The organism is Janthinobacterium sp. EB271-G4-3-2 (genome assembly GCF_020858035.1).
GTDB lineage: Bacteria > Pseudomonadota > Gammaproteobacteria > Burkholderiales > Burkholderiaceae_D > Janthinobacterium > Janthinobacterium aestuarii.
The window spans coordinates 136288-249871 of record NZ_JACYMG010000005.1 but is presented as its reverse complement, the minus strand read 5'-3'; the positions used below and the strand labels follow the sequence as shown (position 1 = coordinate 249871).

Here is a 113584-nt window from a genome sequence, read left to right as displayed (position 1 = left end):
GGAAGCGTACAACAACAAGCTGTCGCTGGCGCGCGCCAACGTGGTGGCCGACGCCATGAGCGCATCGGGCATTCCACGCGAGAACATCACCGTCAAGGGGCTAGGCATGAGCAAACCGGTAGCCTCGAATGCCAGCAAGACGGGCAAGGCGGAAAACCGCCGCGTCACCGTCATCGTCTCGGCCCCTTGATCATGGGCGTGCCCGCCGTGCGCTGGGTCGTGATGGGTGTGTCCGGCTGCGGCAAGAGCGCCGTCGGCAGCTTGCTGGCCGAGGCCTTGCACGTGCCCTACGTGGAAGGCGACGACGTGCATTCTCCGGAAAACGTGGCCAAGATGGCCGCCGGCATCGCGCTCGACGATGCCGACCGGGCCGGCTGGCTGGCCGCGCTGCGCGACCGGATCGCCACGGCCCGCGCGCAAGGCAGCGGCCTCGTCGTCTCCTGCTCGGCCCTGAAGCGCGCCTACCGCGACGTGCTGCGCGAAGGCGATCCTGCCCTGCGCTTTGCCCACCTGGACGGCCCGCGCGCCGTGCTGGAAAGCCGCTTGCAGCGCCCCGGCCATTTCATGCCGGCCAGCCTGCTCGACAGCCAGCTGGCCACCCTGCAGCCGCTGCTGCCGGACGAAGCCGGCATGGTGCTCGACGTCCGCCAGCCGCTGGCCGTGCTGGTCGCACAGATCCTGCAAGCGCCCTGACAGGCAGCCGCGCGGCTGGACAGCCCGCGCCCCCCTGTGTAGACTGGCGCGCACTTTCATGAGGGATTTCTATGAGCACACCAACGACAAAACCAGCACCGGGCCCGGAATTCTGGGAACGCGCCGACCAGGTCATCGCCCTGGCCAATGAACAATGCATGCACAGCGGCGGCAATGAAGTGGCCACCTCGCTGCTGTACGCGGCCGCCCGCTTCAACGCCTTCCTCGTCGCCAGCAAGAGCAACGACGTGGCCAAGATGCAGGAAGAGAAGGAAGGTGCCGTGGCCTTCTTCACGGAACAGTACAAGCGCATGCTGACCGACAACTTCAACGACTACATCACCAACTTCGACAAGTACACGCAACCGTCGTCGGCCCCCAAGGGCTGATGTCCGCAGCCAGCCTGGACGGCCACCGCGCCCGCGCCACCCACGCCGATAGCGTGCTGCACGGCACGGTGCGCTTTGCGCCGCTGACCTCGCTATGGCTGACGGCCATGCTGGCCGGCGCCGTGACGGGCGCCCTGCTCTTCTTCAGCTGGATGGGCCTGCTGCTGTTTGCGGCCGGCACGGCCGTCGTCCTGCTGTTCGGCCACTCGCTGGGCAGCCACCGCAAGCTGATCCACAACAGCTTTGCATGCCCCCAGTGGCTGGAATATGCGCTCGTCTACCTGGGCGTGCTGGTGGGCCTCAGCGGCCCGCTGGGCCTGCTGCGCCAGCACGAGCTGCGCGACTATGCGCAGCGCCTGCCCGCTTGCCATCCCTATCTGCGCCACGGCGCCGGCTTCTGGCGTGATGCCTGGTGGCAATTATTCTGCCGCCTGGAACTCGACCACCCGCCCCACATCGCCATCGAGCCGCGCATCGCGCTCGACCGCTTTTACCGTTTCCTGGAAAGAACCTGGATGCTGCAGCAACTGCCATGGGCCGTGCTGTTCTATGCCTGGGGCGGCTGGGGCTTCGTCTGCTGGGGTGTCTGCGCGCGGGTCAGCGCCGGCGTGCTCGGCCATTGGCTGATCGGCTACTTCGCCCACAACCATGGGCAGATGCACTTCGAGGTCCATGGCGCCGCCGTACAAGGCAGGAATATCCGCCTGACGTCGCTGCTGACCATGGGCGAATGCTGGCACAACAACCATCATGCGTATCCAGGCTCGGCCAGGCTGGGCCTGCTGCCGGGCGAATGGGACCCGGGCTGGTGGATGCTGCTGCTGTTGCGGCGCCTGGGCCTAGTCTCCGGACTGCGCCTGCCGCAAAACCTGGCGCCGCGGCCGGAACTGCGCCGGCTCGGCGACGCCGACGATCAGGCGTCGTCCTGGCCTGCCAGGTAATTGTTCTTCACGCGCACATAGTGCTCGGCCGAATAGCGCAGGTAGGCGATTTCCGCTTCCGTCAGCGCGCGCACCTTGGCGGCGGGCCGGCCCACGTACAGGTGGCCGCTTTCCAGCACCTTGCCCGGCGACACCAGGCTGCCCGCGCCCAGCATCACGTGCTTTTCCACCACCACGTCATCCATGACGATGCTGCCCATGCCGATCAGGCACTCGTCGCCGATCGTGCAGCCGTGCAAGATGACGGAGTGGCCGATGGTCACGTACTTGCCGATGGTCAACGGTGAACCGTCGGGCTTGGCCGCATTCCTGTGCGACACGTGACCCATGGAAAAGTCCTGGATATTGCTGCCTTCGCCGATGACGATGCGGTTGACGTCGCCGCGCAGCACGCTGTTGCACCAGATCGAGCAATCATCGCCGATCTGCACGTCGCCAATCACTTGCGCCGTGTCATGCAGGTAGACGCGCTCGCCCACGACGGGGCAGGTATTCAGGTAGGAACTGACAGGCATCGCTTTCTCACTCTTCATTAAATTGAAACAACAGGATTCACACCCAGCCGGCGGCCAGCGCAAAAATGGCCAGGCCATGGGCCAGGGACGCGCCCAACAAGCCGGCACGGCAATATACCAGCCCCGCCACCATGCCTTCGATCACGGTGAAGACGACGATGGGCGCACCCACCTGCGTGACGGTAGTGGCAAGGAAGGCGTGGCACAGGCCAAACAGCAGGCCCGACACGAGCGCCGCGCGCCAGGCCGGCAGCCAGGCGCGCAATTGCTGCTGCAGCAAGCCGCGAAACAGCAATTCTTCATAGCAGTTGGCCGCCAGCGCAAAACCCAGCAGCAAGGGCAGCATGGATGGCGCGACGGGCGGCAGGGACGGCAAGCCGGACAGCGCTTTCAAGCCCGTCGCCAGCGCGATGATCAGTGCGGCGCCCGCCACGCCCAGCAGCACCGACAGGGCCGGCCGCATGCCGAACCAGTGGATCTGGCGGCGCGCCTCGCTTTCCAGCCAGCACGTGGTGGCCACCAGCCCCAGCGACATGGCGCCCAGCGCCAGCAAGACCAGCGGCGGCGCCGTGAAGCGCAAGCCGCCCGCCGCCACTTGCCAGTAGCCGTGCGCCGTCATCGCGTCGCGCGCCAGCACGAAAAACACGATGTGCACGAGCACGCGCAGCAGCGGCACCGTCCGGGGAACGGCCAGCAGCAAGGCGGCGCAGACGAGGAAGGCGGGCGCGATCGCCAGCAGATACTGCGCCAGGGAAGTCAGGTCGGCCATCGCTCACATCGGGAAAAGGACGGTGCCAACGGGCACGGGCGCAGCAATTGTATGCGGCGGCTGGCAAAATGGGCAAATATCCAGGCTATGCCGCCTTGCGCCCCCAATGCATCAGCCCGTGCGCCGCCAGTCCCGCCGCCAGCCCCCACAGGGCGCCGCCCACGCCCAGCAGGGTCACGTTCGCAGCCGTCGCCAGGAAAGTGATCAGCGCCGTTTCGCGCATGCGCACGTCCGCCATCGCCTGCGCCAGGCTGTTGCCGATGGCGCCCAGCAAGGCCAGGCCCGCCAGCGCCGTGATGAAGGGGCGCGGCAAGACCATGAACAGGCTGGCCAGGGTGACGCCAAAGATACCCACGAGGATGTACAGCACGCCGCAAGCCAGGCCCGCGACATAGCGCTTCGACGGGTCCGCATGGGCGTCCTTGCCCGTGCAGATGGCGGCCGTGATGGCGGCCACGTTGAAGGCGTGCGCGCCAAATGGCGCCATGAGCAGCGAACCGAGTCCCGTCACCGTCAGAATGGGATTGGCGCTGACCTGGTAGCCGTCGTTGCGCAGCACCAGCATGCCGGGCATGTATTGCCCCGTCAGGGTGATCAGGAACAGGGGCAGCGCCACGCCCAGCAGCGACGCCACGGAAAAGCGCGGCATCTCGAACACGGGCGCGGCCAGGGCCAGTTCGATGCCTTGCGCATCGATGCGCCCCTGCGCCAGCAGCAGGGACAGGCCGATCAGCATGATGCCCACCACGGCAAAACGTGCCGTGAAACGGCGCAGCACCGCGTACGACAGCAGCAATACCACCACCAGCACGGGATCGGCGCTGGCGCCGCCAAACGCGTTCACGCCGAACTGCAGCAGGATGCCGGCCAGCAGACCGGCGGCGATGCCGCTTGGGATCAGCCGCACGAGGCGCTCGAAGGCGCCGGACATGCCCAGTACAATGAAGGCGATGGCGGACACGATATAGGCGCCGATCACCTCGGCATACGGCGTGTGCGGCATCACGGTGGCCAGGAAGGCCACGCCGGGCGTGGACCAGGCCGTGATGATGGGCGCGCGGTAACGGTAGCTGAGCCAGATGCCCGTCACGCCCACGCCGATGCTCAGCGACCAGACCCAGGACGCCGTCTGCGCGGCGCTCAGCTGGGCCAGCTGGGCCGCCTGGAACACCAGCACGAAGGTGCCGCCATAGTTGACGAGTACGGAAATGAAGGCGGCCATGGCGGGGGACGCCAGGTCGCGCCAGCGCGGCTGCGCCATGTTATCGATCGAGGCCGATGGTGTGGAACTTGTCTGCATGCGTGTGCCCTTGCCTGATTATGAAAAGGGGCATCTTAGCTTTCGCATGGACTGCTCAGACAGGCCAATTTACTCACATCCAACAGACCACTTGAACAATCAACCCAGCGCGCGGGCCAGGCGGACGATGCCGCTGTCGATCTCGTGCGGGGTCAAGGCCGCAAAACCCAGCAGCCAGCCGCCGCGCGCCGGCGGCGTCGCGTACAAGCGGCTCAGGCCCGGCAGCACGATGCCCGCCTGCGCCGCCAGGCGTAGCGTGTCCAGCTCCACCCTGCCCTCGTGCAGCAGACACGGCATCTGCAAGCCGCCCGGCGGCAGCTGCGCCGTGACCACGTGCGGCAAGTGCCGCCGCACGGCCTGCGCCATCGCATCGCGGCGCACGGCGTAGACCTTGCGCATGGCGCGCACATGGGCCGCGAAATGGCCATCGGCGATGAAACGGGCCAGTGTCAGCTGATCGAGTTGTGGCGTGTGACCGTCGAGGATGCTGCGCGCATGGGTCATCGGTTGCACCAGCGCGGGCGGCAGCACCATGTAGCCGATGCGCAGGCCCGGATACAGCGACTTGGCGAAGGTGCCCAGGTAAATCGTGCGCTGCCGCGTGTCGAGCCCCTGCACGCACGCCGTCGGCAAGCCGGCGTAGTGGAACTGGCTGTCGTAATCGTCCTCGATGATCCAGCCCTGGCGCTCGGCCGCCCAGGCAGTCAGGGCCAGGCGGCGCTCGAGCGCCAGGGTGGCGCCCGTCGGGTACTGGTGCGACGGCGTGACGTACACCGTGTTGGCGCCGCTGCGGTCCGCCCGCAGGTGTGCGATGGACAAGCCATGCGCATCGACGGGCACGGGCACGACGCGCAGCTGCGCCATCTCGAACGCCTTGCGCGCGCCGAAATAGCCGGGGTCTTCCATCAGGATGGGGCCATGCGCGTCGGCCAGCACCTGCGCGCACAGGTACAGCGCCTGGCGCGTGCTGCTCAGCACCAGCACCTGGCCGGCCGTGGCCCGCGCGCCCCGCTCCAGGTTCACATAGTCGGCGATGGCCTGGCGCAAAGGCTCGGCCCCTTGCGGGTCGCCGTGCAGCAGCACATGGTGCTCGCCGGCCGCCTGGCGCCGCAAGCGCTCCCACACGTCAAGCGGAAAAGCCCGCGTTTCCGGCAAGCCAGTGGCGAAAGCTTTTACGGTCTGCTGGTCGGCCACGCCGCCGCTGGCGAGAATCCGCGCGCCGCGTGTGCTGAGCGCCACCGGCTGCGCTGGCATGGACAACGGCGCCACCGCCGGCTTGCCCAGCAAGCTCGCGCCTATCGTCGGCGAGACGAAACTGCCCGATCCCGCCTGGCGCTGGATATAACCGTCCAGGCGCAGCTGCGCGTACGCCATTTCCACCGTATCGCGCGACACGCCCAGCGACTGCGCCAGCGCGCGCGTGGCAGGCAGGCGCAGGCCGGGCGCCAGCACGCCGTCGAGTATCAGCTGGCGCAGCGCGCGCTGCACGCGCACGCGCAAATCGAGCGCCGCCAGTTCGGGCGCGGCGATGCGGATTTTCAGGGTGTCGAGTTCGAACTGCGGCGTCATATGGCCTTGGCGCGCGCGGCATCCACGGCGGCCATGCTGCTGTCCAGCGAAAAACCGTGCTGCTGCAGCACGGCCACCAGCTGTTCGCCGGCGCAGCCCAAGCGCAGGTTTTCCGCCACCCAGTCCTGCCAGGCGGCGCCGATCTCCGGCATGGGCTCGGGCGCCAACGTGAGGCCGAGTATGCAGCTGGCCAGCAAGCTATTGATACGCTTCGTGTCGATCAGGTGCTGCACCACGGCGTGACCCGACTGGGGAAATGGGTGCAGGGTGCATTGACCATAGGCGGCCAGGCGCTGCGCGTGCATGGCGTCGAGGTTGACCGATTCGCCGGCGCTGGCGCCAAGGTTAGCTACATCCGGTCGGGCCGCGTCAGGCCGCGTGCCGAACACCAGGTGCAGCTGCGTCTGCCCGGTTGCCCTGGCGCGGCACAGGGCCGCCAGGTCGTAATAGCCGGAGGCTGGCGGGTCTTGCGCCAGCGATTCCATCATGGGCAGCCAGCGCAGCTCATGGTACAAGCGCGCCTGCCGCGCGTCGAGGAAGGACAGCGGCCCGAAGGCGACGATCTGCCGCGCGTCCAGCAGCAAGCCGTACATGACGGCCGCGTACGCGCCCATGGACTGGCCGACGGTCGTGACCTGACCGGGCGCGATGCGGCGCACGAGTTCGCGCAAGGCTTGCGCCGTCTCGTCGACATGGTTGCCCAGGCCTGCGATGCGGCGGTGGTACCAGGCATTGCCCGAATCGCGCACGAGGATCTTGTTCAGCGGCTGGCCGCTGGCCTGCTCCAGTTTTCTCAGGCGCCCGTAAAAATCGAAGGCGGGACGCGTGGTCCACGAAACAAAGCCGAAGGCGATGACCAGCGGCGCGCCGGGCACGATGCGGTCGACCAGCACGTCGTCGTCAGTAGTGGCGACCAGTCGATTATCCAGCGCTTGCGCTTGCAGCATCGGCCCGGCTCCCCGATCAACGTTAAAGAAAGCATGAGTTTAATGCCAGGACTGGCAAAATGGAAACAATCACCGCTGCCGTGCGCTGAGCGGCGCGAAAAACCTGCTAGTCTGCGGGCATTCCCCCTCACAGGAGCAACCCATGCCGCATCGCCTGAAATACCTTCCCCTCGCCGCCGCCATCGCCATGGCCGGCTGTGCCGCCACCAGCGACAGCGCCAAGCCAAACGCCAGCCTGGCGCCGCAGGCCAGCCTGACGAATACCTACTGGAAGCTGACGCAGCTCGATGGGGCTCCCGTGGCGATGGCGCCGCAGCAGGAACGCGAAGTGCGCATCACCCTTACCGCCGATGGCAAAGTCACAGGTTTCACGGGCTGCAACCGCGTCATGGGCGGCTATACCGTGGCCGGCACGGCCCTGCGCTTCACGCAACTGGCCGGCACCCGCATGGCCTGCCCGCCTCCTTTGATGCAGCTGGAAAGCGCCGTGCTGGCCAATTTGAACAGCGTGACGGGCTACCAGCTCGAAGGCGAGAAGCTGATTCTGCTCAAGGATGGCGCGCCCGTGGCCAGGTTTGAATCGGTCTACCTGTGAAATAAAAATCGACTGCCGTTACAATGGCTTCCAGCCCATCATCCGGAAGGAAGCCATGTCCGCACTGCCCTCGCCGTCTTCATCCCCGACACCATCGGCCGCCGGCCGCTACCGCGCTTTTCTGTTCGACATGGACGGCACCGTCATCAATTCCATCGCCGCCGCCGAACGCATCTGGGGCACGTGGGCGCAGCGCCAGGGCCTCGACGTGGCGGCCTTTTTGCCCACCATCCACGGCGCGCGCTCGGTCGACACCATCGCCAAACTGCGCTTGCCAGGCGTCGACGCGCAACGCGAGTCGCAGGGCATCACGGATGCGGAAATCATCGATGTGGAAGGGATCATTGAAATCGCGGGCGCGCTGCGCTTTTTACAATCGCTGCCGCCCGCGCAATGGGCCATCGTCACCTCGGCGCCGCGCGCGCTGGCCACTGCCCGCCTGAAGGCGGCCGGCATGCCGATACCGGCCATCATGGTGACGGCGGAAGACGTCAAAGCCGGCAAGCCGAAGCCCGATTGCTACTTGCTGGCGGCTGAAAAACTGGGCGTGGCGCCCTCCGACTGCCTGGTGTTCGAAGACGCGTCGGTGGGCATCGAGGCGGGCGAAGCGGCCGGTGCAAAGGTCATCGTCGTCACCGCCACGCATGCGCACCCGCTGGCCACGCGCCACCCGGCCATCGACAATTATGAAGCCATCGTGGCAACCGTCGATAGCGACGGCTTTATTGTCCTGGCAGAGACGGCTGCAGCACGCGCGACAAGATAGCCTGCTCGAGCGCGGCGAAGGCCGCATGGCCGCGCTGTCGCGGGCGCGGCAAGTGCACCGGCACGTCCATGGTGATCTGCCCCTCCTCGATCAGCAGCACGCGGTCGGCCAGGGCCACGGCTTCGGCCACGTCGTGCGTCACCAGCACGGCCGTGAAACCGCGCGCCAGCCATAGCGACTCGATCAGCTGCTGCATCTCGATGCGCGTCAGGGCGTCGAGCGCGCCCAATGGCTCGTCGAGCAGCAGCAGTTGCGGCTCGTGCACGAGGGCGCGCGCCAGCGCCACCCGCTGTTTCTGCCCGCCCGACAGGGCCGACGGCCAGTCGTCCGCCCGTTCGGCCAGGCCCACCGTCCACAGCGAGGCGGCAGCCGCGCCGACGGAACGGGGCAGGCCCAGGGCCACGTTGTCGAGCACCGTCTTCCACGGCAGCAGACGCGATTCCTGGAACATGATGCGGATGTCGGGCGCGCCCACGCCGCTGCCGATGGCAACCTTGCCGTCATCGGCGCTTTCCAATCCCGCGATCGCGCGCAGCAAGGTGCTCTTGCCGCAGCCGCTGCGCCCGACGATGGCGACAAATTCTCCCGCTTCCAGCTGCAGGTCGACGTTTTTCAGCACGGGACGGCTGGTGTAGGATTTGCTCAGTTGCGTCAGCTCCAAAGGCACGCCGCGGCGCGCCAGGGGAGCTTGCGGCGCGGCCTTGGCCTGCGGCGGCGCGCTGGCCGGGTCGTATTGCACGAAGTGCGACAAAAAATCCGTTTCGATCTGGATGGGGGCAAGCAGCATGGTGTCTTCCTTCGTCATTTCGTCACTATCGGTAAGCGGGATTCCAGCGCAGGCAGTGGCGTTCCAGCCGGCGCGAGAACCAATCGGCCAGCTTGCCCAGCAGGGCGTACAGCAAAATCCCCACCAGCACCACGTCCGTTTGCAAAAATTCGCGGGCATTCATCGTCATGTAGCCGATGCCGGCCTGCGCCGAGATGGTTTCGGCGACGATCAGCAGCACCCACACGAGGCCAAGCGAAAAGCGCACGCCCACCAGGATCGAGGGCATGGCGGCCGGCAGGATCACGTCGCGGTACAAGGGCCAGCCCGAGAGGCCATAGCTTTTCGCCATTTCGATCAAGCCCTGGTCGGCCGAACGGATGCCGTGGAAGGTATTCAGGTAGACGGGAAAGAAGACGCCGACGGCCAGCAAAAACAGCTTGGCCGTCTCGTCGATGCCGAACCACAGAATCACCAGCGGGATCAGGGCCAGCGCGGGGATGTTGCGCACCATTTGCAATGTCGTGTCGAGCAGGGTTTCCGCGTGGCGGAAGCTGCCCGTCAATAACCCCAGCAGCAAGCCCAGTCCCGCGCCGACGGCGAAACCGACCGTCGCGCGCCACAAGCTCGTTTTCAGGTGCAGCCACAGTTCGCCCGACACGGCCAGGTGCCAGAAGGCCTTCGCCACGGCCCACGGCTCGGGCAGGATGCGGCTCGACAGCCAGCCCCACTGCGCCGCCAGCTGCCAGGCCAGCAGCAGCGCCACGGGCAAGGCCCACGGCGCCAGCGTATCACGCCACGGCGCGCCGCTTGGCCGTCGTATGGAGCCGGCCGCCATCTCAGGCCGCCTTTTTCTGCGGCGCGGCCGGCACGATATTGCTGGCCATGACTTCGCCGAAAGGGCCGCTCAAGGACTGCTCACCCACGGCCTTGCCCTTGCCCAGCAACGGAAACACCAGTTCGGCAAAGCGGTACGATTCTTCCAGATGCGGGTAGCCCGAGAAAATGAAGGTGTCGATGCCCAGGTCCGCGTATTCCTGCATGCGCGCCACCACGGTCGGCCCGTCGCCGACGAGGGCCGTGCCCGCGCCGCCGCGCACCAGACCCACGCCGGCCCACAGGTTGGGCGACACCTCGAGCTTGTCGCGCCGCCCGCCATGCAGGGCCGCCATGCGCTGCTGGCCCACGGAATCCATCTTGCCGAAGGCCGCCTGCGCCTTGGCGATGATGTCGTCATCGAGATGGCTGATCAGTTCATCGGCCGCGCGCCAGGCCGCCTCGTTCGTTTCGCGCACGATCACGTGCAAGCGGATGCCAAACCGGACCGTGCGGCCTCTTTTGGCTGCGCGCGCGCGGATATCGGCGATTTTCTCGGCGACGGCGGCGGGCGGTTCGCCCCACGTCAGGTAGACATCCATCTGCTCGGCCGCCAGTTCATGCGCGGGTTCCGACGAGCCGCCGAAATACAGCGGTGGATACGGTTTCTGTACGGGCGGATACAGGGTTTTCGCGCCCTTCACCTGGATATGCTTGCCCTCGAAATCGTAGCCGGCCGCGCCGCCCTCGCCCGCCAGCGTGGCGCGCCACACCTTGATGAATTCATCGGAGATTTCATAGCGCTTGGCGTGGTCGGCAAACAGGCCATCCGCTTCCAGCTCGCCCTGGTCGCCGCCCGTGACGACGTTGATCAACAGGCGCCCGTTCGACAGGCGGTCGAACGTGGACGCCATGCGCACGGCCAGGCCGGGCGTGGACAGGCCGGGGCGGATGGCGACGAGGAATTTGAGCTTTTGCGTCACGCTGATCAGCGACGACGCCACCACCCACGCGTCTTCGCAGGAGCGGCCCGTCGGCAGCAGCACGCCGTCGTATCCCAGCGTGTCGGCGGCCACGGCCACCTGGCGCAGGTAATCGGCATCGACGGGACGCGCGCCCTGCGACGTGCCCAGGTAGCGGCTGTCGCCGTGGGTAGGGATAAACCAGAAGACATTCAATGACATGGTGCGCTTTCCTTTGCTTGTTTATTTTGTGCTGGTGGCCAGCTGGCGCGCCGGCAGCAGCGCGTCCTTGACGACGATCGGTTTCGGGATCAGCTTCAGGCTGGAAAACGCATCGGCCACCCTTTGCTGCGAAGCGATGACGTCGACCGACACGGGTTTGACGCCATACGCATAGCGCGAGGCGGCCAGCGCCACGACATCCTTGCCCAGCCCAGTTTGTGCCGACAGGATCGCCGCCACTTCGTCCGGATTGTTGCGGCCCCAGTCATCGACCTTGGCCACTTCATCGAGCACGATGCGCAGGATCTCGGGATTTTTCTCCGCATACGTGCGCGAAGCCAGGTAGAACTGGTAGTTCGCCACCAGGCCCTTGCCATCGGCCAGGACGCGCGCGCCCAGCTGCTTTTCGGCGGCCGCCAGGAACGGGTCCCAGATGGCCCACGCATCCACGCTGCCCCGTTCGAAGGCGGCGCGCGCATCGGCGGGCGGCAGGAACACGGGCTGGATATCGGCGTACGCGACGCCGGCCTTTTCCAGCGCCTTCAATAACAGGTAATGCACGTTCGAACCCTTGTTCAGGGCGATTTTCTTGCCCTTCAAATCGGCCAGGGTGCGCAAGCCGGACCCCTTGGGCACGACGATGGCTTCGCTGGCCGGCGACGCCGGCTCATTGCCGACGTAGACCAGGTTGGCGCCGGCCGCCTGGGCAAAGATCGGCGGCGCCTCGCCCACGGTACCGAAATCGATGCCGCCCACGTTCAAGCCTTCCAGCAGCACGGGACCGGCCGGGAACTCCGTCCATTTCACGCCCACGCCCTGCTCGGCCAGGCGTTTTTCCAGGGTGCCGCGCCCTTTCAGCAGGGTCAAGGTGCCGTATTTCTGGTAGCCGATACGCACCTCTGCCTTGGCCTGCGCCTGCGCGGCGACCGGCATCCCTGCCGCCATCACGCCGGCGGCGGCGGCAAACAGCAGACCCAAAGTGGTACGGCGAGAAAGTCGTTGTGCGTGGCGGTGTGTCATGGAAGTTCCTTGGTCGGTGAATAATCAGGCGGCTTGATAGTGGGGCGCGTACGGCTGGTCTTGCAGCGAACGCACGGGGTGCGGAATATCGGCTGGCGCGGGCGGACGCTGTCCCTGCAGCACGAACAGGCCGGTGGAGAGTTCCTCGATGCCGGCCTGCACGCGGTCGGCGATCGGTGCGTCCAGGCTCAGGCCCCCTTCCTCGTGCCACGCCAGCTGCTGGGCATTGGCATAGATGCTGGTGAAGACTTGCTTGGCGCCCAGCGCATGCAGCACGGGACGCAGCGCATAGTCGAGCGCCAGGGTGTGGGCATGGCCACCGCCCGTGGCCAGCGGCAGCACCAGCTTGCCCGCCAGGCCATCTTGCGGCAGCAGATCGAGGAAGGCTTTCAACAAACCTGTATATGACGCCTTGTAAATGGGCGTGGCGATCACGATGGCGTCGGCATCGGCCACGGCGCGCACGGCGCGGGCGATCGCCGCATCGTCGTAATCGGCCAGCAGCAAGGCACTCGCCGGCAAGTCGCGCACATGCAGCTGGGCGTAGCTGTGGCCTTGCAGCGCCAGCTGTTCGCCGATATGCAGCAGCAGGCGGCTGGAACTCGATGGGAGTTGCGGGCTACCGCCCAATAACAAGATGCTCATGTGATGCCCGTCCCTGTAGGTTGTCGAAAGTGGCGTTGCTCGGATGCTTGCAGCCTATCGCCATCAGAAGCCCAGTAAAACGAATGCTTTCGCGCTTCGATATGCGTTTTTTGACTATCCGGGCCTGATGCCCCGCAAGTGAAGGCGCTCATCCCCGCATGGCTTTTTTCGCATATCCATGCGCGGTTTTCTTCGTGTACGGCGTGAGCCTGGCGGTGCAATATCGGCGTCATCGTCTTTCTGGAATCTCACTCATGTCTAGCGTTTTTCTCCATGCCGCCCGTCCCCAGCCGCCTGTGTCGGAACCCCTGCGGGATGCCATCAGCATCGCCACGTCGCTGGCCGCACGCCTGGCCGAAACGGCCAATGCCCGCGACCAGGCCGGCGGCCATGCGGCGCAGGAACGCGAATGGCTGCGCGAGTCGGGCTTGCTGACCCTGTCGATTCCCGTGGAATTCGGCGGCCAGGGCGCATCGTGGCCCCTCGTCTATCAAGTGATCCGCATCCTGGCGCGCGCCGACAGCGCGCTCGCGCATGTCTTCGGCTTCCACCATTTGCAGCTGGCCGGCTTGCAGCTGTATGGCAGCGCGCAGCAGCAGCGCCGCCTGCTCACCTTGACGGTCGACGAGCGCCTGTTCTGGGGCAATGCCTTGAATCCCCTCGACAAACGGGTCACGGCCAGCGACAGCGACAACGGCTATATCCTCGACGGTATCAAGAGCTTTTCTTCCGGTTCCGTGGGGTCCGACTGGCTGACCGTCTCCGCCTGGCATGCGCCCACGCAAACGGCGCTGATCGCCGCCCTGCCCACGCGCCAGGACGGCGTCACCGTGCAGGCGGACTGGGACGCCTTCGGCCAGCGCCAGACGGACAGCGGCAATGTGCACTTCCAGAATGTCGCCCTGCCGAGCGAACTCGTGCTGCAGGCGCCCGCGCAAGCGGCCACGCCGCAAGCCACCGTCCGCTCGCAGATCGCGCAGCTGATCATGAGCAACCTCTATCTGGGCATCGCCGAAGGCGCATTCGAGGCGGCGCGCCAGTACACGGACGAACAGGCGAAAGCCTGGTTTGCCTCGGGCGTGGCCAGGGCAACGGACGACCCTTTGGTGCAGCACCGCTATGGCCAGCTATGGCTCTTGCTGCGCCCCGCGCAAGTGCTGGCCGACTTGGCGGCGCAGGAACTGGAAAAAGTGTTCCGCAAGGGAGCGCTGGTGACGGCGCGCGAACGGGGCTTGCTGGCCGTGGCCGTGGCCGAAGCCAAGTGCCTGGCGCACAAGGCGGGACTCGAGATCAGCAGCCAGATGTTCGAACTGACGGGCGCCCGTTCCACCTCGGCCCGGTATGGCTACGACCGCTACTGGCGCAACGTACGCGTGCATACCCTGCACGACCCCATCGACTACAAGCTGCGCGACCTGGGACGCTTTGCCTTGAACGGCACGGTACCCGAGCCGACGGCGTATTCCTGATTCACCCACCAAGGAGCCACCATGACCATCGCCCGCCGCAGCATCATCCTCACCGCCCTGTCACTCGCCCTGGCCGGCGGCTTCGCCCACGCCAAGGACCCGAAAGACATCACCATCGGCACCAGCGCCGGGCCCTATGCGGACCAGATCAAGCTGGGCATCAAGCCTATCCTGGAAAAGCAGGGCTACAAGGTGAAGCTGGTCGAGTTCAATGACTACATCCAGCCCAACTTCGCGCTGGCCGAAGGTTCGCTCGACGCCAATGTGTTCCAGCACATCGTCTACCTGAAGAAATTCGCGCTGGAGCACAAGCTGCTCCTGACGGACCTGATCACGATCCCCACGGCGCCGATTGCCATCTACAGCAAGAAGCACAAGACCCTGGACGACGTGAAGGAAGGCACGACGGTGGGCTTGCCGAACGATCCGACCAACCAGGCGCGCGCGCTGGTGCTGCTCGACCAGCTGGGATGGATCAAGCTGCGCGCCAGTTTCGACCCCGTGCGCGCGTCGGAAAAGGATATCGCCGTCAACACGAAGAAAATCAAGCTGCTGCCGCTGGAAGCGGCGCAGCTGCCACGCTCGCTGGGCGACACCGATTATTCCTTCATCAACGGCAATTACGCGCTGGCGTCGGGACTGAAACTGACGGAGGCGCTGGTGGCCGAGAAAATCTCGCCCAACTACATCAACCTGGTGGCCATCCGCACGGCCGACAAGGACAAGCAGTTCGCGAAAGACCTGGCGGCCGCCTACCGCTCGCGCGAGTTCCTCGATATCACGAATAAACACTTTGCCGGCTATTCGAAACCCGACTACCAGCAAGCGTTGCAGACGGCAGCCAAATAAGCCATGGCAAAGACGATACGCTTCAACGCCTTCCAGATGAACAGCGTCGGCCACCAGTCGCCGGGGCTGTGGACGCATACGCGCGACCGCAGCCACCGCTATACCGATCCCGAACACTGGACGGAACTGGCGCAGCTACTGGAAGCGGGCCTGTTCGACGCGGTGTTCCTGGCCGATGTGCTGGGCGTATATGACGTGTACCGGGGCAGTTTCGATGCGGCCCTGGAACATGGCGTGCAGGTGCCGCTGAACGATCCGCTGGCGCTCGTGCCCATCATGGCGCAGGCGACCACGCACCTGGGTTTCGGCGTCACCTGCGCCCTCACCTACGAACACCCGTACACGTTCGCGCGGCGCATCTCCACGCTCGACCACCTGACGGATGGGCGCATCGGCTGGAATATCGTCACCGGCTACCTCGATAGCGCGGCGCGCAACCTGGGCTTGAGCCAGCAGCCGGGCCACGACGAGCGCTACGACCTGGCCGACGAATACCTGGACGTCGTCTACAAGCTGTGGGAAAAAAGCTGGGACGACGACGCCGTCGTCAACGACAAGGCGCGCGGCATCTATGCCGATCCCGCCAAGGTACATCCGATCAACCATGCCGGGCGCCACTACCAGGTGCCCGGCATCCATTTATGCGAGCCGTCGCCGCAGCGCACGCCGCTGCTGTACCAGGCGGGCACCTCGCCACGCGGCACGCGCTTCGCGGCGCGCCATGCGGAAGCGACCTTCGTCAGTGGTCCCAGCAAGACGGTGGTCAAGCGCTACGCCGACGACTTGCGCGCCGCCGTGAGGCAAGGCGGGCGCGATGGCGACGCGCTGCTGATCTACGCGCAGGCGCTCGTCATCACGGGCGCCACCGAGGAAGAAGCGCGCGCCAAGCATGCCGACTACCTGCGCCACGTGAATATCGAGGCGGCGCTCGTGCTGCTGTCCGGCTGGACGGGCGTCGATTTCAGCCGCTACCCGCTCGACGCCACCATCGACTACATCGACTCCCCCGCCGGCCGCTCGGCGCTGGCCTCGTTCAGCCAGGCCGACCCGGACCGCACGTGGACGGTGCGCGAAGCGGCCGAATACATCGGCCTGGGCGGACGCGGCCCGGTGCTGGTGGGCGATGCGCGCCAGGTGGCCGACCAGCTGGAAAGCTGGCTCGATGAAACGGGCATCGACGGCTTCAACCTCGCCTTCGCCGTGGCCCACGACAGCATGGCCGACGTGGTCACCCACATCGTGCCGGAACTGCAGCGGCGCGGCCGCTACCGCACCGCCTACGAGGAAGGCAGCCTGCGCCACAAGGTCTTCGGCCAGGGCCCGCGCCTGCCGGCAGATCACGCGGGGCGCCGGGTCAGCATCGCGCCTTCGGCCACACCCGGCGCCACGCTGGCCGCCGCCTGAGGGCACGCTATCCGCAGCTACCCTGACCGGCATCGCTGCCAGCGTTTGCATCGCGTCCCGTTCCGTGTCAGCATATGTCACACTGGCAACACGGATAAGGATCACAATGCCCCTCACACCACCACGCGCGCTGATTCTGGCCCTGCTGCTGGCCAGCTCCGCCGCCCAGGCGCAGGCGCCAGCCACGCCGCCGACGCCGACGCCGGGCTGCGACGTCTGCGCCGCCTGGAATGCCGACCAGACGCCGTTCCGCATCTTCGGCAATACTTATTATGTGGGCGTGAAAGGCCTCAGTTCCGTGCTCATCACCTCGCCCCAGGGCCATGTGCTGATCGACGGCGGCTTGCCGGAATCGGCGCCCAAGATCATCGCCAATATCGCCGCCCTGGGCTTTCGCATCGAGGACGTCAAGCTGATCCTCAATTCGCACGGCCATATCGACCATGCGGGCGGCCTGGCCGAACTGCAGCGGCGCAGCGATGCGCTGGTGGCGGCCAGCCCGTCGGCCGCGCTGGACCTGGCGTCGGGCGAAGTGGGCCCGGACGACCCGCAATACCATGCGCTGCCCAAGTACCCGCCCGTCAAGGACATGCGCCTGGCGCGCGACGGCGGCCAGTTCAACGTCGGCCCCGTCACCGTGACGGCGCACGCCACGCCAGGCCACACGCCCGGAGGCTTGAGCTGGACGTGGCAATCGTGCGACGGCCCCCGTTGCCGGAACATGGTCTATGCGGACAGTCTCAACGCCGTTTCGCGTCCCGGCTTCAAGTTCAGCGCCAGCAGCGAGTATCCGAACGCGGTGGCGGACTTGCGCCACAGCTTCGAGACCCTGGAAAAACTGCCGTGCGACGTGCTGATCTCGGCCCACCCGGAAGCGTCGCAGCTGTGGGAAAGGCTGGAAGCGAGCGCCACGGCCGGCAGCGAGGCGTTCATCGACCCGCAGGCTTGCCGCGCCTATGTGGCGGCGGCGCGCTCCGTGCTCGAGTCCCGCCTGGAGCAGGAAAAACAGCAGTGAGCTTGTCAACCGTGCACGCTGGCGTGGCGCCGATCTGCTACGCTGGCGCCATTCAATTGAAGAAGGAAATGCCATGTTCAAACTCGCCAGTCTGATTCCCCTTGCCGCCATCGTCGCCATCACGGCCGGCTGCGCGCAAACGCCCGTGCGCAGCGACGCTGCCGCCGCCGCGCCAGGCGCCACCTCGCCCGCCAAGCCGGCGCCGAAGCTGACGGGCACGCAGTGGAAGCTGAAGGAATTGAAGGGCAAGCAAGTCGTGCGCAAGGCGCCCGAGCAGCGCGAAGTGACCCTGCAGCTGGCTGAAGGCCGCGCCAGCGGCAACAGCGGCTGCAACCAGATGATGGGCGGCTACACCAGCGATGGCATCAGCACCTTGAACTTTGGGCAGATGGCCGGCACCATGATGATGTGCCAGCCGCAGGACATGGACCTCGAGCGCCTGCTGCTGGCCACACTGGGCGAAGTCAATGGCTACCGCTACGCCGACCAGGAATTGCTGCTGCTGAAGGATGGCGTGCCCGTGGCGCGGTATGAAATCCTGACGGTGAAGTAAAACTGTGGGGTCAGTCGCTTCGCGATCGGAATCCGCCCTTTGGGGCGCATTCCCCCGTCGGGTCTGACCCCAGCCCTAACTCTGGGGTTACACCCCTTCCGCCGCACCTAATCGTTACGCATCTGCGCTTGAGATACATTACTCTCCGGCGGCACACTCTGCGTCAGCCACACATTCCCCCCGATAGTCGATCCCGCGCCGATGGTGATGCGCCCCAGCACCGTCGCGCCCGCGTAGATGACCACGTCGTCCTCGACGATAGGGTGGCGCGGTGTGCCCTTGATCAGCGCACCGCTTGCATCGGCCGGAAAGCGCTTGGCGCCCAGGGTGACGGCCTGGTACAGGCGCACCCTCTGGCCGATGATGGCCGTCTCGCCGATCACGACGCCCGTGCCATGGTCGATGAAGAAGGAGGCGCCGATGTGCGCGCCCGGGTGGATGTCGATGCCCGTCAGGGTATGCGCGATATCGGCGATCAGGCGCGCGAGGAACGGCGCACCAAGCGCGTGCAGGCGATGCGCCAGGCGGTGGTACAGGATGGCGATGGTGCCCGGATAGCACAGCATGATTTCGGCCACCGAGGTGGCGGCAGGGTCGCCCGCGTAGGCGGCCTGCACGTCCGACACCAGCAAGGCGCGGATGTCGGGCAGGCTGGCGGCGAAGGCGCGCGTAATGTCGCGCGCCTGCTGCGCCAGGGCCGCATCGTCGCTGGCGGCATCGCCCTCATCGCCGGCCGGAACCGAGAACAGCAAACCGCGCCGCACCTGTTCGCTGAGGCGGTTCAAGGTGGTGTTGAGGGTGTCGCCGACAAAGTAATCGATGCTTTCATCGGTCAGGTTGGGCCGCCCGTAATGCGTGGGGAACAGGGCCGCCGACAGGCCGTTGACGATGGTGGTGAGCGCTTCGCGCGACGGCAGTTCGCGCACCCTGCCGTTATGGCGGATCTTGTGCTTGTCTTCGCGCGAGCTGCGCAAGGCCTGGATCACGGGTCCCAGGTTCCACTGGGCCGTGTCGTCGGCGGGCGCCGCGGGATAAATGCTGTGCATGGGTATCGCTTCCAAAAATGGCAAACAAGCCGGGTCGCCCCAGCTTAGCGGCCAGGCGCCGCGATTCCAACGAAGAATTCCAAGATTCCATATACGAAAAACGCATATCGACCACGTGGCGGCCAGCGATCAAACCCGATTGTTGCCACTAGCGTAAAATGACGGACTAACAAAAACACTGTTTAACATGACTAAATTATTAACATGGATCTTGGCGGGCCTGGCGATGGTCGGACCGCTTGCAATTGACACCTATCTGCCGTCGTTCCCCGCCATCGTGCAAGATCTCAATGCCAGCCCCCTGCTGGTGCAGCAAACCCTGAGCTTTTTCCTGTTCACGTTCGCCTTCATGATGCTGTTTTACGGCACCCTGTCCGACTCGTTCGGCCGCCGTCCCGTGATCCTCGTCTCGCTGGTGCTGTATGTGATCGCCTCCGTGGGCGCCGCGCTGGCGCCGTCGCTGGGCTGGCTGCTGGCCTGGCGCGTGCTGCAGGGACTCTCGGCGGGCGCCGGTTCCGTGATCGGCCGCGCCATCGTGCAAGACCGCTATTCGGGCGCCGCCGCGCAGAAAATCCTCTCGCACATCATGATGGTGTTCGCGCTGGCGCCGGCCATCGCGCCCGTGCTGGGCGGCTGGCTGCAAGTGAGCCTGGGCTGGCGGGCGATCTTCTGGTTCCTGACGGCCTTCGGCGTGCTGATGTTTGTCGTCGTCTGGCGCGCGCTGCCGGAAAGCTTGCCCAAGGAGCAGCGCCAAGCCTTCCACCTGGGCGACATCGCCGTCAATTACTGGAAAGTGCTGTGCCACCGCCAGTTCCTGCTGCTGTCGACGGCCATCGGCGCCGCCTTTGGCGGCTTCGCCCTGTACATCGGCTCGGCCGCCTACTTCATCATCAACATCCTGCACCTGCCGGAAACGGCGTTTGCCTGGCTGTTCATTCCCCTGATCAGCGGCATGGTGTTCGGCTCGGCCCTGTCGGCGAAAATCGCCCACCGCTACAGCCAGCGCCAGATGATCTGGGCCGGTTTCATCCTGATGCTGGTGGCGGCCGCCGCCAACATCGGCTACAACTATGTCTTTGCCGCCGAAGTGCCGTGGGCCGTGCTGCCGCTGTTCTTCTACTCGTTCGCCCTGTCGATCGCCATGCCGCCGATGACCCTGATGGCCTTGAACCACTTCCCCAATAACAGCGGCCTGGCCTCGTCGATGCAGTCGTTCATCCAGATGCTGCTGTTCGCCCTCGTCTCGGGCCTGGTGGCGCCGCTGCTGTTCGACAGCGCCTTGAACCTGGCGTATGGCGTGATGGCGGGGCTGCTGGTGAGTTTGGTTTGCTGGGTGTTTGCGCAGGGTGGTTCCGAGGAAAAGCCGGTGTAGGTCGGATTAGCGCGCAAGCGCGTAATCCGACAACATTGTTGGCGGGTGACGTCGGATTACGCGCAAGCGCTAATCCGACCTACGGCCAAGATACAGCCACGGTTACGGCCACGGCGCAGGGGTGACGTCAACATATTGCGCCCCGCCCTGCTCCGGTTCCGCTTCATCCTTTTGCGACGGCTGGTTCAACGACCCGGCCGGCGAACGCAAACTCAAAATCTCCTTGCGCGTCTCGACGAAGTCGGCGGAACTCAAGGGATGCTGCTGGTCCGGCCAGTGGCTCACGGCCCACTCCTGCAAGGCTTCGTAGCGCCGCCACAGTTCGGCGACGAATTCGCGGCGCGCTTCTTCCTGTTGCTCGGGCGTCTTGTCGGCGCCTTCCCCGATAGGTACTTGCATGGCTGCTCCCTGGCTGATCAATCGTCCTGCCAGCCTACGCAGGGGCAAGCCATGCGTCTGTTCGCAAACGAACAAAGAACTTATTCCGGCATCTTGCGAAAGCCCACGGCCAGGCGGTTCCAGGTATTGATGGAGCCGATGGCCAGGGTCACGTTGACCATTTCCGCCGGCGTCAATTGTTCCGCCAGCGCCGCATAGTCTGCGTCGGACGCGTGATTTTGCGGCAGCAGGGTCAGCGCTTCCGTCCAGGCCAGCACGGCCCGCTCGCGCGGCGTGAAGAACGGCGTTTCGCGCCAGACGGACACGGCATACAAGCGGCGCTCCGTTTCGCCCGCCTTGCGCGCGTCGCTCGTGTGCATGTCCACGCAAAAGGCGCAGCCATTGATTTGCGAGGCGCGCAGGCGGATCAGCTCGAGCAGCGAGTGTTCCACGCCCAGCTTGGCGATCGCCGCTTCCAGCGCGTACATGGCCTTGACGGCGTCGGGCGAAGCTTGCGTGAAATCGAGTCGTTGCTGTGTCATGATAGATTCCTTGATAGAGTAGAGATGCGCCATTGTAGAAGCGCCACCACAGCGCGCGGCAGGCCAATCCCCCCGAAAAGCGGCAGACCACCAACAGATACTCCATGGAATTACATATCCTGATCGACGGCACGCGCGACCTGGGCGGCCAGCTGTACCGCCAGCTCAGCGAAGCCATCCGCTCTGGCCGCCTGGCGGACGGCCAGCAATTGCCCCCTACGCGCCTGCTGGCCAGCCAGCTGGGCCTGTCGCGCAAGACGGTGTCCGACGTGTATGACAAGCTCGGCTATGAAAAGCTGCTGGTCGGCAAAGTGGGCGTGGGCAGCTTCGTGCAGACGCCGCACGCCTCGCCGCAGCGCCGCCACGCCAGCACGCCGCTGGCCAGCGCGCAGCGCATCGCCCGCTGGGAAGCGACACCCACGCCCTTGCGCCGCGCCAGCCAGGAAACGCCGGCGCGCTACGCCTTCATCGGCGGACGCGCCACGCCCGCGCATTTCCCGCAGGATGAATGGCGCGCCTGCATGCTGTATGCGCTGCGCCAGGGCGGCCAGGCGCGCGGCCGCTATGGCCCGGTGGAAGGCTTGCCCGCCTTGCGCGCGGCGATCGCCGGCCATGCCGCCTTCAGCCGCGGCATCCATTGCACCGAGGAGCAAGTGCTCGTCACCAGCGGCGCGCAGCAAGCGTTGCACCTGCTGGCGCTGACCCTGCTGGAGCCGGGCGACACGGTTGCCGTGGAAGAGCCCGGCTACCCCGTGGCGCGCGCCGTATTCGCCAGCCAGGGCGCGCGCGTGGTGGGCATCGAAGTGGACGAGGATGGCCTGATCGTCGCGCAAATCCCGGACGGCACGCGGCTGATCTACGTCACGCCCGCGCATCAATTCCCGCTGGGTATGCCGATGAGCATGGCGCGCCGCCATGCCTTGCTGGAGCGGGCGCAGCAGCTGGGCGCCATCATCATCGAAGACGACTACGACAGCGCCTTCCGCTACGAAGGCCGGCCCGAGGACGCGCTGCAAAGCATGGACCGCTACGGCATCGTCGCGCACGTGGGCAGCTTTTCCAAGATCATGCTGCCGGAACTGCGGCTCGGCTATGTGGTGCTGCCGCAAGCCATCGTGGCCGCCATGCAGACGGTGAAATACCTGAGCGATTGCCATACGGCCAGCCTGGGCCAGCATGCGCTGGCCAAGTTCATCGGCGACGGCCATTTGCTGCGCCACATACGCCGCTGCCACGACATTTATGCGGGGCGGCGCGAGCGCCTGCAGCACTGGTTCAACGGCCCCCTGGCGCCGTGGTTCCGCCTGGTGCCGGCCAGCGCCGGCTTCCACGTGGCGGCGCTGGCGCAGGCGCCGCTCGATATCGCCGAATTGCTGCGCCGCGCGCGCCTGGCCGACGTCAGCCTGTATGCGCTGGCCAGCTTTTACCATGGCCCCGCCCGTCATGAAGGCCTGTTCCTCGGCTATGGCGCCATCGACAAGCTCGATATCGACACGGCGCTGGCCAGGGTGCTGGCGATCCTGCAAGAGCTCGCGCCCCTTCCCCTCAGCGGGGTTGCCAGCGATAGTGCCCCGTGATCGGGTAGCTGAATAAAATGTTTTCCTCGCGCGCGCCCTCGCCGATGTTGTGGATGATCAGCGGCACGCCGCCCCACGACTGCTTGTCGCTGACGATGCCGATGTGGGTCAGGTTGCGCGGCAGGCGCCAGGTGACGATGTCGCCCGCGCGGTAAGCGTTCGCGTCCTTGCCTGGCGGCAGGCTGGTGCCGTGGCGGGCAAAGTAGGTGCCCAGGTTCGGCACGCGGCGGTGGTCGATATTGCGGTCCGGCCCCTTCATCTGCCAGCGCCCCTGCCGCTGGTACACCTGCCACGCCTTGCGCATGTCTTCGTGCACGAGCACCTGCAAATCCTGCCCCAGCTGGCGGTAGGCGCGCACGACCACATCCGTGCACACGCCCCGCTCGAGCGGTACGTCGCCGCCCGGATAGGCGAGCCGTTCATAGCGCGGGTCGTACCGCACGGTGACGCCCACCTGCTTGCGGGCGGCGGCGACGAGGGCTTGCGGGGTGGCGGGGACTGCCGACGCCAGCATGGGCGCCAGGGCAAGCATCAGGAGGGAGAGCAGTTTGATTGGCATCAACGTCAGTGATCGGATGGAAATGCCAACTTTACCGCAGCGGCAAGGAAAATGGCGGACGCTTAGACGGCGCTCAGCTGCGCCAGGTGGGCAGGAAAATCCACGGCCGAGCCAGCCACGTTGATGGTGTCGAAGTAATCATGCCAGCCCGTGGCGGCGATGCCGGCCAGCAAGGCGTCCAGTGCCGCCTCGTCCGGGAAGCGCCAGACGGCATAGAATTGCTGGGCAGCCGCATGCAGCTTGCCGCCATCGATGGCGCCCATGGCCAGCGCTTCGGCGCCCATGCCGGACAAAGCCGCCATGCCGGCGCCGACCGTGTCGAAATACGCCTGGCGCGCGACGCCATCGAGGGCCAGCCAGGCCGGTTTCGGGCTGTACAGTTCTAACAGATAATGCATATTTTCCTCCCAAGAATTAAGAAAGCGAGCGCTGGGCGCGCTTGCAGATGCGTTTCGTCGCGGCAGCGGGGCTTTCCTGCAGCCATTGCGCGCACAGGCTGCGCACCCAGTCCGGCTGGCTCTTGGCCGCATCGTTGAGCCAGTTGGCCACGGAATCCTGCACATAGACGGCCGGGTCGGCGCGCAAGGCTTGCAGCACGGGCAAGGCCAGCTGCGGCTGCGCCTTTAACCGGGCGATATGCGCGCACCACACGCCGCGCGGGCGCAGCGCTTCGCAGGCAAAGCGGCGCACTCGTTCCGACGGGTCCGCCGTCCACGGCGCCAGCAAGGCAATCGCCTCGTCAAGACTTGCCGCCAGATGGGGACGCAGCGCCAGCCAGGCCCATTCGCGCACGCCGAAGTGGCCATCGTCGGCCAGCGGCCGCATGGCGGCCAGCCGCTGCGGCAAGGACCAGCCAGCCTGGGCGGCGATGGCAAAGCAGGCCCAGCCCCGTACCGTGTCGGATGGGTGGGCTTGCAACATCGCCAGGTCGGCCTTGGCGTCCAGCAGCAATTGCGCCGCCAGCGCCATGCGCCTGGTGATGCCGTCCGCCGCCAGCGCGCGCATCTGCTCCAGCCTGTCCGCACCGACACCGGGCACGGCCGCGGCAAGCAGCTCGGTGAAATCGATGGCCAGCCCTTCCGTCAGGGTGGCGCTGGCCACGCTCCCGCCGTTCAGCAGGGCCAGGCGCGCGGGCGCGATGTCGGCGACGCCGCGGCTCATGACGCACCCTGCATTTCACCTTTATCCGTCTTGCGCCAGGCTTTTTCCAGCAGCGCGCTCAATAGCTGCATTTCTGCCGGCGTGAAATCGGCAAACAGGCTGGCGATCCATTGCGCGTGCTCGTCGACCAGCGTCGCGGCAGCGGCTTCTCCCTTGGGGCTCAGGCGCACCAGCAGCTTGCGCCTATCAAACTGGTCCGCATGGCGCGCGAGGAAACCGTCGCGTTCCAGGCCGTCGAGCAAGCCCGTGATGGTGCCGCGCGTCACGCCTGCCCGCTCGGCCAGTTCGTGCGGCGAAAGTCCGTCGGGCACGTCGCGCAACAGATACAGCAGCACAAATTTCCCTTCCGACAATCCATGCCGGCCCAGGCGCGTGGCGCAATCGCCATCGATGGCGGACGCCAGGCCCAGCACTTCAAAACACAGGCGCAAGCGCGCCGTGGACTGCATCATGTCGAGACCGCTGGCGCGGCGCTGCACTTCACCGAGCAAGGCCGTGTATTTCTGTTCGAGTTTTATCATATGGCGCAATATAATATGGCACCATACTTAATGTCAAATGGAAAACCTCGACGGCTTTCCTGTCTGCTTAGAATCGCGCCTTCTCTCGCGCCCACGCGACGATGGCATTGGCATCGATGGCGCCCGGCTGTCGCGCCACTTCCACGCCGCGCAAAAACAGGGCCAGAGTGGGAATGCTGCGGATATTGAAACGGCTGCCCAGGTCCGGCGACGCTTCCGTATTCACCTTGACGACGCGAAACGCCGGCTCCAGGGTCTTGGCGGCTTGAACATAAAATGGCGCCATGCTGCGGCACGGGCCGCACCACGGGGCCCAGAAGTCGACCAGCACGGGAATGTCGCTGCGTTCGATATGCTTGAGGAAACGGGCGCTGGCCAGGTCCACGGGCTGGCCCGTGAATAAATCCTTCTGGCACTTGCCGCAAGTGGGCTGTTCTGCGAGCCGCGCAGCCGGCAAGCGGTTGACGGCGTCGCAATGGGGGCACACGATGTGCAGGGAGTCTGGCGTGGTGGTCATGGCATTCCTGGAAAGCATAGCGTCAAGTTGACGGCTATTCTACGGGGAATTGCCGCGCGCCGCAGGCAGGCTGCGGCGCTTGTCCCGCTTACAGGAACAGCGAGGCGGCGATGGCCCACATGACGAGGGCAATGATGCCGTCGAGCACGCGCCAGGCCATGGGCTTGGCAAACACGGGCGCCAGGTAGCGGGCGCCAAAGCCCAGCAGGAAGAACCACAGGGCCGACGCCATGATGGCGCCGCCGGCGAAGTAGAAGCGTCCCACGCCTTCGTGCTGGCCGCCGATCGAGCCGAGCAGGATGACCGTGTCGAGGAAGGCGTGCGGATTCAGCAGGCTGAACGCCAGCGCCGCGCCGATCACGGCCCAGTAGCCTTCGGGCGACTTGGCGGCCGACACCGTCAGGGCCGTTGGGCGCCAGGCGGACTTGGCGGCGCGCAAGCCGTAGGCGATCAGGAAGGTGGCGCCGCCGGCCTTGGCCCACAGCAGGAAATTCGGGTTGTCGGCAATGAACGTGCCCATGCCGGCCACGCCGGCCGTGATCAACATCGCGTCGCACACGAGGCAGACCAGGATACAGGTGAGCACGTAATGGCGCTTCAAGCCCTGTTTGAGCAAGAAGGCGTTTTGCGTGCCGATGGCCACGATCAGGCTCGCGCCGAGCCCCATGCCTTTCAAGAAGATTGCGCTGTCCATATCGATTCCTTTATTGCTTTCCATCACGCGCACGGCCGCCCACGCTCTGCCGGCAACGGCAAAGTCATCAGAGGTAGGTGGAGGGTGGTGCGGAACCAGGAGGACCGCGCGGCAGAGTGGAGTTGTTACCCTATTTCAACAGTGTAAAGAAAAAGTAAATATAAGTATAATGAATGATTCTAACCATATATAAGAGAAACTTATGCGCGTCGTCGATTACCGTGGATTGGCCGCCCTCGACGCCGTGATCGGCCTGGGCAGCTTTGAAAAGGCGGCGCAGGCGCTGGCGATCAGCCAGCCGGCCGTGTCGCAGCGCATCCGCACCCTGGAAAACCTGGAAGGCACCCTGCTGATCATCCGCAGCCACCCGCCCCTGCCGACGGAAGCGGGCCAGCGCCTGATCGCCCATTACCGGCAAGTCAAGCTGCTCGAAGCGGCGCTCGACGCCCAGCCCGGCCCCACCACGCAATTGCCGGCGCTGGCCATCGCCGTCAACGCCGACAGCGCCGCCACCTGGATTCCGGAAGCGCTGGGGCCGCTGCTGTCGCCGCCGTCCTGCCTGCTTGATATCCGCCTCGACGACCAGGACCACACCCTGAGCCAGCTGCGCGAAGGGCGCGTGTTTGCCTGCGTCACCAGCGCCAACGACCTGGTGGCCGGCACCACGGCCACGCCGCTGGGCGGCATGCGCTACCTGTGCGTGGCGTCCCCCCCGTTTGCGCAACAATGGTTTCCCCATGGCTTTACGGTGGAAGCCGTCAGTCAGGCGCCCGCCATCACCTTTGGCAGCAAGGATGCGCTGCACGAACGCTACCTGCAGCACCGCCTCGGCTACACGGGCCGCTATCCGCACCATGTGCTCGGTTCGGCGCGCGACTTCGTGCGCTTCATCGAAGCGGGCTATGCTTATGGCATGGTGCCCTTGCTGCAGGCGGAAGCGGCGCTGGCCGCCGGCAGGCTCGTCGACGTGGCGGCCGGGCAGGCGCTCGACGTGCCCCTGACCTGGCATGCCTGGGATATCCAGACGCCCCTCACGCGCACGCTGTCGGACGCCGTCATCGCCACGGCGCGCAAATGGCTGTTACAGGATTGATTGACGCATGCAACATTTATCTATGCTAGAGAGCAACTTCCCCGTGTGCGCCCTGCCCTGCCTGGCCTACACTGCAAGCATCAGCCATCACCATCGGGAGCCAGCATGACGATCTTGCGCACCACCCTGCTCGGCGTGCTGGCGGCCATCCCGCTCGCTGCCGGCCTGGCCGCCTGCTCGCCCTTGACCGCCATCAATGCCTTGTCGTCCGGCGGCGCCTCGCAAGTGACGCGGGGCCTGGCCTACGGCCCCTTGCCACGGCAGAAACTCGATGTGTATGCCCCCAAGACCCGCACGGGACCCGTGCCCGTGGTGGTGTTCTTTTATGGCGGCAACTGGACGACGGGCGAGCGCGCCGACTATGCCTTCGTCGGCCACGCTCTCGCGGCGCGCGGCTACCTGGCCGTGATCGCCGACTACCGGCTATATCCGGATGTGCACTACCCCGAGATCTTGCAGGATGCGGCCCGCGCCGTGGCCTGGGCCGCGATGGAATCGCGCCGCCATGGCGGCGATCCGACGCGCCTGTTCGTCATGGGCCATAGCGCCGGCGCCTACAATGCGGCCATGCTGGCGCTCGACGCCAGCCTGCTGGCGCGCCACGGCATGCGCCCGCACGACTTGCGGGGCTGGATAGGCCTGGCCGGCCCCTATGATTTCCTGCCCATCGAAAACACCACCACCCGGCCCGTTTTCTTTTACCCGGACACGCCCGCCGCTTCGCAGCCCATCCACCACGTGACGGCCGAAGCCCCGCCCGCCCTGCTGATCGCCCCGCTGCCCGGCAAGGACAAGCTGGTCAATCCGCAACGCAACACGGGCGGCCTGGCCAGCGCCTTGCGGGCGCTGCACCGTCCCGTGACGGAAACCTATTTCGACCACGTGGGCCACGCCACCCTGGTCGCCACGCTGGCCGGCCCCTTGCGCAGGCTGGCGCCCACCTTGGACGCCGTCAGCGCCTTCATCGATGCGAACAGCGGGACCGGGAGCGGTGACGCGGCCTCGTCCGCGGTCTTGTCCGATACGGCCTTAGCGGCAGGCATAGGCTTGCAGCCCCGCGCACCTGGCGCGGCCACGCCGGCGCCTGAGCCGCACGCATACGACAAAACGCCCGCCCCATGAAGGGCGGGCGCTCTGCCCGAACCAATACGCACGATGCCGCGTGCCGGCTGGCCGCATAGCTAGCCGCATAGCAAGGCTCGGCCCTCGCGATACGGCTCAGCTGCAAGCAGCCTCGTGCTTACTCTTTGCGGCTGGCGCTGCCCTTGCTTTGTGCAGAGCCCGCTTGCGAGGCGCTGCCGCTGGCCGAGCCTTCGCTGCCGGCCGATTGCTGGCTGCCCTGGTGGCTGGCGCTTTGCAGGCTTTGACCGTCACGGCTTTGCGCGCCACGTTGCTGGTCGCGGTTGGCGCCGTTTTGCTGATAAGCCTGGAACGGTTCGGCCATGCGCTGCATCGCTTCCTGCTGCTTGCGCACGTTTTTCTCCGTTTCTTCCGAAGCGGTGCGGGCCACTTCTTCTGCCAGGGCCTTGGCGGTACGGCTTGTTTCATTCACATGGCGCTCTGCCACATTGGCCAGTTCGACCTGCGTATCGGCCGCCAGGCGCGACACCTGTTGCTGGTACTTGCGCAGTTGCTCGGCGGCTGGCTGGCCCGATGCGGCAGCCACCTGGAACGCATCTTCAGCGCGCTCGACCGTCAGCAGGTTCTGGCTGGTGACCGTGGTTTCTTCCAGCAAGCCTTGCGCCAGCTGCATGTTCAGGTCACTGAACTGCTGCATCGATTGAAACAGCGACTTCGACAGGCCATTGAAAAAAGCCAGTTGCGCTTCCAGGTGATTTTTGGCGGCGGGGGTAACACTACGGGAATATGGATACATGGAGTTCCTCATTAAATAGCGGTTGGGTGGACATATGGCGGCACCACCGACTGTAGAACGGATAGGCAGACGGTTGGGTTACGCCACGAAACGCGAAAAAACATATCCGGTTGGTGGGAAGATGCTTTGCAACGCGAGTCCCAAGGCTACGTGAGCACCGCAGGTGAGGGATGATCTGGATCAAAGGTGCGCCAGGCAGCGCAGAAAGTTTATACTGGACAGCTTGCCCTTGGCAAACGTCAGTAACAGAGGGGGAAATTTGTGCCAGGCAGGCTCAGCCAACGGCGCCCGTGCCCGGCACAACGGGCTTGTAACCATGGCTGCGCAACGAGGCTTCCAGCCAGCGGTTGCCATACCAGCCGCGCGCCAGCAGGTAACTGAGTTCCGCGCCGGCCATCAGCAGCATCATTGGGCCAATGCGCATTCCGGTGGCCAGATGGCTGCCAAACCACAGGCAGGCATCCATCGCCAGCATGAGCAGCAACAGCCACCAGCGGCGCTTGGCGACGGCCCAGAACGAGCCCAGGAACAGGGCCGGCCAGGAAAAACCCGCTTTGACGTAGGCATAACGGCCGGCATCGTCGGCAAACAGGGTGGCGCTGTGCTTCATGCTGCTCTCTTCAGGTAATGCCCGGCGTCAAGGCTCGGGACGGTGGCAGACGGCTTCGACATTGTGGCCATCGGGCCCCAGCACGAAAGCGCCATAGTAATTCGGGTGGTACAGGGCGCGGATGCCTGGCGCGCCATTATCCTTGCCGCCCGCTTCCAGCGCGGCCTTGTAGAACGCATCCACCTGGGCGCGGTTGCCCGCCGCGAAGGCGAGATGCATGCCGGCATGCGGCTTGTCGCCCACGCCGAACCAGAAATCGGGCTTGCCATCCTTGCCCATGCCAACCCAGCCCTGCTCTTCCATCACCACCGATACACCCAGGGGCGCCAGGGCGGCCGAAAAGAAGGCCTTGCTGGCCTGTGCATCGCCGACATTCAAACCGATGTGATCAAGAATCATAATGGTGCTCCCTGGAGGTAGTGGAATGGGAAATACAGTATGCGCCAATATTGCTTTTTAGGCAATCATAATTATATGTCCGGCGAATGACTCCAGGAAGCGCCATGCGCCAGCCTAGCGCAGGTTGCCCGTATGGCCGAGCGAATAGCGGCCCGGCTGCGGCCACACGGTCAGGCCGTGCGGCTCCTGGCCGACTTTGACCTTGGCAACGTCGCCGCTGTTCGTATCGATGCGGTAGACCACGTCGTCGAAACGTCCGGACAGCCACAGATATTTGCCGTCGGCGGACACATTGCCCATGTCGGGACTGCCGCCGCCGGGTATCGGCCAATTCGACACCACTTTTTCCGTGGCGAAATCGATCACGCTGACGCTGCCCTTGCCCTTCGGCTTGCCGTGGATACGGTGCGTGCCGCGGTTGGCCACGTACAATTTCTTGCCGTCACGGCTAGGGTACAGGCCGTGCGCGCCCACGCCCGTCTGGATGAAGCCGATTTCCTTCAGGGTGGCGCCATCGACGATGTGCACGCCGTCGGCGTCCATGTCGGCGATAAAGAATTTCTTGCCGTCCGGCGAGATGCGTATGTCTTGCGGCATGCCCTTCTTGACGCTGCAGATTTCATTCGCCGGGCCGCCCACGGGACCGGACTCGGCAAAGCGCTTGGCCGGCATCTGCAATTTCAGGTAGCCGTCGACCTTGCGGCCCACCAGGTCGATCTTGGCGATGGTGCCGTCGAACTCGCAGGTGAACATGGCGTAGCGGCCGTCATTCGAAAAGTCCGCATGGTTGATGCCGCCGCACTGGGGCGTGTCGATCGAATACTGGACGGCCATGGTCTTCGGATCGCGGAAATCGAGGCGGTGGCGCGCTTCGGCCACGACGATGGCGGACTTGCCGTCCGGCGTGTAATACATGTTATAGGGGTCATCGACGGGCACTTCCTTGCCCGGCTTGCCCGTCAGGGGGTCGATCGGCGTCAAGCTGCCCTTGTCCGTGCGCTCGGCATTGTTCGCCACCCACAAGGTGCGCAAGTCCCATGACGGCACGACGTGCTGCGGGCCGCTGCCGACCTTGAACTTGTCGACCACTTTCAAGCTGTCCTGGTCGATCACGTACACATCGTTCGAGCGCAGATTGGGCACGTAGACCCGGCGCAAATGCTCCTTGACGACGGGACTCATATTGCTGCCGGCGATGCTGCCGTACACGTTTTTCGGATCGACCAGCGGCGGCATGCCCGGCAGCGGCGAATAGGCGGCGGCCGGCGCGACAGCGGCTGGAGCCGGCGTGCCGGCGCCGATGACCTGGCTAGCCACGCCCAGGCCGGCCAGTGCGGCAGCCAGGGCGGACAAGGTGACGATGGTGCGTCGTTGCATTTTTTTCATGTGATTTCGCGTCGTTTCGTTGCAAAAGCCGGAAGTTCAGCACTTCCAGCGGAATTATTTACTACGTTGCAGCAGCTGCTTGATGGCGGCCACCGACGTGTCCACCTGCAACTTGATACCGATCTGGCCCAGCTCCACCGTGGCACGCGTCGCGTCGCCGCGCACGCCGTCCGCCACACCGGGCTTCGGCCCGTGCGCCATGGCCTCGCTGCGCACCAGCGACGGGTCCGTCGCCAGCATCAGCGCGGCGTCCGCCAAGCCCGCATGCAGGCCGATCTCGGCGCTGCTGTGGCCGCGCTTTTGCAGCTCGGAAATGTAGGCCGATTGCGTGATGTCATAGTAGTCGAGCAAGGCGTAAGCGCGCGCATCCTTGGTGGTGGCAGCCTTGCCCCAGACACGGTTGAGCTTGTTGGCTACGTTCTGTTCATTTTTTTGATAGCCGCCATGGTCGCCGAGGAAGATGATGTCGCGGAAACCATGCTGGCGCAGGCTGGCGGCCGCCCCTTCCAGCACGGCCTCGAAGGCGGCCGGCGGAATCGAGATGGTGCCGGCAAAGCGCATGTGGCCGGCCGGCGGAGCAATCGCGCCTTCCGGCACATAGGAAACGACGGGCGCGACCATGGTATTGCCCAGCTTTTGCGCAATCTGCCGCGCCAGCAGCCCGGCGCGCACATTGTGCTTGCCCAGCGCAATATACGGCCCGCTCTGCTCGACGCCACCTATCGGCACGAGCACGGTCGTGGCGCCGTGGTCGATACGGCTGCGCAACTCCGTGCTCGTCAGCTCTTCCAGCATGACGCTGCTGCTGGCGGGCGCAGCCGCCATGGCGGGCGCCGTGAGCAGCAGACAAGAAAACGTCAGGACGAACAGGGAAACGAGGGGCTTGCGTGAAATGCGGAGCGTGGATGGCGCGCAAGGCGCCGTTCGCTGGGGGAACTGCAGAGTCATAAGCCAACATCTTTCCGAGGTCAAAGGCGCCGTGCCCGGCCTTGCCAGGCAAGCTGGCTGCCACGCAGGAATTGTATTCCATCATGAGGGGAAGGGCACGTTAATTTGCTGCGGCAGTTTGCAAGAAATTGACGAAGGGAAACTATCTATCAGGCTGTTGTCGCGCCGCCCCCGCCGCCTCACCATCATGGAGAGTCCGGTTGCGCTTCTCGGCATAGGCCTTGAGCGAGCGCATCGTCCTGGGAAGCCCGTCCCGGACTTGCCTGGCAACGCCTGGCCCGAACAAAAAGGCAAGCGCTCCCGTGAACCACACGCGGTGAACGACTTCCGATCCGCCATCTGCGGCAACCACCGTGTGCTCGAAATGGATGCGGAACAAAGGGATGTAGCCTTCGACGGTGAACGAGCGGCCCGCGGAGCGCTCCGTGACGAGCATCGGAATGCCCATCCCCTTGCTGGGAACGATCCTGCCATGTGTGCCCACCGCAAATGGCCCATTGAGCCGGGCTTGCTTTGTGTCCGGATCCCACTGATGCCATCGGTCGACCTCGCTCCAAATTTGATCGACGACCGTGGGCGGGACTGCAATGTGGATGCTTTCTTCGATTTGCATCAATTGGGGCATCTCCCTATTATTATCAATATAATTGCATTCTGGCTATACAAACAAATGACAAGGCATGTATCCACACCTGGGCACGATGCTACCCTGGAAACGCTGGCCAAGAGCCCTTAGATTTTGAAAATTATGAATGCAACACATTGGAGGGTTCAGGAACTACAGCATCACTCGGCCGATATTGTCTGGCTTGATGCCGAGGGAACTCGCCGTGCCTATGATTTAGTGCGCCTTCATGACTCGAAGACGCATCCAGGCCTGAACGTTGACACCGTTGACTCAATCGAGCGGCTCGCCTTCGGAGACGATGTTGCCGGCGCAAGCAACTGGTTACGTGCTCGTGCGCCGGGAATTCAGCAAGTCATCGTGGTATTTGGAGAAGACGAATGCTTCGTCTGCAGCAGTGTGTTCCTGGTCGAGAACTGGTCGGATATTTTTGTGCCGTCGCGTGACGACGCGATGATCTATTCGAAGGACACGCCGCTTATCCTGTTTTATTGCCATGAGAATGAATTCGAGCTGGGGCAGCGGATTATCTTTGATTGAACGGCCATAAGCCGTCATTGAAAGGAAAAAAATGAAAAACACGGATGGAAAGTTACGAGGTTCATGCCATTGTGGATCTGTAAGATTTCAAGTTCGACTTAGCGACGGACTCAAGACAGCACGGCGCTGCAACTGCTCCTATTGCCGCATGCGCGGCGCGATAGCGGTTTCTGCGGCGCTTCAGGATATAGAGATCACGTCTGGAGACGAATTGCTCACGCTCTATCAGTTTCACACCATGCAAGCGAAGCACTATTTCTGCTCAAAATGCGGGATATACACACATCACCAACGCCGGTCAAAACCCGATCAATTCGGGATCAATGTGGCCTGCCTGGAAGGAATCAGTCCGTTTGACTTTGAAGAGGTAGCGGTAAACGAAGGCCGACTCCATCCAAAAGACAAAAGTGCTGGAGGCGGACCTGACATCGCTGGATACCTGCGATTTTTTCCCAATACCGACCATTAAATGAATTTGATCGTTGAGCTACCTCAATAAGCTCTGCAAAGCGAAACCCGCTGACGACGGCAACCCAAGCGGCCACGTGCTCCCGCATGGGCCAACCCCACCACCAAAGAAAAACCCCGGCGTACCGGGGCAATCAAAAAGTTTAAGCGCGAGCACTGCGGCCCGGCAGCGCCACCCGCCGGCTGGCGGCAGCTGTTGCCGGGGCCGGCAAGCCGCCCGCCAGTTTCAACGCCTTCCCTTGGGCATCGCCACGCAGGCGGAACACGGCCACCACATCGACCAGCTCGACGGCGCGGTCTTGCAGCGACGATGCGGCCGCCGCCGCCTCTTCCACCAGGGCCGCGTTTTGCTGGGTGACCTGGTCCATTTGCGAAATGGCCTGGTTCACTTGCTCGATGCCGGCGCTTTGTTCGTGGCTGGCGTTGGCGATGTCGCCCATGATGTCCGTCACGCGCAAGATGCTGGCGACGATTTCTTCCATCGTCGCGCCCGCCTGGTCGACCAGCGCGCTGCCCGTGTTGACTTTATCGACGGAATCCTCGATCAAGCCTTTGATTTCCTTGGCGGCAGCCGCCGAGCGCTGCGCCAGGTTGCGCACTTCGGTGGCCACCACGGCGAAGCCACGGCCCTGCTCGCCCGCGCGGGCCGCTTCCACGGCAGCATTGAGCGCCAAAATATTGGTTTGGAAGGCAATGCCGTCGATCACGCCGATAATGTCGGCGATCTTCTTCGCCGATTCGTTGATCGAGCCCATCGTGCCCACCACTTGCGCCACCACGGCGCCGCCCTTGCGGGCCACGTCCGAGGCGGACACGGCCAGCGAGTTCGCCTGGCGCGCATTGTCCGTATTCTGGCGTACGGCCGAGGTCAGCTCTTCCAGGCTCGACGCCGTTTCTTCCAGCGACGACGCCTGCTGCTCCGTGCGCACGGACAGGTCCGCGTTGCCGGCGGAAATCTGCGCGGCCGCCACGCTGACCGTATCGGCCGAGGCGCGCACGGTGGCGATCACGCCGACGATGCGCTCGAGGAACTTGTTGAAGGCCGTGGCCGTGCGGCCGACTTCATCCATGCGCTCGACGGGCATGGCGGCGGACAGGTCCAGCGAGGCGCTGACACGCTCCAGCGTGTGTTCGATATCGCCCAAGCCGCCGCTGATGGTGCGGTAGATATGCCAGGCCAGCGCGCCCGTCAGCAGCACGGCCACGCCCAGCACGGCCAGCATGGTGTTGAACGCCGTGTCGTAGGCGGCCAGACTTTCCGCTTTTACATCGTCGACCAGCTTGTTGTTGTAGGCGATATGGTCATCCATGCTCTTTTTCGCGGCGGCGGCCGTGATGGCCAGCGGCGTGCCGGCCAGCAAGGTGGCGCGCACGCCATCCATGTCGCCCGCGTAGGCGGCGGCAAAGAATGGCGCCAGCGCGCGGCGGTAGGCTTCCATGGCGGCCTGGTCGGCGTCGAGCATCTTGCTGTCCGTCGCGTCATACAGGCGCTCGGCGCGGTAGGTGGCGATGACCTTGTCGAAATTCGTGTTGGCGTCGGCCACGGCCTTGTCCAGCGCCGTCTTGTCGGCCAGGTTCGAGAACACGGACAGGCGGTAGCCGGCCAGGCGCGAATCGGCCAGGAAACCCTTGGCCGCATTCAAGCCCTGGATGCTGGGAATGATGCGGTTTTGCACGGTGTCGAAACGCTCCTGGGCGCGCTGCAGCTGGATGGCGCCGCCGGCGCCCAGCAATAGCAGGGCCAGCAAGGCGATGGTGAGGGTCAGAATTAATTGCTTGGTGATATTCATGGTGTGTCACAGTAAAAAAGGTGGCCTGGCAAGGCCAGGCGGGATAGGAGCTGCCGATCGGGTGGCCGGGATCGGTTGCTAGCGGCTAGGCCGCCAGCGGGGCGGCGTCAGGCAAGCGGCGCAGCAAGTCGCCATGCTGGCGGCAAAACGCCAGGCCCGCCTTGTGGCCCACGTCGAACAGCAACTGCATGTTCGAACTGGACCAGTCCAGGGTGTCGGGCCAGTGCTGCTCGGGAATGCCGCCCATCAAATCGAGCTTGAGCAAACGCCGCTTGGGCTGGCCCGTGCGCGCATCCGTGTTGTGCTCGAGCTCAAACAGGCGCAGCTCGCTCTTGGAAATTTTCACCAGCGGCGTGATGATGGAGCGCACCCAGGCGTCGTACAGGTTGCGCGGCTTGCGCAGCAAACGCTCGTCACCGAGGATGTCGAGAATGACCAGGGTATCGGCGTCATGGTGCTCGCCCTTGCCTTCGATAAACGGGTCGAAATTGAGCGTATCGAGGGCCGCGCCTTCGATGTAGTCGTCGCCGGCGATGGTCGTCGGCGCATACAGGAACGGGAACGACAGGGCCGCGCGCACGTGGATCGGTTCGATCTCGTGCTTGCCCCAGATTTGCATGCGGTGCTCGCTGAGGTTGTAGGCATTGATGTAGAAATCGGGGCGCATGCGCGCCACGCCCGAGAAATCCACGGCTTTTTCCAGGAAGGGCAAATGCGCGCACAGGCCCAGGCTTTTCGCCGACAGGTCCGATGGCGACAGCGACGACACCATCAGCTTGCCCCAGTCGGACCAGGCCGTGGGCACGCCCGCAAACGTTTGCTGGAAGGCCTGAAAAAAAGGATTGTTGGCTGGCGGCTGGAAGGCATCGCGGAAAGTGCTTGCATGCATGCCCGGCTTCTGGAAGACCTTGTAGTTGATCGGGATCATCTTGTAGATGCTGTCGGCCACGCCCGTGTCGGCCCAGCTTTGCAAGGCCTGGCGCGGCGTGGCCTCGTGCGGCGTCGTGTAAAGCAAACCCATCAACACCCCGGCGCCCGAGGCGGAAATGACGTCGAACTCGATGCCCTCGTCGAGAAAAGCGGCCAGGGCACCGGCGATCAGGGTGGAATTTGGTGCGCCGCCACCAAGCAGCAGCCCCGTTTTGCGGACCGGTTTCGCTGTCGTAGCTGGCGCCGGATCCGGCGTCGTCGTCGTGACTGTCTTCATGCACACTCCCTGAACGGAACGGGGTTACCATCCCTTAATTGTTGGTTACCACACGCTTATGGCGCCTAATTCTGCACAGGTCCCCGCCAGCGACCAGCCGATGCAACGTTGCAGAAACAGATATTAAATTAACATAAATAAATTCCTTATGGCAATTTCCATAACGAATGATGGGTATTCAGAAAGGGTATAAGTTGATGCCGTGCGGCATAGCTTGATGCGGTGCAGCAAATATAAATTCGATGGCGTTAGGATTAATCGCTTTTGGGTAGGAATATTCCCCAAGCAGCCGCCAGGGCGGCGGCCAGGGACATCAAGGGAGTGGCGCGGGGCCAGGAGGGAGCGAAGAGAAATGCAGGTGGGTACACAAATGGTCAACAAAGACGCGAATCTTCGGCGACAGGTGGCGGCTTGATGGCCACAGCACCCAGAACTTGCTCGAATGCAGCAAGTAGCTGGCCAGCACGGCTTGCAGTTCGCCGCGCGCGATGGCGTCTCGCACGATAAAGTCAGGTAAATAGGCAAGGCCCACGCCCTGCGTGGCGGCGCCGATCAAGGCTTCGATATTGTTGCAGGTCAAGGCGGTCGGCAAGCGCAACTCGCCGCCGCTGTCGCCCTCGGCGCGCCGCAGCGCCCATTCCTGCAGCTTGCCCGTGGTGGGAAATTTATAGCGTACGCAGGCGTGCCCTTCCAGCGCGCGCGGCGTGGCCGGCACGCCATGGCGGGTGAAATACGCGGGAGAACCGACGATGGCAAAGGCAAACGGCCCCAGCTCGCGCGCCATCAGCCGCGAATCGGTGAGCGTTCCGCTGCGCACGGCCACGTCGACGCCTTCTGCCACCACGTCGACGAGGCGGTCGTTGAAATCGAGGTCGAGCTCGATCTCCGGGTATTGGCGCGTAAAGTCGGCCAGCAGGGGCAGGATGATGCGGTAGCCGATCACGGGCAGGCTGACGCGCAGCTTGCCGCGCGGCGCCTCGGCCAGGTGCGACAGTTCCGCCTCGGCATCGCCGAGGTCGGCCAGGATGCGCTGGCAGCGCTCGTAAAACAGCGCGCCCTCGTTGCTCAGGCTGATGCGTCGCGTGCTGCGGTTGAGCAGGCGCACGCCCAGCTTTTCTTCCAGCCGCGCCACGCTTTTGCCCACGGCCGAAGCCGACACGCCGAGCAGCCGTCCGGCCGCCACGTAACTGGAAGTTTCCGCCGCGCGCACGAAGGCGGCAATGCCGTTCAAATTATCCATGCGACCTCGATTAGGGAATATTTATCCATTATGAGTGGATTTTCAGCCACTTTTTCATGGATTACATCCATATTATCATCGGATTCCCTCTTTCTGGAATCATTCCCATGGATACGAATCACCGCATGCAGCCTGCCTCCGCGTCCCGGCGCGCCTTCGTGCTGGCCGCCGTCTGCCTCGCTGCGCTGTGCATGCCGCTCAGTTTTACGGGACCGGCCATCGCCATTCCCGCCATCGCCGCCGACCTGCGCGGCACGCCGCTGGCGCTGGCATGGATCACGAACGCCTTCATGCTCAGCTTTGGCGGCTGCCTGATGGTGGCCGGCGCGCTGGCCGACCGCTATGGCCGCAAGCGCGTGTTCTTGCTGGGCATGGCCGTGTTTTCCGCCGCCGCGCTGGCCTTGGCGGCCGCGCCCGGCATTGTGTGGCTCGACGTGCTGCGCGCCGTCCAGGGCCTGGGTTGCGCCATGGCCCTGTCGAGCGGACTGGCGGCCCTGGCGCAGGAATTCGACGGCCCGGCCCGCGCGCGCGCCTTCAGCCTGATCGGCACGGCCTTCGGCGTGGGCCTGGCCTTCGGCCCCTTCCTCGCGGGCGCGCTCATCGCCCACACGGGCTGGCGCGCCATTTTTGCCGCCACGGCCGCGGCCGGCCTGGCCGCCCTGCTGGCCGCCGCGCGCGCCATGCGCGAAACGCGCGACCCGCAGGCGCAAGGCGTCGACTGGCCCGGCGCCCTGACGTTTACCGGTGCATTATCGCTATTTACCTATGGCTTGCTGCAGGCACCCGACAGCGGCTGGGCCAGCGCCGCCAGTCTGGCGCTGCTCGGTGGCGCGGCCTTGCTGCTGGCCGCGTTCATCCGCGTGGAGCGGCGCGCCGCGCGGCCCATGCTGGACTTGACCCTGTTCCGCCTGCCCGCCTTTGCCGGTGTGCAACTCTTGGCCGCCGCGCCCGCGTTTTCCTTTGTCGTGCTGCTGGTCTTGCTGCCGGCCCGCTTCATCGGTATCGAAGGCTACAGCGCGCTGGAGGCGGGACGCATGATGATCGCCCTGTCGGCGCCCATGCTGGTGCTGCCGGTCCTGGCCGGCCTGGCGGCGCAACGTATTGCCGCCGCGCACATCTGCGCCAGCGGCCTGCTGCTGGCGGCGGGCGGCTTGCTGTGGCTATCGACGTGTGCGCCGGGCCAACCGCCCGCTACCTTGATCGGGCCGCTGCTGCTGATCGGCTGCGGCATCAGCCTGCCATGGGGCTTGATGGATGGCCTGGCCATCAGCGTCGTGCCCGTCGAGCGGGCCGGCATGGCGGCCGGCATCTTTAACACGACGCGCGTGGCGGGCGAAGGCCTGGCGCTGGCCATCGTCAGCGCGCTGCTCGGTACGCTCACGATGGCGGCCTTGGGCAAGGTGCCCGGCCTCGCCACGGAGCAGGCGACGCTGGCGGCGCCCTTCCTGGCGCTGGGAGAGTTACGCCACGCAGGCGCTCTGTTGCCGCAGGCCGGCACCGGAGAACTGGCGCAAGCGTATGGCGCGGCCTTCCGCCACTTGCTGTATGTGCTTGCCAGCGTTACGACGGCCTCGGCCCTGCTGATACTGGCCTTCCTGCGTCCTCCGGCGACCGTAACAACGGACACGGCCGTCCTGCCCGCCTGCAAGGCGCGGCAATAATTCACGACCATCATTCCATCTGCCGTACACGGCGGCGCCCACGCGCCGCCCGCCCTCCCTGATGTTTCTCCGCAACATCCACAAAGTTTTCAAGAATAAAACTAGTTTACTGATCAAAGCGCTTTGAACTATACTCAAAGCGCTTTGAAAAATAACTAAAGCGCTTTGGTTGTGCAAAGTTATGCGCACCGATCCCACACCTATAAAAACACTGGAGACGCAATGAACAAACATTTCTTGAAAACTTTGCCTGCCGCCGTGGCGTTGGCCTTGAGCGCTTCGGCCGCCCAGGCCGCCCTGCCAATCGACTTCGGCGGCTATATCCGCTCGGGCCTCGGCACCAGCAGCGAAGGCGGCAAAGAAGCGTGTTTCGGCCTGGCTGGCGCCTCGTCCAAGTATCGTCTGGGCAATGAGTGCGAAACCTACGGCGAGCTGAAATTCGGCGGCGAAGCCTTCAAGGCAGCCAACGGCACCACCTTCCGCATCAATACCCTGGTGGCGTTCTCCGTCAACCAGAACCAGGACTGGGAACAATCGGACCCGGCGTGGCGCGAAATGAACGTGGTCGCCGACAAGATCGGCACGGGCGCCTTCGCCGAAGCGCGCGCCTGGGTCGGCAAACGCTACTACGACCGCCAGGACGTGCACATCACCGATTACTACTTCTGGAATAACAGCGGTCCTGGCGCCGGCCTGGAAAACATCGACCTGGGCGCGGCCAAGCTCGCCTACGCCATCGTGCGCACGGCCGACGATGGGGACAGCAAGCGCATGGGCCTGTCCCACGACTTGCGCTTCTCCGGCATCAAGGTCAACCCGGACGGCGAACTGACCTTGGGCCTGCAATTCAACCAGAAACGCAACGCGCAAGGCGCGGCGCCCATCGCCAGCGGCCACTTGCTGACCATCATGCATACGCAAGGCAATCTGCTGGGCGGCTTCAACAAGGTGGCATTGCAGTACGGCAAAGGCAGCGCTGCCAACACGGGCGGCTTCAGCCTGGGCGCGAGCAAGGATGACAAGGTCGTGCGTCTGACGGAACAGATCATGATCCAGCCCAAAGGAGCGTGGTCGGGCATGGGCACCTTCGTCTACGAAGACAAGGAAACGGCAGGCGTGAGCAGCAAGTGGACATCGATCGGCGCGCGTCCCGTCTACCACTTCACGGACAACTACAGCCTGGCCGTGGAACTGGGCCACGACATCGTCAAGCCGGAAGGCGGCGAGAGCCGCAACCTGACCAAGCTGACCTTCGCGCCGCAACTGTCGGCCGGCAACAGCTTCTGGTCGCGTCCCGTGCTGCGCGCCTTCTACACCTACGCCAAATGGAACAAGGCAGCCCAGTCGGCCGCCGCCGCCGAATCGGCGCTGTCGTCGACGGGCGTGTTCGGTGGCAAGACCAATGGCAGCTCGGTCGGTTTCCAGGTCGAGTCGTGGTGGTAAGAGCATCTGAAAAACGTCCATGGCGGCGTTGCACGGTCTTGCCCTGAACGTTTTATCAGACGCTCTTTATTGATCAGAGGTATCCAACACTGGCTGACGCCGCAAGGCGCCAGCCACTGGCAGCGACACCGCCCGCTCTCAAAGGGGTACGCAGTAACCGGACCCACCATTTCGCCGCTGCACGCGATGGCCGGCAGCTTCAATGTAGTGATTCAGCAGTATCCTCTTTTAGCGCGGGCGCCCCTGGGTTTGCCCGCGTATTTTTTTGGGCGCTGCCGCCGCTTGTCAGCCCCCTGATCATTCCGGCATTTATCAGATAAACTACCCGTCATCGCACCGCCCCCGACCCACCCTGGATAGACCCCGACTGCAGCATCCATGAACCTCAAAAATCTCGCCAAAACGCTAGGAATATCCGAAACCACCGTCAGCCGCGCCTTGAATGGCTATCCGGAAGTGAGCGAACGCACGCGCGAGCGGGTGCTGGCCGCCGCGCAGGCGGCCGGCTACCGCCCCAATCCCATGGCGCGCAGCCTGGCCGTGGGGCGCACGAATATCGTCGGCATCATCTACCCGCTGATGCCGAACGACTTGGCCGACCCCATGTTCATCGACATCGTGGGCGGCATGTCGGAAGCGCTGGAAGCGCAGCAGATGGACATGATGATCGCGCCCGCCTCGGCCACCAATGAATTCCACACGTATGAACGCATGGTCAAGGGCCGCCGCATCGACGGCCTGATCGTCGGGCGCACGAAACCGTTCGACGAGCGCATCGCCTACCTGGCGCAGCAGGGCATGCCGTTCGTCGCGCATGGCCGCACGCAGCTGAACCAGCCGCACGCCTGGTTCGATTACGATAACGAGGCCGGCATGCGCCTGGCCGTCGAGCGCCTGGCGCAGCTGGGCCACCAGCGCATCGGCCTGATCAGCGCCACGCCGGACCTGAACTTCGTGCGCCAGCGCGTCGAGAGTTTCCAGCACGCCATGCAGGCGGGCGGCCTGGCCGTCGACCCGGACAACCTGGTCGACAACGCCCACGACCGCCGCGCCGGCTACCAGGCCATGCAGCGCCTGCTGGCCCGCTCGCCACGCCCTACCGCCGTCATCGTCGACAATCACATGTCGGGCGTGGGCGCCGTGCGCGCGCTGCTCGACGCGGGCATCGCCATCGGCAGCGAGATGTCGCTGATCGTCTGGGGCGTAATGGAAGATTCCCTGGCCGGCCACAACGTCACCACCGTCGTCCAGCCCGACCCGCGCGGCGCCGGCGCGAAGATGATCCACATGCTGCTGGCCCTGATGGAAGGCACGCCCGTCACCGACCTGCAGGAACTGTGGCCGTGCGAACTGTTGCCGGGCGAGTCGGCGGGACCGGTAATTAGGTAACTAAATATTGCATTGACCCGCAGCAGAAATCTGGGGTCAGTCACTGCGTGATCGGAATGCGCCCCAACGGGACGCATTCCCCCGGCGGGTCTGACCCCGGCTCTCCCGCCTTGTTGTCCTGAATCACCCTCATAAAAAAATCGTATGTCTGGCGCGTGTATCGCTTTACTTTTCAAAGCGCTTTGAACTATACTCATTTCATACCCAAAGCGCTTTGAATTTTAAAATAAGACGTTCGCCTACCAACCAGCAGCGCCGCCCTGATAGCCAACGCTACAGGCAACTTTTAAGAAATCATTCATGCCGACCATCCAGAACAATCTTGCCCACCTGCCCGCCGACTGGTGGCGCAGCGCCGTCATCTACCAGGTCTATCCACGCAGTTTCCTCGACAGCAATGGCGACGGCATCGGCGACTTGCCCGGCATTACCTCCAAGCTCGATTACATCGCCGCCCTGGGCGCCGACATCGTGTGGATCTCGCCCTTCTTCACGTCGCCGATGAAAGACTTCGGCTACGACGTGGCCGACTTCTGCGACGTCGACCCGATGTTTGGCACCCTGGCCGATTTCGACCGCCTGGTGGCGCGCGCCCATGAACTGGGCTTGAAAGTGATGATCGACCAGGTGCTGTCGCACTCGTCCGACGTCCACCCGTGGTTCGTGGAAAGCCGCTCCAGCCGCGACAATCCCAAGGCCGACTGGTATGTGTGGGCCGACCAGAAACCGGACGGCACGCCGCCGAACAACTGGCTGTCCGTGTTCGGCGGTTCCGCCTGGCAATGGGAACCGCGCCGCGGCCAGTACTACCTGCATGATTTCCTCGTCAGCCAGCCCGACCTGAATTTCCACAATCCGGCCGTGCAGCAAGCGCAGCTGGACAACCTGCGTTTCTGGCTCGAGCGCGGCGTCGACGGCTTCCGCTTCGATTCCTGCAACTTCCCGTACCACGACCAGTTGCTGCGCGACAATCCGCCTGCCGCGCAGCGCGACGCGAGCAGCGTATCGGCCATCAACCCCTACGGCATGCAGGCGCACGTGTACGACAAGACGCAACCGGAAAACATCGCCTACCTGCAGCGCGTGCGCGCCGTGCTCGACGAATACCAGGCCATCTCCATCGGCGAAGTGGGCGACGACAATGCGCTGGCCACCATGGCTGCCTACACGGGCGCCGACAAGCTGCACATGGCTTACAGTTTCAACTTGCTGACGGCGGAGTTTTCCGCCGCGCACATCCGCAAGCAAGTGGAAGAATTCGAAGCGCAAGTGGCCGACGGCTGGGCTTCCTGGTCCGTGGGCAACCACGACAGCGTACGCGTGATGACGCGCTGGGGCGGCGAAAACCCGTCGCCCTCGCTGGCCAAGGTCGTGCTGGCCGTGCAGGCCGCCTTGAAAGGCACGCCTTGCCTGTACCAGGGCGACGAACTGGCCCTGACGGAAGCGGACATTCCTTTCGAGGCGCTGCAAGACCCGTACGGCATCCCGTTCTGGCCCCAGTTCAAGGGCCGCGACGGCTGCCGCACGCCGATGCCATGGGTGGCCGAAGCGCCGCATGGCGGCTTCAGCACCACCACGCCGTGGTTGCCAGTGCCGCCCGAACATCTGGCGCGCGCCGCTGACGTCGAAGAACACGATAGCGGCTCGGCGCTGCGCTTTGCGCAAAACATCCTCGCCTGGCGCCGCACCCTGCCGCAATTGCTGCGCGGCGATATCGTCTTCTTCGATGCGCCGGAACCCGTGCTGGCCCTGCGCCGCGACTTGCCGGGCCAACCGTCCGTCCTGGCCGCCTTCAACCTGGGCACCGAGGCCGTCACCTTCGCCTGGCCAGACGCGGCACCCGCGGCCGACCTGGCCGGTCATGGCTTGCCAGGCAGTAAAGATGGCCAGCAGATCAGCCTGCCCCCGCATGGCGGCTGGTTCGGCACGCACGCTTAAACAGTACCCTTTGGCGGTCATGCCGCCAATTACAATAACGAGCCCCGCGCATCAGCGGGGCCAAATTGAGAGAACGAGGACGACATGGCTGGACTGAAGTTAACAGGCCTGAAGAAGGCATATGGCGACGTGCAAACCCTGCACGGCATCGACCTGGAGATCGCCGATGGCGAATTCATGGTCTTCGTGGGCCCGTCGGGTTGCGGCAAATCGACCTTGCTGCGCAGCATCTGCGGCCTGGAAGAAATCAGCGGCGGCGACTTATTCATCGGCAAGACACGCATGAACGACGTGCCGCCCGCCAAACGCGGCATCGCCATGGTGTTCCAGAGCTACGCCCTGTACCCGCACATGAGCGTGGCGCAGAACATGGCCTTCGGCCTGAAACTGGCCGGCATGAGCAAGGTGCAAATCGCCGACGCCGTGCAGCGCGCCGCGCAAATCCTGCGCATCGAGCCTTTGCTGGAACGCAAACCGAAGGACTTGTCGGGCGGCCAGCGCCAGCGCGTGGCCATCGGCCGCGCCATCGTGCGCAAGCCCGACGTCTTCCTGTTCGACGAACCGCTGTCGAACCTGGACGCATCGCTGCGCGTGCAGATGCGCATCGAACTGGCGAATTTGCACCGCGAATTGCGCTCGACCATGATTTACGTCACGCATGACCAGGTCGAAGCGATGACCCTGGCCGACCGCATCGTCGTGCTCAACGCGGGCCGCATCGAGCAAGTGGGCGCGCCGCTCGAGCTGTACCACCACCCCGCCAACCTGTTCGTGGCCGGCTTCCTCGGTTCGCCCCGCATGAACTTCCTCAAGGGCAAGATCCACAGCTATGCCGACGGCGTGGCCACCATCGCCACCAACGCGGGCGGCATGCTGCAAGCCGTCTTGACGCAGCCATTGGCCAGCGGCACCCCCGTCACCGTCGGCGCGCGTCCCGAACACGTGCAGGCATGCGCGCCCGGCGCCACGGCCGCCATCACGGCCACCGTGCAGGCCGTCGAGAAACTCGGCGACATCAGCTATCTGTATGTGCAGGTACCGGGCGGCGACGAGCCGCTGGTGGTGCGCGCCGATGCGGAAACGGACTGGGCCATTGGCCAATCCGTGGCGCTGCAGGTGGCGCCGGCCCGCGTCCACGTGTTCGACGAGCACGGCCAGACCCGTACCTAATTCCGCATTTAAAGGGCCAGGCGCTACAGGCGCCGCCTGGCCTGGTTGTATCGTTTCAGCCTTGATACTCAACATAAACTTAGCATAAAAAAAGATACTGGAGATTGACATGTCCTTCACGCACCCGAAACGCAGCTTCATCAAAACCACCCTGATCGCCGCCGCCCTGGCCGGCATCGGCAACCTGGCCGCCGTCAGCATGGCGAACGCGGCCGAAGCAGGCACCCTGCTGATCTGGATCAATGGCGACAAGGGCTACAAAGGCCTGGCCAAGGTCGGCGAGGAATTCACCAAGAAGACGGGCATCAAGGTCGTCGTCGAGCATCCGGAAGATGCGCCGAACAAATTCCAGCAAGCGGCCGCCGCCGGCAAGGGTCCGGACATCTGGATCTGGCCGCATGACCGCATCGGCACCTGGATCGACGCCGGCTTGCTGCAACCATTGACGCCAAGCAAGGAAGCGCGCGCCGCCATTCTGCCGCTGGCCTGGAACGCCTTTACGGTGAGCGGCAAGACCTGGGGCTACCCGATCTCCATCGAAGCCGTCGCCCTCGTCTACAACAAGGACCTGGTGCCGACGCCGCCAAAAACCTTCGAGGAAATCGCCGCGCTGGACAAGAAATTGTCCGCTCAGGGCAAGAAAGCCATCCTGTGGGATTACACGAATACCTATTTCACGTGGCCATTGCTGGGCGCGGGCGGCGGCTTCCCGTTTGAAGTCAAGTCCGACGGCCGCTACGATGCAGCGAAAACCGGCGTGAACAATGCCGGTTCGCAAGCGGGCGTGAATGCGCTGATGACCCTGATCAACAGCGGCGCCATGCCGAAGGGCGCCGGCTATGCCGAGATGGAAGCGGGCTTCAACCAGGGCAAGATCGCCATGATGATCAACGGCCCATGGTCGTGGGACAATGCGCGCAAGTCGAAGATCAATTTCGGCGTGGCAACGATCCCTACCGTGGCTGGCAAGACGGCCACGCCATTCGTGGGCGTGCTGGGCGCCATGATCTCGAAAGCCAGCCCGAACAAGGACCTGGCCACGGAATTCCTGGAAAACCAGATGCTGCAGCTCAATGGCCTGAAAACCATCAACGCCGACGTCCCGCTGGGCACGCCGGCGAACAAGGTGCTGTTCGCGGAACTGAAAGCCAATCCGAACATCCAGGCGACGATGGAAAGCGCGCAAGCGGGCCGCCCGATGCCGAACAACCCGGAAATGGGCCGCTTCTGGTCGTCGATGCAATCGGCGCTGGAAAACATCACGCAAGGCCGCCAGACGACCAAGGATGGCCTGGATGCGGCGGCGAAGCGGATTACGACGGCCAATTAAGTAGCTTTAGGTAGGTCGGATTAGCGCTTGCGCGTAATCCGACATATGCAGCCAACAATGTTGTCGGATTACGGTCCTTCGGACCTAATCCGACCTACGCCACCACGCGTGACATCCAGCATCCATCTTCACAGGTATCCCATCGTGCGCAAGTTTATCGGCCCTACGGTATTGACCATCAGCATGGCGCTGGGTCTGTATCTGCTCTTCATGTTGTACATTTCCGGCCAGACCATGCTGGCCGCCGTTTTCCTCGGCTTGCTGACCCTGACGACGTTCGTCTTCACGTCGCCGCGCGCCTATGCCTACCGTTATCTGTTTCCCGGCATCACGGCGGTCATCGTCTTCGTGCTGCTGCCGATGGTGTACACGGTGTCGATCGGCTTTACCAATTTCAGTTCGCGCAACCTGCTCACCTATGAACGGGCCACGCAATATTTGCTGGACGAAACACAGCGGGTGGAAAGCGCCGGCTATGCGATGACCGTGCATGCTGACAACAAGGAATACCGCTTGCGCCTGGAAAGCCCGGACACGGGCGAAGTGCTGCTGACGCCGCCGCTGGCCCTGAAGCGCGCCGTGCCCCTGAACGTGGAGGCGGCGCCGATCGATCCCGTGCAGGCGCCCGTGCTGGCCGCGCCGCTGGGCATCAAGGACATCATCGCCCTGCAAAAGGATTTGAAGCTGCTCACCCTCGTGCTGCCGAACAAGATCGAGCTGCGCATGGTGGGCTTGCGCGAATTCGGTCCCGTCGCGCACGTCTACAAGCAACTGCCGGACAAGACCTTGAAGAAGATCGCCACGGGCGAACTGGTGACGCCGAACTTCAAGACGGGCTTTTATGAAATGCCGGACGGCACGAAACTGGAACCGGGCTTCAAGGTCAACGTCGGCTTCGCCAACTTCGTCAAGATTTTCTCCGATGAAGCGTTCCGCGGCCCCTTCCTGCGCATTTTCGTGTGGACCATCGTCTTCGCCCTGATCAGCGTGGCCACGACGACGGGCCTGGGCATGGTGCTGGCCGTGCTGTTGAACTGGGATGCGCTGCGCTTCCGCGGCCTGTACCGCACCCTGCTGTTCCTGCCGTACGCCGTACCGGGCTTCATTTCCATCCTCGTCTTCAAGGGCTTGTTCAACAACAACTTTGGCGAGATCAACCTCGTGCTCGACGCCCTGTTCGGCATCAAGCCCGCCTGGTTCTCGGACACCACCCTGGCCAAGGCCATGATTTTGATCGTGAATACCTGGCTCGGCTACCCCTACATGATGGTGGTGTGCATGGGCTTGATCAAGGCGATCCCGTCGGACCTGTACGAAGCGTCGGCCCTGGCCGGCGCGGGACCGCTGACGAATTTCTTCAAGATCACCCTGCCCCTGATCATCAAGCCGCTCACGCCGCTGATGGTGGCCAGCCTCGGTTTCAACTTCAACAATTTCGTGCTGATCAGCTTGCTGACGGGCGGGCGTCCCGATTTCCTCGACACCACCTTACCGGCCGGCACAACGGACTTGCTCGTGTCCTACACCTACCGCATCGCGTTCGAGGATTCCGGCCAGAACTTTGGCCTGGCCGCCGCCATCTCGACCCTGATCTTCTTCCTCGTGGCCGCGATTTCGCTGGTCAACATGCGCCTGACGCGCATGAACAAAGCATAAAGGACAGCATATGGCTATCGTTGTCGACCGTTCCAACCGCTGGCGCATCCTGGCGGCCCACGTCGCCGTGATCGCGCTGATCGCGCTGGTGATGTTTCCCTTCCTGATGATCCTGTCGATCTCCCTGCGGCCCGGCAATTTCGCCTCGGGCAGTCTGATACCGCCCGAGATCAGCTTCGAACACTGGCGATTGGCGCTGGGCATGTCCTACCAGGCGCCGAATGGCGCCCTCGTCGAACCGGATTTCCCTGTGCTGCTGTGGCTGTGGAATTCCATCAAGGTGGCCAGCATGAGCGCGACCGTCACCGTGCTGCTGTCGACCACGTGCGCGTACGCGTTCGCGCGCATGCAGTTCCGCTTCAAGTCGCAGACCCTGTCCGCGCTGATGCTGCTGCAGATGTTCCCCGCCGTGCTGGCCCTGGTGGCCATCTACGCCATCTTCGACGTGCTGGGCAGCTACGTGCCATGGCTGGGCATCGACCACCATGGCAGCCTGGTGCTGGCTTATACGGGCGGCATCGCCCTGCATATCTGGACCATCAAGGGCTACTATCAAACCATCCCCATCGAGATCGAGGAAGCGGCCAAGGTCGACGGCGCCACGCAGTGGCAGGCCTTCGTCTACGTGCTGCTGCCGATGACGGTGCCCATCCTGATGGTGGTGTTTTTGTTGTCGTTCATCGGCGCCATCATCGAGTACCCGATCGCCTCCGTGCTGCTGCATGAACAGAACAACCTGACCCTGGCCGTCGGCTCCAAGCTGTTCCTGTACGAGCAAAAATATCTGTGGGGCGACTTCGCCGCGGCCGCCATCCTGTCCGGCCTGCCCATCACGGCCGTGTTCCTGCTGGCGCAAAAATGGATGATCTCCGGCCTGACGGCTGGCGGCGTGAAGGGCTGACCATGCGGCGCACCCTGACTACGCTGGCCGCCCTGCTGTTGTGCGCTTCGGCGCAGGCAGGGAGCTTTGCCGAGAATCCGATTGTCTATTTCACCGTGACGGACCGTTTCGCCAACGGCAATCCCGGCAACGACCACAGTTATGGCCGCGCCGCCGACCCGCAAGGCGGCGGCGTCGGCAGCTTCCACGGCGGCGACCTCGCCGGCATCACGCAGCAGCTGAAAGCCGGCTACTTCAAGGAACTGGGCGTCAACGCGCTGTGGATCACGGCGCCGTACGAACAGATACACGGCTGGGTGGTGGGCGGCAAGCAGCAGTTCCAGCACTACGCCTACCACGGCTACTGGGCGCTCGACTACACCACCATGGACGCCAACATGGGCACGCGCGAGGAATTGCGCGAGATGATGGACACGGCCCACGCGCAAGGCATCCGCGTGCTGTTCGACGTGGTGCTGAACCACCCCGGCTATGCGGACTTGCGCACCCTGTCCGAATACAAGGTGCCCGTGCTGTGGCCCGGCCATGAAAAGGCCGTGCTGCGCGACTATCACAGCTTCATCGACTACAACAACTTCGAATTCAAGCAGTGGTGGGGCCCGGACTGGGTGCGCGCGGGCTTGCCCGGTTACCCGGACGGCGGCAAGGATGATTTCACCATGCAGCTGGCCTACCTGCCCGACTTCCGCACGGAGAGCGGCAAGGCCGTGGGCTTGCCTCCCATCCTGCAACGTAAAAGCGACACACGCGCCGTCGCCCTGCCCGACACCACCGTGCGCGGCTACCTGGTGCACTGGCTGGCCGATTGGGTGCGCGAATTCGGCGTCGACGGTTTCAGGGCCGACACCGTCAAGCACGTGGAGCCGGCCAGCTGGCTGGCCCTGCGCGCGGCGGCCGCCGACGCACTGAAAGACTGGAAGGCGCGCCACCCACGGCAAAAAATCGACGACGCACCGTTCTGGATGACGGGCGAAGCGTGGGGGCATGGCCCCGAGCGCAGCAGCTGGCATGACGCGGGATTCGACTCGATGATCAATTTCGATTTCCAGAATCGCGCGGGCGGCGACTGGAAAAGCATCGATGGCGTGTACCGCCAGTACGCGGGCTTGCTGAACAAAGCCTCGGGTCCCCGCTACGACATCCTGTCGTACATCTCGTCGCACGACACCAGCCTGTTCCCGCGCGACCGGCTGAAACATGGCTTGTCCGCCCTGCTGCTGGCACCGGGCGGGGTGCAGCTGTTCTATGGCGATGAAAGCGCGCGCCAGCCCGGCGCGGCGCCCATCGGCGACGAACAGCAGGCGACGCGGTCAAGCATGAACTGGCCGTCGCTGGATGCGGCCACCCTCGCGCATGCGCGCAAGCTGGGCCAGTTCCGGCTTCGCCACACTGCCCTGGCGCGCGGCGAACACCGGTTCATCAACGACAAGCCGTATGCGTTCGCCCGCGTGATGGATGGTGACGCCATCATCGCCGTGCCTGAAGCGCAAGGCGCGCTCGAACTGAAGGTGCACGGCGTGTTCACCGATGGCACCAAGCTGCGCGACGCCTACACGAATCAAACCTATTTGGTAAAAAATGGTGCCGTCGCCGTGAACGCGGCCGGCACCGTCCTGTTAGAGAAGGCAGCACCATGAGCAGCTATGACATTTTAGTGGTCGGCGGCGCCGGCATCGACACCATCGTGCGCGTCCCCGACCTGCAATTGCCCGTCGCCGACTCCGTCCACGTGCCGCCCATCCGCGATTACGTGGCGCACACGGGCAATGGCGTGGCGCTCGGTTGCCATGCGCTGGGCTTGCGCTGCAAGTTCATCGACTTCATCGGCGACGATGCGCAAGGCGCGGCCATCCTGCAGCGTTACAAGGAAGCCAAACTCGATTTCTCGCACATCGTCGAGCCTTCCGGCACGCGGCGCAGCGTCAACCTGGTCGACCCGCAAGGCCGCCGGCTGTCGCTGTACGACGGCCGCCATCCGGAAGACGTGCGCATGCCGGCCGCTTTTTATCTGCCCTACCTGGGCCCGGCGCGCCACGCGCACTTTTCCATCATGGGCTGGGTGGCCGAACTGTTTGACGATGCGCAGGTATGCGGCACGACGGTGTCGACCGACCTGCACGACTGGGATGGCGTCAACCCGCACCACAAGGTCTTTGCGCTGCGCGCCGACCTGGTCTTCCTCAGCACGGCGGCGCTGGGCGAGCGCCGGGACGACGTCATGCGCGCAATTGTTTCGGAAGGCCGCGCACAAGCCGTGATCGCCATGGCGGGCGCGCACGGCGCCTACCTGCTGCAGCGCACCAGCGGCGAAGTGCGCCACTATCCGACGGCGGTATTGACGCTGCCCGTGGTCGACACGAATGGCGCGGGCGACTCGTTTGTCGCCGCCTTCCTGCACGCCTGGCTCGATGGTGCGGGCATCGACACCGCCATGCGCCGCGGCGCCATCGGCGGCGCGTTTGCCTGCGCGCAGAACGGTACGCATGAACGTTTCATCGGGCTGGCAGAGCTGGATGACTTATATCAAGTCCGCACTAGCTTATGACTTAATATTCTATCAAGCGTAGCAACGCGCCAAGGGGCGCATGGCACAATGGCTGCGAATTTCAAACGCTACACCATCGCAGACCATTCGAACCGGAGACCACATGAGAATCGAAACCCTGGCCGTGCACGCCGGCTATACCCCCGACCCGACCACCAAGGCCGCCGCCGTCCCCATTTACCAGACGGTGGCCTACGCCTTCGACAATGCCCAGCATGGCGCCGACCTGTTCGACCTCAAGGTCGCCGGCAATATCTACACGCGCATCATGAATCCTACGCAGGACGTGCTGGAAAAGCGGGTCGCGGCGCTGGAAGGCGGCGTGGCCGCGCTGGCCGTGGCCTCGGGCATGGCGGCCATCACCTACGCGATCCAGACGATCGCCGAAGCGGGCGACAATTTCATCTCCGCCAGCCAGCTCTACGGCGGCACCTACAACCTGTTCGCCCACACCCTGCCGCAGATCGGCATCGAAGTGCGCTTCGCCGATGCGCGCCAGCCCGAGACCTTCGCCGCCCTGATCGATGCGCGCACCAAGGCCATCTTCTGCGAATCGATCGGCAACCCGCTGGGCAACGTGACGGACGTGGCGAAACTGGCCGAGATCGCGCATGCGCACGGCATCCCGCTGATCGTCGATAACACGGTGCCGAGTCCCTATCTGTTCCGCCCCATCGAGCATGGTGCCGACATCGTCGTCCATTCGCTGACCAAATACCTGGGCGGCCACGGCACCACCGTGGGCGGCGCCATCGTCGACAGCGGCAAATTCCCGTGGGCCGAGCACAAGGAGCGCTTCAAGCGCCTGAACGAACCGGACGTGTCGTATCACGGCGTCGTCTACACGGACGCGTTCGGCCCCGCCGCCTTCATCGGCCGCGCGCGCGTCGTCCCGCTGCGCAACATGGGCGCGGCCATTTCACCGCTCTCCGCCTTCCAGCTGATCCAGGGCATCGAGACCCTGGCCCTGCGCATGGACCGCATCTGCGACAATACGCTGGCCCTGGCCAGACACCTGAAGCAGCATCCGAAGGTCGCATGGGTCAATTACGCGGGCCTGGAAGACCACCCGGACCACGCGCTGGTGAAAAAATACATGCATGGCCGCGCCTCGGGCATCTTGTCCTTCGGCCTGAAACTGGCGGCAAGCGAAGACCCGCGCGCGGCCGGCGCCCGTGTGCTCGATGCCCTGCAGCTGTTTACGCGCCTGGTCAACATCGGCGACGCCAAGTCGCTGGCCACGCATCCGGCGTCCACCACGCACCGCCAGCTCAATCCCGAGGAACTGGCCAAGGCGGGCGTGTCCGAAGACATGCTGCGCCTGTCCGTCGGCATCGAGCATATCGACGACTTGCGCGAAGACCTGGAACAGGCGCTCAACGCCGCTTAAGCGCTGGCTTTGACCCCATAGCGCGATGCCGGCTTGCCGCGCATCGCGCCCGCGAACAGGGCCAGGCGGGCCGCATCGAACTGCTCCCACAAGGCCTGCTCTTCCACCGAAGGCAAGGTCACCAGCTCGCCCTGGTCCAGGCCCGCCAGCGCCGCATCGACGCAGTCTTCCGCGCGCATGATGGTGGCCTGGTCCAGCTGCGACAGCGGCACGCCGCTCAATTCCCAGATTTCCGTCGCCGTCGACGCGGGCAGCACCAGCTGCACCGTGATGCCCGTGCCGGCCAGTTCCTGCTGCAAGCCCCGCGTGAAATTCATCACATAGCCCTTGGTGGCGCTGTAGATCGTGCTGACGGGCAGGATATGGAAGGACAGCACGGAGCCGATGTTGATGATGGTACCGCTGTCGCGCTGCTTGAACTGCGGCAGCACGGCGTACGTCAGTTGCGCCAGCGCCGCCACGTTGACCTGGTCCATCGCCGCGATGCCCTCGCGCGGCGAGTCCACCACTGCGCCCAGGGTCGAGACACCCGCGTTATTGACCAGCATGGTGATGGCAGGGTTGCTGGCCAGTTCTTCGGCCACGCGCTGCAGGTCGGCCGGTGCGGCCAGATCGGCCGCCATGGCGCGCACTGCCACGCCATATTTTTCCGCCAGAGAGGCGGCCAGGGTGCCCAGGCGCTCGACCCGGCGCGCCACGAGGATCAAATCGAAGCCGCGCGCGGCCAGGCGGTCAGCATACACGGCGCCCAGGCCCGACGATGCACCGGTGATGAGAGCCGTGCCTTGGGTAGTAACTGCATTCATGATCATTCCTTCTTCAGTATGGGGTAGGTTGAGGCCATCAAACATGACAGCCATCATGCTTCAACACATTAAATATGACGGTCATCATGTTTAATGTGTTGAAGCATGACGAACATCATGTATGATGTCAACCATTATTTTTACACCGCGATCAGGAGCCTGCCATGCGTTATCCCGCCGAAGAAACCGCCGAAAAGCACCAGCGCATCCTGACGCAGGCGGCGCGGCTATTCCGTGAAAAAGGTTACGACGGCGTCAGCGTGGGGCAGATCATGCAGGCGACGGGACTCACGCACGGCCCCTTCTACAACCACTTCGCCTCGAAGGAAGCGCTGATGGCGGAAAGCACCCTGCACGGCTCGGAACATTCGCGCGTGGCGCTCGATGCGGCGACCATCAGCCCGGAAACGATGCGCCAGTACGTGCGCGATTACGTCAGCACGGCCCACCGCGATGCGCCGGGCGATGGCTGTCTGCTGGCAGCCTTGGCGGGCGATGCGCGCAAGCAGCCGGCCGTGCGCCCGGCCTTCAGCTTCCACCTGAAAGCCATCATCGGCAAGCTGGCAGCGCATTTTCCGTGGAAAAAGAAAAACCATGGGCGGCAAGATGCCATCGTCATGCTGTCGGCCATGGTGGGCGCCGTGGCGCTGGCGCGCGCCGTCGACGATGAAGCGTTTTCGGATGACATCCTGAAAGCAGTGAACACAGCTTTTACCGCGTAGGTCGGATTAGCGGCGCAGCCGCGTGATCCGACAACATTGTTGACGCATGTGGTGATGTCGGATTACGCTCCGCTAATCCGACCTACGCGCGAGCAACTGTGCGGCTTGTCCGACCCTGCCTGCGACCGTGCCTGACACATTGACATAGGCGATCCCTCTGCGCGCCAGTTCGGCCTGGTACCACGCATGCTGGCGCGCGCGGAAATCCTCGTCGCGGCGCGTGCCGTCCTGGATGAACGGGAAGTCGGGGGCGCACAACAGCACCAGGTCGTAGCGGTGTTCGGCCAGCTGCGCCAGTTCCTGCTCGGCCTTGCCGAACATCTCGACGCAGTAGAAATACGTGGTCATGGGCGAGGTATCGCAAAACAGCCAGCGCCGCGCGGCCAACAGCGCCTGCGCTTCGCGGCGCAGCTGCTCGCGGCCGATCTTGAGCAAATCATCATACGCCAACATGCCATCCTGGCTTTCCCACAGTTCGCGGCCATACTCGGCCACCCAGGCCGTCTCGAAATGCGCCGCCAGCGCTTGCGCCAAGGTGGTCTTGCCGCTCGATTCGCCACCGAGCACGCACACGCGCGTGACAAAATCGGCGCGCACGATGGGCGACAGGAAGGCGCTGTGCGCATGCGGGTCTTGCCGCGCCACGGTGCCGGACACGGGCACCAACGTTCTCGCCTGATCCACGCTCACGTGCGCCACAGGCCCGCTCGCATAGTGCCGCTCCAGCACCCGCGCGAAGCCGGGGCCATAGTCTTCGCTGGTAAACACGGCGTCGACGGGCCGCTCCAGCACCGTCCAGCACAGCCAGCCCATGAAGTGGCGATGCGCGTCGCCATCGTCGTCGTTGTGCGGCAAAGTCCGCGCAGGCACGCCGCGCGCGGCGCACAGGGCGGCCAGGCGCGCATCGTCCAGCACGACGATGTGCGCCTGGGGGAACTGCGCGCGCAGCCAACCGTCCCTGCGCGCCGGCTCGCAGCCGGGAAATTCGGGCTTGGTGTAGCTGACCACCAGCAGTTCTTCGCTGGCGTCTTGCGCACGATGGATCAACAGTTCGTGGCCCTGGTGCAGCGGGCAGAATTTGCCGACCACGAGGCCGCGCTTGTAAAGGTTCATGCTGCCGCTTCCTGCAAATCCGAGGTGTATTGAATGATCTTGTCTTCCGCCAGCAAAGTCTCGACCGTGATGGCGCCGAAAAAGGGCGCGAGCAAGGCGCGCGCCCGGTCAGCCTGCGGCATGGCGTTCGGCGCCAGGCGCAGCGCGATGGCGCCGTCGCCATGCTGGTGTACGCCAAACAGGGCGATGGCCAGCGGTTTCAAGGCGTGCGTGATGTCGATATTGTTGATCCACTCGCCGTTGACCGTGCGATAGCGCAAAGGGCTGCGTCCCGCCAGCCCCACCAGCACGGGGCCATGCGGGCCATGCGCCAGCGAAGCGTAGTCGCCCGTGCGGTAGCGCACGAGGGGCAGGCAGAAATTGAAGCCGCCCGTCACCGTGATTTCGCCGCGCGCGCCCTCGGGCACGGGCTGGCCCGCGCCATCGAGGATTTCCACGTACAGCCGGTGCTGCAGCAGCACATGGCCGCCCGCCTGTTCGTCGTAGACGGCGACGGGTCCCACTTCATTGAGCGAATAGATGTCGAGCACGGGGCAGCCGAAACGCGCTTCCAGGCGCGCGCGCATGCCGGGCAACAGCATCATCGAGACGGACAGCAGCGCGGCCGGCTTGTGCGCCATGGGCAAGGTCAGCAGTTCGGCAAACGAGATGGGGTCGCCCGCGATCAGTTCGGGCGCCATGGCGTCGAGGTAGCGCGCGCGGTCGTCCGGGTCGCGCCAGTCGTCCACGTGCAGGTTGATCTTGGCCAGGCCCGATTCGTTCATCGTCGGCGTGACGGAGACATAGGTGAAGCAGCGGCGCTGGTGCCCCAGCAGCATCACGCCCACCTGCCCCGCGCCATGGCGCAAGGTCACGCCGAAGCGGCGCAGCGCGCGCTTGTGGAAGGCCAGGTAGCGCCCCGCCACCAGCGGGTGCGAAGCGATCAGCAGCGGGTGGCCCGTGGTGCCCGTCGTCTGGAAATTGATCATGCGCGCCAGGTCCGCATCGTCGGGCACGAAGGCGGCGATGTCGTGCGCCAGTTCGGCGCGGCTGATGGGCGCCACGTCCGCAAGGCGCGCGGGCGGCGAGCCGCAGGCGCGGTAATGCGGCACCGTGGCGTAGGCAGTCCTGAGAAAACCGGACAGCCAGGGCGGCGGCGCATCGGCGCCCCAAGCGACTACCGCATCCATGACTTCCTGCTCATAGGCGCGCAGCGCTTCGACTTCCCCGGCCAGCAGCTTGTTGCCGCTGCGGTTGCGGTACCGGGGCGCGCTAGGATGGCTGCGCAAATGCGCCAGCATGCGCGCGCCCGCTGGCGTCAGGGTGGGACAGTAGTCGCGGTCCGATTCCCAGGCGCCGCCAGGCAGGTTGACGTCTGGTTTGCCAGCGAGCGTCATTCGCGCGACCACTTGTCGGCCGACTCCTCGGCCGCCTTCTTCGCCAGCGCCTCGCGGATTTCGCGCGCGCGTTGTTCCGCCAGCCGGCTCGCTTCGAGCAGGCGGCGGCGTTCCGTGCCGCTGATGGCCGACAACCTGTCCGTCGCCTGCGCCACGCTTTCGTCGCGCGGCCGAAAACCGAGGCGCGCCAGCACGATGCGCGCCAGTTCCTCGCGCCGCTCGGGGTCTTGCGTGAACTGGTGGGCCGGCGTGGCGGCGGCCAGTTCGCGCGCCGCCTCGCCCAGCACCTGCAGCAAATCCGGCTGCGGCAACTGCTGGCCGGTGAACCAGTCGTCGGCCAGCAGCCAGCAGACGATCATGGCCAGCGCCAGCCGGTTGCGGTCCGCCTTCACTTGCGCGCCGATAAACCCGTGCAAGGACGCGGCCGGCGCGCGCGCGCCATGCAGCAGCAAAATGTCGTTGACCAGCGCGGCCACGGCCACGGCCTGCGCGTTGGCGACGCCGGCAATGCGGGGCTCGGCGAGGAATTCGACGGGCGTATCGGCCAGGCGGTGGGTTAATATTTCGAGGTGGGGACCAGAGATATTCATGGGCCTTTTCTTATACAGTGATGTGCAAATTTAGCCCGAAAAGCAAAGGCTGGGGTCAGACCCGGCGGGTCTGACCCCGGATTTAAACATAGTGGCGCCGGCTGAACGCTCGCGCAAAGTGCAGCAAGTCCTCGTAGCGCTCGACGGCGTGGATGTCCCAGCCCTGCTCGCGGCGCGCGCGCTTTAAATCGTCATAGGTTTTCTGCAGCCACTTGTTGGCCGCCGCGCCCTCCCAGTCGCGCTCCAGGTTCAGGGCCATGGTGCCGCCCGCGCCGCCCTGGGCCAGCGCTTTCGCCGAGATATCCCAGCCGCTGTTGCCCAGCTCATCCTTGTCGAACATGGTGGTGATGCCGTCGTCGGAAATCATCAAAATGTGCGCGGGCCGTTCGCGCTTTGCCGCATAGGTCTGGCGCAGGCGGTGGATGGGAAAGCAGGTGCCGCCGCCGAAAAATTCCGTCAGCACGCCCAGGATCATGTCTTCATCGCGCACGAAACCCGGCGTTTGCATCACCTCGTTCTTGCCGCTCCACAGGGTCACCTGCACTTTCGCGCCGGCGCGCAAGGCCGATAGCGCGATGACTGCGCCAGCCAGTGTCAAAAACGAGGTGTGCGCCTGCGGGTTCGGCATGGAGCCGGAACTGTCCACGTACATATCGAGATCGACGGGCACGGCGTCGATGGCGCGCGCCGGTTCGCGGCCATACACGCGGCGCACGGTCGTCACGCCTGGCACGGGGCGCGGCGATTGCATCACGGATTGCAGCCAGTCGATGTCTTCGAGCGGGTCGCCGATTTCCCATGGTTCCAGCCCTTCCATCTGCGGTTCCTGCGATTCGGGCGCGGGACGGCTGGGGAACGCCACCAGGTGCGGCAAGGCCCGCTCGCGGTAATAGCGGATGGCGATTTCATGGTCGCTCAGGTCCACGCCCGACGCCTTTAGAATATCACCCAGCTCGAACGGTTCGCGCAGCTGGCCGCCGCCCTGCCTGGTCGGCGCCTCGGCAGGCGGCTCATCCCCGTCGAGACCCGAGATGCGCTTGTCGTGCACGGGATGAATGGCGCCGTCCTCTTCGTCATCCTCGATCTGCTGCGCGCCATACGTCTGGCAGCCACGGGCCGCATCGCGCGTGTCGAGCAGATAGCGGCTCGGGCTCAATGCATCCGTATCCTCGACCAGGTAAGGCAGCAGCAAGGTGGCGAAGCGGCCCGCCGCCAGCATCCAGTCGTTCGCATACACGCGTATCAGGCGCGCACCGAGCCAGGCGTCCGTGTCCAGCCGTTCGTCAGCCTCACCGCCGCCAAGCTCACCCTTTTCCAGCTGCCACAGGTTTTCATAGATGCGCATGTACAGGGTCCATACGCCGCCGCTTTTGGTGTCAGCTTGCGCCGTACGCCCCTGCTCCAGCTTGCGGTAGATATCGGCCATGCGCAGGTTCGCCTGGCGTTGCAAACGGTCGTTGATGAACAGGTCCGTGTACAGATTGGCCACCATGGGCGCGTGCTGCTCCAGGGTCGGCAAGGCGCGGCGCATGCGCGCCAGCAGGCGGAACTGGTCGCTGGCGCTGCCCGGCGCGAGGATGTGGTGGCCGATTTCATGGGCGAGCACTTCCAGCGCATAGCCGTCCAGGCCCAGCTCCGTCACCAGCGGCAAATCCACCACGACGCTCTGATCGAGTAGCCGGATCATGGCGAAACTGCCGGACAAGCCCTGCTTGCTGGCTTCGACGCGGCTGGCGCACAGGTTCGGGTCGCGCAAGCGCGTAAATTTGCTCCACACGGCCAGGGCCTCGGGCCAGGCGGCGCGCCAGGCGTCGATCAGCGCGGTATCGGCGGTCGTCTTCATGCGAGCGGCAGCAGGCGGATCGCATGCGTCCACGGTGAAGTAATGGCCAGCGTGTGCGCATTCGCGGCAAGCGCGATGTCACCGGCCGGCAGGTCGAGCGCGATACTGCGCGCGCCGACGTGCACGGTGGCCCCATCGAGGCGCACGGACGATGGCATGCCGGTAGTGGCCTGCTCATACTCCTGCGCCGTGGCGCTGTGCAGCACGGCGCCATAGGCGTCGGCCACCAGCAGGTAATGGCGCTCGGCGCTGCGCACGACAAAACCATCGGCCGTCGCACGCACTTGCGGCGGCGTGCCGAAGTCGCCACCGAGGCCGCTGAAGCTGCCGAACTCCCTGCCCTCGACATTGCCGCGCCAGGGATAGTCCAGCAACTGCGCCCTCACCTGCGGCCATTGCGCACCCGGCTCGTCAAACGCGGCCAGCGCCAGCGCCGGTGGCAAGGTGTCGGCGGCGGCCAGCGCGCCCTGGCGGAAATGCGCGACGCCGGCGCGCCAGGCCAGCACCTGGCCCACGGCGCGCAGCTGCGCGACGCTGCCCGTTTGCGGCGCCACGGCAGCCATCCCGGCCTGCCACTGCGCGGGCCGCGCACCGGCCACAGAGGCTATGTGGATGGCCGCGTTGCTGAGCATGCCCAGCACGTCGACGGGTGCCGTCGCCAGCAGCGGAGCAAACAGCGGCGCCAGTTCTTGCCACACGGTATTCAAGAAGGGATTTTTCGCGGCCGGACCGGCCAGGCCATGGCCCACGAGTTCCAGTGCCATGTCGTAGGCGGCCAGGGTGACGCCGCCCACGCGCTCGGGCGCAGCGGAAGACACGGCCAGCACCAGCGGGTCGACGCTGTCGTGCAAGAAGGCGCCAAAGGCGGCCATGTCGAGCGAGGGAAAGCGCCGGCGCGCTTCCGCCGCGCGCGCATTGAACTGGGCGCGGCCGCTGGCAAGTATCGAGGCAAAGGCAGGAGAAATCATCGGTGCCTGTCAGTCGCTGTGCGAAAAATGCAGCAGATAGCGTTCGCCATCGCGCTCGAACGCGATCTCGTCCCAGTGGATCGCGTACCACATTGGCGGCGTCATCGTCACGGCGTACCGGGAAAATCCACCGAGCGCGTCGTCGAGCGACTCGAGGAAAGCGGCCACCAGGTGTGCGCGGAAGCGCCCCGGTGGCGCCGCCTGCATGTGCCGCGACGAGAAAAACCAGCGCTGGCACACCTGCTCCAGCTGCGCGCGCCCGCACGGCGCCGCGTGGATATGCCACAGGGCGGCCGGCAAATCGCGCGCGGGCTCGATGACGTTCAGGGCATAATCTTCGACGCGCAAGCCCAGCGCCGTGGAGAGATCGGGCGCATCGGGCAGGCGCTGCAACTCGTAGCTGGCGCACAGGTCGCTCGCTTCGCCATTGAGCAGGGCCAGCGCTTCGAGGAAGCCTTGACAACGCAGGACGCTCATTGCGAACGCAGCCAGCTGCGGTAGTTGGTATAGCGCTGGTGCAGGTACTTGAGTTTCAACAGGTCGTCGTACAGGGGACCGTACAGTTTTCTCCCCTTCGTGCGTTCGCCGATCAGCTTTTCGATACGGTTCAGGCGTGCCAAGGTTTCGCGTTCGCTGACGCCGTCGAGGCCCAAGTCGAATTCAGCCGACAGCACGCCGACAGGATCGTCGCGGTCCAGGTCCAGGCGGTTGAATTCATCGTTCGACAGATCGAACAAACGGCGCAGCCAGCCCAGCCTGTCGCTGCGGTAGGCGGCGTTTTCCGGCAGCGCGAAAAATGGCGCGTCCGGGTCCGGCTGCAGCTTGTTATGCAGGACGAATGGCAGCACCTGGCGCAAGTCTTCCAGCTCCACCTCGCCATTGCCGCGGAAGTAAGCCATGGCCTTGGCGTAGATCATGAGCGCCATCAAGGTGCGCACGGAGATGCCGTTCAAGGTCTGGCAACCGAGGTCTTTCAGACGGTCACGCCCATTGTCGGCCGCCTGCGCCTGCCCCCGGTCGGCGCCGGCCAGGCGGGCCGTGTCCTTGGTCATGTATTCGAACTGGCCGCCGGCCGTCTCGAACAGCTCGAACTGGCTGGCGAAGAATTCCAGGCGCCGGCGCACGGCGTCTGGTATGCCCACCTGGCGGATCGCCTCGCCGATCTGATCGACCTCCCCTTCCGTGAAGATGATATCGGGCGGTACCAGCTCTTCGGGACGCACGTTTTCTTCCACGCGCAGCAGCAGCTCGTTCAGGAAGCGCGGATTGAAGGCCAGCGCCTGCACCGTCACGTCCACCCGGTCGCGCAGCGCCTCGATCACCTGGTAGGTGCCGCCGCCCTGGTCGTCGTTGGCCGTCAGATACCAGGCAGCCTCCGGGCATTCGTAAATATGGTTCAGCACTTCCGCATAATTGTCGCCCATCACGGTGAGCAGCGCGCTTTGCGTGCGCGTGGGGATGCGGTTGTATTCATCGACGATTTTTACGCGCATGCCCAGCCAGGCGCGCCAGGCGATGCGGATATCGTCCATGCTTTGCGCGTTGACCAAATCGGCGGGCAGCGGATTGCCGAGCAAGTCGGCCACCGTCATCTGCGGGTGGCCATGCTGCATGGCGCGTTTGACTTCCTTGACGGTGGAGCCGGCCAGCACGCCCATCAGCAAGGCGCTGGCCGTCTTGCCCCGCCCCGGCCCGCCGACGAACAGGCATTTGCGGCGCGTGGCGAACGTCAGCAGCGGCAGCAGGATAAAACTCGAATAGCTTTGCGCCGACGGCAGATTCAGTGTACGGCGGCTGTCGCCCACGGAATACGTCTGCGACGGGCCGTCGTTGTACTCGATGTCGTAATGGGGGCTGATGATGGCGTGGTTGACGATCCAGAAGTAGGCCTGGCGCAGCTTTTCATCGAAAGGCCGCGCCTGCGCCTCGGCTTCCGCTCCCAGCGCGATGGGCCCCTGGTACAGGTCCGCCACGTCGAACTGCCGCGCGGCGGGCGCCGCCTTGGGCTTGGTGGGGGCTTGTGAAAGACGCTGGAACAAATTGAATGCAGACATGGCTCGTTTACTTTAGATGGGGTCAGACCCGGCGGGTCTGACCCCGGGTATGAAATTATTACATATCAAGTGCCTTCGCCTTGTTCAAATCAACAACGGTTTCCTCCAGCCTGCGCCAGCGCCACCAGCCCAGCGCCACGCAGGCCAGCAGCAAGGCCAGCAAGCCCGCCACTTCATGGCGGATTTCGTACAGCGAGGCGCCCATCTGGTTCAGCGCGACAAAGCCCTGGATGCCGGCCGTCGATGGCAGCAGCCAGCGCAGCCATTGCAGCACGACGGGCATGGACGACACGGGCCACGTCAGGCCCGCGAGGAACAGCACGGGCATCGACGTGGCGATCATCAGCTGCGTGCCCCGTTCGCGCGTGCGGAACAGCATTCCCAGCAGCATGCCGAAGGCCGCTTCCGCCAGCGAAAACAGCACCAGCAGCAAGAGCATGCCGCCAAAGTTGCCGCCACGCGGGTAATCCTGGAACCAGAAGACGAAGCCGAAGAAATAGCAGCAGTTCAAAAACGCCACGCAGGCAAACGCCAGCAGCATGCCCATATATCCGCCCACCGTGCGCTTGCCGGCCACAGGGAAACTCTTGCGCTGGTACCAGGTGCCGAACAGCATGGTCATGCCGATCAGCAAGGTCTGCTGCACGATCAAGGTCGCCACGCCCGGCACGACATACGCGCCATAGCCTTCTTTGACGTTAAACAGGGGCACGGCGTCAAAGGCGATGGGCGAGCGCTGCTGGTTGGCCTGTATGGTGGATGGCGTGCCCGCCCCCAGACGTTTCAATTCGATACCGGCCGACACGGTGCCCACCACTTCGGCGAGGCCGTTCAAGGCCACCTTGTTGAGCATCAGATACAAGCCGTTGCCCGCCACTTGCGCGTGGGCCGCGCGGCCGGCCAGCACGTCCGTCTGCAAGCCGTCGGGAATGATCAGCACGCCCATGACTTCGTCGCGCCACAATAAATCTTGCGCGACGGCCAGGTCCGGCGTGACGGCAACGACTTGCAGCGATGGATGGGCCATGGCGAAGCGCGTCAGCTGGCGCGACATGGCGCTGCGGTCCTGGTCGACGACGGCCACGGGTACGCGCTGGACGATTTCCGTCGAGTACGGCAAAGGATAGAAGAAGGAATAAATGATGCCGCCGATGAACAGCAAGGTCAGCGCGCCCTTGTCCGTCAGCATGGCGCGCCAGGTGGCGAGAAAGGCCGGCCACATCATGCGCGTCCCCAGGCGGCAGGCGCATTCGCGCGGCGCGCCAGCAGGAAGACGCCCACGGCGCCGCAGCCGATGGCAAAGCCGGCCAAAATCAGCATTTCCTGCACGCCATAACGCCATGGCGCGCCGGCCAGCCAGTACTTCGTTTGCAGCTGCAGATAATGCGTGAGCGGCAAGGCTTCCGCCCAGGCGCGCGCCGGCGCCGGCATGGCCATCAAGGGAAAGGCCTGGCCCGCGAACGCGAAGGCCGGTGCGGTAATAAATGCCGCGCCCGACAGGGCCAGGCGCAGGGATAATGTCGCGGCGATCAGCAAGGTGGCCAGGCCGCAATAGGCCAGTACCAGCAGCAGCATGCTCAGTATTAACGCCGGCAAGCTGCCCGCCACGGCCCAGCCACGCGCCAGGCTGAAAAACAGCAAGTACAGCAGCGCCAGCGCGCAATAGGCGATGAGGGGAAACAGCAGCTTGGCGCCGATGGCGCGCAGCCAGCTGCCATCGGCCGAGGCCAGCCATCGCGGCACAGTGCCGTCGCGCAACTCGCGTCCGATGCTCGTGACGATGGCGACGACGATGAAAATCTGCAGCATGGCCGGCATCAGCGCCAGAGTCAGGAACGCTTCATAGCTGATGTTTTCGTTGTATAAACTGTTCAAGGTCGTGCGTATCGGTTCGAACTGGGCGGCAGCCTGCACGCCCGACATGCCTTTTTTCGCGCGCGCCGTCATCTCGATGCCGGCCGACAAGGTCGTGCTGACCGTGCGCACGTCGCGCAGCAAGGCGCCCGCGTGCGAGGAAAATTGCGCGTTGTACAGCCATTGCACGGTGGCTTGGCGGCCACCCAGCAGTTTCTGCTCGAAATCGTTCGGGATCAGCAAATAGCCGTACGCCGTGCGTTCGCGCAGCCGATGCAGCGCTTCGTCGCTGGACGCCACTTTCGCCGCCACCTGGACACCGGGCGAAGCGTCGAGCCAGCGCGTGAGCTGGCGCGACAGGGTGGAGTTATCGTTGTCGATGACGACGATGGGCAAGTCGCGCGCGATGCCGGCGGAAAACACCAGCCACAGCATGCCGCACAGCACGACCGGAATCCAGCTGAGCATGCCAAAATCCCAGAAGTCGCCGCGCAAGCGCCGCCACTCGCGTGCCAGCGCCGAAACCGGCTCTTTATCCGCTTCGTTCATCTAGTATCAGAGCGGTGGAAACACGACCGACATGCCCGGGCGCAAACCCTCGACCTTGATGGCGGGACGCAAGCGAATTTCAAACGTGCGCAAGTCCGTGCCGCCCGGACGGGCCGCGCGCCACGTGGCGAAGTCCGGCAGCACGGCGACGGAGCTGACCTTGAAACTCAGTTGCTGTTTCAGCGCCGGCACATTCGCCGTATGCGTGCTGCCCATGGCAAACGCGGCCATTTCATCTTCACGCACTTGCAGCACGGCCCAGGCGTCGTCGAGGTTCACCAAGGTGATCACGGGGAAACCTTGCGGCGCCAGTTCGCCCGGCTGTATCTGGATCTTGCTGACCTGGCCCGCCACCGGCGCGGCGATCTTCGTTTCGGCCAGGGCGATCTGTGCTTCCGTCAGCACGGCGCCCACCTGGCGCGCCTGGGCTGCGGCGGCCGTCTTGTCTTCGGGACGGGCGCCCTTTTGCGCCATGTCATATTGCGCGCGGGCAGCCTGCGCCAGCTGGTCGGCGGCGCGCCATTGGGCTTGCGCCTCGTCGCGTTTCTGCTGGGCGATCACGCCTTGCTCGAACATATTGTTGACGCGGGTGTACGTGGTTTTGGCGATGGTCGCCCCCGTTAGCGCCCGCTCCCAGTTGGCTTTCGCTGCCGCGACTTCTTCCGGCCGCGCCCCCGCTTGCGCCTTTTGCGCCACGGCATCGGCCGCCTGGGTGGCGGCAGTGGCCTGGGCGATCTTCGCATCCACTTCCGGGCTCGTCAGCTGGAACAGCAGCTCACCTTTCGGCACCGTCTGGCCCAGTTTGACGTACAGCTCGCCCACCCTGCCCGGCACTTTGGACGAGACATTGACTTCCTGCGCATCCATCTGTCCCTGCAAAGGCAGGCGCTGCGACTGGAGCGCCTGGTACAAGCCCCAGCCGACGAAGGCCAGCACGATGACGGCGGCGACTATGGCCAATGGTTTTTTGGAGGTACTCATTATTATTTGTCCACAGGTAATTGGATATCGGCCGCGGCGGCCAGGCTGCCCAGGCGCTGCGTTTCGCCCGTCGCTTCCAGCAATTGCGCCAGCCCCATCACATAGTTATAGGCCGTCTGCGCACGCTGGGTTTCGACCTTGGCCAGGTTCAGGCGCGCGTCGACCACTTCCAGCGACGTCACTTGCCCTTGCTGGAAAGCCACCGTTTGCAAGCGGATATTCTCGCGCGCCAGCTCCACCGACGAGGCCGTTGACAAATACTGGATGCGGGCGTTTTCCAGCGCGCGCCAGTTCTTCTCGATCAGGGTGGGAATGTCGCGCTCGGCCTGGCGCGCCACCACTTCCACCCGCTCCTGGTCCAGCTTGGCGGCGGCGATCATCTTGCCCGTATTGATGCGGTGCACGAGCGGCACGGACACGACCAGGCCGATGGCCCAGTTCGAGCGCACGAGCTTTTCGTTGCCGCGATTTAAGTTGTAGTTACCGATGGCAAAGACCGTGGGCGCGTATTCCTTGCCGTGCAGCTTCAACGCTTGCTCGGCCTGCACGCGCTTGCTGTCGATCTTTTTCCAGTTCGCGTTTTCGCGCATGCCCGTGCTGATAAACGATTGCAAGGTGCCGACGGGCAAGCTGTTGACGAACAGCGGCGTGCTGGGCAGCACTTGTGTGTTGACGGCAAGCAAGCGGTCAAGCGCCACCTGGGCGATTTCCTCGTCGCTGCGCGCCTGCGCCTCGTCGCTGCGGGCGCTGTCGAGGGCCACGTCGGCGCGCAGGCGTTCCGCGCGCGAAATCAGGCCGCCCTTTTCCAGCCTGGCCGCGTCGCGCTGGTGCTGCGTCACGCCGGCCGTCACTTCAGCCCGCACGGCCACCACTCTTTTCGCCAGCAGCAGCTGGAAATAGCGCTGCGCCACCAGGGTGGCCAGCTGCTCTTCCGCTTCCGTGCGCTCGGCCTGCGCGGCCAGGGTCAGGCTCGATGCGAGGCCCTTGACGGCGTCCAGGCGCCCGCCCGTGTAGATGGGCCACATGCCCAGCAAGCCGAACGACGTCAGGTCCGTTACCACTTCGCGGTTCAGGGAATTGGGAATGTGCGGCGTCGGCAAGCCGGGAATCGGCGGCAGCACGGATTCGATACCGCCCACCACGCCGGCCAGGCCGCTCGTATCGATACTCAGGTCCGTCGACAAGCGGCCGCGAAACGCCGTCAAGTCCACGGAAGGGCCGTCGATATTCGACAAGGCTTCCGCCTTCAGTGTTTTTGCCCGTACGTCGAGCGCGGCGCCCTGCACGGTGCCCGAAGCGGCGGCTGCCTGTTGCAGCGCTTCGCTGAATGTCAGAGGTTCGGCCACGGCGGGCATGGCCGCGCCCAGCGCGCCGGCCAGCAATAATGATAAATGTCCTTGCAATCTGCCCATGTAGCGTCCAGTCAATGAATGAGGGGAAAGCACGGGGTTGCCATGTTTATACTTTCACAATAGCAATTATAGCTATGGATGTCCATTCCAGCCTGCACTATTGGTTACCGGGACTGGCATATAAAAACGGGCGCCTCTTGCGGGACACCCGTTGCGGTCAAGCCTTTACTAAACTAATTATTTCTTGGCCTTTTTGCCGCCCTTCTCTTTTTCCTTTTCAAACACGGCAAAGAACTCGGACGCCATGTTGCGGATGGCGCGGCCGATGTTGGCGTAGTCGTATTCGTTCAGGTTGGCCAGCGACACGCGGCCCGATGGATGCGTGGTGCCGAAGCCGCGGCCAGGCAACAGGATGACGCCCGTTTCCTCGGCCAGACGGAACAGCGCTTCGTTGGGTTTCAGTTTTTTCAGCAGCCACTGCGAAAACTCCACGCCATGCATTTGCGCGGCCAGCGATTCCATGTCCAGCAGGTGGTAGTAGCGCACGGAATTGGCGTCGTGCACCATCGGCAAGCCCAGCTCGCGGTACAGCGCTTCCTTGCGGCGCAGCACGATACGCTTCATCGACTGCTTGTACTTTTGCTCTTCATCCATCAGCGAGAACAGGGAGAACAAGGTCATCTGCGCCTGCACGGGCGTGGACAGGCCGGCCGTGTGGTTCAGCGCCACGGTGCGGCTGTCGGCCACCAAGCGGTCGATGAATTTCAGCGCGCGCGGCTCCGTCGTGATCGAGTGATAGCGCGCATCGAGCTGCTTCTTGATAGTTTCCGGCAACTTGGCAATCTTGGCGTCGAGCACATTGTCTTCATGCGTGGCCACCACGCCCATGCGCCAGCCCGTCGCGCCGAAGTATTTCGAGAACGAATACACGAGGATGGTGTTGAACGGGCAGATGGCGAACAGCGAGACGAAATTGTCGGCAAAGGTGCCGTACACGTCATCGGTCAGAATGATCAGGTCCGGGCGCTTCTTGATGATCTTGGCGATGTATTCCAGGGTGTCGTCATCGATCTTGACGGAAGGCGGATTGCTGGGGTTGACGAGGAAGAAAGCTTTTACTTTCGGGTCCAGCAGCTTGTCCAGTTCCTTCTTCGTGAATTGCCAGTTGTTCGATTGCGGCGCATCGATGTGCACGGTGTTCAGCTTGTAATCGTTCAGCTGGGGAATTTCGATGTACGGCGTAAAGATCGGCATGCCCAGGGCGATCGTGTCGCCTTCCTGGATGATGTGGTTCGATTTCAGGCTGGCGAACAGATACGTCATGGCGGCCGTGCCGCCTTCGACGGCGTACATGTCGAAGTTGCCGACGAAGGGATGGTCGCCCACCATTTCGCGGTGGATATACTGGCCGACGATTTTCTCGGACAGGCGCAGCATGCGGTCGGGCACGGGATAGTTGCAGCCGAGGATGGCTTCGCACATCTCGTAGAGGAAGTCGCCCGCGCTCAAGCCCAGCTGGTCGCGCACATACGACACGGCCGCCTCGATGAAATGCACGCCCGGGTTGCCTTCATGCTTGCGCACGAAGATTTCAAAGCGCGCCTCGATGCCGTCGCGCGTGGGGAAACCGCCCACGTCGTCCATGTAGACATAGGAACGCTCCGCTTCCGTCATGGCGAACTGGCCGAACTGGAAGAAACCGTGGCGTGGCGTGGTGGCCAGGAAATTCGGGTTGCCGCGGCCCGCATTGAGCATCAAACGGTTGCTTTGCTTGGCCGTCTGGATCAGCGCATCCTTCAATTCGAATGGGCTCAACAGGGCGAGTTTGCTTGGGTTACTGAAATCCATGTGTGCTACTCCTTTAGACAGACAATGTGCAGGGTTCTTGCAGACTCAAACGAAGGCCACGATGAGCGGCCCCAGCAAGGTCAGGAAAACGTTGGCCAAGGCATACGTGATGGCAAACGGTACGGTGGGAATCGAGTTTTGCGCCGCGTTCAGCACTTCGCCGAACGCGGGATTGGCGCTGCGCGAGCCGGACAAGGCGCCCGCAAACACGGCCACGTTGTCATAGCGCAAGATGTAACGGCCGATCAGCATGGTCAAAATCATCGGCAGAATGGTCACCACCACGCCGACGCCGAATAGTGTCAGGCCGTGTTCACGCACGGTTTGCACGGCTTGCAGGCCGGACGTGAGGCCGACGACGGCAACGAAGCCGGCCAGGCCCAGATCCTTGAGGATTTGCACGGCGCCGCTGGGCATGTAGCCGAACGTCTGGCGCTTGGCGCGGAACCAGCCGAATACCAGGCCCGACAGCAGAACACCGCCGCCGCTGCCCAGGGTCAGCGGAATCGAGCCGATGCGCGCCACCAGCAAGCCCACGAGCAGGCCGACGACGAGGCCGGCCCCCATGTAGACGAAGTCCGTCTTGGCGCTCGGCACGATCATGTAGCCCACTTCGGCCGCCACGCGCTTGACGTCCTGCTCGGCGCCATAGATGGTTACCACGTCGCCCGTCTGCACGACGGTTTCCGCCTGCATGGGCAATATCTTGCCCATGCGGCTCAGCTGCACGACAAAGATGCCGTGACGCACGCCCGGCGCCGTCGCGCTGCGGATTTCGCCCACCGTCTTGTTGTGGTAAGCCTTGTTGGTCAGCACCATGTCGCGGCGCTGCATCACCAGTTCCATGCCTTCGACGGCAAGCAATTCCTTGCCCAGCTGGGAAGACACGCTGAGCATGGCTTCGCGCCGGCCCACCAGCAGCACGATATCGTCGGCCGCCAGCATCAGGTCCGGGCTGACGTCGATGATCTGGCCATTGCGTTTCACGCGCTCGATGGTGATGGCCGTGTTCGGATGGGCGCTTTCGATCTCCTCCACGGAACGCCCGGCACCGGGGCCCACTTCATAGATGCGGCCGATCAAGTCCGGTGCGGCCGGCGTCTGGCCCGGCCCCAGCACCTGCACGCCCGCCTGCAGCGCCGTTTCCGCCTTGATCGCATCTTCGCGGATGGTGCGTTTCATGAGTTTCGGCAAGATGTTGACGCAAACGATGATGGCGCCAAACGAGCCGAACACATAGGTGACGGCATAGCCGACGGCCACGTTGCCCTGCAAGCGCGCCACCTCGTCGGCCGCCAGGCCCAGCTTGGTGATCGCGTCGCCGGCCGTGCCGATGATGGCCGACTGCGTCAAGCCGCCCGCCGCCACGCCGGCCGCCAGGCCCTTGTCCAGGCCGAACATCTTGGCCAGGATGACCACCGTCAGCAGCGCCGTCACGGCCAGCACGACGGCCAGGATGATTTCGCGCACGGACTGGCGTCCCAGGGAATTGAAGAACTGCGGTCCGCTTTCATAGCCGACCGCGTAAATGAACAGCGCGAACAGCACCGACTTGACGCCGGGATCGATGGCGACGCCCACCTGGCTGACGAGGACCGCCACCAGCAATGAACCGGCTACCCCGCCCAGCTGGAACGAGCCGAACTTGATCTTGCCGATGTAGTAACCCGCTGCCAGGGAGAGAAACAAGGCAATTTCAGGCGACTTCTTGAATAACTCGTGCAACCATTCCATGCGGACCGCCTTTCATGTTGAAGGAATTCTTTACTGCCTGTGCTCTTGCAGGCCGCTCATGCGTGCACCGAGCCGGCCAGGGCCACGATCAGCGGCCCCAACAGGGGCAGCACCACGTTCGAGATGGCATAGGTAATCGTGTAGCCCAGCAAGGGCGTGGAATTGCCGGCCGCGTTCTGCACGGCGGACAGGGCCGGCGTGCTGCACTGCTGGCCGGCGATGGCGCCCAAGAGCACGGGCGCTTCCAGCTTGAGAAAAAAGTGGCCCACCAGCAGCGACAGCGAAGCGGGGATGACGGCGATCAGCACGCCCATCAGCGGCAGCGACAGGCCGTACTGGCGGATCAGATCGATCGCCTGCGGCCCCGACGCCAGGCCCACGCAGGCGATGAAGGTGGCCAGGCCGATATCCTTCATCATGTCGAGCGCGCTCGGGTGGATGCCCGGCATGCCCGGTTTGCGCGCCTGGTACCAGCCGAACACGAGGCCCGTCAGCAAGGCGCCGCCGCCCGTGCCCAGCGAAAACGGGATGCCGCCCAGCTTGGCACTGAAGCCGCCGATATACACGCCCAGCACGATGCCGATGCTGGCGTAGACGATATTGCTGCGGTCGCCCGTCGGCACGCGCTTGCCGATGGCGGCCAGCGCCGTGTTCAGTTCGCGCCCTTCCGTCGTGCCGTACAGGCGCAGCACGTCGTCGCGCTGCAGTGTCAGGTCGGGCAGCGGCGGCATGCTGTGCTCGCCACGGACGACGGCCGCCACGTGCACGCCCGAAGGCAAGGCCAGCTGGCGCAAGGGCTGGCCGACCAGCGCGGCTTGCTGCAGCACCACTTCGACGGCGGAGACCGCCATGTTCAAGCCCGTCGTGTCGGCAAATTCCTCGCCCAGGATGGCTTCGGCCGCCACCAGCGCGGGACGGTGGCCGATCACCAGCACTTCGTCGTTATTGCGCAGGCGCAGTGCGGGTTCCAAGGGCAATACCTTGCCATGCCGGCGCACGCGCGTGATGCTGGCGCGGCCCGCGAAAATATGCTGCAAGGCGTCGAGACGGCGTCCCGCGCCACGGCTGATGCGATAGGCGCGGCCCACCATTTCCGGCGTCGCCTGCACACCGTCGCCATCGGTCTGCGCGCCGCCCATCTTTTCCCACAATTTATCGGCTTCCTCGCGCAGGTTGACGCGCAACAACAGCGGAAAAATCTGGCTGGTGGCGATGACGATGGCGATCAGGCCGAAGATATACGTGATGGAATACGCGGTGACCACGTTGGCCTGCAGTTCGGCGATGCGGGCGGCCGGCAGCGCCAGCTTCGAGATGGCGTCCGTGGCCGTGCCGACGACGGCCGATTCCGTCGCCGCGCCCGCCATCATGCCGGCCGCCGTGCCCTGGTCCAGGCCCAGGAAACGCGTGGCCAGCAGCACCAGCGCCAGCACCACCACCACTTCGATCAGGCACAGCAAACCCAGGCGCAAGCCCTTGGCGTTGAGGTTGGCAAAGAACTGGGGACCGCCCGCGTAGCCGAGGGCAAAGATGAACAGCATGAAGAAAACGTTTTTCACGCTGGCGTCCAGCGTGATGCCCAGCTGGCCGATCAGCAGCGCGGCGATCAGGGTGCCGCACACGCCGCCCAGCTGGATGGGACCGAAGCGTATCTGCCCTACCGCGTAACCGAGCGCCAGCGCCAGGAACAGGGCCAATTCCGGGACCTGGTGCAATACCGACGTGATCGACTCGAGCATGGGAAAACCTTCGAAAAGATAACGGATGGTTACAAGGGAGCAGAGCGTTCGGCGGCTGGCGGCAGCTGGCTGTTGAACGGGCGCACGGGTCCCGCACGGCACCGGCGTATCACCGCTTGTGCTGGGAACGTATTGCAAAAGTGTTGCAACGTGGAATTATGTTCGGCGAAAATTTTATAAGTGTCAACAGGTGTTCTGTTGAACTCGCTTTGCGTTTCATCAAACATCGGGCGCACGATTGAAGCGGATGTTTGACACTGATCAGTAAAACTATTAGTAATGTTTTGGATGATACCAAAGTGCCTTGCGCACCAAAGGCGTCTCTTCCGGCAGGTCCGGATTGGCCAGCTCCAGCACGTGGCGCCGGGACAATTTCAAACCATCGGCGAAGCGGCCGAAATGGCGCTGGAACAGCTGCGCGAAACTGCCATCGGCCAGCATTTTCTCCAGCCCGATTTCAATATGGCGCGCCAGTTCCGGCCGGTGCTTGCCGACAAAAAAATACAGCGCGGCCGGGTAGCGGATGACCAGGTGAGTGTCCAGCGCCAGCGGCAATTGCGCATGGCTGGCCAGCTCGCTTTGCGCCTCGATCACGGAACGGGGAAAGTAATCGATGCGCCCCGCCGCCAGTTGCTGGAACAGGCCTTCATAGGTGCTCGAGGTATTGAGGCGCAAGCCGTTCGCCTGCAGGATGGCGGAGTCGGGCCAGTCGCTCATCTGGCCGGCCGACAGCCGCGCCAGGGCGGCGATGCTGCGCACGTCGCGCAGCAGCTGCGGCTGGCGCGCCCGGATCAGGGCCACTCGCCAGCCGATCAGGCCGCGGTCGATGGGGATGCGCACCGGAAGCAATTGCGTTTCGCGCGCGCGGCTCGTCATCGTCCAGACGACGTCGACGCTGCCCGACGCCGTGGCGATCTCCTGCATGGCGCGCGTCTGCACCATGCGCAGCGCGGAGCGGCGCAAGGCATAGGCCTGGCCCGAACGGGCCAGCGCCTGCTGCAGCAAGGCCGTCACATAACCTTGCTGCGGATCATCGATCGCCTGGTGGCGCGGATACACGAGCGGCTGCGGCGACGACTTGCCGGCGGCGGCAGCGCCCAACGGCCACAGGGCGGCAAGCTTGAGCAGGGGGCGGCGCCGCATGGCCCCTCCTTTCCAGCGCTTTCATCAGCGTTCTTATCAGAATGACAGTATCGCGCAGCAGAGTACGCTTGTCGACTGGAATACGGCAACTGTGTATAAAACAACAGCACTTTCAGGCTGGCCAGCAGCGATTGAAATTAATCCAGATCAATAAAACCGCAAATAGAAAATAAATCTGGCGTGCGGCTCTGGACGGCATGCTTGCCCCTCGCCTACGCTCTTTTTTTATCTGAAAAACAAGAGGAACCCATGCAGACAGCGCGCTTGAATATCATTGGAATGGATCACGAAGGCTGCGCCGACAGGCTGACGGGCGCGCTTGAAGCGGTCACGGGGGTGGCGACCGTCTGCGTCTCGCTGGCGCGCCACGGCGCCACGGTGCAATTCGACGAACGCCTGGCCACGCAGGAACGCCTGCTGGCCGCCGTCAACGACGCCGGCTTCATGGGCGAAGCGACGGATGAAGTACAGCTGGCCGCGTGCAGCGGCGCCTGCGGCCACTGCCGCCATTGAAGCCCGCCAGCTCCCAACTTACCCTCCCCGCGCGCCCCGGTCGCGCAGATGCGCCAGCACGCGGCGCGGCCCCAGCGCCTGCAGGTCGAACGGCGGCAGCTCGATGGCATCGAGCGTATTCTTGAACAGCAAGCCCAGCTCCGTATCGCCTTCCAGGCTCAAACGGCGGCTGAAGAACAGGGTGTCCGGATCTTCCTGGCGCCGCGCCAGCAGCATCAAGTCATGCACGCTGGCGGCGATGCACAGGTCCGGCACGTCGACATAGCGCTCGGCCACGAACACCGTTCCCTGCCATTCGAAATCGAAGGCGATGCCCGCGTCCAGCAAGCGCAGGCGCAGGCTGCGCCCTTCCAGGCTGCTTCGCACGTCGTCGGGCAATTGCGGCGCCAGCAGGCGGTTCAAGCCCTGCACGAACAGCCAGGAAGCGGGATACGGCGGCAGCTTGGACAGCAATTCGGCCAGCGGTTCGGGCAGCCGGTACGACGCGGCGGGCTTGCTCATACCGGGTTTGGCGGGGACGGGCAATCTTTCCAGTTGATCTTGCATGTGCTTCCTTTCGATGCGTTCAATGGGCGGCGTGCTGGTGCTGTTCCATGCCGGGCTGGCCGTGCCAGTAGCCATCGCAGGCGCCGGCCGGCTGGCAGGCCGCCAGCTGGGCCTGGGCGCCGATGCCGCTGATCTGGCCGCGGCGGGCGCGGTCGAAGATGGCGATGACTTGTTCCGTATGCATGGCCTGCGGGCTGATGCGCGCCACGGACACGCCCATGTCGCGCATGGCGTCGAGTTCGCGCACCAGGTTATAGACGAGGGCCGACTGCGTCTGCGTGCCATTCAACACGAGGAACGGCACTTCATCGCGCGTGCGCAGCAGCAGGCCGTCCGGCTCTTCCAGGCAGCTGTAGCCGCAATCGTCCTTCGGCAGGTTGCGGTTGCGCGCCGTGAAGCAGCGCGCGGAAAACGCCAGCGGCATGCGGCCGTAGGCGAAGACCTCCGTCTCCAGCCCTTCCGGTTTCTGGCGCTGCATCTCGGCCAGCGCCGTCTGTCCCATTTCCAGCGGCATCACCCAGCGCCGCGCCCCAAGGCGCGCCAGCAGTTGCAGGCTGGGGCCATTGAACAGGTTCAAATGGGGACCGGCGACAAAGGACGTGCCCTTTTCCATGCAGTGCACGGCGCCCATGTCGTTGGCCTCGACGCCGTAGCGGCCATTGCCCGTGATGCGGCGCAGGGTCGCCAGTTCCGCACCCGCCTCGATCAGCGCCTGCGTCGACAGCACCACCTCCTTGCCGGCAGCGGCCAGCATGTCGGCGATATCGAGCCAGTCGGCCAGGCGCACTTCATGCCGGCGCGAACAGACGGTTTCGCCCAGGTACACGATATCGACGGCCGTGCCGGCGATCTGCTGGTAAAACGCAAAGACGGTGGCGCGCGGCCAGTAGTAGAGCAAGGGGCCCAAAGAGAGTTTTAACATGTCTTTTCCATTATTTTTTAGTTGACAAAACCGTAGCGAGCGGTTCGCGGCGCGGCCGAGAAGCGCAGCTGAGCTAGAGCACAGCGAGCATCGCAGGCCACGCCCCGGGACGCGCAGTAGGTTTTGCTATTTCCAAGATCTATGGTAAGCGCCGAGGGTGTGCTGCTGGCCTTCGGCCAGCTTGTCCATGGACGCCATCCAGGCCGGCTTGACGGCATAGCGCGCGTTGCCTTCGCGGCAGGCGTCGATCGCTTCGCGCCACACGCGCGTCACCTGCGCCACGTAGGCGGGGCTGCGCTGGCGTCCTTCGATCTTCACGGCGCGCACGCCCATGGCGATCAGCTGCGGCAGCAGCGCCAGCGTATTCAGGCTGGCCGGCTCCTCGATCGCGTAATACTCTTCGTCGTTGACTTCGAAACGCCCCTTGCACAGGGTCGGATAGCTGGCGTTTTCGCCCGGTGCGTAGCGGTCGATCAGCACGCCGTTCAGGCGCGATTCGAGGCCGTTCGGCGTTTCCAGCCAGCGCACGGATTTCGCCGGCGAGCACACGCCGTGCGTGTTCGGCGCCTCGCCCGTCGCATACGACGACAGCGCGCAGCGCCCTTCGACCATCACGCACAGGCTGCCGAAGCCGAAGACCTCGATCTCGACTTCCGTCTTGGCGATCAGTTGCTCGACCTGCGCCATCGACAGCACGCGCGGCAGCACGGCGCGGGCGATGCCGAAGTGTTCATGGTAAAAATTGATCGCTTCGTAGTTGGTGGCCGAACCCTGCACGGACAGGTGCAAACGCAGCTGCGGGTGGTGCTCGCTTGCATACGCCATCAGGCCGGGATCTGCCACGATCATGGCGTCGATGCCGGCCTGCGCGGCGCGGTCGATGGCGCTGCGCCACACGGCCCAGTTATGCGGCTGCGGATAGGTGTTCAGCGCCAGCAGCACCTTGCGTCCATATTGGTGGGCGTAGCGCACGCCCTCGGCGATGGCCTTCTCGTCGAAATTGAGGCCGGCGAAATTGCGCGCATTGGTGGCGTCGCGAAAACCCAGGTAAACGGTATCGGCGCCATTGTCGATGGCCGCCTTCAGGGCAGGCAGGCTGCCGGCGGGGCAGACCAGTTCCAGCGGTCCGGCCACGCGGGTGGCGGTGGTTGATTCAAGCATCATGGTGTTCACAGTCCTGTATCGGCTCAGGGTGCAGACTATAGCCCCGCCCATACCGCCCAGTCCTTGACGCAGGTGAAGGAATGCATGCATGGCCGGCGCGCGTTCAACTTGCTTGACCTGGCTGTAAAATGCCCCACTTTTCTCCCTCACCGATTGCCCGCCATGCCCCGCAAACCGCTGCTGCTATTCCTGCTCACCCTATTCCTCACCGTGCTGCAAATACAGTGGGCTTCGCCCGCCGACGGCTACGACGCCGGGGCGCTCTCCGTGCTCTCGCCCGAGGCGCTGGGCGTCTGGGCCGGCGTGCTGCTGCTGTTCCTGCAAGCCGTCTTCGCGCGCCGCGCCATGCCCGTGCTGCGCCAGGCCGGCATCTGCACGGGCCTGCTGGCCGCGTACTGGCTGCTGGCGAACTACGTCACGTTCGACGCGCGCGTGGCCAGCTGGAGCACCTTCTCGGCACGGGAAATCTGGGCGCACGTGCTGCCCGCCTCCGTCGTCAGCATCGCCGTCTGCGGCGCCATGTACTTTGGCCTGAGCTGCTTCATCCCGCGCCTGGGCCGCGTGAAAAAAAGCCGCTGACGCGCTTTCTTCACCTGCATCAAGGATTCGTCACGCAACTGCACGCGCCCTTTGACGCCACTATATTTAGTGATTAATCTCCATAAAAACACCGCATGTTGTGTTTATTGGAGGTTTCATGACGACAAATGCAGTTCCATCCACGCGCGGCCAGGTCGATGTCGCCGCGTCCATCAATGAATACCTGGACCGGCGCGACTGGCGTGTCAACGCCAACGCCAACCAGGGTTACTCGCTGGGCGGTCTGATACTCAACGTGTCGGGCAAGGTCATCGCCAACTACTGGCTGGACCAGGTGTATCCGCCGGAAGTGGGCGCGGCGCACCGCGAAGCGGCGCTGCACATCCACGATCTCGACATGCTGGCCGGCTATTGCGCCGGCTGGTCGCTGCGTACCCTGCTGCACGAAGGCTTGAATGGCGTGCCGGGCAAGATCGAATCGGGTCCGCCGAAACACATGTCGAGCGCCATTGGCCAGATCGTCAATTTCCTCGGCACCCTGCAAAACGAGTGGGCGGGCGCGCAGGCGTTCAGCTCCTTCGACACTTACATGGCGCCCTACATCCGCAAGGACAGCCTGCGCTACGAAGACGTACGCCAGTACATGCAGGAGCTGATCTTCAACCTCAACGTGCCATCGCGCTGGGGCACGCAGACGCCGTTCACCAACCTCACTTTCGACTGGGTCTGCCCGGACGATTTGCGCGAGCAGATTCCCGTCATCGCCGGCCAGGAAATGGACTTCAGCTATGGCGAGCTGCAGGCGGAAATGGACATGATCAACCGCGCCTATATCGAGATCATGATGGCGGGCGACGCCAAGGGCCGGGTCTTCACCTTCCCCATCCCCACCTACAACATCACCGAGGACTTCGACTGGCATAGCGACAACGCGGAACGCCTGTTCGAGATGACGGCCCGCTACGGCCTGCCCTACTTCCAGAACTTCATCAATTCGGAACTCAAGCCGAACATGATACGTTCCATGTGCTGCCGCTTGCAGCTGGACTTGCGCGAGCTGCTCAAACGGGGCAATGGCCTGTTCGGTTCCGCCGAGCAGACGGGTTCCTTGGGCGTGGTCACCATCAACTGCGCGCGCCTGGGCCACTTGTGGCGCGGCGACGAGCCAGCGTTGATGGCGGACCTGGACCGCCTGCTGGAACTGGGCAAGACCAGCCTGGAAATCAAGCGCCGCACCATCGAGGAACTGATGCAGCAAGGCCTGTTCCCGTACACGAAACGCTACCTGGGTACCCTGCGCAATCACTTTTCCACCCTGGGCGTGAACGGCATCAACGAGATGATCCGCAACTTCAGCGGCAACGCTTACGACATCACGGCGCCGGAAGGCCATGCGCTGGCCGTGCGCCTGCTCGACCACGTGCGCGCGCGCATGGTGCAGTTCCAGGAAGAGACGGGCCATATGTACAACCTGGAAGCGACGCCGGCCGAAGGCACGACGTACCGCTTCGCCCGCGAAGACCGCAAGCGCTATCCCGCCATCCTGCAGGCGGGCACGGTCGACAATCCGTATTACACGAATTCGTCGCAGCTGCCCGTCGGCCATACCGACGACCCGTTCGAAGCGCTGGAATTGCAGGACGCGCTGCAGCGCAAGTACACGGGCGGCACGGTGCTGCACCTGTACATGACGGAAGCGCTGTCCGACGCGAACGCCTGCCGCGAGCTGGTGAAACGCGCGCTGAGCCGCTTCTCGCTGCCCTACATCACCGTCACGCCCACGTTTTCCATCTGCCCGCGCCACGGCTACCTGGCCGGCAAACATGAATTCTGTCCCACCTGCGACGCGGAACTGATCGCCCGCAAGCAGTCCGATCTCGCCCACCCACTCAAGGAAACGCCATGAACGCACGTCCCGACTTCACTCCCGCCATCACCCTGCTCGATACGGAACGCCAGCGCTGCGAAATCTGGACGCGCGTGATGGGCTACCACCGTCCCGTCGCCTCGTTCAACATCGGCAAGCAGGGCGAATTCCACGAGCGCCGGTATTTTACGGAAGCGAGCGCCCTGGTAGGCCAGCCCGCCTGCCATGGCTGAGTTGAAAGTGGGCGGCCTGACGCCCTTTTCCGCCAACGACTATCCGGGCAAGCTGGCGGCCGTGGTCTTCGTGCAGGGCTGCCCCTGGCGCTGCGGCTATTGCCACAATCCGCACCTGCAGGCGCGCACGCCGGAAGGCGCCATGCCCTGGCAGGACGTACTGACCTGGCTGCGCCGCCGCGTCGGCCTGGTCGACGCCGTCGTCTTCAGCGGCGGCGAAGCGTGCATGGATCCGGCGCTGGCGCGCGCCATGCAGGACGTCAGGGCACTGGGTTTCGGCATCGGCCTGCACACGGCCTGCATCTATCCGCAGCGCCTGCGGGAAGTGCTGCCCCTGGCCGACTGGGTCGGCTTCGACATCAAGGCGCCGTTCGCCGACTATCGTCATGTGACCCGCGTGGCCGGCAGCGGCGACCCGGCGCGCGCCTGCCTCGATGCCATCCTCGCCAGCGGCGTGGCCTACGAATGCCGCACCACCACCCACCCCGACCTGCTGCCGGACGAGCAGTTGCTGGCCCTGGCCGCCACCCTGGCCGCGAAAGGCGTCGACAACTACGTGCTGCAGCAGTTCCGCGCCGAAGGCTGCGCGGACGCGGCGCTGTCCGGCCGCCCCTTGCACGGCTATCCGGCGGCGGCGACTTTGGCGCAAATCGGCGCCATGTTTCCGCGATTTACATTCCGTAATCATGGCAGTTGATCCTGCGGCCCCAAAATTGCTGAAAGCTTCACAAAATTCCCCGATCTGCAACGCTGAAATGTCTTGCGTACTGTAATGTATCAACTGTGCCGCGTGCCATGCGCAGTCCATCAGATTCCTCACTCCGCATTACAGATAAGCGTCACTCATGAACGATTTCACCGCAGTCAGTCCATGCATCCCTTCCACCCACGCCGACATCCTGTACGGCCCGCCGCGACGGGATCTGCTGCGCGAGGAAGTACTGGCCGACCTGCTGGAAGCGACGGCCCGCCGCTGCCCCGAGCAAATCGCCCTGATCGATGGCGGGCGCCGCATCACGTATGCGGAACTCGATGCGCAAGCCAGCTTGGCCGCGGCGCGCCTGGTGGCGGCCGGCATCAAGCCCGGCGACATCGTGGGCCTGTGGCTGCCGCGCGGCGCCCATCTGCTGCTGATGCAGGCGGCCATCGCCAAGGCGGGCGCCGCCTGGCTGCCCGTCGATGAAGACACGCCCGTCGAGCGCCTGCAGGTGTGCCTCGATGATGCCAATGGCTTTGGTGTCGTCAGCTGCGCGCAATTCGCGCCGCGCCTGGAGCAGGCTGGCGTCCGGCGTCCCGTGTGGACGGCGGAAAGCCTGCTGGCCCCCGCCGCAGCGGGCGAACTGCTGCCAGCGCGCGCAACCGTGCTGCCCGAACATCCGGCCTACGTGATCTACACGTCCGGTTCCACGGGCAAGCCCAAGGGCATATTGATCAATCAGCGCAGCATCTGCCACTTCCTGCGCAGCGAAAACGCCGTGCTGGAAGTGAGGCAATCCGACACCGTCTACCAGGGCTTTTCCGTCGCCTTCGACATGTCGTTCGAGGAAATCTGGATCGCCTACCTGGTGGGCGCCACGCTGTGGCTGGGTCCCAAGGAGATTTCGGGCGACCCGGAAGCCTTGCCGCGCGCGCTGGCCGACAACAAGGTCACCGTTCTGCACGCCGTGCCGACCTTGCTGGCCCTGTTCGCGGAAGAAGTGCCGAGCCTGCGCCTGATCAACCTGGGCGGCGAGATGTGCCCGGAGTCGCTCGTCGAGCGCTGGTCGCGCCCCGGCCGCGCCATGTTCAACACCTATGGTCCCACGGAGGCAACCGTCTCGTGCAGCCTGGCGCGCCTGCGGCCCGGCGAACCGGTGACCATCGGCACGCCGCTGCCCAACTACGGCTTGCTGGTGCTGCAGGTGGCCGAGCCGGGAGAAAACCGTCCCTTGACCTTGCTGGCGCGCGGCGAGACGGGAGAATTGTGCATCATCGGCCCCGGCCTGGCCGAGGGCTACCTGGGCCGGCCCGACCTGACGGTGGAAAAATTCCTGCCCAATCCCTGGAGCACGGGCCCCGATGACGCGCGCCTGTACCGCACGGGCGACCTGGCCCGCATCGATGCCGACGGCCAGGTCCTGTGCCTGGGCCGCGCCGACGACCAGGTCAAAATCCGCGGCTTCCGCGTGGAACTGGGCGAGATCGAAGCCGTGCTGGCGCAGCAACCGGGCGTGGGCACGGCGGCCGTCTTGCTGCGCAAGGATGACGGCATCGACCAGCTGGTGGCCTACATCGTCGGCAGCGACGATGCGCCGGCCGACGCCCTGGCCGTGAAAACCCTGCGCGCGGCCTTGAACCTGCACCTGCCGCCCTACATGGTGCCGGGGCGTTTTGAATTGCTGCCGCTGATGCCGCGCCTGACCTCGGGCAAGATCGACCGGAAGGCGTTGAAGGCCATGCCGCTGTCCGCCCCGCCGGCCGGCGAGGCGGGTGTATCGGACGTGCCGGAAACGCCGGCCGAAGCGGCCCTGTTCGCGGCACTGGCCAAGCTGTTCCCGGGCCAGGCGATCTTGCGCCAGCTGGACTTTTTCAGCGACCTCGGTGGCCACTCCTTCCTGGCCGCGCGCCTGGCATCCGCCCTGCGCGCCGATCCGGCCTACGCCCACATGACGGTGCGCGACATTTACCAGAACCGGCAGGTCGGCAAGATCGCCGCCGTGCTCAATGAGGCGCCCGCGCTGGCCACGCCGGAAGCGCAATGGACGCCGCCGTCGGCCCTGAAGCGCTGGACCTGCGGCGCGGCCCAGGCGGCGGCCGTGCCGGGCCTCGTCACCCTGCGCATGGCGCAGTGGATGGCGCCCTTCTTCACCTATCACTTCTTCACGGGCGACACGGGCGACACCGTGCCGCGCGCCATCGCCGCCTCGATCGCCGTGTTCCTGCTGGCGACCCTGGCCGAATTTGCCATTGCGATTGCCGGCAAGTGGCTGATCGCCGGGCGTCTGAAACCGGGCAGCTATCCGCTGTGGGGCGTCACTTACTACCGCTGGTGGCTGGCCGACCGACTGATCGAATCGGCGCCCGCCTACCTGCTCAGCGGCTCGTCCCTGAACAGCTGGTGGCTGCGCGCGCTCGGCGCGAAAGTGGGCAAGGAAGTCGTCATCGGCTCGATGACCCTGCGCGCGCCCGACCTGCTGTCCATCGGCGACAACGTCAGCGTGGGCAATGCCGTCAACTTTGAAAACGCCCGGGTCGAGCGGGGCCGTTTGCTGCTGGGCCGGATCGACATCGGCGACGATGCCTGCATCAGCTCTTACGCGATCATGGAGGGCAATACCACGGTGGGCGCGTTTGGCCACCTGGAAGGCCAGTCGGCGCTGGCCGATGGCGCGGCGGTGCCGGCTGGCCGCGTATACACGGGCTCGCCCGCGCGCGACAGCGGCGCGTTTGACGTGGCCAGCCAGCCGCCGCGCCCCGCCGTCTCGCGCCTGCGTCTGACAAGCGAAACCGTGTTCTTCTGCTTCGGCATGGTTTTGATCGCCGTGCTGTTCTTCATGCCCGTCTTCCCCAGCTTCGTGCTGATCGACTGGTTCGACGAGCGCGAAATGATGCCGTGGCTGCAGGGACGCGACGTGACGACCCAGCTGGCCCGCTACTTCCTGCTGGCCTTCCCCGCCAGCGCCGTGCTGATCGTGCTCACCGCCCTGCTGTCGGCCGCCATCCGCTGGGGCGCGCTGCCCCGCTTGAAGCCGGGCAGCTCACCCGTGCACAGCAATATCTATTGCGCCAAGTGGCTGGTCAGCCATATCCAGGAATCGAGCCTGAACGTCCTGCACGGCATCTACGCCACCGTGTACGCGCCGTACTGGTACCGCCTGCTGGGCGCCAAGGTGGGCAAGGGCGCCGAGATTTCCACGGCCCTGGGCGTGGTGCCAGACATGCTGACTCTGGGCGACGACACTTTCATCGCCGACGCCGTCATGCTGGGCGACGAGCAGATCGATGGCGGCTGGATGACCATGCGTCCCACCGTCGTCTCGCACCGCAGCTTCGTCGGCAACGGCAGCTATATCCCGGACGGCACGGTGCTGCCCGAGCACGTGCTGATCGGCGTGCACACGCATGCGCCACGCAATGAACAGATGCACAGCGGCGATACGTGGCTCGGCTCCCCGCCCATGCACTTGCCCGCGCGCGAACAGGTCAGCGGCTTTGCCGAACACCTGACGTTCAAGCCGTCACTGTTGCGCCGCCTGGGCCGCAGCCTGATTGAAGCCTTCCGCATCGTCGCGCCACACGCCGTGGTGATCGCCGTCGGCTACACCCTGGTACTGGACGTGATGCCGATCGCGGGCGCGGGACGCTGGGGCGAAGTGGTGAGCGACCTGGCGATTGCCGGCCTGGCCTACGGCATCGGCAATTTCCTGGTGGTCGTGCTGTTCAAGTGGCTGCTGCTGGGACGCTACCGCAAGCATGCGGCGCCCATGTGGACGCCGTTCGTGTGGATTTCGGAAGGCGTGACCAATCTGTATGAAGGCATCGCCGTACCCAACTTCATGCGCTACCTGCGCGGCACGCCGTGGCTGCCGCTGGCCTTTCGGCTGTTCGGCTGCAAGATCGGCCGCGGCGTCTACATGGACACGACGGACATCACGGAATTCGACTGCGTGCACATCGGCGACTACAGCGAACTGAACGCGCTGACCTGCCCGCAAACGCATTTGTTCGAAGACCGCGTGATGAAGATCGACCACGTGGACATCGGCCAGCGCGTCTACATGGGCCCGCGCAGCTCCGTGCTGTACAGCGCCAAGGTGGGCGACAACGCGCGCCTGGGACCATTGACCCTGGTGATGAAGGGCGAACACATCCCCGCCGGCAGCAACTGGGCGGGCTGCCCGGCCGCGCCTTTGCGTAGCTGATTGCAGCTGATGGATTTTACGGTGCTCTTGTCAAGAGACGGCATGCTGGCGATCGGCATCGTGCCGCCGCCATCCCGCACGGAAGCGCGCGCGCACCTGCGCCAGGCCGTACGCGAAGCGGCGGCGCAGTGGCAAAACCTGGACATCGAGGCGATTTCCGTGGAGTCGACGCCGGGTACTCCTCCCCGCTTGCTGCTGGCCGGACGATCAGTGGGTCTGTCGTTCAGCCATGACGAGGGACTGTCGCTGGCCGCCATCGGCCTGTATGGGCCCGTCGGCATCGACGTGATGCGGGTGCAGGACATTGCCGACTGGTTCCATCTGGCACGCGATTACCTGGGGCCGCAGGTGGCGCAGGAGCTGGCCGCCTGCCCTGCCAACCAGCGCCCGCTGCGCCTGGCGCAGGCATGGACGGCGCGCGAGGCGGCGCTCAAGTGCGCGGGCAAGCAGTTGGCGGAGTGGGATGGGGTGGCATTGAATTGTCATTTGCAAGCCGTGGAGACTCCGCAAAATTTCGTGGCAATGTTAGCGACAATCCGGGGTCAGACCCGGCGGGGGAATACGGTCTGATAGACCGTATTCCGATTCCGAAGGAACCGACCCCAGCTTCACGCTGTTGGGTTGATTCCCTATCAATCCTCTTTACCGTCATCAGCCGCGCCGATCTGGACGAAAATCAGTTTTACGATAATACTGACGAGCAGTCCCAGCACCCCGATCAATTCCAGCATGGTCTTTCCTTTGCAGTGACAGCAGACCAGGCCACTGTAGCGCGAATGGCGGCGCCGGGCCAATATCAAATCAGGCAGTCTCCGATCTCGAAAAGGCATACGATTGATTTCCATCAGACAGTTCCGCTACTTTGTCGAAGTCGTCGATGCGGGCAGCTACTCGCGCGCGGCGGAAAAGCTGTACATCGCGCAATCGGCCCTGAGCCGGCAAATCAAGGAGCTGGAAGGCGAGGTACAAGCGCTGCTGCTGACGCGCGACGCGCGCCATATCGAGCTGACGCCCGCGGGACAGGTCTTTTATGAGCGGGCAAAGCGCATCCTCGACGACATCGACGAAACCGTGCGCCAGACGCGCCACGTGGGACAAGGCGCGCAAGGCATCATCCGCCTGCTGCATTCGAGCTCCGTCACCCTCACACCCGCCATCGGCGCCGTGCTGAACCGCCTGCTGGCGCAGTTCCCCGGCGTTTCGCTCGATGTGTCGAAGGGATCGTCGGAAAACCAGGCGTTTGATATCGAGGAAGGCCGCGCCGACCTGGGCCTCGTGCGCCTGCCCACCCTGCGCAAACACGCCAACATCGTCGTGCGCGAACTGTTTGCGGAAAAGCTGGTGGTGGCCGTGTCGGCGATATCACCGCTGGCCGCGCTGGAGCGCACGACGATTGCCGCCCTGCGCGACGAAGCGTTCGTCTCGATCCCGCACAAGGACCGCGGAGGCCTCAGCTACCTGGTGGCGGGCCTGTGCCTGGCGCAGGGTTTCTTTCCGAAGGCGGCGCGCGCCCTGTCGCGCAAGACGTCGCAGCTGAACCTGATCGAGGCCAATATGGGTATCGCCATCGTCCCCGACAGCATGCGCCTGGTGGCGCCGCCGGGCGTGCGTTTCATCGCCCTGCCGGACGAGGAATCGCACTCCGTCGTCGGCCTGATCTCGCCGCGCGCGGCCGGGGGCATGGTGGCCGCGTTTACGGAAGCGTTCGTGCGCGAGATGAATACACTCTAGCCTTCCGCATACAGCGCCGCATCGACGTCGCGCACGGCCGCCATCAGCAAGGCCAGCTTCATGACATCGAGCTGGCCATCCGTGCGCACGCGCGAGCACAGGTCGATGCCGTAGGGGCGCACCTGGCGCAGCGCGTCCATCACATTGGTGTCGTCCAGCCCACCGGCCAGGAAAACGGGACGGGGGCTGGCGCGCACGAAGCGCGCGCTGACGGACCAGTCGTGCGTGCGGCCCGTGCCGCCCAGTTCCGGCACCGCCGCGCCGGGACGGCCCGAATCGAGCAGGAAAGCATGGACGTGGGGCGCGTAGGCGGGAATCAGGTCCAGCGCCTCCGGCCCTTCCACGTGGATCACCTGCACGCGCCGCACGTGCGGCAGCAAGCGCGCCAGTTCCTCGACTTCGCCCGGGTCGATATGGCCAACGATCTGCACGGTGGACGGCTGCGTGGCGCGCACGTGTTCGGCGATGGCTTGCGCCGTCGTCTCGGACGTCAGCAGGAACGTGGCCACGGGCGGCGGCGTCCAGGCGGCGATCTGCGCGATGCGCGCGTCGGGAATCGGACCGGGGCCGGACGGCATGGCCGCCACCAGGCCCAGCGCGTCGGCGCCGGCGGCAATGGCCAGTTGCGCTTCGTCGATGGAAGCGATACAGCAGATCTTGATGCGGGTTCTCATGGCCTTGCGTGCTCAGTCGGGATGATCAACATTACAACACAGGGCGGCGCGCGCGCCAAGACACGCGGTCAAGGCCGGGCACGATTGTGTGCCATGCCGCAGCACGTCAACGAACAAGGGCCGATCCTGTGGCGCGCCTGATCGCCAGCCCGCGCTGATTGACATGCGCCAGATGGCGGACGATACTTGATTTATCCGGAATCGCCATTGGAAGCCGTACATGCGTATCGTCGACTTTGAAGTCCGCAAGGAGTGTCCGCCGCAGTTGTGCGACTGTGAGCGCGAGCGCCTGCTCGGCGATGCGCAGGCGGACCTGTCCATCCTGCGCCTGAACCTGACGGAAGAAAAGCGCCTGCTCGCGCACATCGAGGACATCGCCACCCATGCGCAGCTGCGGAAGCTGCAACTGCTGTTGAAGAAAAACCTGGGCGTGGAATTGCAGATTACGCCGGGCAGCGGCGAAGTGCGCACCGTGCGCGGCTTCCAGATCCGCCTGCTGGAGCGGCCCGGCCTGTGCCGCAAGACGCGCGCCGCCATTCCCGCCGCCGTGCGCCGCTGCCTGGCCGCGCACCCCGAGATCGCGTTTGCAATCTTGAATGAAAACGATTTGCTCGGTGGGATTTAACCCGAGGGCAAAGGCTGGGGTCAGACCCTCAACACTGTTAGCGTCAAGCTCAGTGCCAACGTATCCGGGGGTCTGACCCCGGCTCTACGCTGCGTGTATCTCGATCACTTTCTTGCCTTTCGCTTCGCGCGCCCGTAACTGCCCGCAGCCGCCTTCCACATCCTGTCCGGCCGAATCGCGCAATTTGGTCAGCACGCCGCGCGCGTGCAGGGCGGCGGCAATGGCGCGCGCCTTTTCCCAGCTGGGGCGCTTGAACGGCAAGTCGGCTATGGTGTTATACGGGATCATGTTGAGCACCGCGTACTTGCCCTTCAGGAGTTCGACGATGCCATCCATCTCGTCGTCGCCATCGTTGACGCCTTCCATAAGGGTCCATTGGTACTGCACCGGGTAGCCGGTCAGGCGCGCATACGATTCGCCGAAGTCCACCAGCTCACGCGGGGATAATTTGGGCGCGCGCGGCAGCAGCTGTTCGCGCAGCGCCGGCCTGGTCGTGTGCAGCGACAGGGCCAGTGCCGGCTTGACGCGACCTTGCGGCAGGCGCTCGAAGGCGCGCGGGTCGCCCACGGTGGAAAACACGAGGTTCTTGTGGCCGATATTACCCTCGGTTCCCAGCAGCTCGATCGCTTCCATCACATTGTTCAGGTTATGCGCCGGTTCGCCCATGCCCATGAAGACGACTTTTTTGACGGGGCGCATGGTGCGCGCCAGCACCACTTGCGCGACGATCTCGCCGCTGGTCACTTGCCGGATCAAGCCGTCGCGGCCCGTCATGCAGAACTGGCAGCCGACGGCGCAACCCACCTGGCTCGATACGCACAAGCCATCGCGCGGCAGCAGCACGCTTTCCACCGTCTGGCCATCGTGCAACCCCACCAGCAGGCGCGCGGAACCGTCCGCGCCCGGATGGGTGCTGATCAGCTTCAGCATGCCCTGCAATTCGAGATCGAGCGCGGGCAAGGCCTCGCGCACGGGCAGCGGCAAAAAATCCTCGGCGCGGCGCCGGCCCTGGTCGTGCGGCTGCCCCTGTATCCAGTCGCGCAGCACGCGCTGTTCGTGCAGGGGCTTGGCGCCCAAGGCGCGCAGGCGCTGGCGGATGGTATCGATTTGCATGGCGTCTGAATAAAAAAACGGCGCGCCGGAATGAAACCGGCGCGCCGTGTTACGGGGTAAAAGCCTTAGACCTTCTTGACGAATTCCGTTTTCAGGCTCATGGAACCGAAACCGTCGATCTTGCAGTCGATATCGTGGTCGCTGTCGACCAGGCGGATGTTCTTGACCTTGGTGCCCATCTTGACGACACCGCCGCCGCCCTTCAATTTCAAGTCCTTGATGACGCTGACCGTGTCGCCATCCTGCAGGATGTTGCCGGCCGAATCGCGGTACACCTTGGCGCCCTCCTCCACCGCTTCGCCAGCCGTGGCCGACCATTCATGCGCGCACTCAGGGCAGATCAACTGGCTGCCGTCTTCGTACGTGAATTCGGATTTGCATTGCGGGCATGGTGGTAATGTGCTCATTTTCTTCTCTGTCTGGTGAACAGCGCGTGCTGTAAAAGCCGACATTATACTGCCTACGCCCCGCATCAGCGGGCTTGTTTCACCATCATTGTCAAGGCCGGCGAATAATCTCGATGGTGCTGTGGACGATTTCCTCGTGGATGCCGATGCGCGCGCGCAGTTCGGCGGCCGTCAATGCGGCATCGCGGCTGACAACGGACAAGGCGCAGGAATACAGCTGCTTGCCGACTCGCCACACGTGCAGGTCGACGATGCGCGGCGTGTCGCCGGCGCTTTCCACTTCCACGGCCTCGCGGATTTCCGCCACGACGGGGTGGTCCATCTCGCGGTCCAGCAAGACCTTGCCCGTCTCCTGCATCAGCTTTTTCGCCCACAGGGCCACCAGCACGGCGCCCGCGATGCCCATCACGGGGTCGAGCCACTGCCAGCCGTAAGCCCAAGCGCCGCCCAGCGCGACGATGGCCAGCACGGACGTGGCGGCATCGGCCAGCACGTGGATGTACGCGGCCTTCATGTTCAGGTCTTCGCCATGGCCATGGTGGTCGTGGTGGCCGTGATGATCGTGCCCATGGCCATGGTGGTGGTCGTGGTCGTGGTGCCCGCCAAGGATCAGCGCGCACACGAGGTTGACCGCCAGGCCGAAGGCCGCCACCGCCATCGCCTGCGGATAGTGGATGGGCTGCGGCGAGAACAGGCGCTCGAGCGAGGCCACGACCATCAGCACGGCCACGCCCAGCAGCAGGATGGCGCTCGTATAGCCGGCCAGCACCTCGATCTTCCACGTGCCGAAGGCAAAGCGGGGGTCGCGCGCATAGCGGCGCGCGGCCGCATACGCAAACGCGGCCAGGCCGATGGCCAGCGCGTGCGAACTCATATGCCAGCCATCGGCCAGCAGGGCCATGGAGTTGTACCACCAGCCGGCGACGATTTCCAGCACCATGGTGGCCAGGGTAATCCACATGACGATGCGCGCGCGGCGTTCGGCCTTGCCATTGCTGCTGTCAAAAACGTGTTCGTGCTGCCAGGCGGAGAGGTCTTCGCCGAGGGATTGCGTTTTCATGACGATCTCCTTATTTGAGGTAGGTGCGCAGGATGCCCGCGATGTCGTCGGCGCCCCTGGCCCGCTCGTCGCCGGAGATATCGGGACTGGCCACGTGCTCGCGCAAATGCTCTTCGATGACTTCGGCCATCAGGCCATTGACGGCGCCGCGCACGGCGGCGATCAGCTGCAGCACTTCGCCGCAGTCGCGGCCCTCTTCCAGGCCCCGCTCCAGGCCTTCCACCTGCCCCCGAATACGCTTCACGCGATTGAGCAGCTTCGTCTTGTTGTGCGCCGTGTGTCCCATGATTCCACCCTGATAAATACTATAGGGGGGTATACTATCAGAAAGCACCACGCTACATCGACAAGGCATACCCGCCTCAAGGAGCAGGCGCGATCTTTTGCAGCTTGCTGGCCAGCGAGGCATCGGACAGTTCGCCCAGATGCGTATCGACCAGGCGCCCCCGCGCGTCATAAAACAGGGTGGTGGGCAGGGCCGAGGAACCGGCCGCCTTGCCCAGCGCCGCCCCGCTGTCGAGCACCACATTGCGCAGGGTCACGCCGCTCCTGTCCAGGAAAGCACCAGCCGCCACCGCATCCTCGCGCTGGTTCGCATACACGAAGGCGATATCGGCGCGCGCCTGCTGCGCGGCGGCCAGCACGGGCATCTCGCGCCGGCATGGCGGACACCAGCTGGCCCACAGGTTCACCACCAGCGGCTTGCCGCCGGCCAGCGCCCCCAGGGTCGTTGGCGCGCCGTCGAGCGCATGCAGGACCACGGCCGGCAAGGCCGTCGGCTTGTCCCAGGCGAGCGAGATCCCAGCGCTCAACATGCCCCAGGCCAGCGCGCCGGCCGCCACGCTGATGGCCAGCGGACGGCGCATGGCCGCCATGGCGGGACGCCGGCAGCGCCACGCGGCAATGGCCAGCGCGGCCGCGATGCCGGCCGGCGCGAGGAAGCCGCCATCGCGGATATTGATGATGGACCAGGGCGCCGCCAGGTATTGTTCGTGCCAGCGCAAGACGAAGGCCAGCCGCGCCGCCAGCAGGCCGGCGATCAGCATGTCGGAAACGAGGGGGCCGGCGTCCGGCAACTGGCGGGATCTGCGCAGCCACCACGCCACGCCGTAGGCGACGCACAGGGAAACGAACAGCAGGACGAGGCCCGTGGGCAGGGCCAGGGAACCGATTTGCAGGGACAGCATGGGCGCTTTCATCAACAGTCAAGGCGCCCATTGTGCCTCAAGCTCCGCCGGGCAGCGCCACGCGGCAAAGACGAGCGGGCCTTTTTCCTACGCCATGCACCGCAGCGCGCCTACCGCGCCAGCGGGCTGCCATGGGCATCATGGATGCCTGGCACACTCGCACGGGAGCAAGAGATGAACAAAGACATCAACAAGGTGGTGGCAAAGGGCGCGCCGGCGTCGGCACATACGGGCTGGACCTTCGGTGCGCTGGCCCTGGGCGCGGCGTGGCTGTTGGTCCGCAGCCGCAGCCGGCAGGCGGAGCGCGCGCATCCGCCGGCAGGCCAATTTCTCGATGTGCACGGCACCCGCCTGCACTACCTGAGCCAGGGTGAAGGTCCCGTCATCGTGCTGTTGCATGGAAACGGCGTGATCGCGGAGGATTTTCGCCATGCGGGCCTGTTCGAGCAGCTGGCGCGCACGCACCGCGTGATCGCCTTCGACCGGCCCGGTTTCGGCTACAGCAGCCGGCCGCGCGGCACGCTGTGGACGCCGGCCGCCCAGGCCGCGCTGCTGGCGGCCGCGCTCGAGCAGCTGGGCGTACACCGCGCCGTCGTGCTGGCGCATTCGTGGGGCACCCTGGTGGCGATCTCGATGGCCCTGCAGCAGCCGCAGCTGGTGCAAGCCCTGGTGCTCGCTTCCGGCTACTACTATCCCAGCGTGCGCTTCGATGTACTCACGGCAACGCCGGCCATCCCCGTCATCGGCGACGTACTCAGCCATACCGTGTCGCCGCTGCTGGGGCGCCTGATGTGGCCCCTGCTGGTCAAACGCGCGTTCGCGCCCTCGGCAGTGCCGGACAGTTTCAAACGCCTGTCGCCGTGGATGATGCTGCGGCCCGGCCAGTTGCGCGCCGAGGCGGAAGAAACGGCCATGATGATACCGAGCGCGGCGGTGCTGCGCAAACACTACCCGGAACTGCGCATGCCCGTGTCCATCGTGGCCGGACGCGAGGATGCGATCGTCAGCGCCAGCTACCATTCCGCGCGCCTGCACGATGAGCTGGACAACAGCGAACTGACCTTGCTGCCCGGCGCCGGCCACATGATCCAGCACCTGTCGCAGCCCACCCTGCTGCGCGAAACGGCGCGCGTCGGATACGACGCCGGCATCGGACTCGGCCAGGGAGAAACCGGCGTCAGGTAAGCAGCGCCTCCTTGCGCACGAAATGCATGGCTTGCGGCTGGTCCACCAGCACGCACTGCTTGCCCGTGCGCTTGCAGTGGTCGTGCACGCGCCAATAGGCGTCGTGGCTGACGCAGCCCGTCTGGCAGATCACCAGGTCGGCCGCCACCAGGCCCGCTTCCAGCGCCGCCGCGTCGTCGGCGCCGTCGTCGCCGCCCGCATGGTGCAGGAAGCGCCCGCCCGCCTGCTCGATGGCCTGCTGCGCCACGTTGGCGCCGGCGGCCTGCTGGCCCGCATTCGGGTCCAGATAGCTGCCCACATACAGCACGGCTTTTTCGCGCACGTCGGCCTGCATGGCTGGCGCGGGCAGCCACTGCAGGCGCAGCAGCTCGCGCATCAGGTCCTGCACGCGCTCGCTGAGCCACTCGACCTTGCGCGCCAGCCTGGCACGCGTCGGCAAGCCCGGCACGCTGGCCGCCAGTTCGGCCAGCTCGTCGCGCACCAGCGCCAGCTGCGTATCGCGGATCACCACCTGCGCCCGCGCGCGCATCAATTCCGACTCCAGCTGCGCGATGCGGGCCGCCTGTACAGCCAGCTGCGCACTGCAACGCGCCTGCGCGCGGCCGTACTCCCCCATCAGCACGCGATGCTCGCGCGCGATGCTCTCCTCGATACCATACAAACTGTCCATTGTGCCCTCCTCCACTGCCCGCGGCGCGCTGGCGCCCGCCCATCGTTCACGACCTTGTCCGAATTATAAATGAGAATCATTTCTATTTGTGCTTGAGCCGCGCTGCTGGCATGGGTATAGCCAGTGAGATACCCATCCTTGCATATATGCATTTCAATCGAATCGCGCTTGTTAAATAATTATTTCTAGGGTGTAATCTTACAAATAAATCATCGCGTCCACTGCAAATCCGTACCATCCGCCACACGGAGCGCCAGGCAATGTCCGATACCACCCACGCAAGCGCAGCATCCTCCTCACCCAGTTCGCCGGCGCCGGCGGGCGGCTTTTCGCAGGCCACGCGCCTGCTGAAGCTGAGCACACCCCTGGGCCCGGACAAGCTGCTGGCCGAATGCGTGCGCGGCGAGGAAGGCCTGGGACTGGGCTATGTCTTCCACATCGCCGCCCTGTCGCTCGACGCGGCCATTCCCCTCAAGTCGCTGATCGGCCAGCCCATCCTGCTGGAATTGCGCACGGCCGCCGGCACCGGGGACTGGCGCCCTTTCCATGGCCATGTCACCGCGGCCGAGCTGGCGGGCGCGAATGGCGGCTTTGCCCGCTACAACCTGACCATGCAGCCGTGGACAGCCTTCCTGGCCCACGGCCGCGACAGCCGCGTCTTCCAGGACTTGGCGGTACCGGACATCCTCGAAGTCGTCTTTGCCCGCTACCAGGGCCAGGGCATGCTGGCGCCGGCCTGGCGCTTCGACCTGCTCGACCGCGCGGCCTATCCGAAACGCAGCATCTGCAGCCAGTACCAGGAAAGCGACTGGGCCTTTGCCGAGCGGCTGATGAGCGAGGAGGGCCTGTTTTATTATGCCGAACACACGGGCGACGCGGGCAGCGCCAGCCTGGGCAGCCACACCCTCGTCATCGCCGACCACAACGGCAGCTTCAAGCCCAACGCCCAGTCCGGCATCGCCTACAGCCAGCCAGGCGCCGTCATGCCGCAAGACACGATGGACCGCTGGCGCATGCAGCTGCGCCAGCAGACCAACGGCATCGAACTGTCCAGCTGGGACTACCGCGCGCTGGGCCAGCGCCCCATCAGCGCCGCTGGCGCCAGGGACGGGACGATGGAACTGGTCAGCCGCGACGCCCCCGGCGCCTATGCCTACCCGTCGCGCGAGCACGGACAACGGCTTGCCGAGCGCCAGTTGCAGGCGCTGACGGCGGCCAGGGAAGTGTTTACCGGCGCCGGCACCGTGCGCACCCTGGCACCCGGCACCACCTTCACCCTGAGCGGCCAGGCGCAAACGGATGCGGCGGGCGATGGCGACGCAGCGACCTTCCTCGTCACCCGCACGGTGCACCTGATGCATAACAACCTCGATGCGGAGCTGGGCGGCGGACTGCTGCAGCGCTTCGGCCGGGGCTTGCTCGACGCGCTGATCGGCGAAGAGGCGGCCGGCAGCCTGCATGCCGTCGGCGACACCATCAGCGAACGCCCGCCCTACCGCAACCGCATCGACGCCATCCGCAGCAAGATTGCCTACCGCAGCAGCTATGCCAACGACCACGGCCAGCTGCTGCATCCGCGCCCCGTCATCATGGGCCAGCAGACGGCCATCGTCGTCGGCCCGGCCGGCGCCCAGCTGCATACGGACCGCGACCACCGCATCAAGGTGCAATTTCACTGGCAACGGGGCGCGCAAAGCCATAGCCGGCTGGCGCATCCGGCCGCCGACGGCCACACGGGCGCGCCCGGCGACGATAGCGCCGGCACCTGGGTCAGGGTGGCCACGCCGCTGGCGCCGGTCGCCGGCGCCAACTGGGGCAGCAATGCCCTGCCCCGCGTGGGCCAGGAAGTGCTCGTCGATTTCCTGGAAGGCAATATCGACCGCCCCGTCGTCATCGGCACGCTGTACAACGGCCGCGGCCAGGCCGACGCGCAAAACAACCAGGTCAGCCAGGGCACGGGCGCGGCGACGGGCAATGCGCCGGCCTGGTTTCCCGGCCAGGCCGGCGCCCATGCCCACCCGGCGGCCTTGTCTGGCATCAAGACGCAAGCCATGCAGACCAGCCAGGGCGGCGGCGGCGCCTACAGCCAGTTGGTGTTCGACGACAGCCCGGGCCAGGGCAGCGTCGCCTTGCAGCGCCATGCCGGCCCCCACCAGGGTACGGCCGAACTGAACCTGGGCCATTTGCGCCATCAGAGCGACAACCAGCGGCTGGCGCCGGCCGGCTTTGGCGCCGAGCTGAAAACGGAACACAGCGCCGCCCTGCGCGCGGGAGCGGGCATGCTGCTGTCGGCCCATGGCCGCGACGCCAGCGCCAGCCACATGGATGCGAAGGAAGCGCTGGAACAGCTCACGCACAGCTTGCAACTGCAGACCTCGCTGGCTGAGCAGGCGCAAAAACATTTCGCGCTCGAGATGGCCAGCCCGGATACCGCCGGGACAGCCGCCCCGACGCCCCCGGCCACGCCGGACCAGCCGAAGACGCCGCCCCAGGCCGCCCAACTCCCCGCCCTCGCCCAGATGCAGCACAGCATCGAGGTCCTGGGCGCGACGGCCGAGGGCGCCGCCGCTGCGGGCCAGGGCCAGCAGGCGGCGGGCGGCGAAGGCCAGGCCAGCGCGTATGGCGACCCGCTGCTGCAATTGTCCAGCCCGTCCGGCATCGCCGCCACCACGCCGGCCAGCGCCGTGCTGGTCGCCGGCGGCAATGGCAGCCTGGCGGCGGGCGCCGATCTCAACTTCGCGGCGCAGGGCAACAGCCTGTACGCGCTGGGCAAGGGCATCAGCCTGTTCACCTACGGCAAGGCCAGCAGCAAGGACAAGCCCAACCAGGAAACCGGCATCCGCCTGCATGCGGCCAGTGGCAAGGTCAGCAGCCAAAGCCAGTCCGATGCGACACGGCTGACGGCGGACAAGGCCATCACCGTCAGCAGCACCGCCAAGAGCGTCACGGCGGCGGCCAAGCAGCACATCCTGATGACGGCCCAGGGCGCGTACATCCGCCTCGAAGGCGGCAACATCATGCTGCACGGACCGGGCAAGATCGATTTCAACGCCAGCATGAAGGAATTGACGGGGCCGGCAAGCAGCCAAGTGAGCTTGCCGGCGATGCCCAGTCTGTCGGCCATGTCCTCCATCAATGCCGCCGGCCCCTACACCGGCCGTTATGCCCTGAACAAGAATGTCGATAATACGTTCCAGGGATATCGCTACAGGATCGAATCGAACAAACAGCTGCTGGCTCAAGGGAAGACGGACAAGGCGGGATACACCACATTCGTTGATACCGCACAGCGCAGCATGGTGAAAGTCTACAAGGCCATCATGCGCGACGATCAGAAAATTCATGAGCCGTGGTCCGCAGCACTGGACCGTGCAACAGCCACCCGGCCTGACGATGTCGGCGGTGCAACAGATACGTTGGCCGACGACTATCTCGACCAGTACGGGGAGGACGTCTGATGCCAATCCCACTCGTTGTTGTTGCGCTGGGTGAAATCGCATTGCAGGCCGGCGCATGGGCGTGGCGCGGCTATCGGGCCTATGAGACGGTGCAAACGGCGCTGGAGGCCGCCGAAATGGCCAAGTCGATTGCGCAGAGCAAGGAACTGATCAAGCAGAAGATTCGCGGCGTCATCGATAGCATGTCGCAAGAAATCGACGTCAAGTGTTCGACCTTTGCACTGGTCGATCCTGGCGGAAAAAGCACCGTATCGCGCAGGGGCGGCGAAAATATCGAGTGGAAAGAATACATCGAGCGCAAGATCCCGTTCCGCCCCGCCATCAGCATCGTGTGTCAGCTGGCGCTGGAGTCACCGATCAAAGTGCCGCGGCGTATGCGCAGGAAGCTTGGAGGGGCCATTCCCGAAGGTATGATTGAAGTCACCTTGAAGCAAACCACGGCGTCGCTGATGTTCGAGACCATCGACCTGATGCTCGACTGGAAAAGCCCTTTAAAAGCCGAGCCGAACTACAGCCGCGCAACCCAGAAGGCGTATCTGGGCACCCCTCCCACGCGCCCGCAGCGGCTCAGTGAAGTCTTCCCATTCTGGCCCCGCCCGCGCGGCAGCTTGGCGCCCGACCTGGTGATTCCGGAATACCGGCAAATGCCATGGGAAATCGACAATGTATTCGCGGCGGTGGAGATCAAGTTTCCGAATGATTGGGTGCAGGTAAAGCAGATGAGAGACTATGTGGAGCTAATGACGCCCAAGAGCGGCATCGCCAGGGAAAAAATCGGCCAGGAACGGGTCGCATTGCTGCGTGTACCGGAAGACTGCATAGGCGTCGCAGCGAAGGAACCTAAAGAGAAAAAGAACGAACAGGAAACCAGATTGAGGAATAGACGATGAGCACAACGGAACGTTTTTTTACTGCCAAAGATGTAGAGGGAATGGTTGCGGACCTCAAGGAATGGCCAAACATGTCCTGTGACGATGGAAATCAAGATCTAGGTGTGTCTCCATTTATTACTTTCTATTTCCTCTATAACACTAAGCATCACCTTGATACGTCACTGCTGATGGTGGGTATTCATGAGGAATTTGAACGACTGACAAGGAATCCCTATCTTATTGGCACGCATCCCGATTCGGAACGTCCTCACCCTTACGGCTCAAAGCGTTTGCCAGATCTGCGTGAATTTGCTCGAAAAACAAGAAAAACAGACTATTTCGCCTTCAATTTTACCGATCAGAAAAAACATAACTCGTCTCCTTCTACTGCTGGATATTTCTGGAAAATGCGGGACTATATGAATGACAATCCCGAACCATCAAACAAGGTTTACTCATCCATTCAATTCTACTATCGCTGGTCATGGTGGAAGGACAACAAGAATGCGTGGCGGCAGTTTGTTCTGGAAACCATAGAAAAACTAAAACCTGATCAGGTTTACAGCGGCTTTTCGATGGCCAATCCGCTTTCCTTCGGCACCCGCTCGGAAGTGACCGTGTGGGAACGCTCTCTGGCGCCGCGATTTTTTGGTTTGGACATTGATTATCCTTTTTCCATGAACGGCTCGCTGGCAGACGGCATCCGCCCGCCAACCTGGGGCTTTTTGCTATCGGATACGTGGCGTGAAAAATTGGACCTGAGCCGCGACCAGATAAAACTCAGCCTGCAGCATCCGCAAATCCGAATCGACGAGCTCGATTCCGGCCTATGGATCGAACTAGGCGAGGAGCCGGCGCTCTACCCGGTAGAGGACGGCGTGCCGGAATTGCCGGCGCTGCTCAACAAGCTGCTCAAGCCGATCCGCAACGACCACATGGCCCTGCTGGGCTTTGGCCAATGGGACGGCGATCCCAACGAACGCTTCAACGATGCCGACTCGCTGCGCTGGATGCGGCGCTTCGACACCGACAGCGACTGGCCCAGCGCCGAACTGCGTCGGCGCCAAAATAACGGCGGCCCGGATGTCGCCACGCCAGCGGAGGAGCCTTTGGAATTGCGCGCCTACGCCGGCGAGGCCTGCCCGCAGGCCGGTCAGTGGCAAGCGCTGGACATTCCGCCGCAAACCCGGCGATTTGAACAAGGGGAGATCATGAGCAATCTGGATTCCGCCTATGGCTTGACGGTATGGCGTTTTCTGAAGGCATGAAGAAACTGCGACGGTACTGATGTTCGAGACCATCAACCTGATGCTCGACTGGAAAAGGCAATCATGCATTGCGGTTCCAGCTCGCGCATACCCTCTTTGACACGAATACTATTTACCCAAGAAAAAATCACGTAGCCATGGAAGATTTACCCTTTCATCACCGACGCAGACAGCAATTTCTCTATGAAGAACTTTACAATAAAACGCGATTGAATCAATTGTCGCTAATTAGAGGAGGAATTAAAAATAGAAAAACCACTAAGACGATGCAACAAAATGCTGCGATTCATCAATTCTTGTATTTGGAAAAATTCTGGATCTGGATGCTCGACTATACGGCAGGCGAACCAATAAACGCGCTAGCGCCGCGCATCGCAGGCATCGTCGATAAATTTGAAGAATGGAATGCGGTCGATCAACTCTATCAACAGGAAACGGCAATTGAGTTTCCAGAGTTTGGCTCGTACGAATATGAGGGAGCAGCGGAGTTTTCCATCCTTTCCGACTATCAGGACACCCTGCAACTGCTCAGTATTGCCATCTTGCTGCGCGATCACCATTCGGTTAAACGCATCATCTACATGCTACGCAGCCACTGTGGCCGTGATGGCCTGTTCGAACAATTGATTGATGGGTATGTGGAGGATGGGCAAACGCTTGACACCTGTATCCTCGGCAAGCTCTATGACACCCTGCTGCAAGTGTTCTATGAGGAAGATGAGAAGGCCATGCTTGACCTGCTTCAGAAATACCTGAAACAGTGGTATCCGGCCATGAAAGATCATCCCCGCTGGTACGACGGGCATCTGAGAATCCGGGACGAAGGCCACGCGCCCTATTACGGTTACTGGGCGTTTGAAGCGGGCGCGACGGTTTTTCTACTTGACCTGGACGACAGCCAGATCGACCATCTCGTCTATCCCAAGGACTTGGTCGATTACGCGCGCCAGCTACGGAAAGAAGGCCGCTATACCAGCCTGGACACAGAACCGCTAATGCGCAAGGGGCGTGTCGAGGGCGGCCAGCCCTGCCCCCAAACTGGCTTCTGGGAAACCCCAGCAAAATTACACAGCCGTAGCCATTTTGAGCAAGGTCAAGTAATGCCTGTTTTTGACGATGCCGCATACGACGAAACAATTTGGCATTGGAGTGAAGAACAATAGCCAATTCCCATCTCGCACAGCCAAGTATGTTAGGTATTTACATTGAACGCAAGTCCGACAGCATCTTGCAGAAATCTGCACCAAACAAGAAAAATGGTACTTCGCCATGAAAAATAGCGTCTTTCACGAACGGCGTCGGCAACAATTTCTTTATGAAGAACTTTATAAAAAAACACGAACAAATCAGCTTTCCTTGATCCGGGGAGGAGAAGAAAACAGAAAGGATGCATATTCGATAGGCGAAAGTTCCTCCGTTCATCATTTCCTGTATCTGGAATTACTCTGGATATGGATGCTTGACTACACGGCAGGCATAGCCCTCGATCAACTGGCGCCTCGAATCGCCGATATCGTGGACAAATTTGAAGAGTGGAACGAAGTGGATCAAAAGTATCAACAGGAGTGTGCGCTGAAGCTGCCTGAATATGGTTTGTATAAATATTCGGGGGCGCCCGATTTCTCGACACTTTCCGACTACGAAGACACGCTGCAACTGCTGAGCATTGCCATTTTGGCGCGCGATCAGCGTTCGGTCCAACGTATCATTCACGTACTACGTAGCCATCGCGGTCAAGATGGCCTGTTCGAGCAATTGATCAGTGCTTATGTCGACAACGTCGTCGAGCGCGATACCTGTGTACTTGGCGCCCCTTATGACACCTTGCTACGTGTGTTTTATGAAGAAGATGAGACGGCCACACTCAGCTTGCTCAAGCAATATTTACAACAGTGGTATCCGGCAATGAAGGATCATCCACGCTGGTATGACGAGCATCTTAGAATCAGCGAAGAGGGCTATGCCGGCTATTATGGCTATTGGGCATTTGAAGCCGGAGCTGCAGTCTTTATTCTCGATCTGGATGACAGCGCTATCGATCATCTGGTCTACCCTAAAGACTTGGTCAATTATGGCCGCAAGTTACGCGCGGAACACCGTTACACAAGCATGGATACAGACTTGATAAATAAGGCCGGTCGTGTTGAGGGCGGCCAACCCTGCCCCCAAACTGGCTTCTGGGAACCCCCAGCAAAATTACACAGCCGTAGCCACTTCGCGCAAGGCCAAATAATGCCTGTTTTTGACGATGCGGCATACGGCGAAACCATCTGGCATTGGAGTGAAGAACAATAGCCATTTTTCCATCTCGCACAGCCAGCGACTGTCCCAGCGCCGAGCCTTTGGAATTGTGCGCCTACGTCGGCGATGCCTGCCCGCAAGCCGCTCAACAAACTGCTCAGGCCAATCCTCGACGACCACATGGCGCTGCTGGGCTTTGGCCAGTGGGACGGCGTCCCCAACGAACGCTTCAATGACGCCGACTCGCTGCGCTGGATGCGGCGCTTCGACGCCGACAGCGACTGGCCCAGCGCCGGGTTGCGTCAGCGCCCCGATGACGTCGGCCAGGATGTCGCTGCGCCAGCGGAGAAGCCATTGAAAAATAATAGATCTAAGGGAAAATAACAATGGAACTTCTGCCATTTGACCAGCGCCGCCGCCAGCAATTCCTTTACGAGGATCTATATACGAAGACAAGAAAAAATCAACTCGCGATAATAGATGTTGAACTCGAAAATAAAAGAATAACCAACTCAATGCAGGGAAAAGCTTCCGTTCATCATTTTTTGTATTTAGAAGAATTCTGGATCTGGATGCTCGACTATACCGCTGGCGAGCCAATTGATGCACTAGCGCCGCGCATTGCAGACATCGTGGATAAATTTGAAGAGTGGAATAAGGTCGATCAACTCTATCAGCAGGAAGCGGCGCTCGATTTTCCAGAAGATGGGCCATATGAATACGAGGGTGCGCCGCAGTTTTCCACCCTTTCCGACTATGAGGACACACTACAACTGCTCAGCATCGCCATCCTGCTGCGCGATCAGCGTTCGGTGCGACGCATCATCCACGTACTGCGCAGCCACCGTGGCCGCGATGGGCTGTTCGAGCAATTGATAGGCGCCTATGTTGAGGACAGTCAAGACCTGGACACCTGCATTATCAGCAAACCCTATAACACCCTGCTGCAAGTATTCTATGAAGAAGACGACAACGCTGCCTTAGCCCTGCTCCAAAAATACCTGAAACAGTGGTATCCGGCCATGAAAAATCATCCACGCTGGTACGATGAGCATCTCAACATCCACGAGGAAGGCTATGCCGCGTATTACGGCTACTGGGCCTTCGAAGCGGGGGCGGCCGTCTTTATACTCGACCTGGACGACAGCCAGATCGACCATCTGGTCTACCCCAAAGAACTGGTCGATTATGCACGACAGTTATGGAATGAAGGCCGCCACACCAGCCTGGCTGCGGAACCGCCGAAGCATAACGGGCGTGTCGAAGCGGGACATTCCTCTGCCGACACCGGTCTGCGGGAGTAACGATGCAGACTCTGGACGAACACACTTTTTTGGCCAGGCGCAGGGAACCACTGCTGTCCTACGCGATTTACCTTGAAAGCAAAGACAGCCAGGACGAGTGCTTCGACATGGTGGAGGCAGGCTTGCAACAGCCTGCCGAAGTACTGCAAAATATCCCGCCAGAAAACTTCATGACGGCCACGCGCCAGCGGGCATGGGATGGCATCGACCAGCTCGCCCTGGCCTACAGCGCAGGCCATACGACAGCCGAGCTGCGCGCGCTGTATCCCACGATACTGGAATACTGGGAAGAGTATGCCAGGTATGACAGGGCTTTTGACGTGCAGGCCAGCGCGGCGGAACAGGGATTTCCCCACTTCGCCCTGCCCGGTGTCGCGTACGAACAAGTGAACCGGATGATCTGCCTTGGCATTCCCCTGGGTTGGGGCAGTTTGCTGCCCCGCCTGGCACCTGTCATCGATTTCAACAACCATGAAAAAGATGGACTGGTCGAACGCCTGCTGGCAGTTTCCATCGATGGCAGGGAGACCGCCTGGCCAACATGCACGCGCCACCTGCCCTATTTCAAGACACTCAAGATATTTGCGGCAGAAAAACAAGCGCGTCCGGCATTGATGCTGGACTACCTGGAAAAATGGTATGACGCCAGCCGCCGCGAACCCTACTATGGCAGCCACGAGCGCGAGACGTCATTTTCAGGCTACTGGTCATGGGAAGCGGCAGCCATCACCTGCCTGCTCGATATCGACGACAGCTGCTATCGCGATGCCGCATTCTATCCCGCCGACCTGGCGGCATTCCACCGTCAGTCACTCTCTATATGATTGGAGCCAGCATGCGCAGCAAACCCGCCGTGATCGCAGCCTGCCTCATCTTCGCCACGCCCGCGCTGTCGCTCGCCGCCGACACGCCTTTCCCCGGCATTTATTCCGTCATCGATCCCGTCACGGGCATGACACAGGATGTGCTGAAGATCGAACCCTTCATCGATGGCGAATTCAACGTCTTTCCCCGATTCGCGGGCGAACGGGCATGGGCCAGCGTGCTCTCCGCCAAGGTCATAGGCGCCGGGGACCGCTACCTGGCGGAACCATTATTCCCTCAGGACAGCAAGGTGCGCGCCCTGGCGATCGCAGACATCGGCTACCTGTACCGCACACCCGGTGACAGCTACTCGCGCGATGGCCGCTCGGATACGGGCTACCTAAGCCATATCTTTACCATCGGCATCAAGTCCATGCAGCGCCGGCCGCTGCTGGCAGGCCATGCGGAACGAAGCGAGCGCGGCCAGCATGACTACCAGCCCGGGGCCGGTGAAGCAAAGATAGCGGTCAGCACCTTGAACTACAGCGCCCGCCCCATCCAGGTCGGCGTCAGCGATGCCGGCAATCCGGCCAACGCCGTCGATACCGACCCCCTGAACCCTTATATGAGCAGCGCCGCCAATTGCTGCTTCTACCTGCCAGCCACCCCGCACAAGCCGGGACGGCTCAACATCGAATACCGCTGGCTGCCGGACGGCAAGCCGGAAACGCGCACGCTGCCGCTGCCGGCCGGCACTGCCACCGAGGAACTGCTGGTCATCGTGCAAGCCGATGGCCAGCTGGCGCTGGAATTTCGCGCCCCGCACGCATCGTTGTCGATGACGGAGGATGGCGGTGTGAATGCCGGCAATGGCCGGCAGTATCCGGCCCTTCCCGCCGCCGCGCGCAAGGCCGTGCTGGCTGCGGAACTGGCGCGTCAAAAAAATTCGCTACAAGACATCAGCAAAAAACTGGAGAAACTTCCCGCGGCGACACCGTTGCAGCTCACGCAGCGGGTGGCAGAACAGGTCGCAGCGCGACAGACTGCCGTGACCTATCTGGAAGCGTTTTCCGCATGCAAAGCGACGGTGCGCGAGTGCGACAAGCAAGCCAGAGCGGCGGCAGGCAGGCAATGATGGCCGGGGGCCGGACGCCGTCAGGCAACGGCCTCTTCCGTCGGCTGGCGATTGCTCGATATCAGCACGCTGTCGTAGCCGCTGTACACCTTGCGGTAGCGCAAATACCCCGCCTTGCCGGACAGGCCGTAGCTGGACCAGCTTGAATCGAACGGTTCGCGCCCTTCCGTCTTCATGCGCGGGATCTTGCCCGTGCGTTCGAACTCCTCCGCCGCCTTGCGCTGCGCATCGTCGAGGCCATCTTTTACCGGCGTAAATTGTTGCAGACCGGTAGTCGACTTCATGCCATAGGCACGCGCCATCATCTTTTGCCGCTCTTCGTGGTCTTTTGCTTCGCGAATATTGAACTGTTGCACCCTTTTCCGCTTCGCATTCATGGCTTTCAACTTTTCGATCAGGTCCCCTTCATTGTCTGGATTTCCCGGAATCAGCTTGAACCACGCACGCGAATCGTGCACATAATTATCAAAGAAATTGAGCGTCTCCGCACCAAGCGGCGGCGCGCTGGTCCACCACGTCGCGATCTCTTCCCATTCATTGTCGTGGTCATTGTCAAAGCCAGGTTCCTGTGCCTGCGGCTTGAAACCCTTGCCTTTCTCTGCCATCCATTTTTCTAACACCTGGATTTCCTGCTCAAATTCCAGGTTGGCGCTGTGCAAATCATTCTTGTCAAAATTGGAAGCGCGGCCGAAGCTGGCCGTCGATTCCAGCGGTGTTTTGCCGGTGGCCCGCCGTGATCTATGCCACAAAATATGATTCTTGCCCTGTTCACGCATGATGGCCGTCAAGGTGCCCGTCTTGACCTTGCACGTGGCCAGATAGGCGTTCAATGCCGTGATCGTTTCCGGCGCAACCTTGAAGCGCTCCTTGGCAACGTCATTGGCAAATTCCAGCTTCAGGGGCACTCCTGCCAGCCTGGCCGCCCGGTACATATAGATCAGCGGTATGCGCGACAGCATGTCGCCCCCCATCCTGTCCAGTCCACGGCCCTGTTCGCCAGGCATATAGCCGCAGCCGAGATCGGAGTGCACGCCAGGGACGACCACCTCATCGCAATTGGGCGGCAGCACCTGTTTGACGGAGATCGAGTCGAGCGGAAAGCTGCGCCGCAATTCATGCGCGGCGACAAGATGCAAGCACGGTATGCCCTGGGGAATACGCAGGCTGTCATCGGTATCGGCCCAGCCGCCATGACCATCGAACATCTTGCCCATCAGGCTGTTACCCAGGGTATTGCCCAGTCCGACGGACGCTACAGTATCGAACAAGCCGAGGAAGTTGAATGCCACCTCGAAACCGCCGAGTGTCATCACGCCCTCTTTCTTGCACATGCGGGCATCGAGCGTGCACATCGACATGAGCCAGTTGAGAAAAGCCCGCGCCTGCGTGGCGCCGCGCGAAAAACCAAAAATGGAAATGAAGATTTTCTTTACCGTTGCCGGGTCTTTTTGCCTGGCATTGCCGTATTTATCCGGCATGTGCACGGCGATTGCCGCATGCAGGCGCTTGAGGATTTTTTCAAATTCAAGACGCGTCTTTTCATTTTGCTCGTCATTCGGCATTTCCGCTTCAAAGCGGCGGCGCGGCTGCATCAGCCGCCGCCGTGCCCTGTCGAGCACGATTCTATTCAGGATCGACCTTGTTTCGTCGGGCGATAGCAAAGGCTTTTTCAGAAAATAGCGGTGTATATTATTAATTGCCTGCAGCAGCGCCCACAGGATACGGCCTTCGCCGCCATAACCGGCAGCGGCGCCCCGCGTCAGCTGCAAGCCGGCGCCGCTATCGCCGATCTGCTCGAACGGCGACGCCACGCCAGGGATATACACCTTGAAGAAATGCGAATACGCCGCTTTTTCGTGTGCCCAATCGGTAACAGCGGGCAGCACTGTCGGCGTGCTCAGGCCGGGAAAACAGTCATATAACCGGGCGACATTCGAGTGATTCTTCGTGGCGTCGGCCTGAATATAGTTATTTTTTGTGCCGTCAAAGAAAAATCCAAAAAACAGGTTGGTCTTGCAGGTTGCGCAGGGAGGGCTGGCGGCAGACTTCTCGATCTCTTCCGCTGTCTTGCGTATTTTTCTCGCATCAATGTCTGAAAAAAAGGTATCGAAATCGGCAGCCTTGGAAAACTCCGCCGGGACGGGCTCGATCAGTCTGAAACTCATGGACGTTCCTTTTTTAACTGTTCCAATTTGCTTCGGCTGCCCGCCAGCAAACGGGCATAGTCCGCGCGCAAATACGTGTGAAAGCGCGCATCGTCAGGTCCCGTATAGTCGCTGAACGCCTTCGGGTCCGATTTGCGCTCGGATGCCCACACTTCCCTGGCATGCTCGGACGGTGCCAGCCGCATCTGCTCAAGCAGCTTTTCCCACAATTTCACGCCGCCCTCTTCATGCCGAATGTAGACATCCGATTTCTCTCGCCGATATTCCAGCGACGGCACCGGCCACCCCTTGATTTTCCCCGGCCAGCTAGCATGGTCGGGCTGGTAATCGCTGGTAACGATGCTCAGCTTCCCATCGGCGTCGCGCAGCACCCACAGCTCGCCCGGCTTGCCATCGGCATACGCGGGTACGTCGAGCAACTGCGTCTGCTGCACGTCCGGCAAGCTGCCATCGGCCTTCCTGGGCAGCCAGTGGGTGGCGTCGACCCGCACCTGGATGCCCGAGCGCCAGCGCCGGGGCAGGTCATAGCAGCAGACGGTGCCGCCGGCGGCATACGGGTCGATCAGCTCGCCGCCGCCCCTGTTCGCCTCGTTCTTTGGATCAACGATGACGTAACTGAAGACCTCGCCGCTGTAATTGACGCCGTGTATGCTGACGGGCACGTTTTTGTCGGCACAGGCGCTCAGCATGGGCAGCAACAGCATACCCAGTGCCAACGCGCGCAAGCCCCTGCTGGCCGATGCTCGAGCGCTCACCATGCTTGCCCCGCTGCTTGCAGGCTGGTTTGTTGCCGCGGCACGGCATCGGGCAATGGGCCACGCCGCAGCCAGCGCTCACACCAGTCGGCCTTGTCATAGGTATCGAGCGGCTCGCCCGCGATGGCGGCCAACGCTTGCGCCACCAGCAGGTAGGCGCCATGGCGGTCCTGGCTGTGGTCATGGCCGCGCTCGTAGAGCACTGCGAGTATTTCATCGGTTTCACTGTCACTGACCAGGCTGGCAAACTGCTGTTCGCTCAGCACCACCGGGCGTTCGGCATACGCGCTGTCCTGCCGCAGCACGGGCAATTGCCGCCAATGGCCATCGCGGGCGATGTACGACCAGCTGACGGCAGGTCCCGCCAGTTGCGCCTGCTGCTCCCCTGTCAGCGCGGCATGGATGGCGGGCAGCCGGCGCGTATCGGGAAAACGGAAATTGAAGCGCTGTCCATCGGCCTCGATGATGCACCAGGCGGCCAGGCGCGCGGCCAGTTCCGACTGGCTTTCCCGCGTGGCGATGGCGCTCAGCATGGGCCAGCCGCTGCAACGCGCCAGCCAGGGCGCCTCAGGGGCGGCGGAGAAAACGGCAGCATAGTCCAGCAGCAGCGGCGACACATCGCGCGTGGCGTCGGTGCACCCGGGCAACGCCTCGAACAGCAGCGAAGGCGACAACGCTGCCAGCTTGCGGTGCAGTCCCGGCAGGAATACGCCGTCGAGCAAGAGATACAGCCGCGCCTGCCCCTGCGTGGCCTCGCGCGCCAAAGTGTCAAGATGTGCCTGCCAGCCGTCGGCATAAGGGGCGATCAGCATCATTATCCTGCCATGGTAAAGGCGGAGCCGGCCATCAATGACTTCTTCAGGCACTCCACGCATATGCTGCTGGGCAAACCGGGCATCGCATACGCCATGCTTTCCGGACCAATAAAACTCTTCTTGCCGGCATGCACCGTGATCTTGCCCGGACACTGCACGGTGATGTTGCCGCCCTCGATGGTGATATTCGCCCCGCCCGCCGTCGACAGGCGGATGCTTTTCGCCGCCGCCCAGTCGATGTGCGCGGCGGCGCTGACGATGTTGACCTCCTCGCGCGCCTGCACGTTGAGCACGTCGGCCTGCGCCTCGAACTCGATCGCCTGTTTCGCGGCGATCAACTGCAGGCCGGTATTGTTCTCGCCCGCCTTGACGACACCGGCCAGCGCGCCGATGGCCTGCCCGCTGTGCACGCGCAGCTGGCCGCCGCCGACGAACTGGGTGTCCTGGCCGCTCATCAGGGAGGCTGTTTCGCCATTCGCCAGCTGGATATCCTGGCCCGCCAGCACGCCCAGGCCGGCGCGGGCGGCGATGGCGATGATGGCGTCGCTGCTGTGCGGCAGCTTGTCGTCGCCGGGACTGGTCGGCTTGCCCGCCGCGTCGCGCCGGGCGGCCGCCGTACTGTCCCGGCTCAGCATGCCGGAGGCGCTGGTGAGGAACGCCGGCAAGGGCGCCGCCTTTTCGTCCAGCACGCTGGCATTCGCCTTGGCCGCGCCCAGGTGGCTGGCATACGCGACCGTCTTGTGCGTGACGGCGGCGGCGCTGAAGGTTGCGCCCAGCTTGGCCGCCTGCTTGAGCAAGACCATGCCCGGCGCATTGTCGCCGGCCGGATCGCGCGCCTGCGCGTCGTGGTTGACGAGGTAGCTGGAAATCAATAGCCCGGCCCCGGCCCGCACGGCGCCGTAATCGTCGGTGCGCAGCTCCGCGCCCATGCCGCGCAGGCTGCCCCGGTAATTGTCGGCCGCATGGATCAGGTGGCCAAGATTGAGCGCGCTGGCCGCATGGCTGCTCTTGAGCTCGATGCGTCCCTGCTGGTCCGTATCATCGAACAGCAGCTGGTTGTAGCCGGCGGCGCCGAATTCCTTGCTGCGGATGCCCCATTGCGCCGCGCCGTTGCGGTGGCCGGCGCTGCCACCGGCCGCGCCATGCCAGAGCGGGCTGTTGCCGCCGGCCACATTGCCCTGCGCCGAGGGCGCATGGTCGCGCGCCGGCGCGAATACGCTGGCGTCCGCGGGCTTGTCCGTGACGCCGCCCGGCGTGGGCGCGACGCCGCCCTCGCCCTGCCCGTTGTACAGGGCGCCGACGATGAGGGGCCGGTCGATGTCGTTTTCGAGGAATTGCACCAGCACTTCCTGGCCGATGCGCGGCAGGAACTGGCTGCCCATGCCGCCGCCGGCCGCGCGCTGCGCCACGCGTACCCAGCACGTGGCGCTGCCCTCCTGCTGCCAGTGGAAACGGATGCGCACCCGGCCCAGCCTGTCGCAATGGAGCTCGCTGCCGCCGCCGGCGCTGGCGCTGCCGTCGGCACCGACGACGATGGCGCTCTGGCTGCCGCGGGCCGTCGGCTTCGGGTGGTGGCGCAGGTCGCCGCCGTCCTGCAGCGGCCGCCATGGCGTGTCGGCCGCGGTGGCGTCAACATGGTTCGCATAGCCGCTCTCGACAGCCTGCGCGATCATCTGGTCGAGAGGCGACACGCCCATCGACGGCGAGGCCAGGCCGGCGAACGCTGTTTGCAAGGTTTCCTGCAACAGTTCCGGGATCGGGCCGAACAGTTCAGCCAGGCCCTGCCTGGCGGGCGCTGGCAAATTATTCACGCCCACGCTGCACACGCGCAGCACGACCAGCGCCGGCGCCTCGGCGCCGTCCTGCTGCAACGGTCCCTGCGTCAAGGTAAAGCGGGTGCCGGCACGCAAGGTGCGCACGGTTGAACGGGCCTGCCAGCGTTCGCCGCGCGCTTCGATGGCCTGCATCTGCAGCAAGGCATAGCGTTCGGCCTGGGCCGCATCGGCATAGAAATACTGGCCTGGCGTGTCGTAGCTTTCCAGCGCGGGCGCGTTCTTGCCGCCCGGCGCCAGCCGCGTCGGCACGCTGGCGCTGACGGCTTTCTTGGCCTTGTAGTCGTAGCTGAGCACGGTCGCCACCGCCGTGCGCAAGGCGCGTGCCCGGCCAAGCGCCTGGATGGAGTCGGCCTGTTCCATGGCCCGCGCGCCATGAAATCGGATGCCGCCGCCTTGCGCGCTGCTGGCGTCCTCCGGCACCGCGCTCAAGGCGCTGCTGTCGGCGAACAGTACCAGGCAATGGCCGCCATCGTGTTCTTCGAAACGCCAGGCCAGGCCTTCTTCGCTCAGCAGTCGCGTGACGAAGGCCAGGTCCGACTCGCGGTACTGGCAGCAATAGCTGCGCGGCTGCGCCTCGGCCATGAACGGCCCCGTGTCGCCGCTCCAGCGCCAGTCGGCTTGCGGCGCGTAGGCCTGGAACACGCTGTCGACGATCTCGATCACGCTCTTGTCTTGCCAGACACGGCTGTTACGTACCTGGCTCAGCAACCATAGCCACGGCGTCAGGCGCAGCCGGAAACGGGCCAGCCCGCCGTCGCTGCCGAGCATCGCCGCTTCGCTGATATAGCCGCTGAAGACGGCGCGGCTGCCGTCGGCCAAGCTGGCGTGCAGCGCGGCCGGCTTGCCCAGCAGCGGCGCCAGCGCCACGTTGGCATCTGTCGACAGCACGATGACGTCGCGCACGCCCACGGCCTGCAACTGCTCGTCGGCGGCAAACGCTTCCACCAGCCACTGTGCCGTTCCGCCCTCGCCGCCGTCCAGCGACAGCTCATACAAGCGCGTCACGCTGCTGAAACCAGCCAGCGAGGCGTTGACCTGATCGGCGCTGGCGGCACTCATTTGCCGCCTTTCGCGGCAGCTTGCCCGGCCTTGCATTGCGCGTCGTCGTCATGGCCCTGGCAGGCGCGCGCGCGGCACGCCACGGCGGCGTCGCGCTTGAGCGCAGCGCATTGCCGCAACTGGGCCCGCAGGCCCGCAGCGGTTTTCTTCGGCGCCGGCGCGGCCTGCGCATGGGCCAGCAGGGCCGACAGCAAGGCGATATCGCTGTCTTCCGCGCGGCGGGCCGGCGTTGCCGCAGGGTTTTTCGCCGGCGTTTTTTGGGCTGCGGGGCGAGCCGCCCTGGCCACCTGTTTCGCCGCAGCGGCCGGTGGCGATGGCGTTTCCAGCGCCTTGCTCAGCACATCGCCGGGGTGCGCGGCACTCGCGTTCCCGGCAGCGGCAGTGGCGGCCGCGCCGGCATCGAGCATGTCGCTCAGGCTCTGCTGCGGTACGGCGGCGCCGGACGGCGCCTCGTCATGGATGCTGGCGACGGCCGGCGGCGCTTCCACGATGGCGGGCGCGGCGGTGGCGACGGGCAGGGCAATCGGCGCCGCCGGCCCATCGTCGTCTCCAACCCGTTCTCCGCGCTGCCCCAGCCAGACGCCAGCGGCCAGTAACAGCAGCAGCGCGGCCCCCGCTCCCATGCCCTTGCGCAGGGACAGCCTGCCACGCCTGCTCCCGGCGGACGAGCCGGTATTGCCACCCTCGAGCGTGGTCAGGATGCGGTTACGGTCGGCCTCCGCCTGCTGCGCCTGCGTCAACAGGCTGGGCCGGGCCGGGAGCCGGGGGCTATCGTCATGAGTTCGCAAAATGTGCGCTCCTGTAATATTTGCAAGACTTTACGCTATTCAACAAAATCATGACGCGTGCCATAAAATCAACAGTGCGCACCCCCCGCACAATTGAAAAACGCCCGCCTTAATTATCAGTTTTGTAAGATATACTTCCAGGCAATATCCATCGCTTCCCTGTTTTCGCCCGATGGACAGCACCGTTCCGCAGCCAAACATTTTTGATTGAGGTTAGCGTGTTCCTACTCGCGGTAGCGCTGTATTTCATCCTGGCATGCCTGATCAGCTGGCTGGTCCTGTTCCCTGCCGGGCGCGATTTCGTGCTGCACGCCGTCGATGGCGCGGAGCAGCGCCTCGCCGCCTGCCTGCAGCGCGTGGCCAGGCGCCGGCAGACGGGCATGGCCAGCCTGGGACAGCGCATCGCCACGCTGCTGGCCCGCACCGCCGACCTGCTGCGCCGTCATTACCTGCTGTGTCTCGCGGGCGTGGCCGCGATCAGCCTGCCGACCCTGCTGGCCCTGATGGCCGACAGCAAATCCATGCTGGGCGCCTACGATGTATCGACGCGTGAAATGAATACGCAGGTGGCCAGCCTGCTGCAGGGCGAACAGCTGGTGCCCCCCGTCGACCTGCCGCCGCTGGTGTTTGCCACGGAAGAAGTGCGCCAGGAGCGCCCGCTGCTGGTATCGGCCAGCCGCAACTGGACCTTGCTGAATGTGGAATACGCGCAGCGCCTGCTGCTGGTCTTCAAGATCATGAAGGAAAAACATGGCTACGAGATGGCGCTGCTGGAAGGCTACCGCAGCCCCGAGCGGCAAACCATGTTGGCGGGCATGGGGCCCAACGTCAGCAACGCGGCCGCCTTTCAAAGCTGGCACCAGTACGGCCTGGCGGCCGACTGCGCCTTCCTGCGCAA

108 protein-coding genes (2 of these 108 running past the window's edge) are annotated in these 113584 nt (G+C 64.1%); 49 read left to right on the top strand and 59 right to left on the bottom strand.

Annotation, left to right across the window (positions count from 1 at the left end):
- The 4 genes from IGS55_RS13355 to IGS55_RS13340 form a co-directional block, all read left to right on the top strand.
- Positions 1 to 190 carry the 3' end of an OmpA family protein gene (locus tag IGS55_RS13355; RefSeq protein ID WP_230517509.1) on the top strand. It extends 314 nt beyond the left edge of the window, so only the last 190 of its 504 coding nucleotides appear in the window; its start codon lies off the left edge, out of view; the stop codon is at positions 188 to 190.
- Between the two features lie 2 nt (positions 191 to 192).
- Entirely contained in the window at positions 193 to 693 is a 501-nt protein-coding gene (locus IGS55_RS13350) for a gluconokinase (protein WP_230517508.1), read from the top strand.
- A 71-nt stretch (positions 694 to 764) separates the two neighbouring features.
- Positions 765 to 1082 (top strand): DUF3144 domain-containing protein, encoded by a 318-nt coding sequence (locus IGS55_RS13345; protein WP_034782889.1) that lies wholly within the window; start codon positions 765 to 767, stop codon positions 1080 to 1082.
- Entirely contained in the window at positions 1082 to 2023 is a 942-nt protein-coding gene (locus IGS55_RS13340) for an acyl-CoA desaturase (RefSeq protein ID WP_230517507.1), read from the top strand. Before IGS55_RS13345 ends, IGS55_RS13340 begins: the two co-directional genes overlap by 1 nt.
- On the opposite strand, the gene IGS55_RS13335 is transcribed toward IGS55_RS13340, so the two are convergent.
- The 5 genes from IGS55_RS13335 to IGS55_RS13315 form a co-directional block, all read right to left on the bottom strand.
- A complete protein-coding gene (locus tag IGS55_RS13335) occupies positions 1996 to 2538 on the bottom strand; it encodes a gamma carbonic anhydrase family protein (RefSeq protein WP_230517506.1) in 543 nt (180 codons plus the stop codon). The genes IGS55_RS13340 and IGS55_RS13335 overlap by 28 nt on opposite strands.
- A gap of 37 nt (positions 2539 to 2575) precedes the next feature.
- The gene (locus tag IGS55_RS13330; protein WP_230517505.1) at positions 2576 to 3307 is read right to left on the bottom strand and encodes a CPBP family intramembrane glutamic endopeptidase; all 732 of its coding nucleotides are present in this window, start codon (positions 3305 to 3307) and stop codon (positions 2576 to 2578) included.
- Positions 3308 to 3392: 85 nt separating this feature from the next.
- Positions 3393 to 4607 carry a benzoate/H(+) symporter BenE family transporter gene (locus IGS55_RS13325; protein ID WP_442908161.1) on the bottom strand — a complete coding sequence of 405 codons (1215 nt, stop codon included), beginning with the start codon at positions 4605 to 4607 and terminating at the stop codon, positions 3393 to 3395.
- Between the two features lie 99 nt (positions 4608 to 4706).
- A complete protein-coding gene (gene pdxR, locus IGS55_RS13320; protein ID WP_230517504.1) occupies positions 4707 to 6176 on the bottom strand; it encodes a MocR-like pyridoxine biosynthesis transcription factor PdxR in 1470 nt (489 codons plus the stop codon).
- Positions 6173 to 7123: a hypothetical protein gene (locus IGS55_RS13315; RefSeq protein WP_230517503.1), complete on the bottom strand. Its 951-nt coding sequence runs from the start codon at positions 7121 to 7123 to the stop codon at positions 6173 to 6175. The genes pdxR (IGS55_RS13320) and IGS55_RS13315 overlap by 4 nt, the downstream gene beginning before the upstream one ends.
- A gap of 142 nt (positions 7124 to 7265) precedes the next feature.
- Here IGS55_RS13315 and IGS55_RS13310 point away from each other — a divergent pair, with 142 nt between their 5' ends.
- Both IGS55_RS13310 and IGS55_RS13305 read left to right on the top strand, forming a co-directional pair.
- A complete protein-coding gene (locus tag IGS55_RS13310) occupies positions 7266 to 7718 on the top strand; it encodes an META domain-containing protein (RefSeq protein WP_230517502.1) in 453 nt (150 codons plus the stop codon).
- Positions 7719 to 7773: 55 nt separating this feature from the next.
- Positions 7774 to 8484 (top strand): HAD-IA family hydrolase, encoded by a 711-nt coding sequence (locus tag IGS55_RS13305; protein ID WP_230517501.1) that lies wholly within the window; start codon positions 7774 to 7776, stop codon positions 8482 to 8484.
- Here IGS55_RS13305 and IGS55_RS13300 read toward each other — a convergent pair.
- From IGS55_RS13300 to ssuE, 5 genes are read right to left on the bottom strand one after another with little or no spacing between them, the layout of a single operon-like run.
- Positions 8441 to 9271: an ATP-binding cassette domain-containing protein gene (locus IGS55_RS13300; RefSeq protein ID WP_230517500.1), complete on the bottom strand. Its 831-nt coding sequence runs from the start codon at positions 9269 to 9271 to the stop codon at positions 8441 to 8443. The genes IGS55_RS13305 and IGS55_RS13300 overlap by 44 nt on opposite strands.
- 25 nt (positions 9272 to 9296) lie before the next feature.
- Positions 9297 to 10088: an aliphatic sulfonate ABC transporter permease SsuC gene (gene ssuC / locus IGS55_RS13295; protein ID WP_230517499.1), complete on the bottom strand. Its 792-nt coding sequence runs from the start codon at positions 10086 to 10088 to the stop codon at positions 9297 to 9299.
- Position 10089: 1 nt separating this feature from the next.
- Positions 10090 to 11250 carry an FMNH2-dependent alkanesulfonate monooxygenase gene (gene ssuD, locus IGS55_RS13290; protein ID WP_152256036.1) on the bottom strand — a complete coding sequence of 387 codons (1161 nt, stop codon included), beginning with the start codon at positions 11248 to 11250 and terminating at the stop codon, positions 10090 to 10092.
- 21 nt (positions 11251 to 11271) lie between these two features.
- Positions 11272 to 12270, bottom strand: coding sequence for a sulfonate ABC transporter substrate-binding protein (locus tag IGS55_RS13285; RefSeq protein WP_268991943.1), 999 nt, complete (start codon positions 12268 to 12270; stop codon positions 11272 to 11274).
- A gap of 24 nt (positions 12271 to 12294) precedes the next feature.
- Positions 12295 to 12915, bottom strand: a complete 621-nt coding sequence (gene ssuE / locus IGS55_RS13280) for an NADPH-dependent FMN reductase (RefSeq protein ID WP_230517498.1) — start codon at positions 12913 to 12915, stop codon at positions 12295 to 12297.
- A gap of 254 nt (positions 12916 to 13169) precedes the next feature.
- Here ssuE and IGS55_RS13275 point away from each other — a divergent pair, with 254 nt between their 5' ends.
- The 5 genes from IGS55_RS13275 to IGS55_RS13255 all read left to right on the top strand — a co-directional run bounded on the left by IGS55_RS13275 (position 13170) and on the right by IGS55_RS13255 (position 18205).
- Positions 13170 to 14384: an acyl-CoA dehydrogenase family protein gene (locus tag IGS55_RS13275; protein ID WP_230517497.1), complete on the top strand. Its 1215-nt coding sequence runs from the start codon at positions 13170 to 13172 to the stop codon at positions 14382 to 14384.
- A 21-nt stretch (positions 14385 to 14405) separates the two neighbouring features.
- A complete protein-coding gene (locus IGS55_RS13270) occupies positions 14406 to 15233 on the top strand; it encodes a MetQ/NlpA family ABC transporter substrate-binding protein (RefSeq protein WP_230517496.1) in 828 nt (275 codons plus the stop codon).
- Between the two features lie 3 nt (positions 15234 to 15236).
- Positions 15237 to 16637, top strand: coding sequence for an LLM class flavin-dependent oxidoreductase (locus IGS55_RS13265; RefSeq protein WP_230517495.1), 1401 nt, complete (start codon positions 15237 to 15239; stop codon positions 16635 to 16637).
- 106 nt (positions 16638 to 16743) lie between these two features.
- Positions 16744 to 17652: a subclass B3 metallo-beta-lactamase gene (gene bla / locus IGS55_RS13260; RefSeq protein ID WP_230517494.1), complete on the top strand. Its 909-nt coding sequence runs from the start codon at positions 16744 to 16746 to the stop codon at positions 17650 to 17652.
- 73 nt (positions 17653 to 17725) lie between these two features.
- Positions 17726 to 18205: an META domain-containing protein gene (locus IGS55_RS13255; protein WP_230517493.1), complete on the top strand. Its 480-nt coding sequence runs from the start codon at positions 17726 to 17728 to the stop codon at positions 18203 to 18205.
- Positions 18206 to 18312: 107 nt separating this feature from the next.
- On the opposite strand, the gene epsC is transcribed toward IGS55_RS13255, so the two are convergent.
- The gene (gene epsC / locus IGS55_RS13250; RefSeq protein WP_092610475.1) at positions 18313 to 19251 is read right to left on the bottom strand and encodes a serine O-acetyltransferase EpsC; all 939 of its coding nucleotides are present in this window, start codon (positions 19249 to 19251) and stop codon (positions 18313 to 18315) included.
- Positions 19252 to 19438: 187 nt separating this feature from the next.
- On the opposite strand from epsC, the gene IGS55_RS13245 reads away from it, so the two are divergent.
- Positions 19439 to 20623, top strand: coding sequence for a multidrug effflux MFS transporter (locus IGS55_RS13245; RefSeq protein ID WP_230517492.1), 1185 nt, complete (start codon positions 19439 to 19441; stop codon positions 20621 to 20623).
- Between the two features lie 102 nt (positions 20624 to 20725).
- Here IGS55_RS13245 and IGS55_RS13240 read toward each other — a convergent pair whose 3' ends face one another.
- On the bottom strand, positions 20726 to 21022 hold the full coding sequence (locus IGS55_RS13240; protein ID WP_230517491.1) for a hypothetical protein: 297 nt from the start codon (positions 21020 to 21022) through the stop codon (positions 20726 to 20728).
- Between the two features lie 80 nt (positions 21023 to 21102).
- On the bottom strand, positions 21103 to 21543 hold the full coding sequence (locus IGS55_RS13235; RefSeq protein WP_086138404.1) for a carboxymuconolactone decarboxylase family protein: 441 nt from the start codon (positions 21541 to 21543) through the stop codon (positions 21103 to 21105).
- A 104-nt stretch (positions 21544 to 21647) separates the two neighbouring features.
- On the opposite strand from IGS55_RS13235, the gene pdxR (IGS55_RS13230) reads away from it, so the two are divergent.
- Entirely contained in the window at positions 21648 to 23120 is a 1473-nt protein-coding gene (gene pdxR / locus IGS55_RS13230) for a MocR-like pyridoxine biosynthesis transcription factor PdxR (RefSeq protein WP_230517490.1), read from the top strand.
- Here the strand turns inward: pdxR (IGS55_RS13230) and IGS55_RS13225 are convergent.
- The 6 genes from IGS55_RS13225 to IGS55_RS13200 all read right to left on the bottom strand — a co-directional run bounded on the left by IGS55_RS13225 (position 23089) and on the right by IGS55_RS13200 (position 26572).
- Positions 23089 to 23679 carry a DUF1287 domain-containing protein gene (locus IGS55_RS13225; protein WP_230517489.1) on the bottom strand — a complete coding sequence of 197 codons (591 nt, stop codon included), beginning with the start codon at positions 23677 to 23679 and terminating at the stop codon, positions 23089 to 23091. The two genes, pdxR (IGS55_RS13230) and IGS55_RS13225, sit on opposite strands and share 32 nt — an antisense overlap.
- A gap of 62 nt (positions 23680 to 23741) precedes the next feature.
- Complete coding sequence (locus IGS55_RS13220) at positions 23742 to 24077, bottom strand: DUF6616 family protein (protein WP_230517488.1); 336 nt, start codon at positions 24075 to 24077, stop codon at positions 23742 to 23744.
- 16 nt (positions 24078 to 24093) lie between these two features.
- Complete coding sequence (locus tag IGS55_RS13215; protein ID WP_230517487.1) at positions 24094 to 24840, bottom strand: HEAT repeat domain-containing protein; 747 nt, start codon at positions 24838 to 24840, stop codon at positions 24094 to 24096.
- Complete coding sequence (locus tag IGS55_RS13210) at positions 24837 to 25358, bottom strand: MarR family winged helix-turn-helix transcriptional regulator (RefSeq protein WP_230517588.1); 522 nt, start codon at positions 25356 to 25358, stop codon at positions 24837 to 24839. The genes IGS55_RS13215 and IGS55_RS13210 overlap by 4 nt, the downstream gene beginning before the upstream one ends.
- 70 nt (positions 25359 to 25428) lie before the next feature.
- Positions 25429 to 25878 (bottom strand): thioredoxin TrxC, encoded by a 450-nt coding sequence (gene trxC / locus IGS55_RS13205; RefSeq protein WP_230517486.1) that lies wholly within the window; start codon positions 25876 to 25878, stop codon positions 25429 to 25431.
- Positions 25879 to 25966: 88 nt separating this feature from the next.
- Positions 25967 to 26572 (bottom strand): LysE/ArgO family amino acid transporter, encoded by a 606-nt coding sequence (locus IGS55_RS13200; protein WP_034757131.1) that lies wholly within the window; start codon positions 26570 to 26572, stop codon positions 25967 to 25969.
- A 202-nt stretch (positions 26573 to 26774) separates the two neighbouring features.
- Here IGS55_RS13200 and IGS55_RS13195 point away from each other — a divergent pair, with 202 nt between their 5' ends.
- Together IGS55_RS13195 and IGS55_RS13190 are read left to right on the top strand one after the other, a co-directional pair.
- Positions 26775 to 27665 carry a LysR family transcriptional regulator ArgP gene (locus tag IGS55_RS13195; RefSeq protein ID WP_230517485.1) on the top strand — a complete coding sequence of 297 codons (891 nt, stop codon included), beginning with the start codon at positions 26775 to 26777 and terminating at the stop codon, positions 27663 to 27665.
- 105 nt (positions 27666 to 27770) lie between these two features.
- Complete coding sequence (locus tag IGS55_RS13190; protein ID WP_230517484.1) at positions 27771 to 28787, top strand: alpha/beta hydrolase; 1017 nt, start codon at positions 27771 to 27773, stop codon at positions 28785 to 28787.
- 118 nt (positions 28788 to 28905) lie between these two features.
- Here the strand turns inward: IGS55_RS13190 and phaP are convergent, their stop codons facing one another.
- The 6 genes from phaP to IGS55_RS13160 all read right to left on the bottom strand — a co-directional run bounded on the left by phaP (position 28906) and on the right by IGS55_RS13160 (position 33497).
- Positions 28906 to 29541, bottom strand: coding sequence for a TIGR01841 family phasin (gene phaP, locus IGS55_RS13185; RefSeq protein ID WP_230517483.1), 636 nt, complete (start codon positions 29539 to 29541; stop codon positions 28906 to 28908).
- A gap of 274 nt (positions 29542 to 29815) precedes the next feature.
- Positions 29816 to 30151 carry a hypothetical protein gene (locus IGS55_RS13180; RefSeq protein WP_051991844.1) on the bottom strand — a complete coding sequence of 112 codons (336 nt, stop codon included), beginning with the start codon at positions 30149 to 30151 and terminating at the stop codon, positions 29816 to 29818.
- 27 nt (positions 30152 to 30178) lie between these two features.
- Complete coding sequence (locus tag IGS55_RS13175) at positions 30179 to 30550, bottom strand: VOC family protein (RefSeq protein ID WP_230517482.1); 372 nt, start codon at positions 30548 to 30550, stop codon at positions 30179 to 30181.
- 114 nt (positions 30551 to 30664) lie between these two features.
- Positions 30665 to 31936 carry a YncE family protein gene (locus IGS55_RS13170; RefSeq protein ID WP_230517481.1) on the bottom strand — a complete coding sequence of 424 codons (1272 nt, stop codon included), beginning with the start codon at positions 31934 to 31936 and terminating at the stop codon, positions 30665 to 30667.
- Positions 31937 to 31990: 54 nt separating this feature from the next.
- Positions 31991 to 32761 (bottom strand): creatininase family protein, encoded by a 771-nt coding sequence (locus IGS55_RS13165; RefSeq protein ID WP_230517480.1) that lies wholly within the window; start codon positions 32759 to 32761, stop codon positions 31991 to 31993.
- 265 nt (positions 32762 to 33026) lie between these two features.
- Positions 33027 to 33497 carry an SRPBCC family protein gene (locus tag IGS55_RS13160; protein ID WP_230517479.1) on the bottom strand — a complete coding sequence of 157 codons (471 nt, stop codon included), beginning with the start codon at positions 33495 to 33497 and terminating at the stop codon, positions 33027 to 33029.
- A 135-nt stretch (positions 33498 to 33632) separates the two neighbouring features.
- Between IGS55_RS13160 and IGS55_RS13155 the strand changes: the two genes are divergently transcribed.
- Together IGS55_RS13155 and IGS55_RS13150 are read left to right on the top strand one after the other, a co-directional pair.
- Positions 33633 to 34049, top strand: coding sequence for a hypothetical protein (locus IGS55_RS13155; protein ID WP_230517478.1), 417 nt, complete (start codon positions 33633 to 33635; stop codon positions 34047 to 34049).
- 31 nt (positions 34050 to 34080) lie between these two features.
- A complete protein-coding gene (locus IGS55_RS13150) occupies positions 34081 to 34518 on the top strand; it encodes a GFA family protein (RefSeq protein WP_230517477.1) in 438 nt (145 codons plus the stop codon).
- Between the two features lie 142 nt (positions 34519 to 34660).
- On the opposite strand, the gene IGS55_RS13145 is transcribed toward IGS55_RS13150, so the two are convergent.
- From IGS55_RS13145 to IGS55_RS13135, 3 genes are all read right to left on the bottom strand, one after another.
- Positions 34661 to 36307: a methyl-accepting chemotaxis protein gene (locus IGS55_RS13145; protein WP_230517476.1), complete on the bottom strand. Its 1647-nt coding sequence runs from the start codon at positions 36305 to 36307 to the stop codon at positions 34661 to 34663.
- 85 nt (positions 36308 to 36392) lie between these two features.
- Positions 36393 to 37514 (bottom strand): patatin-like phospholipase family protein, encoded by a 1122-nt coding sequence (locus IGS55_RS13140; protein WP_230517475.1) that lies wholly within the window; start codon positions 37512 to 37514, stop codon positions 36393 to 36395.
- Positions 37515 to 37827: 313 nt separating this feature from the next.
- A complete protein-coding gene (locus IGS55_RS13135; protein WP_230517474.1) occupies positions 37828 to 38754 on the bottom strand; it encodes a LysR family transcriptional regulator in 927 nt (308 codons plus the stop codon).
- A 107-nt stretch (positions 38755 to 38861) separates the two neighbouring features.
- Between IGS55_RS13135 and IGS55_RS13130 the strand changes: the two genes are divergently transcribed.
- The 11 genes from IGS55_RS13130 (at position 38862) to IGS55_RS13080 (ending at position 54177) form a co-directional block, all read left to right on the top strand.
- Positions 38862 to 40415 (top strand): MFS transporter, encoded by a 1554-nt coding sequence (locus IGS55_RS13130; protein ID WP_230517473.1) that lies wholly within the window; start codon positions 38862 to 38864, stop codon positions 40413 to 40415.
- 222 nt (positions 40416 to 40637) lie between these two features.
- Positions 40638 to 41858 carry a maltoporin gene (locus tag IGS55_RS13125; protein ID WP_230517472.1) on the top strand — a complete coding sequence of 407 codons (1221 nt, stop codon included), beginning with the start codon at positions 40638 to 40640 and terminating at the stop codon, positions 41856 to 41858.
- Positions 41859 to 42236: 378 nt separating this feature from the next.
- A complete protein-coding gene (locus tag IGS55_RS13120; RefSeq protein WP_230517471.1) occupies positions 42237 to 43247 on the top strand; it encodes a substrate-binding domain-containing protein in 1011 nt (336 codons plus the stop codon).
- A 300-nt stretch (positions 43248 to 43547) separates the two neighbouring features.
- Positions 43548 to 45185, top strand: coding sequence for an alpha-amylase family glycosyl hydrolase (locus IGS55_RS13115; RefSeq protein WP_230517470.1), 1638 nt, complete (start codon positions 43548 to 43550; stop codon positions 45183 to 45185).
- A gap of 84 nt (positions 45186 to 45269) precedes the next feature.
- Positions 45270 to 46355 carry an ABC transporter ATP-binding protein gene (locus tag IGS55_RS13110; RefSeq protein WP_070259173.1) on the top strand — a complete coding sequence of 362 codons (1086 nt, stop codon included), beginning with the start codon at positions 45270 to 45272 and terminating at the stop codon, positions 46353 to 46355.
- Positions 46356 to 46464: 109 nt separating this feature from the next.
- Positions 46465 to 47685, top strand: coding sequence for a maltose/maltodextrin ABC transporter substrate-binding protein MalE (gene malE, locus IGS55_RS13105; protein ID WP_051991836.1), 1221 nt, complete (start codon positions 46465 to 46467; stop codon positions 47683 to 47685).
- A gap of 144 nt (positions 47686 to 47829) precedes the next feature.
- Complete coding sequence (gene malF / locus IGS55_RS13100) at positions 47830 to 49341, top strand: maltose ABC transporter permease MalF (RefSeq protein ID WP_230517469.1); 1512 nt, start codon at positions 47830 to 47832, stop codon at positions 49339 to 49341.
- Positions 49342 to 49351: 10 nt separating this feature from the next.
- On the top strand, positions 49352 to 50242 hold the full coding sequence (gene malG / locus IGS55_RS13095; protein WP_034757081.1) for a maltose ABC transporter permease MalG: 891 nt from the start codon (positions 49352 to 49354) through the stop codon (positions 50240 to 50242).
- Positions 50200 to 51879 (top strand): alpha-amylase family glycosyl hydrolase, encoded by a 1680-nt coding sequence (locus IGS55_RS13090; protein ID WP_230517468.1) that lies wholly within the window; start codon positions 50200 to 50202, stop codon positions 51877 to 51879. The genes malG and IGS55_RS13090 overlap by 43 nt, the downstream gene beginning before the upstream one ends.
- Entirely contained in the window at positions 51876 to 52787 is a 912-nt protein-coding gene (locus IGS55_RS13085; RefSeq protein WP_230517467.1) for a carbohydrate kinase family protein, read from the top strand. The genes IGS55_RS13090 and IGS55_RS13085 overlap by 4 nt, the downstream gene beginning before the upstream one ends.
- A 103-nt stretch (positions 52788 to 52890) precedes the next feature.
- Complete coding sequence (locus IGS55_RS13080; protein ID WP_230517466.1) at positions 52891 to 54177, top strand: O-acetylhomoserine aminocarboxypropyltransferase/cysteine synthase family protein; 1287 nt, start codon at positions 52891 to 52893, stop codon at positions 54175 to 54177.
- Here IGS55_RS13080 and IGS55_RS13075 read toward each other — a convergent pair.
- A complete protein-coding gene (locus IGS55_RS13075) occupies positions 54174 to 54983 on the bottom strand; it encodes an SDR family NAD(P)-dependent oxidoreductase (protein WP_230517465.1) in 810 nt (269 codons plus the stop codon). The two genes, IGS55_RS13080 and IGS55_RS13075, sit on opposite strands and share 4 nt — an antisense overlap.
- 164 nt (positions 54984 to 55147) lie before the next feature.
- On the opposite strand from IGS55_RS13075, the gene IGS55_RS13070 reads away from it, so the two are divergent.
- Positions 55148 to 55705, top strand: coding sequence for a TetR/AcrR family transcriptional regulator (locus IGS55_RS13070; RefSeq protein WP_230517464.1), 558 nt, complete (start codon positions 55148 to 55150; stop codon positions 55703 to 55705).
- Positions 55706 to 55777: 72 nt separating this feature from the next.
- On the opposite strand, the gene IGS55_RS13065 is transcribed toward IGS55_RS13070, so the two are convergent.
- The 15 genes from IGS55_RS13065 to IGS55_RS12995 all read right to left on the bottom strand — a co-directional run bounded on the left by IGS55_RS13065 (position 55778) and on the right by IGS55_RS12995 (position 74849).
- Positions 55778 to 56818, bottom strand: a complete 1041-nt coding sequence (locus IGS55_RS13065) for an AAA family ATPase (RefSeq protein WP_230517463.1) — start codon at positions 56816 to 56818, stop codon at positions 55778 to 55780.
- A complete protein-coding gene (locus IGS55_RS13060; RefSeq protein WP_230517462.1) occupies positions 56815 to 58194 on the bottom strand; it encodes a capsule biosynthesis protein CapK in 1380 nt (459 codons plus the stop codon). Before IGS55_RS13060 ends, IGS55_RS13065 begins: the two co-directional genes overlap by 4 nt.
- On the bottom strand, positions 58191 to 58784 hold the full coding sequence (locus IGS55_RS13055) for a hypothetical protein (RefSeq protein WP_230517461.1): 594 nt from the start codon (positions 58782 to 58784) through the stop codon (positions 58191 to 58193). Before IGS55_RS13055 ends, IGS55_RS13060 begins: the two co-directional genes overlap by 4 nt.
- An 82-nt stretch (positions 58785 to 58866) precedes the next feature.
- Positions 58867 to 60627 (bottom strand): vWA domain-containing protein, encoded by a 1761-nt coding sequence (locus IGS55_RS13050; RefSeq protein WP_230517460.1) that lies wholly within the window; start codon positions 60625 to 60627, stop codon positions 58867 to 58869.
- Positions 60624 to 61595, bottom strand: coding sequence for a hypothetical protein (locus tag IGS55_RS13045; protein WP_230517459.1), 972 nt, complete (start codon positions 61593 to 61595; stop codon positions 60624 to 60626). The genes IGS55_RS13050 and IGS55_RS13045 overlap by 4 nt, the downstream gene beginning before the upstream one ends.
- Positions 61596 to 61604: 9 nt before the next feature.
- Positions 61605 to 62072, bottom strand: coding sequence for a hypothetical protein (locus tag IGS55_RS13040; protein ID WP_230517458.1), 468 nt, complete (start codon positions 62070 to 62072; stop codon positions 61605 to 61607).
- Complete coding sequence (locus IGS55_RS13035) at positions 62069 to 63649, bottom strand: AAA family ATPase (protein ID WP_230517457.1); 1581 nt, start codon at positions 63647 to 63649, stop codon at positions 62069 to 62071. The genes IGS55_RS13040 and IGS55_RS13035 overlap by 4 nt, the downstream gene beginning before the upstream one ends.
- 58 nt (positions 63650 to 63707) lie before the next feature.
- Positions 63708 to 64874 (bottom strand): ABC transporter permease, encoded by a 1167-nt coding sequence (locus tag IGS55_RS13030; RefSeq protein WP_230517456.1) that lies wholly within the window; start codon positions 64872 to 64874, stop codon positions 63708 to 63710.
- The gene (locus IGS55_RS13025; protein WP_230517455.1) at positions 64871 to 66052 is read right to left on the bottom strand and encodes an ABC transporter permease; all 1182 of its coding nucleotides are present in this window, start codon (positions 66050 to 66052) and stop codon (positions 64871 to 64873) included. Before IGS55_RS13025 ends, IGS55_RS13030 begins: the two co-directional genes overlap by 4 nt.
- 6 nt (positions 66053 to 66058) lie before the next feature.
- Positions 66059 to 67033, bottom strand: coding sequence for an HlyD family secretion protein (locus IGS55_RS13020; RefSeq protein ID WP_230517454.1), 975 nt, complete (start codon positions 67031 to 67033; stop codon positions 66059 to 66061).
- Positions 67034 to 67035: 2 nt separating this feature from the next.
- Positions 67036 to 68445: a TolC family protein gene (locus tag IGS55_RS13015; RefSeq protein ID WP_230517453.1), complete on the bottom strand. Its 1410-nt coding sequence runs from the start codon at positions 68443 to 68445 to the stop codon at positions 67036 to 67038.
- Positions 68446 to 68622: 177 nt separating this feature from the next.
- A complete protein-coding gene (locus IGS55_RS13010) occupies positions 68623 to 70233 on the bottom strand; it encodes a bifunctional aspartate transaminase/aspartate 4-decarboxylase (RefSeq protein ID WP_070304267.1) in 1611 nt (536 codons plus the stop codon).
- Between the two features lie 45 nt (positions 70234 to 70278).
- Positions 70279 to 71967 carry an aspartate-alanine antiporter gene (gene aspT, locus IGS55_RS13005; RefSeq protein WP_230517452.1) on the bottom strand — a complete coding sequence of 563 codons (1689 nt, stop codon included), beginning with the start codon at positions 71965 to 71967 and terminating at the stop codon, positions 70279 to 70281.
- A gap of 56 nt (positions 71968 to 72023) precedes the next feature.
- Complete coding sequence (aspT, locus tag IGS55_RS13000) at positions 72024 to 73706, bottom strand: aspartate-alanine antiporter (protein WP_230517451.1); 1683 nt, start codon at positions 73704 to 73706, stop codon at positions 72024 to 72026.
- A gap of 273 nt (positions 73707 to 73979) precedes the next feature.
- Positions 73980 to 74849, bottom strand: coding sequence for a substrate-binding periplasmic protein (locus IGS55_RS12995; protein ID WP_230517450.1), 870 nt, complete (start codon positions 74847 to 74849; stop codon positions 73980 to 73982).
- 249 nt (positions 74850 to 75098) lie between these two features.
- On the opposite strand from IGS55_RS12995, the gene IGS55_RS12990 reads away from it, so the two are divergent.
- Complete coding sequence (locus tag IGS55_RS12990; RefSeq protein ID WP_230537214.1) at positions 75099 to 75362, top strand: heavy-metal-associated domain-containing protein; 264 nt, start codon at positions 75099 to 75101, stop codon at positions 75360 to 75362.
- A gap of 18 nt (positions 75363 to 75380) precedes the next feature.
- Here IGS55_RS12990 and ubiT read toward each other — a convergent pair whose 3' ends face one another.
- The 3 genes from ubiT to ubiU all read right to left on the bottom strand — a co-directional run bounded on the left by ubiT (position 75381) and on the right by ubiU (position 77994).
- Complete coding sequence (gene ubiT, locus IGS55_RS12985; protein WP_128139813.1) at positions 75381 to 75908, bottom strand: ubiquinone anaerobic biosynthesis accessory factor UbiT; 528 nt, start codon at positions 75906 to 75908, stop codon at positions 75381 to 75383.
- A 19-nt stretch (positions 75909 to 75927) separates the two neighbouring features.
- Positions 75928 to 76830 carry a ubiquinone anaerobic biosynthesis protein UbiV gene (ubiV, locus tag IGS55_RS12980; RefSeq protein WP_230517447.1) on the bottom strand — a complete coding sequence of 301 codons (903 nt, stop codon included), beginning with the start codon at positions 76828 to 76830 and terminating at the stop codon, positions 75928 to 75930.
- 126 nt (positions 76831 to 76956) lie between these two features.
- A complete protein-coding gene (gene ubiU, locus IGS55_RS12975; protein ID WP_413774577.1) occupies positions 76957 to 77994 on the bottom strand; it encodes a ubiquinone anaerobic biosynthesis protein UbiU in 1038 nt (345 codons plus the stop codon).
- A gap of 162 nt (positions 77995 to 78156) precedes the next feature.
- Here ubiU and IGS55_RS12970 point away from each other — a divergent pair, with 162 nt between their 5' ends.
- The 7 genes from IGS55_RS12970 (at position 78157) to IGS55_RS12945 (ending at position 87266) form a co-directional block, all read left to right on the top strand.
- On the top strand, positions 78157 to 78573 hold the full coding sequence (locus IGS55_RS12970) for a hypothetical protein (protein WP_230517446.1): 417 nt from the start codon (positions 78157 to 78159) through the stop codon (positions 78571 to 78573).
- Between the two features lie 118 nt (positions 78574 to 78691).
- Positions 78692 to 80440 carry a ribonucleoside triphosphate reductase gene (locus IGS55_RS12965; RefSeq protein ID WP_268991940.1) on the top strand — a complete coding sequence of 583 codons (1749 nt, stop codon included), beginning with the start codon at positions 78692 to 78694 and terminating at the stop codon, positions 80438 to 80440.
- Positions 80437 to 80634, top strand: coding sequence for an anaerobic ribonucleoside-triphosphate reductase (gene nrdD, locus IGS55_RS27885; protein WP_268991939.1), 198 nt, complete (start codon positions 80437 to 80439; stop codon positions 80632 to 80634). The genes IGS55_RS12965 and nrdD overlap by 4 nt, the downstream gene beginning before the upstream one ends.
- Positions 80627 to 81331 (top strand): anaerobic ribonucleoside-triphosphate reductase activating protein, encoded by a 705-nt coding sequence (locus tag IGS55_RS12960; RefSeq protein WP_230517445.1) that lies wholly within the window; start codon positions 80627 to 80629, stop codon positions 81329 to 81331. Before nrdD ends, IGS55_RS12960 begins: the two co-directional genes overlap by 8 nt.
- A gap of 148 nt (positions 81332 to 81479) precedes the next feature.
- The gene (locus IGS55_RS12955; protein ID WP_230517444.1) at positions 81480 to 85535 is read left to right on the top strand and encodes a Pls/PosA family non-ribosomal peptide synthetase; all 4056 of its coding nucleotides are present in this window, start codon (positions 81480 to 81482) and stop codon (positions 85533 to 85535) included.
- A gap of 42 nt (positions 85536 to 85577) precedes the next feature.
- Complete coding sequence (locus IGS55_RS12950; RefSeq protein ID WP_230517443.1) at positions 85578 to 86105, top strand: 4'-phosphopantetheinyl transferase family protein; 528 nt, start codon at positions 85578 to 85580, stop codon at positions 86103 to 86105.
- 264 nt (positions 86106 to 86369) lie between these two features.
- Positions 86370 to 87266 carry a LysR family transcriptional regulator gene (locus IGS55_RS12945; RefSeq protein ID WP_230517442.1) on the top strand — a complete coding sequence of 299 codons (897 nt, stop codon included), beginning with the start codon at positions 86370 to 86372 and terminating at the stop codon, positions 87264 to 87266.
- Here the strand turns inward: IGS55_RS12945 and IGS55_RS12940 are convergent.
- Complete coding sequence (locus IGS55_RS12940; protein ID WP_230517441.1) at positions 87263 to 87940, bottom strand: phosphoribosylanthranilate isomerase; 678 nt, start codon at positions 87938 to 87940, stop codon at positions 87263 to 87265. The two genes, IGS55_RS12945 and IGS55_RS12940, sit on opposite strands and share 4 nt — an antisense overlap.
- Before the next feature lie 220 nt (positions 87941 to 88160).
- Between IGS55_RS12940 and IGS55_RS12935 the strand changes: the two genes are divergently transcribed.
- Positions 88161 to 88565 carry a hypothetical protein gene (locus tag IGS55_RS12935; RefSeq protein WP_230517440.1) on the top strand — a complete coding sequence of 135 codons (405 nt, stop codon included), beginning with the start codon at positions 88161 to 88163 and terminating at the stop codon, positions 88563 to 88565.
- A gap of 84 nt (positions 88566 to 88649) precedes the next feature.
- Here the strand turns inward: IGS55_RS12935 and IGS55_RS12930 are convergent, their stop codons facing one another.
- The 5 genes from IGS55_RS12930 to IGS55_RS12910 all read right to left on the bottom strand — a co-directional run bounded on the left by IGS55_RS12930 (position 88650) and on the right by IGS55_RS12910 (position 92332).
- On the bottom strand, positions 88650 to 89678 hold the full coding sequence (locus IGS55_RS12930) for an RNA methyltransferase (RefSeq protein ID WP_230517439.1): 1029 nt from the start codon (positions 89676 to 89678) through the stop codon (positions 88650 to 88652).
- 65 nt (positions 89679 to 89743) lie between these two features.
- Positions 89744 to 90085 (bottom strand): zinc ribbon domain-containing protein YjdM, encoded by a 342-nt coding sequence (locus IGS55_RS12925; RefSeq protein ID WP_034756972.1) that lies wholly within the window; start codon positions 90083 to 90085, stop codon positions 89744 to 89746.
- Between the two features lie 91 nt (positions 90086 to 90176).
- Positions 90177 to 91145 carry a CDF family Co(II)/Ni(II) efflux transporter DmeF gene (gene dmeF / locus IGS55_RS12920; RefSeq protein ID WP_230517438.1) on the bottom strand — a complete coding sequence of 323 codons (969 nt, stop codon included), beginning with the start codon at positions 91143 to 91145 and terminating at the stop codon, positions 90177 to 90179.
- Between the two features lie 10 nt (positions 91146 to 91155).
- Positions 91156 to 91431, bottom strand: coding sequence for a metal/formaldehyde-sensitive transcriptional repressor (locus tag IGS55_RS12915; RefSeq protein WP_034784058.1), 276 nt, complete (start codon positions 91429 to 91431; stop codon positions 91156 to 91158).
- A 76-nt stretch (positions 91432 to 91507) separates the two neighbouring features.
- Positions 91508 to 92332 (bottom strand): TlpA disulfide reductase family protein, encoded by an 825-nt coding sequence (locus IGS55_RS12910; protein WP_230517437.1) that lies wholly within the window; start codon positions 92330 to 92332, stop codon positions 91508 to 91510.
- A 174-nt stretch (positions 92333 to 92506) separates the two neighbouring features.
- Between IGS55_RS12910 and IGS55_RS12905 the strand changes: the two genes are divergently transcribed.
- The gene (locus IGS55_RS12905; protein ID WP_230517436.1) at positions 92507 to 93517 is read left to right on the top strand and encodes an alpha/beta fold hydrolase; all 1011 of its coding nucleotides are present in this window, start codon (positions 92507 to 92509) and stop codon (positions 93515 to 93517) included.
- Here the strand turns inward: IGS55_RS12905 and IGS55_RS12900 are convergent.
- Positions 93510 to 94187 (bottom strand): DUF2325 domain-containing protein, encoded by a 678-nt coding sequence (locus tag IGS55_RS12900; protein ID WP_329958142.1) that lies wholly within the window; start codon positions 94185 to 94187, stop codon positions 93510 to 93512. The genes IGS55_RS12905 and IGS55_RS12900 overlap by 8 nt on opposite strands.
- 260 nt (positions 94188 to 94447) lie before the next feature.
- Here IGS55_RS12900 and IGS55_RS12895 point away from each other — a divergent pair, with 260 nt between their 5' ends.
- The 9 genes from IGS55_RS12895 (at position 94448) to IGS55_RS12855 (ending at position 105269) form a co-directional block, all read left to right on the top strand.
- Entirely contained in the window at positions 94448 to 97645 is a 3198-nt protein-coding gene (locus IGS55_RS12895; RefSeq protein WP_230517435.1) for a type VI secretion system Vgr family protein, read from the top strand.
- Positions 97645 to 98535, top strand: a complete 891-nt coding sequence (locus IGS55_RS12890) for a VRR-NUC domain-containing protein (protein WP_230517434.1) — start codon at positions 97645 to 97647, stop codon at positions 98533 to 98535. The genes IGS55_RS12895 and IGS55_RS12890 overlap by 1 nt, the downstream gene beginning before the upstream one ends.
- Positions 98532 to 99785, top strand: a complete 1254-nt coding sequence (locus IGS55_RS12885) for a type VI immunity family protein (protein WP_230517433.1) — start codon at positions 98532 to 98534, stop codon at positions 99783 to 99785. Before IGS55_RS12890 ends, IGS55_RS12885 begins: the two co-directional genes overlap by 4 nt.
- A 137-nt stretch (positions 99786 to 99922) precedes the next feature.
- Positions 99923 to 100948 (top strand): PoNe immunity protein domain-containing protein, encoded by a 1026-nt coding sequence (locus IGS55_RS12880; RefSeq protein WP_230517432.1) that lies wholly within the window; start codon positions 99923 to 99925, stop codon positions 100946 to 100948.
- Between the two features lie 106 nt (positions 100949 to 101054).
- A complete protein-coding gene (locus IGS55_RS12875; protein ID WP_230517431.1) occupies positions 101055 to 102080 on the top strand; it encodes a PoNe immunity protein domain-containing protein in 1026 nt (341 codons plus the stop codon).
- Positions 102081 to 102152: 72 nt separating this feature from the next.
- Positions 102153 to 102410 (top strand): hypothetical protein, encoded by a 258-nt coding sequence (locus tag IGS55_RS12870; RefSeq protein WP_230517430.1) that lies wholly within the window; start codon positions 102153 to 102155, stop codon positions 102408 to 102410.
- A 2-nt stretch (positions 102411 to 102412) separates the two neighbouring features.
- Positions 102413 to 103330 (top strand): PoNe immunity protein domain-containing protein, encoded by a 918-nt coding sequence (locus IGS55_RS12865; RefSeq protein ID WP_230517429.1) that lies wholly within the window; start codon positions 102413 to 102415, stop codon positions 103328 to 103330.
- Positions 103331 to 103332: 2 nt separating this feature from the next.
- The gene (locus IGS55_RS12860; protein ID WP_230517428.1) at positions 103333 to 104154 is read left to right on the top strand and encodes a PoNe immunity protein domain-containing protein; all 822 of its coding nucleotides are present in this window, start codon (positions 103333 to 103335) and stop codon (positions 104152 to 104154) included.
- A gap of 11 nt (positions 104155 to 104165) precedes the next feature.
- A complete protein-coding gene (locus IGS55_RS12855) occupies positions 104166 to 105269 on the top strand; it encodes a hypothetical protein (RefSeq protein ID WP_230517427.1) in 1104 nt (367 codons plus the stop codon).
- Between the two features lie 20 nt (positions 105270 to 105289).
- Here the strand turns inward: IGS55_RS12855 and IGS55_RS12850 are convergent, their stop codons facing one another.
- From IGS55_RS12850 to IGS55_RS12830, 5 genes are read right to left on the bottom strand one after another with little or no spacing between them, the layout of a single operon-like run.
- The gene (locus IGS55_RS12850; RefSeq protein ID WP_230517426.1) at positions 105290 to 107434 is read right to left on the bottom strand and encodes a T6SS phospholipase effector Tle1-like catalytic domain-containing protein; all 2145 of its coding nucleotides are present in this window, start codon (positions 107432 to 107434) and stop codon (positions 105290 to 105292) included.
- Positions 107431 to 108138, bottom strand: coding sequence for a DUF3304 domain-containing protein (locus IGS55_RS12845; RefSeq protein ID WP_230517425.1), 708 nt, complete (start codon positions 108136 to 108138; stop codon positions 107431 to 107433). The genes IGS55_RS12850 and IGS55_RS12845 overlap by 4 nt, the downstream gene beginning before the upstream one ends.
- 47 nt (positions 108139 to 108185) lie before the next feature.
- Positions 108186 to 109001: a DUF4123 domain-containing protein gene (locus tag IGS55_RS12840; protein WP_230517424.1), complete on the bottom strand. Its 816-nt coding sequence runs from the start codon at positions 108999 to 109001 to the stop codon at positions 108186 to 108188.
- Positions 109002 to 109003: 2 nt separating this feature from the next.
- Complete coding sequence (locus tag IGS55_RS12835; RefSeq protein WP_230537212.1) at positions 109004 to 111898, bottom strand: type VI secretion system Vgr family protein; 2895 nt, start codon at positions 111896 to 111898, stop codon at positions 109004 to 109006.
- Complete coding sequence (locus IGS55_RS12830; RefSeq protein WP_230518813.1) at positions 111895 to 112686, bottom strand: hypothetical protein; 792 nt, start codon at positions 112684 to 112686, stop codon at positions 111895 to 111897. The genes IGS55_RS12835 and IGS55_RS12830 overlap by 4 nt, the downstream gene beginning before the upstream one ends.
- A gap of 218 nt (positions 112687 to 112904) precedes the next feature.
- Between IGS55_RS12830 and IGS55_RS12825 the strand changes: the two genes are divergently transcribed.
- Positions 112905 to 113584, top strand: the 5' portion of a protein-coding gene (locus IGS55_RS12825; RefSeq protein WP_230518812.1) for a M15 family metallopeptidase. It continues 163 nt past the right edge of the window; the window shows 680 of its 843 coding nt (coding positions 1-680); it begins with the start codon at positions 112905 to 112907; its stop codon lies off the right edge, out of view.

Coding starts and splice junctions, on each gene's coding strand:
- IGS55_RS13350 (WP_230517508.1), top strand. CDS start 193: ATGGGCGTGCCCGCCGTGCGCTGGGTCGTGATGGGTGTGTCCGGCTGC.
- IGS55_RS13345 (WP_034782889.1), top strand. CDS start 765: ATGAGCACACCAACGACAAAACCAGCACCGGGCCCGGAATTCTGGGAA.
- IGS55_RS13340 (WP_230517507.1), top strand. CDS start 1,082: ATGTCCGCAGCCAGCCTGGACGGCCACCGCGCCCGCGCCACCCACGCC.
- IGS55_RS13335 (WP_230517506.1), bottom strand. CDS start 2,538: ATGCCTGTCAGTTCCTACCTGAATACCTGCCCCGTCGTGGGCGAGCGC.
- IGS55_RS13330 (WP_230517505.1), bottom strand. CDS start 3,307: ATGGCCGACCTGACTTCCCTGGCGCAGTATCTGCTGGCGATCGCGCCC.
- IGS55_RS13325 (WP_442908161.1), bottom strand. CDS start 4,607: ATGCAGACAAGTTCCACACCATCGGCCTCGATCGATAACATGGCGCAG.
- pdxR (WP_230517504.1), bottom strand. CDS start 6,176: ATGACGCCGCAGTTCGAACTCGACACCCTGAAAATCCGCATCGCCGCG.
- IGS55_RS13315 (WP_230517503.1), bottom strand. CDS start 7,123: ATGCTGCAAGCGCAAGCGCTGGATAATCGACTGGTCGCCACTACTGAC.
- IGS55_RS13310 (WP_230517502.1), top strand. CDS start 7,266: ATGCCGCATCGCCTGAAATACCTTCCCCTCGCCGCCGCCATCGCCATG.
- IGS55_RS13305 (WP_230517501.1), top strand. CDS start 7,774: ATGTCCGCACTGCCCTCGCCGTCTTCATCCCCGACACCATCGGCCGCC.
- IGS55_RS13300 (WP_230517500.1), bottom strand. CDS start 9,271: ATGCTGCTTGCCCCCATCCAGATCGAAACGGATTTTTTGTCGCACTTC.
- ssuC (WP_230517499.1), bottom strand. CDS start 10,088: ATGGCGGCCGGCTCCATACGACGGCCAAGCGGCGCGCCGTGGCGTGAT.
- ssuD (WP_152256036.1), bottom strand. CDS start 11,250: ATGTCATTGAATGTCTTCTGGTTTATCCCTACCCACGGCGACAGCCGC.
- IGS55_RS13285 (WP_268991943.1), bottom strand. CDS start 12,270: ATGACACACCGCCACGCACAACGACTTTCTCGCCGTACCACTTTGGGT.
- ssuE (WP_230517498.1), bottom strand. CDS start 12,915: ATGAGCATCTTGTTATTGGGCGGTAGCCCGCAACTCCCATCGAGTTCC.
- IGS55_RS13275 (WP_230517497.1), top strand. CDS start 13,170: ATGTCTAGCGTTTTTCTCCATGCCGCCCGTCCCCAGCCGCCTGTGTCG.
- IGS55_RS13270 (WP_230517496.1), top strand. CDS start 14,406: ATGACCATCGCCCGCCGCAGCATCATCCTCACCGCCCTGTCACTCGCC.
- IGS55_RS13265 (WP_230517495.1), top strand. CDS start 15,237: ATGGCAAAGACGATACGCTTCAACGCCTTCCAGATGAACAGCGTCGGC.
- bla (WP_230517494.1), top strand. CDS start 16,744: ATGCCCCTCACACCACCACGCGCGCTGATTCTGGCCCTGCTGCTGGCC.
- IGS55_RS13255 (WP_230517493.1), top strand. CDS start 17,726: ATGTTCAAACTCGCCAGTCTGATTCCCCTTGCCGCCATCGTCGCCATC.
- epsC (WP_092610475.1), bottom strand. CDS start 19,251: ATGCACAGCATTTATCCCGCGGCGCCCGCCGACGACACGGCCCAGTGG.
- IGS55_RS13245 (WP_230517492.1), top strand. CDS start 19,439: ATGACTAAATTATTAACATGGATCTTGGCGGGCCTGGCGATGGTCGGA.
- IGS55_RS13240 (WP_230517491.1), bottom strand. CDS start 21,022: ATGCAAGTACCTATCGGGGAAGGCGCCGACAAGACGCCCGAGCAACAG.
- IGS55_RS13235 (WP_086138404.1), bottom strand. CDS start 21,543: ATGACACAGCAACGACTCGATTTCACGCAAGCTTCGCCCGACGCCGTC.
- pdxR (WP_230517490.1), top strand. CDS start 21,648: ATGGAATTACATATCCTGATCGACGGCACGCGCGACCTGGGCGGCCAG.
- IGS55_RS13225 (WP_230517489.1), bottom strand. CDS start 23,679: ATGCCAATCAAACTGCTCTCCCTCCTGATGCTTGCCCTGGCGCCCATG.
- IGS55_RS13220 (WP_230517488.1), bottom strand. CDS start 24,077: ATGCATTATCTGTTAGAACTGTACAGCCCGAAACCGGCCTGGCTGGCC.
- IGS55_RS13215 (WP_230517487.1), bottom strand. CDS start 24,840: ATGAGCCGCGGCGTCGCCGACATCGCGCCCGCGCGCCTGGCCCTGCTG.
- trxC (WP_230517486.1), bottom strand. CDS start 25,878: ATGACCACCACGCCAGACTCCCTGCACATCGTGTGCCCCCATTGCGAC.
- IGS55_RS13200 (WP_034757131.1), bottom strand. CDS start 26,572: ATGGACAGCGCAATCTTCTTGAAAGGCATGGGGCTCGGCGCGAGCCTG.
- IGS55_RS13195 (WP_230517485.1), top strand. CDS start 26,775: ATGCGCGTCGTCGATTACCGTGGATTGGCCGCCCTCGACGCCGTGATC.
- IGS55_RS13190 (WP_230517484.1), top strand. CDS start 27,771: ATGACGATCTTGCGCACCACCCTGCTCGGCGTGCTGGCGGCCATCCCG.
- phaP (WP_230517483.1), bottom strand. CDS start 29,541: ATGTATCCATATTCCCGTAGTGTTACCCCCGCCGCCAAAAATCACCTG.
- IGS55_RS13180 (WP_051991844.1), bottom strand. CDS start 30,151: ATGAAGCACAGCGCCACCCTGTTTGCCGACGATGCCGGCCGTTATGCC.
- IGS55_RS13175 (WP_230517482.1), bottom strand. CDS start 30,550: ATGATTCTTGATCACATCGGTTTGAATGTCGGCGATGCACAGGCCAGC.
- IGS55_RS13170 (WP_230517481.1), bottom strand. CDS start 31,936: ATGAAAAAAATGCAACGACGCACCATCGTCACCTTGTCCGCCCTGGCT.
- IGS55_RS13165 (WP_230517480.1), bottom strand. CDS start 32,761: ATGGCGGCTGCGCCCGCCAGCAGCAGCGTCATGCTGGAAGAGCTGACG.
- IGS55_RS13160 (WP_230517479.1), bottom strand. CDS start 33,497: ATGCAAATCGAAGAAAGCATCCACATTGCAGTCCCGCCCACGGTCGTC.
- IGS55_RS13155 (WP_230517478.1), top strand. CDS start 33,633: ATGAATGCAACACATTGGAGGGTTCAGGAACTACAGCATCACTCGGCC.
- IGS55_RS13150 (WP_230517477.1), top strand. CDS start 34,081: ATGAAAAACACGGATGGAAAGTTACGAGGTTCATGCCATTGTGGATCT.
- IGS55_RS13145 (WP_230517476.1), bottom strand. CDS start 36,307: ATGAATATCACCAAGCAATTAATTCTGACCCTCACCATCGCCTTGCTG.
- IGS55_RS13140 (WP_230517475.1), bottom strand. CDS start 37,514: ATGAAGACAGTCACGACGACGACGCCGGATCCGGCGCCAGCTACGACA.
- IGS55_RS13135 (WP_230517474.1), bottom strand. CDS start 38,754: ATGGATAATTTGAACGGCATTGCCGCCTTCGTGCGCGCGGCGGAAACT.
- IGS55_RS13130 (WP_230517473.1), top strand. CDS start 38,862: ATGGATACGAATCACCGCATGCAGCCTGCCTCCGCGTCCCGGCGCGCC.
- IGS55_RS13125 (WP_230517472.1), top strand. CDS start 40,638: ATGAACAAACATTTCTTGAAAACTTTGCCTGCCGCCGTGGCGTTGGCC.
- IGS55_RS13120 (WP_230517471.1), top strand. CDS start 42,237: ATGAACCTCAAAAATCTCGCCAAAACGCTAGGAATATCCGAAACCACC.
- IGS55_RS13115 (WP_230517470.1), top strand. CDS start 43,548: ATGCCGACCATCCAGAACAATCTTGCCCACCTGCCCGCCGACTGGTGG.
- IGS55_RS13110 (WP_070259173.1), top strand. CDS start 45,270: ATGGCTGGACTGAAGTTAACAGGCCTGAAGAAGGCATATGGCGACGTG.
- malE (WP_051991836.1), top strand. CDS start 46,465: ATGTCCTTCACGCACCCGAAACGCAGCTTCATCAAAACCACCCTGATC.
- malG (WP_034757081.1), top strand. CDS start 49,352: ATGGCTATCGTTGTCGACCGTTCCAACCGCTGGCGCATCCTGGCGGCC.
- IGS55_RS13090 (WP_230517468.1), top strand. CDS start 50,200: ATGGATGATCTCCGGCCTGACGGCTGGCGGCGTGAAGGGCTGACCATG.
- IGS55_RS13085 (WP_230517467.1), top strand. CDS start 51,876: ATGAGCAGCTATGACATTTTAGTGGTCGGCGGCGCCGGCATCGACACC.
- IGS55_RS13080 (WP_230517466.1), top strand. CDS start 52,891: ATGAGAATCGAAACCCTGGCCGTGCACGCCGGCTATACCCCCGACCCG.
- IGS55_RS13075 (WP_230517465.1), bottom strand. CDS start 54,983: ATGAATGCAGTTACTACCCAAGGCACGGCTCTCATCACCGGTGCATCG.
- IGS55_RS13070 (WP_230517464.1), top strand. CDS start 55,148: ATGCGTTATCCCGCCGAAGAAACCGCCGAAAAGCACCAGCGCATCCTG.
- IGS55_RS13065 (WP_230517463.1), bottom strand. CDS start 56,818: ATGAACCTTTACAAGCGCGGCCTCGTGGTCGGCAAATTCTGCCCGCTG.
- IGS55_RS13060 (WP_230517462.1), bottom strand. CDS start 58,194: ATGACGCTCGCTGGCAAACCAGACGTCAACCTGCCTGGCGGCGCCTGG.
- IGS55_RS13055 (WP_230517461.1), bottom strand. CDS start 58,784: ATGAATATCTCTGGTCCCCACCTCGAAATATTAACCCACCGCCTGGCC.
- IGS55_RS13050 (WP_230517460.1), bottom strand. CDS start 60,627: ATGAAGACGACCGCCGATACCGCGCTGATCGACGCCTGGCGCGCCGCC.
- IGS55_RS13045 (WP_230517459.1), bottom strand. CDS start 61,595: ATGATTTCTCCTGCCTTTGCCTCGATACTTGCCAGCGGCCGCGCCCAG.
- IGS55_RS13040 (WP_230517458.1), bottom strand. CDS start 62,072: ATGAGCGTCCTGCGTTGTCAAGGCTTCCTCGAAGCGCTGGCCCTGCTC.
- IGS55_RS13035 (WP_230517457.1), bottom strand. CDS start 63,649: ATGTCTGCATTCAATTTGTTCCAGCGTCTTTCACAAGCCCCCACCAAG.
- IGS55_RS13030 (WP_230517456.1), bottom strand. CDS start 64,874: ATGATGTGGCCGGCCTTTCTCGCCACCTGGCGCGCCATGCTGACGGAC.
- IGS55_RS13025 (WP_230517455.1), bottom strand. CDS start 66,052: ATGAACGAAGCGGATAAAGAGCCGGTTTCGGCGCTGGCACGCGAGTGG.
- IGS55_RS13020 (WP_230517454.1), bottom strand. CDS start 67,033: ATGAGTACCTCCAAAAAACCATTGGCCATAGTCGCCGCCGTCATCGTG.
- IGS55_RS13015 (WP_230517453.1), bottom strand. CDS start 68,445: ATGGGCAGATTGCAAGGACATTTATCATTATTGCTGGCCGGCGCGCTG.
- IGS55_RS13010 (WP_070304267.1), bottom strand. CDS start 70,233: ATGGATTTCAGTAACCCAAGCAAACTCGCCCTGTTGAGCCCATTCGAA.
- aspT (WP_230517452.1), bottom strand. CDS start 71,967: ATGGAATGGTTGCACGAGTTATTCAAGAAGTCGCCTGAAATTGCCTTG.
- aspT (WP_230517451.1), bottom strand. CDS start 73,706: ATGCTCGAGTCGATCACGTCGGTATTGCACCAGGTCCCGGAATTGGCC.
- IGS55_RS12995 (WP_230517450.1), bottom strand. CDS start 74,849: ATGCGGCGCCGCCCCCTGCTCAAGCTTGCCGCCCTGTGGCCGTTGGGC.
- IGS55_RS12990 (WP_230537214.1), top strand. CDS start 75,099: ATGCAGACAGCGCGCTTGAATATCATTGGAATGGATCACGAAGGCTGC.
- ubiT (WP_128139813.1), bottom strand. CDS start 75,908: ATGCAAGATCAACTGGAAAGATTGCCCGTCCCCGCCAAACCCGGTATG.
- ubiV (WP_230517447.1), bottom strand. CDS start 76,830: ATGTTAAAACTCTCTTTGGGCCCCTTGCTCTACTACTGGCCGCGCGCC.
- ubiU (WP_413774577.1), bottom strand. CDS start 77,994: ATGATGCTTGAATCAACCACCGCCACCCGCGTGGCCGGACCGCTGGAA.
- IGS55_RS12970 (WP_230517446.1), top strand. CDS start 78,157: ATGCCCCGCAAACCGCTGCTGCTATTCCTGCTCACCCTATTCCTCACC.
- IGS55_RS12965 (WP_268991940.1), top strand. CDS start 78,692: ATGACGACAAATGCAGTTCCATCCACGCGCGGCCAGGTCGATGTCGCC.
- nrdD (WP_268991939.1), top strand. CDS start 80,437: ATGAACGCACGTCCCGACTTCACTCCCGCCATCACCCTGCTCGATACG.
- IGS55_RS12960 (WP_230517445.1), top strand. CDS start 80,627: ATGGCTGAGTTGAAAGTGGGCGGCCTGACGCCCTTTTCCGCCAACGAC.
- IGS55_RS12955 (WP_230517444.1), top strand. CDS start 81,480: ATGAACGATTTCACCGCAGTCAGTCCATGCATCCCTTCCACCCACGCC.
- IGS55_RS12950 (WP_230517443.1), top strand. CDS start 85,578: ATGCTGGCGATCGGCATCGTGCCGCCGCCATCCCGCACGGAAGCGCGC.
- IGS55_RS12940 (WP_230517441.1), bottom strand. CDS start 87,940: ATGAGAACCCGCATCAAGATCTGCTGTATCGCTTCCATCGACGAAGCG.
- IGS55_RS12935 (WP_230517440.1), top strand. CDS start 88,161: ATGCGTATCGTCGACTTTGAAGTCCGCAAGGAGTGTCCGCCGCAGTTG.
- IGS55_RS12930 (WP_230517439.1), bottom strand. CDS start 89,678: ATGCAAATCGATACCATCCGCCAGCGCCTGCGCGCCTTGGGCGCCAAG.
- IGS55_RS12925 (WP_034756972.1), bottom strand. CDS start 90,085: ATGAGCACATTACCACCATGCCCGCAATGCAAATCCGAATTCACGTAC.
- dmeF (WP_230517438.1), bottom strand. CDS start 91,145: ATGAAAACGCAATCCCTCGGCGAAGACCTCTCCGCCTGGCAGCACGAA.
- IGS55_RS12915 (WP_034784058.1), bottom strand. CDS start 91,431: ATGGGACACACGGCGCACAACAAGACGAAGCTGCTCAATCGCGTGAAG.
- IGS55_RS12910 (WP_230517437.1), bottom strand. CDS start 92,332: ATGCTGTCCCTGCAAATCGGTTCCCTGGCCCTGCCCACGGGCCTCGTC.
- IGS55_RS12905 (WP_230517436.1), top strand. CDS start 92,507: ATGAACAAAGACATCAACAAGGTGGTGGCAAAGGGCGCGCCGGCGTCG.
- IGS55_RS12900 (WP_329958142.1), bottom strand. CDS start 94,187: ATGGACAGTTTGTATGGTATCGAGGAGAGCATCGCGCGCGAGCATCGC.
- IGS55_RS12895 (WP_230517435.1), top strand. CDS start 94,448: ATGTCCGATACCACCCACGCAAGCGCAGCATCCTCCTCACCCAGTTCG.
- IGS55_RS12890 (WP_230517434.1), top strand. CDS start 97,645: ATGCCAATCCCACTCGTTGTTGTTGCGCTGGGTGAAATCGCATTGCAG.
- IGS55_RS12885 (WP_230517433.1), top strand. CDS start 98,532: ATGAGCACAACGGAACGTTTTTTTACTGCCAAAGATGTAGAGGGAATG.
- IGS55_RS12880 (WP_230517432.1), top strand. CDS start 99,923: ATGGAAGATTTACCCTTTCATCACCGACGCAGACAGCAATTTCTCTAT.
- IGS55_RS12875 (WP_230517431.1), top strand. CDS start 101,055: ATGAAAAATAGCGTCTTTCACGAACGGCGTCGGCAACAATTTCTTTAT.
- IGS55_RS12870 (WP_230517430.1), top strand. CDS start 102,153: ATGCCTGCCCGCAAGCCGCTCAACAAACTGCTCAGGCCAATCCTCGAC.
- IGS55_RS12865 (WP_230517429.1), top strand. CDS start 102,413: ATGGAACTTCTGCCATTTGACCAGCGCCGCCGCCAGCAATTCCTTTAC.
- IGS55_RS12860 (WP_230517428.1), top strand. CDS start 103,333: ATGCAGACTCTGGACGAACACACTTTTTTGGCCAGGCGCAGGGAACCA.
- IGS55_RS12855 (WP_230517427.1), top strand. CDS start 104,166: ATGCGCAGCAAACCCGCCGTGATCGCAGCCTGCCTCATCTTCGCCACG.
- IGS55_RS12850 (WP_230517426.1), bottom strand. CDS start 107,434: ATGAGTTTCAGACTGATCGAGCCCGTCCCGGCGGAGTTTTCCAAGGCT.
- IGS55_RS12845 (WP_230517425.1), bottom strand. CDS start 108,138: ATGCTGTTGCTGCCCATGCTGAGCGCCTGTGCCGACAAAAACGTGCCC.
- IGS55_RS12840 (WP_230517424.1), bottom strand. CDS start 109,001: ATGCTGATCGCCCCTTATGCCGACGGCTGGCAGGCACATCTTGACACT.
- IGS55_RS12835 (WP_230537212.1), bottom strand. CDS start 111,898: ATGAGTGCCGCCAGCGCCGATCAGGTCAACGCCTCGCTGGCTGGTTTC.